This is a genomic window from Pseudomonas sp. HP_14 (assembly GCF_055283875.1).
Genome location: NZ_JBTOQI010000022.1, coordinates 1 through 115343 on the forward strand (window position 1 = coordinate 1; position 115343 = coordinate 115343).

Genomic DNA, 115343 nt, shown 5'->3' on the forward strand with positions numbered 1-115343 from the left:
CGGGTGGGCGGTTATTGTGGTTTCTCCCCCGGGTCGCTCTCCCCGCGGGGGTTGGCTCGTCAGCTCCTACAGGGGGCGTGCTTGCTTCTCCATTCATTGAGCCAGATCAATTCCCCCTTCCTCGGCGCGCGCATGCTGTAAGCATTCTCCACGCGCAGGCGACCACGCCGAGGTTCCATCATGAGCAGCACCTTTTTCATTCCCGCCGTGAACATCATGGGCCTCGGCTGTCTCGATGAGGCCATGCAGGCGATCCGTAAGTACGGTTTTCTCAAAGCACTGATTGTCACCGACGCAGGTCTGGCCAAGGCTGGGCTGGCGGCCCACATCGCAGGTCTGCTGGTGGAGCAGGGCATTGACTCGGTGGTGTTCGACGGTGCGCAACCCAACCCGACGGTGAGCAATGTCGAGAGCGGCCTGGCTCTGTTGCGTGAGCGTGAATGCGACTTCGTGATCTCGCTAGGTGGCGGCTCGCCTCACGACTGCGCCAAAGGCATCGCCCTGTGTGCCACTAACGGTGGACACATCAGCGAATACGAAGGTGTGGACCGCTCGCAGAACCCGCAATTGCCGCTGATCGCCATCAATACAACGGCAGGCACTGCAAGTGAGATGACCCGCTTTTGCATCATCACTGACGAAGTGCGCCACGTAAAAATGGCCATTGTCGATCGCAACGTCACGCCACTGTTGTCAGTCAACGACCCGGCGATGATGGCCAAAATGCCCAAATCATTGACTGCTGCTACCGGCATGGACGCGCTGACGCACGCCATCGAAGCTTATGTCTCGACCGCCGCCACGCCGATCACCGATGCCTGTGCTCTGAAGGCTATGTCACTGATCGCCGGTTATCTGCGCCGTGCAGTGGACGATGGATCAGACATGGAGGCACGAGAAAACATGGCGTATGCCCAGTTCCTCGCAGGCATGGCGTTTAACAACGCATCTCTGGGTTTCGTGCATGCCATGGCTCACCAGCTCGGTGGTTTCTATGACTTGCCCCATGGCGTGTGCAATGCGGTATTGCTGCCTCATGTGCAGAGCTTTAATGCCGCAGTCTGCCCGGCGCGCCTGACGGATGTGGCGCATGCCATGGGGGCCGACATTCGCGGTCTGGCTCCGGAGGAGGGAGCCCGTGCCGCGATTTCCGCGATTCGTACGTTGGCGGGTTCCATCGATATTCCGCCGGGGCTGACCGCCTTGGGCGTGAAGGAAGAGGACTTCCCGGTCTTGGCAGCCAACGCGTTGAAAGACGCTTGTGGTCTGACCAACCCGCGTCCCGCTGATCAGGCGCAAATAGAAGACATCTTCCGCCGCGCACTGTAATTGGCGCCCCACTCATTGAGGCAGGACTGTTGATGAAAACCACCTCCAGCGCTATTTGCGAAGCAGCCGACGACCTCGCAGGTTTCGTCGGTTACCACCACAAGGCCCAGCGATACATCGTGCGTTTTAGCGAAGATTCGTTCGGTATGGATGTCAGCGATGAGGGCATTATTCCGGCCTGTGAATTCGTCTGGACGGCCGGGAAAGATGAACTCATGACCCTCAGTCGGGAGCGCCTTCAACTGCTTTTAGAGCAGAACATCGACGACCGCTTGCGCATCAGCGAGCCATTGCGGGTGTACATGCGACGTCTGGATTTGCCGGAGATAGTGGTGGAGCGGCGGGTGAGGGTTTAGAGCTAAATGCATCCTCAGGATTGGAATGCATTTCTGTAGGCGCTGCCGAAGGCTGCGATCAGTTATCGCTGACACAGCGCAATCGCAGCCTTCGGCAGCTCCTACAGTTCCAATGTTTCCGTGAGACTGCGCCGCGTCAGGGGCACGGTGCAGCTCATCCTCACATCTTGAAGCGTAGCGCCAGCTGATTCAGGCCCACCGCCAGTTGCGAAAGCTCGCTGCTGGCCGCCGAGGTCTGGTTGGCACCTGCCGATGTCTGCAATGACAGGTCTCGGATGCTGGTCAGGTTGCGGTCTACTTCGCGGGCGACTTGTGCTTGCTCTTCGGTGGCTGAGGCAATGCTCATGTTGCGTTCGTTGATCTGCACAATCGCCGCGGTGATTTCAGCCAGTGCCAGGCCTGCCGCTTCAGCGACATCAAGGCTCGCGCGTGCGCGTTCGCTGCTGTGGCCCATGGCGCTGACTGCTTTACCGGCACCGTCCTGAATCGAGGCGATCATTTTTTCGATCTCGGCGGTGGACTGCTGAGTACGGTGCGCCAGCGCGCGAACTTCGTCCGCTACTACCGCAAAGCCACGACCCGCTTCACCCGCGCGTGCCGCTTCAATCGCCGCGTTGAGTGCGAGCAGGTTGGTCTGGTCAGCAATACCGCGAATCACGTCCAGAACGCCGCTGATGCCTTGAACCTGCACGGCCAGGCCATCGATCTCGACCGCAGTCACGCCGACCGCCTGGTGCAGCTCATTGATCACACTCACGGTTTCGCCGACACGCTTGCTGCCGTTTTCTGCCGACTGGCTCGAATCACGCGCAGCTGTGGAAGCCAGCGAAGCGTTGCGTGCCACTTCTTCAACCGCCGCGCTCATCTGATTAATGGCTGTGGCAGCCTGATTGATTTCATCGTTCTGACGCTGCACACCACGCAACGAGTCCTCGGTAACGGCGGTCATCTCTTCGGAGGTCGATGCCAGTTGCGACGAGGAGTCGCCCAGTTCACCGAGTGTGCGGCGCAGGTTTTGTTGCATCACCGACAGCGCTTGCAGCAGTCGGCCCGGTTCGTCCTTGCCATCAATGTCGATTGGCTTGCTGAGATCGTTGGCGGCAATTTGCTGAGCAACCGCCAAGGCCTTGGCGATCGGCGCGGCGAGGCTACGGGTAAACAGCGCTGCCAGTGCAAGTGTCGCGGCCAGTGCGATCAGGATCGCGGCGATGGTGACATTACGGGATTGGGAGTAGGTCTGGTCAGCAGCGGCGCCAGATTCAGCCATCTTGAGGTTTGCCAAACGCGAAACCTCGGTGATGTCTTTACTCAATACTTCCGCTGAGAGGGTCATTTCTCCGGTCGAAATAGTCATCGCATTGATAACGTCTTCGCGTTTTTGTTCGACGGCATCCAGGAAGCGCGAGTGAACACCGAGGTAAGCCGACAGATGCTGCTCCATACCGGAGAATGCTTTCTGGCCAGCTTCAGTAACCAGCAAGGGTTTTAACTTGCGAACATCGGCTTCCAGGCTCGCGCGAGCCTGACTGATGCGTTCGAGCTGACGTTTGGCACCCTCAGCATTTTGCGCCGCCCGTAGACCCGTGTTGCCCAGGCGGATTGTCACCAGATCAGTTTTGATCTGTTCGATGGCTTGAATAGTAGGCAGTACGTTGTCCTGCAACGTCTCTCGTGACTCTTTCAAACCAGCGGACTGCTGCAAGGAGAACAGACCCAAGGCTGTAATCAATACGGCAAAAAAGCCAAAGCAAAGCAGCGACCGGGGGGCGATGTTGAGGTTTCTCAGGTTCATGCGAGGGGCCTGTCGGAAGGGAAAACGTTAGTAGCCTATCGACGTTAAACGGTTCAGCTTGAGGCCGCTTAGCTGATTATTTGGAAATATCCAGTAATGAGCTGAAAAAAATGATGAAAATCAATGTTGTGACGAAAACCGTTGAGATAGACGCTTCTCCATGTAACCAAGGCAATCTGATTTTTGAGTTACAGGCTGATATGTCTGCGTGATTGTTGCTTGGTGAGCATTAGCGTGATGCCGCTGTATGACAGCGGCAGTCTCGGGTCACGCGGCCTGTAACTGGTCCTGGGCATCCAGATAATCCGCAAGGTTGTGCAGATAAACCACAGGCTGACCTTTGCTGGAGCCGCCAAGTCGAGTGACTTTGAGGGCAATTGCGCCACTGCTGATTTTCCGCATCAGGTAGCGATCGCTCGATATGTGGGAGAAATACCGTTCCCGAACGGCGCTTAACGTCGGGCACGGTGTTGCGAATTCAGACCGCAGTTGGTTGAGTGTCTGGCTCATGCTGCATCACCTCCCCAAGGGTTGATTTCATCCGTACGTGTTAACGGTGCGTTGCTCTGTGAACGCTTTTTTTTCGGTGTGATGATCAGTAAAAGTCCGACTTGCTGCTGGATAGCGTGGATCGCAGCAGGATTCGAAGTGGCTGCCGGGTGCAGGTACACCTGGCAGCGAGGGTGATGCTGTGGTTTTTTCATGTCTCGTACTCGGTAATGATTGGGTACGAGATTAAATTAGCAATAGCTAAATAATTATACAATAGCATTTGCTAAATATTTCCATGGTGACCCTGTTTCTATTCTTTAGTCTTGAGCAGGAACATCCCAGAAGACGCGTACAGACCCGTCGTCCTGAAGGGTTGCGTACACGCCATCGGTCTCGGTAATGGCATCAATGATTTGATCCCAGTCCTCTTGAGCTTCGTCCGGCGCTTTGTAAACGAGCGCGGCATGCTCCTTACGAGCGGCCGGTGATGTGAGGATTTTCTGAATACGCGCCCCCAGCATTTCCAGTGATGTGGGGGGGACGAGCGCTCTGGGTTGCGTCTTGGACATGAGTTCCTCCTTGGTGTTATGTATATACATACAGTAATTATCGGGCGACCATACGGCAAGAGAAAAGGAGTACGTGTGTACTCTTTTTTGAATGGGGCATTAAAAAGCCCGCATCGGCGGGCTCGTTGCAGATCGCATTGAGGGCTACAGCTTTCGGGCGTTCCAGACGAGTAATACCCGCGCCTGAATATGGATTTTCTCAAGGTCAGCGCCATCGATCATGATCGGCGGATAAACCGGGTTGTCCGAAATCATACGCAGTGCTCCACCGGTCATTCTCTGTAGACGCTTGATGAACAGATCGCCGTCCAGGGTGAACACGTAAACCGCATCGGTTCGAATTTCGGTGATGCCTCGATCAACGAGCAGCGAGTCGCCGTCGCGAAAGGTACCTTCCATGCTGTCGCCATCGCCGGTGATGATCGCCAGGTTTTCGAGGCTTGAGTACGGCACGCCTTGAGTTTTCAGCCAGTCGAGATGCACCGTCATTTCACGGATGACTTCAACCTGATGTTCCGGGACCAGGCCGTAGCCCATCGAGGCCGCCACGTTCAGATGCGGGATGGTGATGAACCCCAAAGACTCCATGACTTTCCGGGTGTCAACGGGTGCTGCTGCTTTTGGCTTCGCTCGTTCCAGCAGGTCACCGCTGTCCGAAGGCTCTGGAGAGACCAGTGTGCCTGGGGCGAGATCGATCTTGCCCTCCAGGGTAGCAGCCGCTTTTTCCCCCAGTTTTCGATGGCCGTTCAATAACTGCGACAGATAAGAGGCGTCGAGGCCGAACTGGTTGGCGAAGTCTTTCTGGGTGAGGCCGGCCATAGCATGGCGAAGGGCTCTGAGACGTTGTTCGTAAATATCCATGGCTCAATCATCGCTTTGCGTTAGCAGACAGTAAATTACATTTTGCTATTGATGTAAATATTAGCGATTGCTAATCTTTTTGTTCATCCCACAGGTCCGCAACGATTTGCCTGGCTTCGGTCAGGTTGATTAATCACGCCTTGGGTTTTTCACGATGCCTGCTGTGCGGGTATTGAGTTGATGGAGAGCAACAGCAATGATCAAGGAAATCGAAAAGCTGATGGTGCATTGGGGCGAGCAAACCCGCGAGCAAGGTTTGGGTGGCGGTTTGGGCAGCCAGTTGGGGGCATTGATTGAATGGGGCGGGGCACCACCGCGCAGCACACCGGGCTCGCGCATTCTGGATGGTGGTGGCACAGGCATGGACACCATCGCCACGGCCATAGATCGTGCCGTCGCTCAGTTGCAGCGCACGCCGGGTCACGCGGCGTTGGCCAGACTCGCCACACAACGTTATTGCGAACTGGTGCCGGTGCGCGAGCAGATGCGCACCGCGGGGATTGCCGAAGGTGCTGACCGGACTTACCGCAACCGGGTACAGCGACTGCATGAGTTAGTGATGTCGATCGTGATGGCGAGTACGGGCAAGCGCGGCGCTCCGTCCAGCAGGTGATGCATGCACGACCTGATTTGAAATGCGTTTTGTGTAGGAGCCAACTTGTTGGCGAGACGTAGAACCTGCATCGTCAGATATTCCGTCTCGCCAACAAGTTGGCTCCTACAGGACATCCGTTTGGCAAGCTTCTCAAATGACTACTTGCAACCGTTCGTCGAGCTACTTTGTCGTGTTCTGGTCACATTCCTGTCGCGTTCCAGTCGCATCTGAACCACCCTGAAATCAGCACTTCCCATGCTTTCCGGCGGCAGGTACAAAGGCGGCACGATCTGAGATTTACGCCTGAGGCAGCAACGGCAGGCAGGCTTTTTCAGCCACATCATCAGGCCTTTAACAGGCAGTCACCCACCCCGCTTCGGCGGGGTTTCTTTTTCCCCTCGGGAATAGCAATGGAGTATGAGCATGGCCGAGCCAGCGAGCACGGCCGCATCTGTCGTGGTCGCTGGTGCGGCCGGTGCGGGTTTCGCAGGATTATTAACAGGCATTGATACGCTCGCCGCCATCGGCGCATTGGCGGGTGCATTGGTGTTCTTTACCACCACAGAAGAAATGCCGGTCTGGAAGCGGATGGTCTTTCTACTGGTGTCATTTGTAATGGGTTATTTGTTCGCCCCCGCTCTGGTGGATTTCGAGATCTGGGGGATTCGTCCTTTCAAGTATTCAGGGCCCGCAGCATTCGGGGCCTCCGTGCTGGTGGTCACTGTGGCGCTGGCAGCAATCAAACGGCGCGGCAGATTAGAGACCGGGCAGCCTGGAGGTCAGGATGGATAAGCCTTTGATTAGCGCACTGCTTACCCAGGTGACGTTCTGGTTGTGCATGGGCTTGTTCGTTCGGCTCTTTACGTTTCGCCGCAAAGGCGCACGGTTTCGCCGCAACATGAGCTGTCTGGCCTGGCTGGTCATGGTCAGCGCCGGCACGGTGATGGTTTATATCTGCAAAGGCATGCTGGTCATGCCCGTTCAGGCCTGGCCTCTGGTCATGATCCTGGCCGTATTTGTCGGCTCTGTTTATCAGAGCAACGGCAACCTGGCGCAAGTCTGGAAGATCGGACAGTGAGCTTGATGCCTGAGCGCCGTTAACTTCGCAGAGCCCTTATTCGTCGGGCTTCGCGAGCCACTTTTTATGAGTGCAGCAAAGCCCCCGTCCGCGGGGCTTTTGCGTTGCAGCGCAAACAAGATGGCGACTTCGGATTGAGCCGGGCGTGACCCGGCATAAATCAAAGGATTACGCAGATGTTGAAAGATTGCAGATGTGGAAAGTGCAAAAGACTTCTTGCCCGAGTGGGTGAGTACACCGAACTCCAGATCAAATGTTCCCGATGCGGGACGTTGAATCATGTGAGGGCCGAGAGCCCCGAGTCATCGCCTCTGAGCGACCCGCGTGCGGATAGTCAGCGCAACTGATCGATGTCCAAATTCATACCTTGAGGTGAAATATGAAACTGCACAAAACGCTTCTGTTGGTTACGGCCTTGTTGTCGTCCTTTGTTTCTGTAAATACCTGGGCCGCGGCTCAGTCTTGGAACCTGGCTCGTGATATGTATCTGATGAAGGAGAGTGCACCCGCTGGCTCTACCTGGGCATTCATGCAAAGTGCTGCAGGCGGAGGTTCGTCGGCGAACTACACTGCGATGCCTTCTTTTGCGGCAGATCAGTGCGGTGCCTCTCCCGCAACCTGCTGGCAGAACTCCGCCACGGGCGGCTGGATCGCAATTCCGAAAGCTGATTACGGCTTTTCGGGAAGTGGCGGCAGCTTCGTCTTCAAGCAAGGCGATGTCGCGTTGCACCCAGGCAACAGCACCCAGTCGATTATTCGATGGACGAGTCCAATTAATGGGTCGGTCAGTGTTCACGGCCGTGTGAATGATTTGCATACATCCTGCGGCAACGGCATTGCCTTGATCATCAAGTCTGGTGACTCTGAAATTAAGACTTACGACCTCCCCAATGGAGGTAGCGCCGTAGTAAGCGAGGATGCTATTCCGGTTACCACAGGTGCTCCTTTGTATTTCGTGTTCGACAATAAAGGCGACTACTCCTGCGACTCCACCAGTCTGGATCTGTTGATCACCAACTAACAACGATACGTCGTAGGCCTACGAGCAGCCCGGCGAAGACGTCGGGCTGCTGATTTAACGATTTCTCCCAACCCCTCGGAACCTCTGAGAGCCCCTATACATAGGGTCTGCTGAGCCACTTTTTACGACCACGACAAAGCCCCGTCCGCGGGGCTTTGTCATGTCTGGAGTTCTGAAACTGGAGTTCTGAGATGAACGTAACAACTTTGATTACACAGATAAGCGAGCGCTGTCCCGGTTTTCAGGGGCGGGTCGCCGGTGGTCTGCAATGGGACAGCGCCCGTACCGACGACCAGCTGGCGATGCCCGCAGCTTATGTCCTGACGGCGGGTGATACCGCACAGGAATCCACAACCAATGTGGTCCGGCACATCGTTCGTGAGCAATACCAGGTCAACGTGGCACTGGTGAACCGGGATCAATACGGCCAGGCCGCGACTCAGGAACTTCAGAGCATTCGCGTTCAGCTCTGGGCCGCTCTGGTGGGCTTTCAGCCTGAAGCTGAAGACGATCCCTTGCAGTACAGCGGCAGCTCAATGTTGCTGATTGACGATAACCGGGTGGTTTACCAGTTCCGCTTTTTCACCGAGTTCTTGCTGGGTCGCAGTGACCCGGCCGGGGCTCCAGAAACTTGGCAGGAGCAGCTCAACGATGGCCTGCCACTGCTTGAAGGAGTCGATATGGACATCGACTTCATTGACCCCATGGTCGATCAAAACCTGACAGATCGCGGCCCCGATGGCCGCTTCGAATTTCAAACCCGTGAGGATATACCCCAGTGAAACGAGTGCATGTGAAACCTGCCGAAGGCCGGGCTGTTCCGGATCCGGCCCGGGGCGGCGAACTGCTGCCCGCAGAGGGCTATGAAGTGCCGCTGACTGCCTACTGGCAGCGACGGATCAATGATGCAGACGTAATCGTGGGTACGGCTCCGAGCCTGCCCAAAGCGAAAGGGAGTGCCGCCAAATGACTGTAGGTTTTAGCCAGATTCCATCCGATCTTCGTGTACCACTGTTCTACGCCGAGCTTGATAACTCGATGGCCAACAGCGGTGCTTCCAGTCTGCGACGTCTGATCATCGGTCAGGTCAACGACGATGCAACCAGTGAAGACATCGGCCGCCTGGTGCTGGTCTCGCGCAGCACCGAAGCGCGCTCCATTGGCGGCGCCGGTTCGATGTTGTGGGCCATGCACGCCGCGCATCGCAAGATCGACGTAGCGGGCGAGGTCTGGTGCCTGCCACTCAAGATCGAGTCCGGCACCAACGCGCAAGGCAAGGTCACGCTGACCGGTACCGCCACGGCGGCCGGCCTGTTGAACCTGTACGTGGGCGGCGTGCGTGTGCGAGCCATCGTGCCTGAACTGGCCACGGCCGCTGAAGCAGCCACTGCGTTGCTGAGCGCTATCAATGCGGCCACCGATCTGCCGGTTACTGCCACCGCCGAAGCGGGCGTCGTGACGCTGGTCAGCAAGTTCAAAGGCGAGCTGGGCAACGATATCCAGTTGAGTTTCAACCGACTGGGTGCCGCCAATGGCGAGCAACTGCCAGCCGGTCTGGAAGTCGTTGTGGCTGCGCTGGCCGGTGGTGTGGGTACGCCGGAAATGGCCGCCGCGCTGGCCGCGCTCGGCGATGAACCGTTCGAGTTCATCAGCCAGCCATGGACCGACGCTGCAACGCTGGATTACTGGAAATCCACCATGGACTTCACCTCGGGACGCTGGTCCTGGGCGAAGCAGATCTACGGTCGGGTTTACAGCGCAAAACGCGGTACGTTGGGTGCCCTGGTGGCTGCGGGCAAGCTGCGCAATGACCCTTCGGTGTCCATCGGCGCCATGGAAAAAAGCATTCCGCAGCCGGTATGGGAAGTCGCTGCTCAGTTCAGTGCACGCACCGCCGTGTTCATCAGCGCCGACCCTGCATGCCCGACTCAGTCGGGTGAGTTGGGGGCCATCGAGCCTGCTGCGGTCAGTGACCGTTTCATGCTGGATGAATACCAGTCGTTGCTGGGCAGCGGCATCGCCACGTTCGAATATTCGGGCAGCGCGATGCGTATCCAGCGGGCGATCACCACGTATCAGCGTAACGCGTACAACCAGCCGGATGACTCGTACCTGGACAGCGAGCCGCTGCACCAGTCGGCGTATGTGCTGCGTTTCCTGCGCACCCGCATCACCAGCAAATACGGTCGCCACAAACTGGCGAACGACGGCACCAAGTTCGGCCCGGGCCAGCGCATGGTGACCCCGAAGGTGATTCGCGGTGAGTTGATCGCAGCTTATGGTGAGCTGGTGCGTCTGGGGATTGTCGAGAACATCGACGCCTTCAAGGACAACCTGATCGTTGAGCGCGACGCGACTAACCCGAATCGCCTGAACGTGCTGTATCCACCGGATCTGGTCAACCAACTGCGCGTGTTCGCGCTGTTGTATCAGTTCCGTCTGCAGTATTCCGACGCGGCCTGAGCCGCTTAATCAAACGTCATTCCAAGCCCGCCCTGTGCGGGCTTTTTTAGTGGAGATTCACATGGGTCAGAAAGTTGCGGGTACTTGCTACATCAAGGTCGACGGCGAACAGCTGGTTATCACGGGCGCGGTAGAAGTACCGATGTCCCGGGTCAAGCGTGAAACCGTTGTGGTCGGCTACTTCAAGGAAAACGAAGTCACGCCGTTCATCAAAGTTGACGCGATTCGTACCGTCGATTTCCCTCGGGCAAAAATCGAGACTGGCACCAACATGACGGTCACCGCCGAGTTCAATGACGGCACTACTTACGTGCTTAGCGGCGCGTACGCGGTGGATGACATGACCAGCTCCAGTGAGGACGGCAAGGTCAGCCTCAAATTCGAAGGCATCTCGGGGGACTGGCAGTGATGAGCAAAGAGACCTTTACCCTGGCCGTCGCCATCAAGGCACACGGTCAGGAACTCACTGAGCTGCACCTGCGTCGCCCGACGGCTGAAGAATGCCGGGCGATCAAGGTGCTGCCTTACACGCTTTCCGATTCGTCGATGCCGGTGGCGGATATCGAAGCAGCCTGCAAATACATCGCGGTGTGTGCAGCCATTCCGGCGGGGTCAGTCAACCAACTGGACCTGGCGGACCTGAACAGCCTGGTGTGGAAAATCATCGGTTTTTTCCTGCAGAGCGCTTCGCTGGCGTCGCCGACCTGATCGGCGTGGTGTACGACCTCGCTTACTTCTGGAGGTCGGACCCTGAGGTGCTCATGGGAAGACCTTTGGATGTAATTCTGGAAAGCGAGTGGCACGCCTTTCGAATACTCGAAGAGCAACGGGGGAATAATGGCTAACAAACTTCAAGTCGCGATGGTGGTCACTGGCATCGACCAGTTGTCGCTCCAGCTCAAAGGCGCGCAGAAAGAAGCATCGACCCTGAGTAAATCCTTGAGCGCCTTGGGCAACATTCCCTTCATGGATACTTTGACCGGCAAGGAGGGGCTGATGAAGCCCTTCATTGATGGCGCTAAAGCCGCTATTGCCTTTGAAAACTCCATGGTCAAGGTCAGGCGGGCGGTTGATTTTCAAACGCCCGAGCAGTTCAAGGCGATGAGCAAGGATGTGCTCGACCTGTCGGAAAAACTGCCGGTGTCCGCTGCGGGCATCGCGCAAGTGTTTGCGTTGGGTGGGAAATCGGGCATTGCCCGAGAGGAATTGAAAGCATTCGCCGAAGACGCTTTGAAGATGGGCATTGCTTTCGATCAGACCGGGGAACAGTCCGGTGCAATGATGGCGTCATGGCGCACAGACTTCAAACTGAACCAGACTGAAGCCATGGCCCTGGCCGACCAGATTACTCAGTTGGGCCGGGCCGGGGGCGTGGACGCGGGGAAAGTTTCCCGGATCGTCACCGCCGCAGGTTCGTCCGGATTGAGTTCGGGGCAAGCCGCCGCAATGGGCGCTGTTTTCGCCAAGGGCGGCGCTTCCGAAGAGGCGGCCGCGAGCAGCATGCGCAATTTTGCGCAAACACTGAACGCCGGCACTCTCGCAACCGAGGGCCAGAAGCAGGCGTTCAAGGCGATGGGGCTGGACGCGCAAGCGGTGTCTGAAGGCATGTCCGCAGATGCTGAAGGCACGATCAGTAATGTGCTGACCAAGCTGAATGCGCTGGAGAAAGGCAAGCAGGGCGCGATGCTGACGCAGTTGTTTGGTGATCAATCGGCTGCTCCGCTGCTGACTGATCTCGACACGCTGTCGCGTAATTTCCAGCTGGTCGGCAACAGTCAGCAGTATGCGGGATCGGTACAGGAGGCTTATGCCGCCACCGCGGAGACAACCGCCAGTCGGCTGCAGGTGATGGATAACCGCACAACGCGTTTGGGGATTGCCATCGGTTCAGCGCTGTTGCCGCCGGTCAACGATTTCCTCGGCACGATCGGGCCATTGATCAGCAAGGTTTCAGAGTTTACCGAGGCGAACCCCGGGCTGGTCAGAAGCATCGCCGGGGCGGCAGCGGGCTTTACGCTCCTGCGTTTGGCGGTGGTCGCGGCGACGGTGGCCAGCACCTTTATGAGCGCTGTTATTGGTAATAATCCTGTGGGGCTCATCGTTCGTGGGATTGCTCTGGCAGCAGGCTTGTTGATTGCCAATTGGTCATCGGTTGCTGCGTTTTTCAAGGCGGTCTGGGCGACGATTCAGGCGGCAGCAATGATGGCCTGGGAAGGGATAAAGACGATTTTTTCCTGGTCGCCGTTGGGCGCAATCATCGAGAACTGGGAGCCATTGAAAGGTTTTTTCAGTGCGCTGTGGGATGTGGTCAAGGCAGTAACGTCCCCATTCATGAACTACCTCAGTGGCATTTTTGACTGGCCACCCGTGGCTAAGGTTATCGAAATGTGGGGGCCTGTCGCTGAGACGTTCGGGACGATCTGGAATGGGGTGACGGAACTCACATCAACGTTTACCGGTTTTCTGGCCAGCGTCTTTGACTGGTCTCCGTTGGAGATGATCAAACAGCGCTGGGAACCGGTAGTCACCTGGGTTAAAGAGCTTTGGGGGGAAGTGAAAACCATCTTCGAACCCATGATGGCGTTGTTTGGCGGCGGCTTGATCAAGGGCGCCACCGATGAAATGAGTCAGTTTGCCGCCGATCAGCGCAAGGCAAACATAGGCGTCGGCGGTGGCACCGGACAGTTTTTAATGACCAACGCTGCCCAGGCGGTCCGCGACGAACAGGCACAGCGCAATCTCACTCAGGGCGGTGCATCAGCCGCTTCACTGTTGCGTTCACCTGAGCAAGGCGGTGCGCCCGGCAGCCTGATCATGGCCGGATCACTCAATCAGCAGGCAGCGGCCAACAACCGTATGAACCTGCAGGGCGCGTTGACCGTGCAGTTCCAGAACGCGCCGCCGGGCACCACCGTTGGCGAGGCTCAAACCAATCAGCCGGGCTTCTCGATATCGCAAAGGGGCGTTCGCAGCCTCTCGCAGCAGTAGCCTCTCGAAATAAAGGACAGCGACATGAGCAAGACTTGGCGGGATGACCTGCAGTCTGCTTCGTTCCGTGGTGTCGGCTTTTGGGTCGACAGTGACAGTACGGTAGTGGGGCGGCGTACGCAGTTGCATGAATATCCCCAGCGTGATCGGCCTTTGGTCGAAGACATGGGGCGCAAAACCCGGGCGATAACCTTCGAGGCTTTTGTCATCGGAGACGACTGCTTTGTGCAGCGTGACAACCTGTTGCACGCACTCGATCAGCCCGGATCAGGGGAGTTGATTCACCCTTGGTTCGGGCGCATGACCGTGACTGCGACTGAGGGCTGTCAGGTCAAACAGGCGCGGGCCGAAGGCGGGATCGCGAGGTTTTCCCTGTCGTTCGTGGAGGCTGGTGAAAAGGGCTACCCGGTGGGCGTGGCCAATACCGCCAGGCTGCTGGAAATGGAGAACGAAAGTTTTCTGGATTCGGCATTGGCCCGATACAAGAGCGCGATGGCACTGGTCAACAAAGCGCAAATCAGCATGACGGCGCTACAAAACGGTGTCGCCGGGGTGCAGTTGGCTATTCAGCGCGAGTTCAGTCAGTTGACCGGTTTTGTCAGTTCGGCGGCTTCGCTGGCCGACACCCTGGCTAACTTTCCGGAAAACCTGTCGACGATGCTGGGGGCGCAATTCTCCAGCATGACTGGCGAGTTTGATCGCTTCAAAAGCTCGCAACGCCAGGCCATGACCAAGGTGGAAACGGTGCTTGGGCTGGTGAGTCCGGCAACGGCTGCGGGAGGTGTCGCCACGGTCGCAACCGTCACCGCTACGCGTGAGTTGGTGCGTGATGTGGTGCTGGCCGATGCCCTGCGTCTGGCCTCGGCCATGCCGGTGGTTGCAGCGCCTGCGGCGTTGCCGGGGGTACCCAGCCTCGAACAGCAGGTTGCAACGCCCGTGGCGCGTCCCGAAGTACCGGTGGCGGCCGACATCATGCAACTGCGTGATGCTCTCGGCGATGCTCTTTGGCAAGCGGCGCTGCTCGCTGGTCACGAGCACTTCGAGCGCATTGAAGCGGTTCGCAAACGTATGAGGGAGCACCTGACCGCCGTTGCGCGTTCAGGGGTAAACCTCGTTGATGTGACGCCCAAAGAATCGGTACCCGCTGTGGTGCTGGCCTTCAGGCAATTTGCCGACGCCACACGCGGCGATGAAATCGTCGCGCGTAACAGCATTTCTCACCCAGGCTTCTTGCCAGCGGCGACCCTTCAAGTCGCTCAGGAGTAACCCATGGACGCGCAAAACGTCGTCACGCTCAGCGTTGATGGCACGGATTACCGTGGCTGGAAAACAGTCAGCATCTCTGCCGGTATTGAGCAGCAGGCGCGGACGTTTACCTTGGGCGTGTCCTGGCGCTGGCCGGGCAAGGACATGGAAGTTGAGGTCAAGCAAGGCGCCCGTTGTGAAGTTCGCATTGGCGCGGATCTTGTGCTGACGGGGCACGTTTATTCGACCCCGGTCAGCTACGACGCCAATAGCGTGACCCGCTCGATTGCCGGGCGGTCGCTGACGGCGGATCTGGTGGATTGCGCGGTAACAGGGGATGTTTCTCAGTGGAATAAACAGAGCGTGCAGGACATTGTTCAAGCGCTGGCCGAACCCTATGGGATCAAGGTGCTCAGTGAGGTGGCACAGACTGCCAAGCTCGAAAGTCACCACAGTACCCCTGGCGAAACGGTGTTCGAGTCCATCGACAAATTGCTCACGCTTTCCCGGTTGTTTTCCACTGATGACGGCGAGGGGCATTTAGTGATTGTTGCTCCCGGTAGCAGCGGTCGGGCGGTTGACCGCCTGGAACTCGGGAAAAATATTCTTACTGGCTCTGCGCAGTTGGACTATTCCGGGGTGTTCTCTCAATACCGTGTAACGGGGCAGCGCAAACGGGAGGACAAAGAACCCGCCAGTGCAGCAGCACAGGTCGAGGCCTTTGCCTTCGACGACACGCCACCACGCAAGCGGCTCAAGCACATTCATGAGCAGAACCAGTTGACCCAGACACTCGCTCAATCTCGCGCCGACTGGGAGCGCGCCAGCCGCAAGGGCAAGGCGTTGACCCGCACCTACAAGATTCAGGGGTGGCGGCAATCGAATGGCGATCTCTGGCGGGAAAACATGATCGTGCGCATCGTCGATCATTTGATCGGTGATGACCAGGAAATGCTGATCAGCCAGATCCAGTACAACCTCGGGGAAAGCGGCACCACCGCAGACCTCACGGTCGCGCCCATCGAAGCGTTTCTACCTGAGCCCAAAAAGCTTGAGTAACGCCACGTAAACCATCGCTCATCCATTTTTATTACCTACTGGAAGCCTTCGACATGAGAGAGCTGCTGAACACGCTCGTCCGCGGAGTCGTCAATCTGGTCAACCCGGCCGGGGCGATTCAGTCCCTGCAAATGACCCTGACCGCAAACGAAGTGAAGGACGGTCTCGAACACTTCGAGCCCTATGGCTACACCTCCAATCCGCATCCCGGCGCGGAGGGCCTGACCGCTTTTATCGGGGGCGACCGATCGCACGGCGTGGTGATCTGTGTTTCGGACCGGCGCTTTCGCCTGACCGGTCTGAAGAACGGCGAAGTGGCGCTGCATACCGATGAAGGGGATTTCCTGCACTTCAAACGCAATCGGGTCATCGAGTTGCAGACCCTGACGTTGCAGATCAATGCCGCCGAATCCGTGGATCTGAACACCACAAACTTCAGTGTGAAGGCGAGCGGTGGAGTGACTTTCGACACACCGCTGATCAGCACCACCGGGCGCATCGAGTCGTCGGGCGATCAGGTCGCTGCGGGCGTCAGCCTGGTCACGCATGTGCATGAAGGTTCGGACAAAAAACCAGTGCCAGGAGGCTAGCCATGACCGTGATCAATGAAGCAACCACAGAACAGGCCTGGCGCCGCGCGGCAATCATCAGCCTGCTGACATGGCGGCGGGCCGGGGTGGACGACAAGCTGGACGACCCGGAGCGTTACGGCTGGTGGGGCGACAGTTTTCCCACGGTCACCGACGACCAGATCGGCTCGCGGTTGTACCTGCTGCGTCGCCGCACGCTTACCGCGCAAACCGAACGCGATGCCCAGGATTACGCCCGTGAAGCACTGCAATGGATGCTCGATGACGGCCGGGTTTCGGCCGTCCTGATCGACATCACACGCGGTGCCGAGCGGCTCGACATGCGGGTGAGGCTGGCCTTGACGGGCGGCGCCACGGTGGAAATTTATCTCGATAATTTATGGTTGGTGATCAATGCCGTTTAAAACTCCCTCACTACCCGAACTGATCAGCCGTGCTCGCAGTGATCTGGCCGGTTCAAGTGCGCTGCTGCGCTCTGACGCCGAGGTCCTTGCACGGATCAATGGTGCCGCCTCATATGGTCGCTATGGGCATCAACACTACATCGCCGCACAGATCCTGCCCGACACCGCCGATGAAGAAAATCTGCTGCGCATGGCACTACTGCGGCTCAGGCGCAGCTATTTGCCCGCAGTGAGTTCAGCCGGTACGGCCAGCTTCACCGGAGTGGTGGGTGCGGTGCTGGATGCCGGGACATTGCTGCAACGTGAAGGTGATGGTGCGCTGTTCAAGGTGTCGCTGTCGGTCACGCTCACGGCGTTGAGCGGCTCGGTGAAACTGGAAGCCGTGGTGCCAGGCATTCTGGGTAACACGTCGTCGGCGACTCGCTTGACCACGGTTTCGCCGGTGGTCGGTGTCGCCAATACCTTCGTGGTGCTTGAACCCGGAATTACCGGTGGCACGGAGCAGGAAAGCCTCGAGGCGCTGCGGGCCAAGGTCATGCGCTCGTATGCGGTGGTGCCTCACGGCGGCAATCAAAGTGACTACGTGACCTGGGCGCTGGAAGTGCCCGGCGTGACGCGGGCCTGGGTGCGCAGGCACTGGATGGGACCAGGCACGGTCGGCGTGTTCGTGGTACGCGATGGCGACATTGACCCGATACCCAACGCCGAACAACTGCGGCGCGTCTACGACTACATCGAATCGATGCGGCCAGTGACGGCAGAAGTGCGGGTGTTCGCGCCGGTCGAGCTGCCGATTCAGTACGAAATCAAACTGACCCCGGACAGCGGAGCGATTCGGGCAGCCGTGGAAGACGCGCTGATCGACCTGCACAGCCGCGAGGCCGATCTCGGCGTTGTATTGCTCGGTAGCCATATCGCCGAAGCGATCAGCGGAGCGGCTGGCGAAAAGGATCACACCCTGTTCGCGCCACTTGGCAACGTGCAACCAGACGCCAACGAGCTGCCGACCTTTGGAGGCATCTTATGGCGATAAGAACAGCCGCTGCGTATTACGCGCAGCTCAAGGCTCTGCTGCCTCCCGGCCCCGCCTGGGATGCAGAGCGGGTTCCGGAAATTCATCAGTTGCTCGAAGCCGGGTCCCAGGAACTGGCCCGCGAAGATGTGCGCTTGGCTGACCTGTTGGGTGAGAGCGATCCAAACCACGTGCGTGAACTGGTCCCCGACTGGGAGCGAGTGATGGGTCTCCCTGACCCGTGTCTGGGGGTGAACCCCACCTTCGAAGACCGGCAACTGGCCGTCCGCCGTCGCCTGACAGAAGTCGGCGGGCAAAACCCGGCGTTCTTCGTGCAGTTGGCGATATCGGTGGGCTATCCACACGCGAAAGTCATCGAGTACCGCACACCGCGCTTTGGCAATGCGCGCTTCGGCAAGTCACGTTTCGGCACCTGGTCAGCGCAGTACATGTGGACCCTGAGCACCGGACCACGGCTGCGACTGGGGCGGCGTTTTGCGGTCTCCCACTGGGGCGAGCGTTTCGGAGTGAACTCCAGCAGCGCGTTCGAATGCGTCATCCGCCGCGCAGTCCCTGCGCATGCACATGAGTTTTTAAATTACGGGGTAAATGAATAATGGATTTTCCAAAAAACGTGCCCAACGTCGGGCTGGTTGACGGCCGATTCGTCGACGAAAGCAATGTGACCGGTCAGGTCGGCTCGTTGATCACGGCGGACTGGGGCAATGCCATGACGTCGGAGATTATCAACGTCATTGAGGCGGCGGAGTTGGTGCCAGAGGAGGGTAATGACGCTCAGTTGCTGGACGCTCTTAACAGAATCGTCACCCGCACCATACCGGCGGCAATGCCCACGGCAACTGAGACGGACTCAGGCGCCGTCAAGCTTGCCAGTGTAGAAGAGGCTCAGACAGGGACCAACAAACAAAAGGCCGTCACCCCGTTTGGAGTGCATCAAGCCATTGATAAAAAAGCGCTGACAGCTGCGACTGTACGTAAGGTATCCGCCTCCAAAACCTTGCTGGCTTCCGATTTGGGGTTGGTAATTATTGATGCTGCTGTAGCGACTGTGAGCTTGACACTACCTGCTTCAAGCCCTGCGTTGGGAGTCCGGGATGTCATCCTGCGCCGAGCGGACAACACGGATAATCGGCTCAGTGTTGTCGCGAGTGGTGATGACAAAATCAAGCTGCACACCCATCTCAACGCTGCCGGTTATCCATTTTTGGTGCTGATGGGGGCTGGGGACTGGTGGCATCTGCGCAGTGATGGTGCTGGTGGTTGGTGGCCGGTCGGGCGCAGTGACTCTACTCCGTTGGGTAGAGTGGTCTTCGATACCAGCGTGGCCTCACCGCCCGGAGGATATGGAGCTATCTCCGGGCTTATGTTCGTACGCTCGGAGTGGCCATGGCTGTGGGATCACGCTCAGCAGTCGGGGATGCTGACCACCGAAGCCGCTCGTGTGGGTATGGAGGGTGGCTGGACCAGCGGGGATGGTGTTGCAACTTTCCGTGGTCCTGAGGCGCGAGGAGAGTTTTTTAGGGTCTTTGACGATGCACGTGCTGTCGATATTTCCCGTGTTGCTGGCTCGTCCCAGGCCGCCAGTGAGGTGTTGACGGGTAGTGGAGAGGGGCGGTCTGCCGATGTCAGGAACTATGACAAACGTACCGCTGTTTCAAGTGGCCGTCTTACGGGCTCCGAAACTTCCTCTGCGCATCACTGGGACGCCATCAGGCCGCGAAATATTGCCTATCCTGGCCGGATTAAATTGATCTGAGCATTTCGAACACAGCCAGTTATTTCAGGGGGGGGCGTCACGTTTTATTAGCCATGTGACGCGCTTGGTTATCAGGATGGTTGTATCGCGTCTTCGTGCAAATTATCGGGTAGAAAATAATGGATTTTCCAAAAAGCATGCCAGACATAGGGCTGGTTAATGGTCAGTTTGTGGATGAAGATATTACGACTGGCCAAGCAGGTACTTATATCCCCAGTTCTTGGGGCAATGCGGTAACTCAGGAGATTCTCAATGTTATTGAGTCTGCCGAACTTGAACCGAGGGAGGGTCAAAATAATCAGCTAGCGCTGGCTATTGAGCAATTGATTACGGATAACCTGGCAGGCGCTGCGACAGAAGAAAAGTCGGGTATCGCGAACATTGCAACGCAGACGCAAGTGGATACCGGAACGGACGACTCAACCATCGTCACCCCGAAAAAACTGGCAGAGAAAGCGAGCGTCGGCATCAAGGGCAGCTTCTCGAACCTTCGAATATCTACGACGGGCGTGAGTGCGCTCATTACTATCACTGCTGATCGTTTGGTGGTGGAGGGGCCCCATCTGACAATGCGTACGTTGAGCGATATTTCGCTGTCATGCAACCTTATGGCTGTGGGCTTAAACGGCTTGGATACCGGCGTATCGGCTGGATCAACATGGTACTTCGTTCACGTTATCCACAATCCTGTGACGCGTGCCATCGCCTCTCTTGTATCGCTTGGCAAATCGGCCCCGGCACTTCCAGCGGGCTTCACTCATGCTGCTCGTGTGGGAGCTATTCGAACTGATGCATCGGCGAACAAGTACCCTCTTTCAATTAGTCAGTTTGGTAACAAGGTGCGCTATGAATTGGTGGCAGCTTCTAACGTAGTGGCCTATCCAACAGTTGCCTCTGGCACGGCAAGTGTAGCGGTAGCGGCGTCGTTGAGTAGTTTTGTTCCTGAAACGGCTTGTCGCGCATCTTTAGTGGCTGGCACGACCACCGGGTATATTGGTTTTGCTCCGACAGGGACGTCCATCGCAACGCCAGGGAACGGATACTTAAGCCCTGCGCAGCTAAATGGCTTTCCCTATGTAGGTGGTTATAACGTGTCGGGACCAGTTCCTACTGCATCCGGCGATATCAACCTTAAAACAATGAGCGTTATGTATTGCTCATCTTCGTCTGTCGGAATTTTGCAGTGCATGGGCTGGGAGGACAATTTATGAGTGGCTATGCGGTTAGAAAAGATGGGCTTGGGTTTCGTGCTGTAGACGGTCCTGAGTTTAGTGTAGGTACTGAGTCTGAAATTTTCCCTGATGTTGAGACGGAAATTTACTCGGAGGCGCTGCCTTCGTTGGCGCAATTATCTGCAGATGTGATGTTGAGTCAAGCGCAGGCGAAAGTCAGCGAGTTACTAGGTGTGGCGGCGTTACGAATTGCTCCTCTTCAGGACGCGGTGGACTTGGGTTTGGCAACGGACAGAGAAGTCGAAAATTTGAAGGTGTGGAAGTTATACCGCGTTAACGTTCTTAGGGTGGTTGATTTAGCGGGATATCCTCAGTCTATCGAATGGCCGGTGTTGCCGAATGTTTAAGACTTGGCGCTGCCCTTGTCAGTGCCCCTCGATTTAAATTAAGCGCTTTTAAATCGTTAGCCTAGGGAACAACGCCTCTCGTACCCTCGTTTTAGTCTTGTCTTGTGTTGCACTTTTTGTAAGAGAAGCCATTAGTTAGCGAATGGCTTCCCCCGATATGTATGCCCTCACTTATAAGCGGCGAGGGTGTAATTTTTCGCCCGGAGAAATCCATGACCGCAACTAACAAAGACCACGACACCCTCGCCCGCACGCTCTGGGGCGAGGCTCGTGGTGAGGGGATGGCGGGGATGATTGCTGTCGGCTGGACCATCCGTAACCGGGTGGAAATGGACCTGCACAACGATGGCAAACCTGACTGGTGGGGGGAGGGCTATGTGGCTGTGTGCCGGGCCCCGTATCAGTTCAGTTGCTGGAACCGCAACGATCCCAATTATCCGTTCATGAGTGGCACGAAACCCATTCCTGTCGCGCAATTCGCGCTGGCTTTGCAGGCGGCTTCGGCCGTCATGGCGGGCGAGCAATCTGATCCAACCGGTGGCGCGACTCATTACTACGCCACCAGCATGCCCAAGGCTCCGGCCTGGGCATCGATGGCCCAGCGGACACTCAAGCTGGGTCGTCACATTTTCTTCAGGGACGTGCCGTGAGCGCGTTCTTGAAATGGATGCCAGCGTGGAGTTGGCTGGTTCTGGGGCTGCTGTTATCGAGCAGTTATCTCGCCCTGCGTCTGCACGATGTAAAGGCGGATCGCGACCTGATTTCTCTTGAGCGTGATGCCGAACAGGCAAAGCTCCGCCAGCTCACCGCTGCCAATGAATCACGCAAAAAGACCCAGAAGCTGCTGCTCGATCTGGACACCCGACATACTCAGGAACAGGCCCTCGCCGATGAAAAAAATGCTGCCATGCTCACTGCTGTCGCTACTGGCGCTCAGCGGGTGTACGTCAACGCCCGTTGCCCCGCAGTGCGAACCTCCGCCAGCACCGCCCGCCAGCCTGATGAAGAAAGTCGAGCCCAACTTGACCCAGCGGTTGCAGAAAGAATTCTCCATACCGGGGTCGACGGGGATGACGCCATCCGTCAATTGAGTGCATTGCAGGAGTATGTCGAGAGGGTGTGTCTGGGGCAGAGCAGATAGAGAAGGACGTAGATTGCTGTCGTGTAGCAATGATTGAACTGTAGGCGCTCACCGAGGTTACGAGGCCAGCGATCGCGACTTGTCTGACACTCCGCTATCGCTGGCCTCGTAACCTCGGTGAGCTCCTACAGGATTGGGTTCAACCCAAAAAACATCAGCCCTTGATGAACGCCAACAGATCCTCGTTGATCACTTCCGGGTGGGTCGTGCACATGCCGTGCGGATAGCCTTTATAGACTTTCAACGTGCCGTTCTTGACCAGTTTGATGGACAGTTCGGCGGAGTCTGCGATCGGCACGATCTGGTCATCATCGCCATGCAGGATCAGCACCGGTACGGTGATCTTTTTCAGGTCTTCGGTGAAGTCGGTTTCCGAAAAGGCTTTGATGCAGTCGTAATGGGCTTTGGCGCCGCCCATCATGCCCTGACGCCACCAGTTGTCTTTGGTGCCTTCGGAGACTTTGGCGCCTTCGCGGTTGTAACCGTAGAACGGGATCGGCACTTCTTTGTAGAACTGCGCCCGGTTGGCTGCCAGTGCTGCGCGGAAGCCGTCGAACACGCTCATTGGCAGGCCGCCTGGGTTGTTGGCAGTTTTGAGCATGATCGGTGGCACTGCGCCGATGAGTACGGCTTTGGCTACGCGGCCAGCACCGTGCTGCGCGACATAACGAGCGACTTCACCACCGCCAGTGGAGTGGCCGATGTGCACGGCGTCTTTGAGCTTCAGGTGAGTCACCAACGCTGCCACGTCAGCGGCGTAAGTGTCCATATCGTTGCCGGTGGCGGTCTGGGTCGAGCGGCCATGACCGCGACGGTCGTGAGCGATTACCCGGTAGCCTTTGGACACGAAGAACAGCATCTGCGCGTCCCAGTCATCGGAACTGAGCGGCCAGCCATGGTGGAAAACGATCGGTTGGCCCGTGCCCCAATCCTTGTAGAAAATCTCAGTGCCGTCGCTGGTAGTGAAACTTGTCATGTCGTTATGTCCTTTTCCGGTAGGGGCGTTAGTTGCCGCTTGAGCAACGTTGCTGCCAATGGCCATTGCCGAGAGTGAGCCTGCAGCCAGCGCAGTGGCGCCAACCTTGAGAACTTGTCTGCGTGAACTCGTCGGGGTATTTGGGGGGGTATTGCTCTCTGACATAAAACCTCCAGCTCTCGGCTGGGCACGAGAGGCTGACTCAAGACGTTAGCTCAATCCATGAGCGGGGGTTGCAGCAACCGACGATTGCGCAACAGGCATCAGGGCCTGGTACTTAACTTGGGTAGTTGCAGCTTTTTAAGTGATAAACCGGAACGCAAAAATACAGTCCGAGTTGAACCCGAAATCAACAACACCGATGTAACGGATGTGCTGTTGTCTGAGCAAAACTATACGGCGCTAAGCGAGAAAGAATAACGAGGCAGGAACTGACTGATTGTCGCTCTGGTGTTGACAGTGGAGGCGCATTAGGCAGATTGAAATGTACAGACGCTGTTGGCGCTCACGAGCAGCGTAAGGCCGCGGCGGCGGAATTGCAGGCGAGGTGAGCTCAGCTCCCGGGCTTGCTCCGCGACAGCGTCACTGCGGCCATTGCTCCAGCAGCATCGCCACAAACTTCTCTGCCGCCGGAGACAGCGAAGCCCCGCGCCTCGATACCAGACCAAGGGTCCTGTCGACCACCGGCTCAACCAGTGGCACGCTCACCAATGTCGGATGGCCTTCGGCCGGCATTGCCAGGCTTGGCATGGCTGAAATGCCCAAACCTGCTTCGACCATCCCCAATGAGGTCGACAAATGCTGCACCTCATAAAACCATTTGGGCCGCCAGCTCAAACCCGCCAATGCATGGTCAAGAATCATCCGGTTGCCACTCAGACGGCCCACACCAATAAGGCGATATTCGCTGAGTTCGATCCAAGACACAGACTCGCGTTTTGCCAGTTCGTGATCACGTCGGCAGGCGAGGACGAAGGGCTCTTTGACCAGTGGCACAAACTCGATATCCGGGTGTTGTCCACTCATCATGTTGATGCCGAAATCGGCTTCCCCGCGTAGTACTGCTTCCAGGCCTTCGTTGGCACTGAGGTCCAATAAGCGGATGCGGATCTTTGGATAACGTTCGTTGTACAGGCGAATCACTGAAGGCAAAAAGTAGAACGCTGCGGTGGGGATGCAAGCGAGCGTCACCTGACCAATCTGCCGTTCTGCCAATTCTCGAATGTTCAGAATCGAGTCTTCAAAATCGTCGAGCAGGCGTCGCGCCTTCGGGAAAAAGTCACGGCCTACGCTGGTCAGACTGACCCTGCGCGTAGTGCGGTCCAGCAATGAAGTTCCTAATCCCTGTTCAAGCTTCTTTATGCGTCGAGTCAACGCTGGTTGAGAAATGTGCAGTACTTCAGCAGCTTCATGAAAGCTACCCAGTTCGGCGATTTTCACGAACGATCGAATATCTTGCAGCTCATATTCCACTTTTATTCTCCTGTAGGTGGTTGGTAATGGGCGTTTGTCAGGTTAATTTATTATTTACCAAAGTGGAATAATCGCTACGATCTTTGCATTGGATAAGCGAAAACATCCGTGGGACTCTTGCTTTCAACACATCAATGACCCCAATTGATCAACAAGAGTCTGCACATATGCAACCGATTCCCTGCGTCCTGATGCGCGGCGGCACCTCCAAGGGGCCGGTTTTTCTTGCCAGTGATTTACCTGTTTCGACTGCGGAACGTGATGAGCTTTTGCTGGCGCTGATGGGCTCCGGCCATGAGCTGGAGATCGACGGCATCGGCGGCGGTAGCCCACAAACCAGCAAGGTAGCGATTGTCAGCCCTTCGACCCACGAAGACGCCGATGTGGATTACCTGTTCGTGCAAGTCATGGTGTCCCAGCGCCGTGTCGATACCGCGCCCAACTGCGGCAACATGCTCTGTGCTGTTGGTCCGTTTGCAGTGGAGCAAGGTTTGGTCAAAGCCAGGGGCGATGTCACCCAGGTGCGAATTCGTAACCTCAACACCGGCACGTTTGTTTGCGCTGACGTCAACACGCCTGGTGGCCAGGTCAGCTACGAGGGCCAGACCAGCATCGATGGTGTGCCAGGCTCGGCGGCACCGGTACAACTGACGTTTCTTGATGCGGCGGGTAGCAAGACCGGCAAACTTTTCCCCACGGGTCAGCAGACTGACATCCTTGATGGCGTGTCGGTGACCTGCATCGACATGGCGATGCCGATGGTCATCATCGAAGCCTCGCTGCTGGGTAAACGCGGTGACGAGACACCGGCGGAGCTGGACGCTGACAAGGAGTTCCTGCGCAAACTCGAAGCCTTGCGTCTGCGCGCAGGTATGGCGATGGGGCTGGGCGATGTCAGCGATAAAGTGATCCCCAAACCCGTACTGGTTTCGAAACCCGATGCGGGCGGGACCCTCAAGGTTCGCTACTTCATGCCGCATAACTGTCATAAGGCGTTGGCCATTACCGGTTCGATCGGTCTGGCTACTGCGTGCGTCAGTGATGGAACCGTTGTCGCCAGGTTGCTAGGCCTGGAGGCTGATTCATCGCGCTTGCAGCAGGTCCGGATCGAGCATCCCAGTGGTTCGATTCAGGTGGCCCTGACTTATGTCGGCGAGAACGGACAAACGATTCGAGCCTCTGTGATCCGGACCGCGCGCCGGCTTTTTTCCGGTGAAGTTTATGCGCCTGCCGTGCAACGGTTGGCTGGCTAAAAGTTTTGCAGTGACACCTACTCCAATCGATCGCCATTCGAGCAGATCGGGTATCGTTCAGACGGTTCCCGGCAAGCCCGGCTGCATTCGCTTGGCCAGAAAATAACAACAAGAGAATATCCATATGCTTGCCTTTCTTGGCCTGGCCATGGTCGTGGTCTTCACCTACCTGATCATGTCCAAACGTTTGTCGCCCATCGTTGCGTTGACGATCGTCCCGATAATATTTGCAGTCATTGGCGGCTTTGGCGGTACCACCGGCAAGATGATGCTCGATGGCCTGAAGATGGTCGCGCCATCAGCCGCGTTGTTGCTGTTTGCGATCCTGTTTTTTGGCTTGATGATCGACTCCGGACTGTTCGATCCGCTGATTCGAAAGATCCTGAAGCGCGTAAATGGCGACCCGATGAAAATTGCGGTGGGCACCGCGTTGTTGTCTCTGACCGTGGCCCTCGATGGCGACGGCACCACCACTTACATGATCACCTGCGCCGCGATGCTGCCCCTGTACAAACGCATCGGCATGAACCCGATGATCCTCGGCATTGTGTCGATGCTTTCCTTGAGCATCATGAGCGGCATGACTCCGTGGGGAGGGCCGGCAACGCGAGCCATTGCTGCGCTGGGGCTGGACGCCGGGGAGTACTTCATCCCGTTGCTGCCGACCATGATCGGTGGTGCGGCGTGGGTGGTGTTCACGGCCTTTTTGCTGGGACGTGCCGAGCGCAAACGTATCGGTAATGTGAACCTGCAAAGCGGCGGCGGTAACTGCTACATCGAAGCGATTCTGGGCGATACGCCACACAAGCGTCCCAAGCTGGCCTACGTCAATCTGGCGCTGGTTATTGTCGTGATGGTCGCGCTGGTCATGGGCCTGATGCACTCAGCGGTTCTGTTCCTGATCGGCTTTGTGCTGGCGCTGATGATCAACTACCCGCAGTTGGAGATTCAGAAGGAACGCATCCTCGCTCACTCCGGCAATGCCATGACCGTGGTGCTACTGGTGTTCGCGGCCGGTGTGTTCGCCGGGATTTTCTCCGGCACCAAAATGGTCGATGCGCTGGCGCAAACGCTGGTGGCGTGGATTCCACCGGAGTGGGGCCATCTGTTCCCGTTGGTGGTTGCACTGACCAGCATGCCGCTGACCTTCGTACTCTCCAATGACGCTTACTACTTTGGCGTGGTACCGATCCTTGCCAACGCCGCAGCCGCGTACGGCATCAGCCCGCTGGAAATCGCAAGGGCATCGATTCTGGGGCAGCCGGTGCACTTGATGAGCCCGCTGGTTGCGTCGACTCTGCTGTTGGTGGGCATGATCGACCGCGATATCGGCGACTTTCAGAAAGCCACGGTGAAATGGGCGGTCCTGACTTCGCTGGTAGTCACCGCTCTGGCGCTGGCGACCGGTGCGCTGACGTTGTTTGTTTGATTTAAAAACTGAAATGCATTTTCTGTAGAAGCTGCCGAAGGCTGCGAAAGCGGTCATCCTGACACACCGCTTTCGCAGCCTTCGGCAGCTCATACAACAACTCTGTTTGCAGCCACTTATGACTGAACCAACCACACGCCCCTGACAGGGCGTGCGGATCACTGCATCTCCAATAACAACAATGAGTACTGAGCATGAGTATGTTTTCCAAGCGTGGAACTGCAACTTTCATAAAGAGCACGCCGCTGTTGACCTTGCTGCCTTGGTCGGGCGTGGAAGCCGCGGGTTTTATTGAAGACAGCAAGCTCAAGCTGCAACTGCGCAACGTGTACTTCAACGAGAACTTCCGTGACGAAAACGGCCTGAGCGCACGCGCGGCCAGTACCGCCAAAAGTGAACGCACCGAGTGGGCGCAAGGCTTTCTGCTCGACTATCAGTCCGGTTTTACCCAAGGCACGTTGGGCGTTGGTGTCGACGCGCTGGGCTTGCTGGGCGTCAAGCTTGATTCAGGCAAGGGCCGCAGCGGCACTGGCTTGTTGCCCGTGCATGACGACGGTCGTGCAGCCGATGAGTTCGCCAGCCTCGGCGCGGCAGCGAAGGTGCGTCTGGCTAAAACCACGCTGAAATACGGCACGCTGTTGCCCAAGACGCCGGTGCTTATTTACAACGATGCACGGCTGCTGCCTCAGACTTATCAGGGCACTCAATTCACCAGCACCGACATTGAAAACCTGACGCTTACGGGCGGTCACCTGGATCAATTCAAACTGCGCGATTCGTCGGACAGCCGCTCAATCATTCCCGACGGATTCACCGGCCGAGGTTCGGACTTCTCTTACGTGGGCGGCGATTACAAACTCGGAAAAAACATCAAACTCAGCTACTTCTACGGCGAACTGGAAAACTTCTACCGCCAGCAATTTGCATCGATCCAGCATGATTTGCCGTTGGGTTCAGGCGTGCTGACCAGCGACCTGCGTTACTTCAACAGCGTCGATGCCGGGAGGGGACGCGGCGGCAAAATCGATAACGATATGCTCAGTGGCCAACTGACCTATGCAGTGGCCGGACACAGTTTTGGCGGCGGTTATCAGACCTTGAGCGGCGACGCGGGCTTGCCCTATATCAGTGGCGCAACCGTTTACTCATTCAGCAACGTCGGGATCGGCAAGTTCATCGAGGAAGATGAAAAGACCTGGATGCTCAGCTATGGCTATGACTTCGCCCGCGTAGGTGTGCCGGGTCTGACATTCTCGACGCGCTATCTGAGTGGCGACAACGGCAAGTCGGGCGCTGCGCAATTGAAAGAATGGGAACGCGATGCAGAGCTGGCGTATGTGCTGCAAGGCGGGACATTAAAGGGGCTGGGAGTGAAACTGCGTAACTACGTTTACCGCTCGGACTTTGCTCGTGGTCGTGACAGCAACCGGATCTACATCACCTATGACATAGCGCTTTGGTGACGGGGCCTCTGAATTGAAATACTTTTCTTCAGGGGCGCCCCCGTCATCCACACGCCGCGCTCCCCGGTCACTCCTACAGATTTCTTGCACTTTTTTACCGGGTTGTCACCGGCTTCAAGCCGCTTTCTTCAATGGCTTTAGCGCCTTCCTTGGAGGCCATGTATTTCAGCAGCGCCTGAGCCTCTTTTGCATGTTCAGTCGAGCGGGTAACCGCACCCGAATAAAGCGTCATCTGCTGTGCCTGGTCCGGGATCAGGCCAACGATGTCGATGCCTTGAACAGGCTTGAGTTCGCTGAGCTGCTGAAAGCCGATTTGCGCTTCTTTGCGGGCGACAACGGCGCCTACGGGTTCGGCTGGAATCATTCGCGCCTTGGCCTGGAAATCATTGCCAAGGGTCATTTTCGGAAACAGGATGCGCGAGAGATAAACGCCGCTGGCGCTGTCGGAGTAGGCGATGGACTTGCTGTCGAGCAACGCCTTGCGAAACGCCTCCATGGTCGAGATATCAGGCTTGTTCTCGCCCTTGCTCACGGCCATGGCGATGTAGGATTTGCCCAGATCGACGCGGCTGGACTTATCGACCCGATCTTGCGCCACCAGTTTGTCCAGCGCAGAACCGACCATCAGCACCACATCGGCAGGTTCTTTTCGGTCCAGGCGGTTGGGAATGGCTTGAGGTGTTTTCCCCATGGACGGCGATGCTTCTATGTTCAGCTTTACTCCAGTGGCTTTCTCATAGTCCGGTGCGATGCCCTGAACTGCACCCATGATGCCGCCAGAGCTGAGTACTGTTAACGTGGTTGGAGACGGTGCCGGTGCCGGTGCGGCGTTGGCGGTGAGGGCAGCGAACAGTGCGCATGAAAAGGCGAGGGGTGTGAGCAGTCTTGGCATGGCAGGGAACTCGTTGACGAAAAAATGCGACACTAAGCGCCGCAGTCGACATGGCAAAGTTACCTTCCGTTAATAAATATTTAGTTTACCCACCGTGGCCAGATCCCTAGGCTCGCGGTTTTTCACACCGCACGCGCGGACATTCAGCGGGGATAATCATGAATCAGGCGCTGGTCATCGAAGATGATGAGGTGACCGCACAGTCCATCGCCACCGAGCTGCAGGCTCATGGTTTTAATGTGCAGCGCGCCAGTACCGGGCGTGACGGGCTGGCGATGGCCATTGCTGGTAGCTATGACGCCATTACTCTGGACCGAATGCTGCCGGACTTCGACGGCCTGACGATTGTCACGACCTTGCGCAGCCTCGGCATTCGCACGCCGGTGTTGATGATCAGCGCCTTATCTGATGTTGATGAGCGCGTCAGAGGGCTGCGCTGCGGTGGAGATGACTACCTGACCAAACCGTTCTCGATGGTCGAAATGGTTGCGCGCCTGGAAGTGCTGTTGCGACGTCCGACCAGCGAGTCTCAGATTCATCAATTGAGCGTTGGCAACCTGACCCTCGACCTGATCGAAAACAGCGTGTCGCGCTCCGGCGAGAGCATCACGTTGCTGCCCACTGAATTCAAACTGCTGACCTACCTGATGCGCCATGCCGGGCAGCAAGTGACGCGCACCATGTTGTTTGAAGAAGTCTGGGGGTACCACTTCGATCCCGGTACCAACATCATTGATGTACACATGGGCCGCTTGCGTAAAAAGATCGAAGGCCCCGGTGCGCCGTTGATTCATACCATTCGTGGATCGGGGTACGTGCTTGGCACCCAGGACTGAGCGCTGGCGCTCCAGCAACAGCCGGCTGATCGGCCTCTACGCGTTGTTCTTCGTGGCATGGGGCGCGGTGTTCACCGGCGTTCTGTACTGGAAGATTTCCGGTTATCTCGGCACGGTGGCCGAGCGGACCTTGATGCAGCGCGCGCACTATTACCAGAAGATCGACGATGCCAATCTGGTCGATGAACTACAGGGCAGCGAGTCTTACTCGATTCCCGGCATCGACGCTTATGGCCTGTTTGAAGGCAACGGCCAATATGTGGCTGGCAACCTGTTGAAACTGAGATCGAGCCTGCCGGATGACGGGCGCGTGCACTACCTCAAACGCGGTTTGAGAATCGCCGACACGCTGAGTGAAACACGTAGCAGTCATGCGTTTCTGCAGCGTCGCAAGGACGGTCGAATATTGGTGCTGGCCCGTGACGGCGGTTCTATCTCGGCGGTCGCAGGCATTATCGGTCAGGCACTTTTCTGGGGACTGTCTCTGACCCTGATACCCGGTTTGATCGGCTGGCAATTACTCAGACGCAGGCCATTGCGTCGTGTCGAACGGCTACAGCGCAGCACCGAGCGCATCGTATCTGGCAACCTCTCGGAGCGTCTGCCACTGTCGCCCGCGCGAGATGAGCTGGACATGCTCGCCAACGCCGTCAACACCATGCTCGAACATATCGAGCGTTTGCTGCATGAGGTCAAAAGCGTGTGTGATGGCATCGCACATGACCTGCGCACGCCGTTAACCCGTCTGCGCGCGCGGCTTTACCAACTGCAACAATTGCCCATGACCGATGCTCATGCATCGAGCTTAAACCTTGCGCTGGAAGAGAGCGAAGCGATCATGTTTCGTTTTCAGGGCTTGCTGAGGATTTCCGAGCTGGAAGACACGCGACGGCGACTGGCCTTTGCGCCTTTTCAACCCGACGTACTGCTTCGTCAAGTGCACGAATTCTATGAGCCCATGGCGCAGGAGAAAGGCCAGCTACTGGCCCTTGAGCTGGGTGCTGGTTTGCCTGTCATGAAGGGCGATCAGGCGTTGCTGTTTGAGGCGCTGACTAATCTGCTGGATAACGCGATCAAATTCACCTCGCCGGGTGGGCATCTTTGCCTCCAGGCGTATGCCATGGAGGGCGGGCTGCGCATCGAAGTGATTGACGACGGTCCGGGCATCCCCGAAGCCGAGCGGGAGAGCGTGTTGCGCCGGTTATATCGGGGGGATGCCAGTCGTCAGCAACCGGGCTACGGGCTTGGCCTTTCTCTTGTGGCTGCGGTCGTTCGTTTGCACGCGTTCAGCTTGCGGATTCACGCTTCTGAATCAGGCGGCACGCGGGTGGTTATCGATTGTCCGCGGATTTAGCTAACGTGTTGGCGCGCTTAAACTTTTCTTAACTTTGCTTAATTTGAGACGGGGCAGGTCATCACCTAGTTTGGCGGACCCTCTGCCAACCCGGACCTGTTTCTGTGAAACCATTGATATTGCGGATCAGCCTGATCTGCGTTTGCACCCTCTGGGCGAATGTCGGCGTGGCCGATCCGTCTCCGGGCGCCATGATTCCTTCGCCGCCCCAGTTGTCAGCGAGCGCCTGGGTGTTGATGGACGCCAACACGGGTCATGTCATCGTTGAACACGACGCGGACGAGCGTTTGCCTCCCGCCAGTCTGACGAAATTGATGACGGTGTACGTGGCCACCCGGGATATTCAGGCCGGGCAATTGAAACCGGACGAACCGGTTACCGTCAGTGAAAACGCCTGGCGCACCGAAGGCTCCAGAATGTTCCTGGATCCGGGCAGCACCGTCAGCGTTCATGACTTGCTGCAAGGCATCGTCATCGACTCCGGTAACGACGCGAGCGTTGCTTTGGCCGAACACATCGCAGGCAGCACTGACAGCTTCGCCAGCCTGATGAATAAAACTGCGCACAGTCTTGGGCTGACCAACACCCATTTCGATAACCCGACAGGCCTGCCGGAACCCGACCATTACTCGTCCGCTCATGATATGGCGATACTGGCGCAGTCGATCATCAACGATGAGTCGGCGTACTACCCGCTGTACAAGAAAAAGCACTTCACGTGGAACGGCATTCGACAACCCAATCGCAACTTGCTGCTCTGGCGTGACAAAACCGTTGATGGCCTCAAGACCGGCCACACCGAGGCAGCGGGTTACTGCATGGTCACCTCTGCCGTGCGGGATGGCCGGCGGTTGATCACTGCGGTGTTTGGCTCCAGTTCGGCGCTGGCGCGTGCGACGGATACCGAGAAACTCCTAACCTATGGTTTCCGGTTTTACGAAAACCAGACCTTCGAGAAAGCGCTTCAGCCGTTGAGTAGCCCAAGAGTCTGGAAGGGGGCGGAGAAGTCCCTCGCCGTAGGCGTTCTCGACGACATCACGCTCACCATGCCCAAAGGCTCGCACAAGCCGGAAAGCCGAATCCACATCGACGCACCGCTGATTGCGCCGGTAGATAAAGGCGCAGTGGTCGGCAGCGTTGACGTGTTTGACGGCGAGCAGAAGCTGGTGACCCGACCGTTGATCGCGTTGGAAGGTGTTGAAGAGGGTAGTTGGTGGACCCGCTGGACGGATGCGGTGCGGTTGCTGTTTCAGGGATGGTTTGAGGATCTAGGGGCTGATTGAGTCGACACTGGCCGCAGTGAACGGCCCATCCTCGGTGTGCTGGATTGGGACGGTACCTCGATGAACCTGCTGCATTGGCAGGACGAGTCATGGATTCGCCTGCGAGACATGCCCAACATCCTGCTCCACGAAACCCGCGAGAAACGCCCATGGTGGAGAAGGGCGACGCGGTTTTTGTCGATGTAAGCGGCCGAGGCCAATTGGAAACCCTGTCCCCGACAACGTACAGTTTCAGACTTGCCGCTTTCAAGGTAGGAGGTAACTTGTCGGCGAGAGGGCTTGACGCGGTGATTCAGGCACACGGCCTCGCGAACAAGTTCGCTCCTACCGGGCAGGGTCGTGTCAGGTTGTTCAGGTAGGAGGCAACTTGTTGGCGAGAGGGCCTGACGCGGTGATTCAGGCACACGGCCTCGCGAACAAGTTCGCTCCTACCGGGCAGTGTCGTGTCAGGTTGATCAGGTAGGAGGCAACTTGTTGGCGAGAGGGCCTGGCGCGGATATGACTGGCGCATGACTGACCGGGAAACTCACCGAGCGCGCAATGAAGCATTTCTCATGGGCTGTGTGGTGCAAGGCATGGGCTTTGTCGACGTCGGAGCCCGAAGCCAGAATGACGTTCGGCTTTAGCACAACCGAGGTGAACTGACCCGCGCCGTTGCTCTCCTCGATCATTGTGCCTTCTGCTTTGTCCTCATACTCAAGCACCACAATCCCGGCTTCGGCGCACAGGCCGAGGTACCAGAGTTTGTGACAGGCCGATAAAGATGCAAGCAGCAGTTCTTCAGGGTTCCAGCGTTTTGGGTCGCCCCGGAAGCTTGGGTCGGAAGAGCCTTCAATGGAGGGTTTGCCGTCAGCCTGAATGACATGTGACCGGCTGTAACCGCGATAGGACGATGTTCCGGTGCCTTCATTGCCAGTCCAGATGACCTGTACGGCGTAGTAGTGTGCTTTGTCTGCCATTTGCTGCTCCCAAGGGAAAAGGTGCCCGGCAGTGATGTTAACGCGAAGGCTCATCAATGCTGCGCGCCATTTTTGAAACGCATTCCTTGCAGGAGCTGCCGAAGGCTGCGAAGCATTTATCCTGACACACCGCTATCGCAGCCTTCGGCAGCTCCTACAGGGAACAGTGCAGTCAGGTATTGATGCGGTTTTTGGGCGAGTGCGGCTGAAGCGATAAGAGTAAGCAGGGAAGGTACTGAGGTGACGCAAGAAAGGCTCGGAAGCCTTGAAGGAAATGGAGCGGGTGGAGGGAATCGAACCCTCAACTAAAGCTTGGGAAGCTTTCGTTTTACCACTAAACTACACCCGCTCTGAAGCGGCTGACTTTGTACCAGAACCGCACGCTGAATTGAAGCGCTAATTTCTTCCCCTCCAGTTTTTCCTCCCCTGCCTGCCAAACCCGAACGGAGCCCATTCGCCAGTTGTGGTGTGTGTTGCGCTGGCGGATGGGGTCCCTTGCTCGGTCGTGCGTCAGGTTCAGAGGGCGAAGGCATGTACGGTTTGGGCCTGTTGGTAGTGATAGGTTGATCGGCTGCGGGAGTCAGGTTGTGGAGTCAGGAAGTCCATCAACGCGTCACGCGAGTCGCGGCAGGCGGATTTGTGCTCCATGTCCAGAAAGTGCCCGGTGCTTTGTAGGGTGCTGAAGGTGCTGTGCTGGATAACCGGGGCGAACAACCGGGCGTCGGTGGCAGCGGTGTACTCGTCCCACTCACCGTTCAGAAACAGCACCGGCACGTTGATGTTCTGCGCGACCGTCAGGTAATTCGCGGTATCCAGGTTCAATACGTCGTTGATGTGAAAGTGCATCTGGTCGTATTCGTGGGTGTCCAGATTACTCACGTGGCGATGATTGAAGCGCTTGAACAACGGCGGCAGGTGTTTGCCGATGGTGCTGTTGACCAGGTTGCCGACTTCATAGCGGTCATGGACGCTGAGGTGCGTGATGCCGCGCTCCAGGTAATCACGCATGTGTACGTTGATCACTGGGGAGAACGAGCTGATCACTGCCTTTTCGATTCGCTTGGGTCTGTGAGAAAGCGCAACCAGCGTGGCCGCGCCACCCCACGAGAACGACATGACGTGCTCAGCGTTGAAATGGTCGATCAGCTCCAACAGAATCTGACCTTCCAGCTCTTTGGTCAGTGGCCTTTCATTCAGGTTGTGTGGTTTGGATTTGCCCGCGTAAGGCTGATCGTAGAGCACCACGTTGAATTGCGGGTGCAGGTTGCGCACGGTCTGGGCGAACGATGCAGTGGTGGCCAGTGAGCCGTTGACCATGATGATGGTCTTTTCGGCCGCCTCTGCCCGATAGAACTCCGTGTGAACCCGAAACTGTCCCTGTATATCAAGCACAGCGATTTCTGGCCTCATATGTATGTCTCCTGGCGTAAACAAATTGTGCGCGCAAACAACGTTGCACGAGTTTCGTGACAGGTAGGCATTGCCTTGCAAAGGGGCCCTTGTCGATCCGAAACGATCTGTCCGACAGGTTTTATTATTGGCGGGCGATTTGCCGTGAGCGTTGGCTCGGGGCGGCAAAAGGTTTCTTGGAATGCACGCATGACTCGCCGGTCACATGTGGACCGACGATTGGATTCAAGCAGTGGATCCGGTAACCCGCAAGTGCCGTTCGTAGTTTGTTTGGGTGGTCTGCCGAGCGGTAGCGAAAGGCTTATACGCCCTGAATTTCCCAACGCTCTAGCGCGCGGTATTGGCCCGGTTCGAGTTCCGGGTCGAGCTTCAGATGAGCCATGCTTTCCCGATGCAGGCGCAGCACTTTATTGTCGAAATGGCCGAACATACGCTTGATTTGATGGTAGCGGCCTTCGACGATGCTCAGCCTGGCACAACGTGGACCGAGTACGGTCAGTTGTGCCGGTTGGGTGGTGAGGTTTTCAAAAGCGAAGTACAGGCCTTGGGCAAAAGCCTGCACATAACGCTCGTCGATCAGTTGCTCTGTTTCGACGTAATAGACTTTTGGCAGCTTGGTTTGGGGCTGGGTCAGGCGTCGGGACCACTGGCCGTCGTTGGTGAGCAGCATCAGCCCGGTGGTATTGAAATCCAGCCGTCCGGCGATGTGCAGTTCGTGCTTGTCGGGCTCTTGCAGCAAGTCCAGCACCGTGGGGTGTTGCGGGTCGCTGGTGGCACTGACGCAGCCCTGAGGTTTGTGCAGCATGAAGTAGCGCGCGGGCTTGCCGACTTGCAGAACTTCGTCGTCAAACTCCACGCGGCTGAACTCGCGCACATCGTGATGCGGATCGTTGATCTGTAATCCGTCCACCTTGACCCGTCCGCCGATCAACGCAAGACGTACGTCCTTGCGATTGAAACGCGGCAGGTTGCTGAGGAAACGGTCGAGACGCATGGTGATTTTAGTGTGATGGCGAGGAGGTCGGGTATGTTACCTGTTCCCGCGCAAGATCCATTAGCTCAAGCGAATACTGGCGCTGATTCGGAACAATTTTTGTAGGCGCTGCCGAAGGCTGCGAAGGCGGTTTTCTGACATACCTCAATTCGCAGCCTTCGGCAGCTACAGATCAGGCGCCATTGACCATGGGCAAATAGATTTTGCATGCACCGCCCTTTTCGCGAAGGCTGTGGGAGCCGAGCTTGGTCTGGGCGGCATTCCGACGATAAACGATAACGCGATATGGCTTCTGGCTGTGTCTCATGAATCGCGGGCAAGCCTCGCTCCCACATAACGGTGCAATTCCGTAGGATCGGATTTAGCCGGGAGGGCGTCGGGGCATTCGCTAAATATCATTCGCCCAGAAATACCGCTCTCCCGGCTAAAGCCAGTCCTACGAGGCGAGACAAGCGCTTGCAGGCAAACATGGAATCTCCCACAGATCGCAGGTTTACGTAGAGTTTCCCCAGGGTTCAGTCGGGGTACGGATCAGTGCGGGCTAAAAGCGCATCACTGATCCCCGCGCAGCGCGGGCACAGGCAGGCTTTGTTGCGCAGTTCTTCCGGTAATGCCCGGATCACTGCCGGGTCGATGCTCACCGAAAAACACCAGCACGCCTGATCCACCGTGCGCGGGTCGGCCAGGGTGCACGCATTGTTTGCACCACAGGCAGGGCAGCGTTGAGCGGTGTCGGCAGAGGTGTTCATGAGACCGGCGGAGCCTCCATGCAAATCTGGTTGCGACCGTTTTGCTTGGCGCGGTACAGCGCGCTGTCCGCGCGCGCGATCAGGCTTTGCAGCGTGTCATCGGGGCGCAACTGGCTCAGGCCAATGCTGACCGTCACGTGCAGGGGGTGACTAGCGAAAATGTAAGCGTGCTGCTCGGCCAGTAAACGAATTTTTTCTGCGACGTCGTGGGCATTGCCGGTATCGGTGCCCTTGAGCAGGATGATGAACTCTTCACCGCCCCACCGGCAAATGATGTCCGACTGACGCAGACAGCTTTTCAGATCGTCAGCGAAACCGGAGAGCACTTCATCGCCCGCCAGATGGCCGTGCGTGTCATTGAGCCGTTTGAAGTGGTCCAGGTCCAGGAGCATCGCCGTCAGTGGGCGGGACTCACGCTGTGCATCCTTGAGCGTCTTGAGTGCCCACTGGTTAAAACCGCGGCGGTTGGGCAAACCTGTGAGGCTGTCGAGGGTTGCCTGGGCTTCGATCCGGTACTGGAAGCGGCTGACCACCAGATTCAGCAGATAAACCACGATCAGCGTGATGACCAGGCAAATAGACAGGTTCAGGTACAGCGAGTGGCGTATGTCGTTCAGCGCAGATTCTTCTTCCTTGTCGACGAACAAATACCAGTTCAGCTCCGGTATGTAGCGCACGTTGAGGAAGTGTTCCTTTCCGTTGACCCGGTGCTCGTAAGTGCCGCTGAGCGGTTTGGGCATTTTACTCAGCAGGTCGGACATGCTCGGCAGTTGGGTGATGGACTCGCCAATAGCCGCGCCCTGCGGGCCACCGTCCGCACCGGTCAGGACGATACGGCCAAAGGTATCGACGAAATACACACTGCGTTGATAGCGCTGTTGATAGCGGTCGATCAACTTGATGACCGCATCTACGGTCAGCCCGACGCCCGTGGCACCAATGAACTTGTTGTTGTAGTCGAATACTTTGTAATTGATGAAAAACGTCAGGTTGTCCTTGTTGGCCATGTCCGGATCGACGTTGATCTCATAAGGCGCCTCCATGTCCCGGACGCGGTAATACCAGACATCCCGGGGCTCGCGGGCGTCTATCTTCTTCAGAATGCCTTTGGCCTGGTAATAGGTCAGGGTGCTGTCGGACACGAAAAACGAGGTGAACGCCCCGTAATGGTCCATGACTTCCTTGAGGTAACGGGTGATCTGCTGCGGGTTGCGTTCGCCTTCCACAACCCAGTCACGCATGAACGTATCGCGGGCCATCATCGAAGAGATCAGCACAGGACGAACAAGGTCTTTCTGGATTTCCGAATACACGGTGTCGGACGTCAGCGGCAGCTCGGTATTGATGATGTTGTCGCGAATTGACGTGCGTGACGCGTAGTAACTGAGCAGCGACGTTGCCAGAAAGCCACAGCCCAGGACGATCACCAGCGTAAACAGAAGTGAGCGTTGCGAAGGGCCAGCAGAGCGAAAAGCCATAACGTGTCCGATTGTTTTGCCTGTCCGTGAAGGCAGGCATGCTAGCCCGCCGCAATTCTTTTCGCTATCGCGACATTAAATGTTTTTCGCCGATTTTGAGCTCACGCTATCAGCAAGTTCGTAGTTTTATGCTCATGGCACTCTATAAACGGGGGAGAGGCCAAGCATCGACTTGAACGCTGAACAGCGACAATGCAGCAGCAGAATCCTGTCGTAATGAATGCCTGCCTCAGATAACGCGTTAAACAAATGCTCCAGATCAGGAGGCGGCATGCCGAAGCGATTTCTGACCGTCAGTACATCCATTGGGCTTGTTGGCGACAGGGTGTTTCTAAACGGCGACTGATTGGAGTTGCGCACGACATGACTGATGTCCTGATAGCTTTCGCCGTAAGGGCTCTGGAATTTTGCCAGTGTGTAGTTTTTTATCATTCCCGGCCGGGAAGTCCCTGCCAGCAGTTTGTCGGTCAAGACGTAGGGATGCGCCAGTGAGCTTGAGGTTGAGGGTGTTGGGCGCTGGGTATCCAGAAGGGCGAACGGGCTTGCCTGCTTACTGACTGCCCGATGCAATCCGGGATCGACCAGCTCATGGCCATGCGGTGCGTAGACGTGCAGTTCAGTGCCATTCGGGATGGCTGCATTTTTACTCCATGGCAGGTAATAACCATGGCTGCTGACCACCAGTGTGCGCGCTTGTCGGGTTTCGGCGGTCCACAGCAGAAACTGGCGTTTGAGCTTCCAGGCTTTCACTGCCAGGGTGGAAAACCTGGGGTGACCTGGAAGGGTCCAGGCTTTTAGCACGGCCTCAGTACTGAAAAAACTTTCCATACGGGTTTCCCGGTTCAGCATCGAACGGTTGAGCCAGATGCTGAAATTTTTAGTGCTCAATGCTGAAGCAACCGCAGGCGTTAAAACAGGTTTGACCGGTGTTGTCAGTTTGCGCAGGGCATTGGTCAGGCGGGGCATGGCAGGTGGCAACTGCAGTAATCCCACAGACAGGGCACTGAGCAACGCCTGTTGCTTCTCGGCATAACGCGCACCCGGTAGGTTCGCCGAGCTGATATTCAGTGCTGTTACCCCCAGTTCGATCGCCAGTGAGGCAATCAACGCAGGTGTCAGCAGTATTGACATGGGGGCCATCAGAAACTGCAGGTGGTGGAGCTGGCGAGTCCAGTAGCGAAGTGAGACCTCTTGGGAGGTGACCACCGTGTCATCCGCGTTCCAGAGGCTGTTCTGCCTGAGCATGCTTGCAATGTGGGCGAAGGGTGACTCGGTGACGTTCTGCTCACTCAGTTCCCGCGCCAGAACCTTGCGCGTGTCTTGATTGATCAACACGTCAGTCCATGGGCGTAACAAAGAAACCGGTTCGCTGGGCAGACGATCACCAGCCCAGACTTTAAAAATATAAGTGAGCCGCTCGTGGTGTCGCACGGGGACGTAATCAAGAAGCGTTCCTCGCCACGTCTGACTGCGTGCAGCATGGCGCAGGTAACGATTGAGCAGCTCCTCGTTTTCGAATTCGACGAACGCCTTGAGTGCGCCTGCCTGATAGAGCACCCGCTGCGTTTTGTCTGGACGGCTCAGTACCAAAAGGCTTGGGCAGTATTGGGCGGTCGGACCGTCGAACAAGGAGTGCTGTAGATACACGCCGGGTATCGACCATTGGACCCGATCGCCCCGGTTTTTGATGTTCAGTTGCTCCAACGCGTTGACGATCAGATCGAACCCGTGGCGCTGCACAGTGCGGTGTTTGAGGCATAGCAATGCTTGGGTCACGAATTGGCTCTGCAGGGTCGCCTCGATGGCTGCCTTGTGCTGCGCCCAGAACTCATCGATTTCCTGGTGCATCACGTTCAGAAAGTTGATCTCACGAATGACATTTTCAATGGCCTGAGCGTCCATGGGCAGCTCTTGCCGGGCGTCCCACTTGCCCGTGCCGGTGACGTCGAGATACACCGCATTACGGCCTCCGTTATCGATGTAGCCGACTGGCGATGCGACGCGGTAATTGCTTACCAGGGCCTCGCTCAGACTGATGGGCTTTTCATCCGGGACCTGAATGTCGAGGGCGGGATGACGGGCGTCACCTAGCGGAGTGGTGGACTGCCCCCGCAGATAACGAATGAACACTTGATCGGGGTTAACCCCCCATTGATGTTTCTCCCGCAATGCCTTGGCCATGATTCTGGCGGCAGTGGTCAAGGGAACCGGGATCTGCTGCAGAACTTCGGGGGCGGACTGCCATATATCCACCGCGCCGAGCAGACTCAGGCCACGTTCTATGGTTTTGAATGGATGGGGTTGAGCGCTTAAGCCGACCTGTGTCTCGATATAGTCCCGGCAGCGTTTTTCCTGGGCTGCGGTGATAGCCGAAAAAATATCACCGTTGATTTCCGTCAGTCTTGCTGGCCCGGAGTAGTCATGTAAGCCGGGGAGCGTCCTCAGTGCATCGACGAACTTTTTACTCATGTGCGCAGGTACGTCGCTGATGTATTCCACAGGCGCGGTTCGCCCCCCCGGCATGTGGATAAAGCAATGTGATGTGTTGTTCGACCTTATCTGAAACGCGTCGGGTAGATTCTGGTCGTTGATAGACAGCAGGTGCGCAACGGCGCGCTGTCCTCGGGCGGATATTTCAAGGCAGGCTGCCGAGTCCGGGAATGCCTCGAGCCCCAAGGCGTCCAGAGCGAGCTCATAGCCTTCGCGCGTGATCTGTTTGCGAGCGTACTGCCGCGCCAGCTTGTCCAGAAAAGACAGCTTGGCCAGCGCCCGGTAAGTGCCCCGATGCCTGGCCCAGAAACTTTCCATCAGCGCGGGGTAGTCGAGGAACCAGCGGCTATTGATGATCAGGTTGAGTGCAGCCTGTGCGGTAAGAGCAGGAGTTGATTTATCCAGAGGCTTGTCTGCGAAGGTGTACTGCAGAAGCGCACGCATCATCGCGCCGTTGAAGGACAATACGCCGATATCGGTCAGCGTCATGCGCCGCGAGTAACGCTCACGGCCTTGATCATCGACTTCAGGGTTGGTTTCAGTGCGAAAGCGGATGCTGAGCTTGTCGGGGGACAGTGTTTTACCGGTGGTCTGTTGCAGCAGATGCTTCAACTGCTCGCGTATGTAAGTGCGCAGGGTGGGAGGGTAGTCCATGTCCAGCTGGGTGGCTTTGAGCAGCAGAGGCGAATGGGCGATGAGTTTGAAACCGGGGCTTTTGGTGAGGTTCTCCAGGCGTTGGCGATGAGCGTCTGTGTGCAGCGTGTGATCATTCATGAAAAAGCCGATGTAGTGAGTTGAAGCGTCACTATGTCGGCTGGTTTTTCGTGATTGGGCTAATTATGTATGGGGCTCAAGCACAAGGCTCTTTGCACTCATGAACAATATACAAACTACAGATTGAAATGCACTTTTGTAGGCGCTGCCGAAGGCTGCGAAGCGTTCATCCTGACAGACCGTCATCGCAGCCTTCGGCAGCTCCTACAAGGGTGTGCTTGCACCTGTTTTTCGTGGGAGCGAATTCATTCGCGAATGCATTTCTCCTGTAAAGAATTTGCGTCTGACACACCGCTTTCACGAATAAATTCGCTCCTACCGGGAAGTGTGGTTCAAGCCGATTTATCAGCCTGCAGATAAGCCCGCCAGCCGCCCAGATGGCTGATGTTTTTCGCACCCTCCAGGCCATAAGCTTCGCAGATGAATCCGCACTCCCAACGGCCGTCAGCCAGTTGCACTTTGCCTAATCCCAATGGTGCTGGAATGCCGGTGAGGAATGAGCCCAGTTCGCGGCTTGGCAGCTCCCAGACTTCTACTTCAATGGCGACTCCACCTTGGTCCACCCGAACCATGCCCGGCCGGAACGGCGGGCCGCCTGCCAGTGCATACAACTGATAGTCCGCAGAGCTTTGTGTGGTTTCAACCAGGCGAGCGCCGCGCTGTTTAAGTTGCCAGTTCAACGCCAGACCCTCCAGGTGCGCGCCGCACACCACGACGCGAGCCATGTCATTACGGGCGACGGTGGCCGGTTTGGTCAGCTGCGTTTCAAGAGTGCCAATCAATGGCAGCTCGGTGTGACGTTGCAGGGCGTCAGCAATGCTTAGAAGGTATTGGTCAGTGAACACCCTGCCGAACAGCGTCACGCCCCAAGGCAGTCCGTTGTTCATGAACGCGCTCGGTACGGCAATGGCGGCGTAGTCCAGCAGGTTGACGAAGTTGGTGTAGTAGCCCAGGTCCGAATTGCGTAATACCGGCTCAGCTTGCAGCTCGGCGTTGGTCACCGGGCGGGGGATGCTTGGCGTTACGACGAAATCCAGATCCTCCATGGCTTTGTCGCAGATCGCCTTGAGCGCTTGCAGACGGTATTGCGCGCGGAATGTTTCCACGCCACTGACTGCAGGGGCCTTGGCCAGCACCGCTTTTATCACCGGCAGCACGGCGTCGGGGTTGGTTTCCATCAGGTCGCCCGCAACGCTGTAGCGCTCGGCGACCCACGGCCCTTCGTAAAGCAGGCGCGCCGCTTCGAGGAACGGGGACAGGTCCAGTGTGACCGCTTGGCCACCCAGTTCGATCAGGCGGCCGATGGCGTCGCTGAACAGCTGCGGGCCCTGAGTGCAGCCGAAGAACTCCAGGTCCTCTTCGCGTGGAACGCCGAACCGGAATGGGCGCGGCACACCGAATGCCGAAGCATCGTTCCATAGAGGATTGCTGCGGCTGTATTCGTCACGTGGGTCCAGTCGTGCGGTCAGGCTCAGCAACTGGCTGGCTTCACGTGCAGTGGCGGTGAAGGTCGTCACGCAGTCCAGCGTGCGGCAGGCGGGCACGACGCCTGCGGTGGAGATCAAGCCTTTGCTGGCCTTCATACCGACCAGGTTGTTCAGTGCGGCGGGTACCCGGCCCGAACCTGCCGTGTCGGTACCTAACGAGAAGCTGCTGACGCCCAGCGCAACGGCAAGTGATGAGCCAGAACTGGAGCCGCCCGATGGATAATCCTTCAGCACGCTGTTAGGGCACGCGCCGTAGGGCGAACGGCTGCCATTCAAGCCGGTGGCGAACTGATCCAGATTGGTTTTACCCATGGGGATCGCCCCCAGCGCCAAGAGCTGTTCGACGATAGTCGCCGAGCGTTCAGGCGTGTAGGCATACGCGACGCAAGCCGCCGTCGTCGGGATGCCCGCCAGATCGATGTTGTCCTTGATTGCGAAAGGGATGCCGTAAAGCGGCAGGTCCTTGATATCACGACCTTCCAGAGCGGCGAGGTAGGGCTCCAGTTCGTTCGGCGTCAGCAGGTGAATGAACAGGTGATATTCGCGGTTCAACGCAGCGGCTTTTTCACGCAACGCGAGGATCAATTGACGGGGTGTCAGGTTGCCGGATTCATAGGCCGCACGGACTGAATCCAGGCGCAGGTCGTGCAACGTTACTTCAAGGCTCATAGAAGAATTCCATCAAAAAGTAAAAGGATCAGTCGGCTTGCAGTACGACGACACGCTGACCTGCACGCACTGCCGAACCTGGCTGGACGCGCACCTCGCGGACCACGCCTGAGGTCGGTGCCAGCAGCGGAATTTCCATCTTCATCGACTCTAGGATCACCAATGCCTCACCTGCCTCGACACGCTGGCCGACCTCGACCTGCACCTGCCAGAGGTTACCGGCGATATGGCTGTCTACGCTCTGCTCTCCAGCGTTGAGCGGCGCTTCTTCGGTCAATGGCGCGACGGCTTCTTCGCTTTCGAAATTGGCCTGGCCGCTGGCGATCCAGCGTTCACGTTCAGCGTTGAATGCCCCTTGTTGCTGGCTGCGGAAGGCGGCGATGCCCTCTGCTTCGCGACTCAGGAACGCCTGGTAATCGGCCAGGTTCAGCGTGCTGTGTTCGATCTTCAGGTCGTAACGGCCCAGTGGGAAATCACGACGGATGCGCAGCAGTTCATCAGCGCTGACCGGGTAGAAGCGGACCTGATCGAAGAAGCGCAGCAACCAGGGTTTGCCATCGAATGCGGCGACTTCGCGGTAGCGGTTCCACATTTGCAGAGTGCGTCCCACAAACTGATAACCGCCAGGGCCCTCCATGCCGTACACGCACATGTACGCACCGCCGATGCCCACCGAGTTTTCAGCGGTCCAGGTACGTGCCGGGTTGTATTTGGTGGTGACCAGCCGGTGGCGCGGATCCAGTGGTGTCGCGACCGGAGCACCGAGGTACACATCGCCCAGGCCCATGACCAGATAGCTGGCCTCGAACACGGTGCGTTGCACTTCGTCGAGGTTGGGCAGGTCGTTGATACGCCTGATGAACTCCAGATTGCTCGGGCACCACGGCGCGTCCTTGCGCACAGTAGTCATGTATTTCTCAATGGCCAATTGGCAGGCCGGATCGTCCCAGGACAACGGCAGGTGCACAATGCGCGACGGGACTTGCAGGTCCTTGGCCGCGCAGACTGCGTCCCATTCGCCAGCAACGATATCGAGCAGTTGCGCCAGCGGCAGTTGTTCCGGCTGGTAATGCACTTGCAGCGAGCGAATGCCTGGCGTCAGGTCGATTACGCCTTGCAGGTGCTTGGCTTCCAGCGCCTGCATCAACGCATGGCCGCGGAAGCGCAAGACCAGATCCAGCTCCGGTGCGCCAATCTCCAGCAACAGGTGCGTGTCGCCGGATAGGCGCGCGACCAGGCGGGTGTCGTCCTGACCGATGTCCAGAACGATAGGGGAGGTGAGTTGGAATGGAACCTGTAGGAGCGAGCTTGCTCGCGATGAGGCTGGTACAGCTGATACATTTGCAGCGTCTGAAATACCGCCATCGCGAGCAAGCTCGCTCCTACAGAGGTTTGCGGTTTCAGAGAACAAGCTGCGTGCCTGTTCAAGACTCACCGCTTGAAACATCACCTTGTCCCCAGCCTTGAGCTGACCCAATTGCCAAAGGTCCGCCTCGATGATGGTCACCGGGCAGACGAAGCCACCCAGAGATGGACCGTCCGGGCCGAGGATCACGGGCATGTCACCGGTGAAATCCACTGCGCCGATGGCATACGGGTTGTCATGAATGTTCGACGGATGCAGCCCCGCTTCACCGCCATCAGCCCGTACCCATTCCGGCTTCGGCCCGATCAGGCGCACGCCGGTGCGGCTGGAGTTGAAGTGCACTTCCCACTGGGTGGCGAAGAACGTTTGCATGTAATTTTCGGTGAAGTATTCCGGTGCGCCGTGCGGGCCGTAGATCACACGAATATGGCGTACGCTCGGCAAGTCCTCCAGTTGCTCTGAAGGGACTTGCTGCCCGGCGCTACGGTCAACCAGAGGCTCAATATGCAGCACGTCGCCCGCCCGCAAAGCGCGCCCGCCATGCCCACCAAACTGGCCGAGGGTGAACGTGCTTTTGCTGCCCAGATAATCCGGCACATCCAGCCCGCCACGTACGCACAGGTAACTGCGCGCCCCGGCTCCGGCAATCGTGCCCAGCGCCAGTTGTGAACCAGCGGGTACGAACACTGCTGTGTTCATCGGCTGCGGCTGACCGTCCAGCGTCAGCGGAATAACGGCGCCTGTCACTGCCACCACGGCATCGGCATTGAAGCGCAGCAACGGGCCGCTCATGGTGATTTCCAGTGCAGCGCAACCGTCGGCATTGCCCAACAAACCGTTGCCCAAACGCAAAGCACGGCTGTCCATCGGACCGGACGGCGGCACGCCTACTGCCCAGTAACCCAGGCGGCCCGGATAATCCTGCACGCTGGTTTGCGTACCGCCGCTGAGCACTTCAAAGGTGTCAGCGTGATAGACCAGATTTTCCAGGCAGCGGGTCCAGGGCTGGCCGCTGGCGAAAGGGGCGTCGGCGATGATCTGGCGCAGATAATCGCGATTGGTTTCCACGCCATACAGGCGGGTTTCGCTCAAGGCATTGGACAGGCCATCGCTGGCCAATTGGCGATTGGGTGCCCAACTGATCACCTTGGCGATCATCGGGTCGAAGAATGGCGGGATTTCGCATCCGGCTTCTACCCAGGTATCGATACGCAGACTTTTGCCATCGACTGCCGGGAAGTTCACCGCCGTCAGCAACCCAGGGCAGGGCTGGAAATCCCGGCCTGGATCTTCAGCGTACAGGCGCGCCTGTATGGCATGGCCGCTGGGCTTGAGCGCGGCTTGCAGCTCGCTCAGCGGCGGCAGGTCACCAGCAGCCAGTTGCACCATCCAGCTGACCAGATCGACGCCCCATACTTGCTCGGTGACACCGTGTTCAACCTGAAGGCGAGTGTTCACTTCGAGGAAGTAAAAGCGCTGATCGTCGCTGTCGAAAACAAACTCCACGGTCCCGGCGCTGCGATAGTTAACGGCTTTGGCAAGCTTGATCGCCGCCATGCACAGCTCTTCCCCCATGCCGTCAGGCAGATTCGGGGCCGGGGTTTCTTCGAGGACTTTCTGGTTGCGTCGTTGCACTGAGCAATCGCGTACGCCAAGGGCCAGTACTTCACCGCGACCGTCGCCGAAGACCTGCACTTCAAGGTGCCGGGCGCGCTGAATGTACTTCTCGATGAATACGCCGGAGTCGCTGAAATTGTTCTGCCCGAGGCGTTTTACGGCCTCGAAGGATTCACTCAGTTCTGCGGCACTGCGGCAGACGCGCATGCCAATCCCGCCACCGCCTGCGGTGCTTTTCAGCATTACCGGGTAGCCGATGGTCTCTGCTGCGCTCAGGGCGGCTTCGATGCTGTCGAGCAACTCGGTGCCTTCGAGCATCGGTACGCCGTGCATCTTGGCTAGCGCACGAGCCGTGTGCTTGAGGCCGAAGACACGCAACTGCTCGGGCGTTGGCCCTACGAAGGCGATACCTGCGTCTTCGCAAGCCTGGGCAAAGGCGGCGTTTTCCGAAAGAAAGCCGTAACCGGGATGGATGGCTTTAGCGCCGCTGGTTTTGGCAATGGCGAGGATTTTGTCCACCGCCAGATAGGTACCGGCTGCGCCGCCTTCACCCAGGCTGTGGGCTTCGTCGGCCTCCAGCAAATGCAGGCTGGCAGCGTCCGCTTCGGAGTACACCGCAACGCCTTTGACGTGCAGTGCACGCAAAGTGCGCAGGATGCGGCAGGCAATGGCACCGCGGTTGGCAATCAGCAGTTTTTCGAACATGTCTTGAACCCCGGAAGCCGATCAGCTCGACCTCAAACTGGGAAGCGGGCCGTCCCGCTATTGATGTGTCTGCACGAGGGTCGTCCGTCGTGGGTTGTTCAGGTGCTGCAAGACTTGAATTGCAATGCGGCCCCTGTAGGAGCGAGTTTGCTCGCGATGGCGTCAGTTCAGTCGATGCATTCGTTGAATGAAATACCGAATCGCGAGCAAGGTGGAGCGCCACCCGGTCGCTCCTACAGATCGTCAATCAATTCCAGACGTGCAATTCAGCCGGTGTCGGGTTGTAGCCATTACACGGGTTATTCAACTGCGGGCAGTTGGAGATCAGCACGATCACGTCCATTTCAGCACGCAGTTCCACGTATTTGCCTGGAGCGGAAATGCCGTCTTCAAACGTCAGCCCGCCATCAGCGGTGACCGGCACGTTCATGAAGAAGTTGATGTTCGGCCCGATATCGCCTTTGCCCAGGCGACCATCGTGGGCACAGGCCCGCAGGTAGTTATCACGGCAGCTGTGCATGTGGCGTTTTTCCAGCGCGTAACGCACGGTGTTGCTCTCTTGCGCACAGGCGCCGCCGAGGGTGTCGTGGCGACCGCAGGTGTCATCGACGATCGTCAGCATCGGTTTGCCGAGGTTGGAATACAGCACGCTGCCAGTGGTCAGATAAACGCTGCCCTGACGGCGCAACGTGCGCTGCACGTCGTAACGCTCCCGAGGGTTGGCGAGGCTGAAGAACAAGGTATCGACTGCCTGATTACCTTCCAGATCGAGAATACGCAGGGTTTGCCCGGCCTTGAGTTCGGTCAACGAAGGCTCGCCTGCCGGGATGTGTGTGGTGGTTGTCGGGATGTTGGAATGCAGACTCATGACGGTGCTCCTCAGGCGAACAGGCGGTCGGTGTTGATGAAGCCGCGCTCGTTTTCCGGGCGGGACGTGCGGCAGTGTTCGGCGACGCTGGCGTCGGCTTTCATCCAGCTCAGCTTTACCGGTTGTGGCGCGTATTCCGGGTTCGGGTCCATGGGGTGTTGCAGCGCCGTGAGGACCACCAGCGTGTCCATTGGTGCGTACAGCTCGATGTAGTCACCCGCTTTGGAGTTGTTCGGTACGAAGTGCAGCTTGCCTGCGTCGTCAACGCTGACGCGACTGAACAGGTTCAAGGTCATCAGCAGGTCGGACAGCCCCAGGCCCCACTTGCCCAGCTCGACCAGCAGGTTGTCGACGCCATTGCGGAAGAAGCCGTTGCGCAGCTCTTGATAGCGGCCCTGGCCGTATTTTTCCGCGACTTCATCGGCGCAGAGCACGCCGCCGATGCTGTCGCTCCAGCCACAGGTGTCAGCCGTAATCGCTGTCAGTACACGGCCCATGTCCGAATACAGGCAGTGCCCGCTGGTGAGCTTGGCGGTGTGTTGGCATTTGAGGCTGTCCGGCAGGTTCAGACGCTCGGTTTTTTCGTGAGCGTTGAGCATCGTCAGGCTGACGTTGGCATTACCGTTCAAATCGGTCAGGCGCAGCAGTTCACCGCGCTTGAGGATGAACGAACGGTGACCGCCGCCGGGCAGGAGTTCTTCGGCGAATACAGGGAACAAGGTGCTTGATGTGGTCATGATTAAAAAATCCTTCAAGCCTGTTGCAGCGAATCAAATGCGGCGCGTGCTGCGCGGCGGTCGCTGTTCAGGGGGATGTCGTAAGTAATACGCGCGCCATAAGCGCCGGGGGCGTGCGGATCGATGCGCACTTTGTCGAAGACCAACAGACGAGTGCCGAGGTTGAAGCCTTCGGATAGGTCGTGAGTGACCATGAACACAGTCAGTTGGGTCTCGCGCCACAGCTCCAGCAGCAGGGCGTGCATGTCTTTGCGAATGCCAGGGTCGAGAGCACCGAACGGTTCGTCGAGCAGTAGCACCCGAGGTTTCATGATCAGCGCCTGAGCAATGGCCAGCCGTTGTTGCATGCCGCCGGAAAGCTGCGCCGGGTATTTATCCAGTGCGTGGCCGAGGCCGACTTTGCGCAGCAGTTGCGCGGCCTGTTCCCGGGCTTCACGCTTGGCCGTGCCAAACAATCGACCGAGCAGTGCCGAGCGGGGTAACTCCAGGCCCAGCGCCACGTTGTCCAGTACTGACAGATGCGGGAATACCGAGTAGCGCTGGAAGACCACGCCACGACTGGCATCCGGCTCGCTGGCCAGTGCTTTTCCGTCCAGTGTGATGCTGCCTTTGCTGGCGACTTCCTGACCCAGCAACAGGCGCAGAAAGGTTGACTTGCCGCAGCCCGAAGCGCCCACCAGTGTGCAGAATTCACCTTCGGCGACGCTCAGGTTCAGGCCTTCGAGAACCACCAGGTCGTCGTACTGCTGCCAGACGTTATTGACTGAAATGAAGCTCATCCGCGCGCCCCCTCATACCAGGGAAAGGCTTTGCGGGTCAGCGCCTTGAGGCCCCAATCCATGAGCCAGGCCAGCAGAGTGATCCAGACCACATAGGGAAGAATCACGTCCATGGCCAGATAACGCCGAACCAGAAATATCCGATAGCCAAGGCCATCGGTGGAGGCGATGGCTTCAGCGGCGATCAGGAACAACCATGCCGAACCGAGCACCAGTCGCAGCGCAATCAACAGGCGTGGCAGCAATTGCGGCAGGATCACTCGCAGGATCAGCGTCCAGGTCGAGGCGCCCAACGTCTGCGCCTTGATCAGCAACTCGACGGGAATTTCCCGGGCGCGCTGTTCAAGGTCGCGGGCAAGAATCGGCGTGATGCCAATCACGATCAGCATCACTTTTGACAGCTCACCCAGCCCGAAGACTATGAACAGAATCGGCAGAATCGCCAGCGGCGGCACCATCGACAGCACCGTCAGCAGTGGCGATAACGGCGCGCCAAATAACGGCAGGATGCCCGAGGCAATGCCCAGACACAGACCCAGCAACGCGCTGATACCCAAGCCGATACCCAGACGTTGCAGACTGGAACCGGTGTCCTGCCACAGCAGGTAACCACCGCTGCGTTGGTCCTCGGTGAAGGCCATGCGTTTTACCGCATCAGCCATCTGTACCGCGCTGGGCAGCAGCTTGTCGTTGGGGTTTTCCGTCAGCCGGGTTGCCGAGCCTGTGAAGTAGGCAAACAGCAACAAGGCGAACGGCAGGAGCACCAGAATCAGGCGGCTGGCGCGATCCGGGCGACGATTTATCAAGCGCATGGCAATGACCTTTCAGCGGGACCCGGATTACAACTTGCCGTCGGCAGCCATCTGCACATAGCTCGGGTCGAAGTGCAGCTTCTGATTGGCCTTGTCGCCGGAGGTCACCCCATTGGCGAAGGTCATGCCCACTGCGCTGGAATCTTTGGCACCTTCACCCAGCAAGCCATGCTCGAAGGAGAAGTTGGCCACTTTGCGCATGGTGTCCGGCAGCTGTTTGCTGGTGGCGAACTCAAGCGCTTCCTTGGGCGTAGCGAACAGTTTGGTGGTGTCCAGTTGCGCCTGGAAACCGGCCAGATCGGTGCCTGAAGCTTTGGCCATGTGCTCAAGAGCGGCTTTGCTCTGGGCATTTTTCGCGTTCATCAGTGCGACCACTTCAAACCAGGCGCCGGTCAGGGCTTTGCCCAGGGCCGGGTTGTCTTTCAGGGTCTGGGTGTTGACCACCATCATGTCCATGATTTCGCCAGGGATCTGGCTGGAGTTGAACACTTCAGTCACGCCAGGCTTGGCTTTGATGTCGGCCAGCATCGGGTTCCAGGTGGTGACGGCTTGCACATCGTCAGTATTGAAAGCCGCAGAGATATCCGCGTCGGAGGTGTTGACGACTTTCAGGTCTTTTTCGGCAAGATCGACGCTGTCCAGCGCGCGGGCCAGCAGGTAGTGGGAGACGGAAAGCTCTACCAGATTGACATCCATGCCTTTGAGATCGGCAACTTTCTTGCCGGTACCTTTGAGGACGATGCCGTCGTTACCGTTGGAGAAGTCACTGACTACCAGCGCGGTACTTTCAACGCCGCCCGCAGCCGGGATGGTCAGCGCGTCCATGTTGGTCATGGTGCAACCATCGAACTGGCCAGCAGTGTATTGGTTGATGGATTCGACGTAGTCGTTGAGCTGGGTAACATCAATCTTGATGTCGTATTTCTTCGCCCATTTATCAACGATGCCTTGAGTGCCTGCGTATTCCCAGGGCATCCAGCCGGCATAAATGGTCCAGCAGACATTGAATTCTTTTTTAACGGCGGCGTGTGCCGGGGAGAGGATCGATGCAGCGATGAGACCTGCGGTGAGCAGACCCAATAGACGGGACTTTTGCATGTGTACCTCCAGTAGCGAAAGAAAGGCGATCAGGAGCAACGCGACACCACTGGTGTCCTGTCTCCCGGGCTTTTATCCCGCCGTGTAACCTCTACTGGAGGTCGCTGACTCTCGGACCAGCCACTCGCCATAAGCGAGCCGGAACCCTAGTCAGCTATTGCAAATTGTGGTGCCGCGAACCTGAGTTGACTCCTGCACATAGTTTGTTAAGCGAGAGTTGTGCCAAGTCACGCCAAGGCCCGCCAACCTTGACTGGCAGCGATACTGGAGGCTTTATCCTGGTCAGGTTTTGCTGTGCGATGGTGCGCGGGCGCACTGTGATGGGGCGGCAGTTCGTCAGGTGACCGTCGGTTCGGGGCACTGGATGGTCTTTTTAATGTCTTATTTTGCGTCCGTCGCTGTTGGACGGGCGCCGACCAGCGTCGCTGGTGTGTGCACTATCGCGGTCCAGGAGGCCGCCATGTATCGACGAACCTTGCTCATCGTTTTGCTGGCCCTGAGTCTCGCCGGTTGCTACACAGATTCAGGCTACTATTCCTCTCGGGTGACGGCGCTGCCGACCACCTATGGCGCCACTGAAATCTATTCCTACGACAATGGCTATCGTTCCAACTACTACCAGGAACAGCGCATCTATGTAGCGCCACAGCCACGCTACTATTCTGCGCCACCGGTGCGTTATTACTCACCCCCACCGGTACGCTACTACGCGCCGCCACCGGTCCCGCGCTACTACCAGCCAGGCCGACCACCGGGCTATGGTTGGGGCGATAACCGCTATCGCGGCAATCCCGGTTATCGCAACTCGCCGCGAAATGACTATCACGGCGGTCCAGGCCGACCTGGCCCTTCGTGGGGCGATGGTCATGGTGATGGCAGAGGCCACGGCGGTCCCGGCAGGGGCGGTGGACGTGGTGACGGTCGAGGCGGTCGCGGTGGCGATGGTCGAGGCGGGCATCGGTAGGTGAATCAAAAGCGGCGCTCCATTGGGGCGCCGTTTTTCTGTCTGATATGTACCTTCGGACTATCTGCTCATCACGTTTGTCAACGTGCAGCTTTACAGTCACGCATGGTGACTCAGATATTCTCGAAGCGCTTTACGTGTCAGGTCATTAAGTGAAATTTTATCGCGGGTCGCGGCAACGCTGGCTGCCAAATGCAGGTCATGCCCGACCCTGACATTGAACGAGCCTTTGCAGGGCAATTCCGGGTCTTGCCCGAGAGTTGAGCAAGTATCCAGATAGTCATCTACCGCGTTACGAAAGGATTGAGATAGCTCCGCCACGGTTTCGCCTTCATAGTTCACCAGTGCGCGTATGAACTGAAGTTTTCCGAACAGGCAGTTATCTTCAGGGCTGGCTTCAATTGAACCGTAATAGCCCCGGTGCTGTAACAGCGTACTCATGAAATCAGACCTCCCGCTTTCAGATGCTCGATAACCTGTCGTTTAACGTATGCCTTTATCTCATTGCCTGGATGGGGGCGATGCAGGTTTATCATCGCTTGAGCATTGCCGTTATCAAATTTGACGCGGCTGCCATCACCCTCGATTTGCTTGTAGCCGAAACCTTTCAACAGCGCGACCAGTTCTGGCCAGCTAAATCCCGATTGCCTGTTCAGTAGCTTGGCGAGCAGCTTTTCTTGCTTGGACATCCAGCCTCCATTCCGTGCGACTGATTCTAGTCGCGCGCGGAAAAGAGGTCAAACGGAGCTTGGCCCGGTGATGTCGAGCAAAAAATTCAATATGCCGACAAATCCGCCAACGGATGCCGTCCTTCCCACGCCTTGCTGAAGTGCGCATCAATCACCGCCAGCGGAATCGTCGCTACGTCCTGCCAATGCCAGTGGGGCGTGTTGTCCTTGTCTATCAGCCGCGCACGCACGCCTTCGCTGAACTCCGGATGGCGGCAGCAGTTCAGGCTGATTGCGTATTCCATCTGCAGCACCTCGGCCAGAGACATGTAGCGGGCGCGCTGGATTTGTTCCCAGACCAGGTGCGCGGTCAGCGGGCAGCCCTGTGTCAGGTTTTTAGCGGCGCGGGCCATGAGTGCGTCGTTATCGTGTTGCAAATGACTGATGGCGTTCCAGGCGCAGGGCAGGTTACCGACGTCGAGCAACTCATCAATTTGCGGTCGGCGGGGTAGCCACTGTGCTTCGGGCAACTGGCCTAGAGCTTCGTGCTGCAGGGCCTTGAGCAGGCTATTGAGCTGGATGGAGGTTTGCTCCTGCCAGTTCAATTGCTGCAGGCCTTCGATCAGGTCCTCTTGTTGTTCATCAAGCATGAAGCGGTCTGCCAGATCCAGATCGAGCGCGTCGTGAGCGTTGATGTGAGCGCCGGTCAGCCCAAGGAATAACCCAAGCTTGCCGGGCAGGCGCGACAGGAACCAACTGGCGCCAACGTCTGGAAACAGGCCGATGCTGATTTCCGGCATGGCCAGCCGACTACTCGGCGTCACAATGCGCGTGCTCGCCCCTTGCAGCAGGCCCATGCCGCCACCGAGCACGTAGCCGTGACCCCAACTGATCAGTGGTTTTGGATAGGTGTGCAAGCTGTAGTCGAGGCGATACTCCGCGGCGAAGAAACTGGCAGCCAGCGGCGGTACTTCCCCAGGATGTTCACGGCATTGATCCACCAATGAGCGCACATCCCCACCGGCACAGAAGGCTTTTGTGCCATTACCGCGCAGCAGAACGCAGACGATTTTCTCGTCGCTGGCCCAAGTATCAAGACGATCCTGAAGGGCAAGGATCATGGGCAATGACAACGCGTTCAACGATTGCTCGGCGTCCAGAGTGGCAATGCCAATGCGTGCGCCATCCTGAGCCGGGAGTTCTTCAAATTGCAGATTCATCGTGACCTCTCGAAGGCAATGCATGTATCCAACACAGGTGTGATTGCCCTGCGTCGGGTTAAGTTGCACGAGGTGCAGTGTAGGAAAAGGCCGGGCGCGACGAGCTGATTTGACATTGGCGGCCAGCTTTCCTAGTGTCCGCGCATTGATTTCAGGGTGTGACCATGACAAGCGACGACCGTATCAAACTTGACCCTAGCTGGAAGCAGGCGCTGCGTGAGGAGTTCGAAAAGCCTTACATGGGCCAGTTGCGTGAGTTCCTGCGCCAGGAACATGCGGCGGGCAAGGAAATCTACCCGCCGGGTCCCCTGATTTTCAACGCGCTGAATTCAACGCCGCTGGACAAGGTCAAGGTGGTGATCCTGGGGCAGGACCCTTATCACGGCCCGGGTCAGGCTCACGGTTTGTGCTTTTCGGTCCAGCCGGGCGTGCCTGCACCCCCTTCGCTGGTCAATATCTATAAAGAGTTAAAACGCGACCTGAACATTGATATCCCTCGCCACGGCCACTTGCAATCCTGGGCCGATCAAGGGGTATTGATGCTTAACACTACGCTGACCGTCGAGCGTGCGAATGCAGCTTCCCACGCAGGCAAAGGCTGGCAACATTTCACTGACAAGGTGATTGAAACGGTCAGCGCCCAGCAGCCGCATCTGGTGTTCATGCTGTGGGGCGCCCATGCGCAGAGCAAACAGAAACTGGTGGATGCCACCAAACACCTTGTGCTGACGTCGGTGCACCCGTCGCCACTGTCGGCCTATAAAGGCTTTCTGGGGTGTGGGCATTTCAGCAGGGCGAACAAGTACCTTGAGCAGAATGGCATGGAGCCGATTGAGTGGCGATTGCCGCAGGATTGAGGGCTTAAACGGGTAGCGCCTGAATGATTAACTTTGCCATTTCGTCGGCTTTTTCACGGTCACTCTGGAAAAGCTGGCGGTAGGCGTTCACGCATGAACTGAATTGGCTCTGCGGACTGCACAACGAGCTGATTGCTTTTTCAGCCATTGCCCTGTGCGCTGGCATGCTGTCTGCCATGGTTAGCGCAATCCATACGTTGCGGATACATTCGGCGCGGCGGCTGGTCAGGTCCTGATGGTTTAGCTGAAAAAATTCTATGTTGGTCATTGCCCGTTCATAAGCCGGACCGTGCTTGTTAACGGGAACAGCCAGCACGCCATCAAACGTGATGATGTGTTCTGGATCATCGGTATCGACCGATGACACTGGATATAACAGCAACGCGGATTCGCCTTGCATGGTAGTCGGGCTTGCGCTTTCAAAGTCTCTGGGGCCACGAACCGGAAAATAATTGGACTTCAGTGTCGAGTTACATCGCGTGCAGGCAATGGCGTAGTTGAGGTGATGATAGGCAAGCCGGTAATAGCCTTTGGCGCTAGCCTTGCCAGTCGCCCAGTCAGGATTGAAGTCTTTCCAGTATTCGACTTTTTTGTTAGGCCAGGCTTTGATGCTTGACTTGGGTCTGTAGTGCTCGACTTCATGAACCTTACTCGCGAGCACAGCGCCCTGGAGCTTGGTTTCACAATAAGCGCACTTTTCGTGCTGAAGGTCGATATAGACCTGCTTTATCTGCCCCCAGAATTCGCTCTGGTCGGTGTAGCGGTCGGCTTCTATGTAAGCCTGAGTCCTTTCTTTCGCACGCTTGATCCAGTTCTTGCTTTGCTTGTTTATACGTGCAACCAGCTCCGCTTCGGAGATGGGATAGCGAATCACGGCTTGGGTCCTGACGTTTTTTTCACCGCGCGTTTAAGTGCAGATGCTTTTACGGCCTTTGGTTTTGCAGCTGTTTTTTTCGATGACGTTGTGAGGTTAAGGCCTTTGGACATCACTGCCAGATACTCCAGTGCAGCGTCGGTATTACCCGTGACTGCATTGCGAGCCAGTTGATTAAGTTGTGCCGCCGTTGATGCTGCACGGGTGCTTTCAAGGCCGAAGTAGGGCGACAACAGTATCTGTTCGGCGCTCTTGCCCTGGACTTTCTCAGGCAGGCGTTTGATCACGGTAGCGCCATCTTCCAGAGCAAGGACGAATAGATTTTGCGATGTCAGGGATCCCACCACTAATGGACTGTGTGTGGTGAAAATAAACTGAATGTTCGGCAATGCATTTGCCAGCACCGGGACTACCGTACGCTGCCACTCCGGGTGGAGATGCAGGTCGATCTCGTCGACCATCACGATACCGCGTGTCTGCTTGAGCTTTTGCCCGGATGCAACCCCTTGGCATACGTGAAACAGCATGTCGCCTATCCAGCCGATGTAAGCCTTGAAGCCGTCTGATAGCGCACCGAACGGAAGAACGATTCCGTTCATTTCGAAGAGGTGTTCACGTCCGCGAGAGGTTGTGCTGGCAGTTTCCTGAATACGGCAGGAGGTCGGAAGCAGATCGTTGATGAGATGAATAACCTGCGTGTATCGCCCTTTGTTCTCGTCCTCAAATGCTGGCAACCAGTACGAAAGCGGCATGAGTGTCAGGTGATCTTCGAACAAGCCCGCTACACGTTGATAGCGGCGCAGCCTTGATTTAATTCTGGCGCTTTCGTCAACCCGGCTTGAGGCTTCGACACGACGTGTAGCCCCATAGCCGACAATGAAAAAGGCCGGGCTTTGTTCGTCGAATTGCATGCTTTCAGCGATTTCCTGATCGCCCTCAGGATTCATCGACCATCGCAACTGTTCGGTCAAGCCGCGAAGACGAACTTCGGTATGCATAGTGAAACTATCAGCCATTGACAGGGTGGACTTCCTCGATGCCTTTTCTTCCGCAGTCGAGAGAAGACTGGCGCTAACCGACGTCTGATACTTGTTTAAATCCAGGAGGTTTTTACGAGGAGCGGGAGGGCGTTTTCTGACCAGCCCCTCGGGCACAAAACCGGAGGATCCGCTCAGCAAGGGCCCTAGAACAGCCAGCGCGACAGCACGTAAAACGCTGGTTTTCCCCAAGCCATTGTCGCCGAGCAAAACATTGACGTTCGGAAACTGCATGTCCCGGGTATCGGGCAGATTGAATTCGATCTCGGCCTTTTTGAAGGAGCGAAGATTTTCGATCTGTAGTTTCTGAATGTGCATGCGTCACCTCGTGCGAATGGCTGGATGGTAACAAACTCCACTGCGCGAGGTATTGCGTGCCTATAGGGTTTTTTGACGATTCCAATACCGAAAAATCGGCTCCGCCAAAAACAGCACGAACAACAGCCTCATCACCTGCATCGCAGTCACTAATGGCACCGAGAGTTGCAGGACTTCGGCTGTCAGGCTCATTTCAGCGATGCCGCCGGGCATCATGCCTAAGGTCAGCGAACGCAGGTCCAGATGAGTTGCGGTGCTCAGTACCAAAGCGGCGAGGGCGGCGATGGACATGGTCAGCGCAGTCCCGAGCAGGGTCCTGACCATGAAAGACGGTGCGCGGCGGAAGAACTGACGGTTGAAGTGGCAAGCCAGACCGCTGCCGATCAGCCACTGACCGATCTGGCTGCTGCCGTCCGGGAGGCCTATGTGGAGGTCAAAACTGACACTGATCACTGCACTGACCAATAATGGCCCGAACAACCAGGGATTCGGCTGCTTTAACCGTTGCCAGAGCCAGGCCACCGCGGCACCCAGTGGGAACAATACCGCCAGCCACAGCCAGTTAACGCTCCCGGCGTGAACAATCGGCGTGCCTTCCCCCATCAGGTATTTGAAGATCGCTGGAACGCAAAGCACCACCATCAGTACCCGTAGGCTTTGCCCGGCGGCGACGCTACTGAGAGTGGCTCCATTGCGGGCTCCGAGGTTGACCATTTCCCCCGAACCTCCAGGCATGCTCGAGAAAAACGCCGTTGCGCGGTCTTCTCCGGTGCGAAGCATGAGCCACACACCCACCACACTGGAAATACTGGTGATCAGTGCGGCGAGAAAAATCAGCCCGAAATGCGCTGTGACCTGCTCGATCACCACCGGGGTGAAGTGCAGGCCAATACCGATGCCGACAATCCATTGGCCGCATTTGCGGCCGCCGGGTATTTCCGCCAGTTGCCAAGGCGTCAGGCAGCGAACAAGGATGATCGCCAATAGCGAGCCGACCATCCATGGAAGAGGCCAGCCGACCAGGCTGGCGAGGTAGCCGCCAGCCAGGCCGACCAGCGGTGTTGCCCACCAGCTTTTGAAAGGTCGATCAGACACCGGTCACAGCACTGCGTTGGGCGGAGCGCTTGCGCCAGATACGAATGATCGGGAACAGCAGCATGAAGATGGTCAGCACCCAGACGCCGATGGTGATCGGGCTGGACCACAGAATCTCCATCGCGCCGTTGGAAATCGACAGTGCACGACGCAGGTTCTGCTCCATCAAACCACCCAGGATGAAGCCCAGCAGGATCGGCGACAGCGGGAAGTCCAGCTTGCGCAGGATGTAACCGAAGATACCAATGCCGACCATCAGGAACAGGTCGAAAGTGGTCGCGTGGACAGCATAGACGCCAATCCCGGTGATGATTGCGATTACCGGCACCAGTGCCCAGTTCGGCACGTTGAGGATGCGGGTGAAGATACGAATCATCGGGATGTTGAGGATCACCAGCATCACGTTGGCGATGAACAACGAAGCGATCAAGCCCCAGACGATGTCTGGTTGCTGCTGGAACAGCATCGGACCTGGCGTGATGTTGTACAGCGACAGCGCGCCGATCATCACGGCAGTGGTACCCGAACCCGGTACGCCCAGAGTCAGCATTGGCACCAACGCGCCGCAAGCCGAAGCGCCAATCGCGGTTTCCGGTGCTGCCAGGCCGCGCATGTCGCCCTGGCCGAATTTGCCGCTGGCACCCGCCATACGCTTTTCGGTCATGTAAGCCACGGCGCTGGCCAGCGTTGCTCCGGCACCTGGCAATACGCCCATGATGAAGCCCAGCAAGCCGCAACGGATGTTGACCACGAACACTGCGCCCGCTTCCTTGAGGTTGAACAGCATGCGTCCGGTGGCTTGCACGGCTTCCTGACCACGGTGGGTTTTTTCCAGCAGCAACAGAATCTCGCTGATGGAGAACAGACCGAGTACCAACACCACAAACTGGATGCCGTCAGTAAGGTGGATATTGTCGCCGGTAAAGCGATAGACACCGCTGTTGGCGTCGATACCCACTGCCGACAGGAACAAACCGATCAAAGCGGCAATAAACGTTTTGACGGGACGATCACCTGCCATGCCGCCCAGGCAGACAATGGCAAATACCATCAGCACGAAATATTCCGCCGGTCCGAAGGCTATCGCCCATTTCGCCAGCAGCGGAGCGAATAGCACCATGCCGCACGTAGCGATAAAGGCGCCAATGAACGAGCTCCATGCCGACAGCGACAAAGCGACGCCTGCCAGACCCTGGCGGGCCATCGGGTAGCCGTCGAGGGTGGTCATGACGGTCGATGCTTCACCCGGGATGTTCAGCAGGATCGAACTGATCCGACCGCCGTATTCGCAGCCCAGATAAACCGCTGCCAATAGAATCAGCGCGGACTCCGGCGGCAGGCCCAGTGCAAAGGCAATCGGGATCAACAACGCGACACCGTTGATCGGGCCCAGGCCGGGCAATAGCCCGACGACAGTGCCGATCAACGTTCCGCACAATGCAGTAACGAGGTTATACGGCGTCAATGCAACGCCGAAGCCCTGGCCCAGGTAGCTGAAAGTATCCATTGATTAGTTCTCCAGAACGTCGAGCAGGCCCAGGGGCAACGGAACGTCCATGGCTTTATCGAAAAGCAGGTAAAGGCCGACGCTCATCAGAATCACCACGATCACACTCGGCAACCAGCGGCCGCCATACAGGCGTGCCATAGGGATACCGATCAGAATGCTGCTGAGGATGAAACCCAGCGGTTCGAAAGTCCCGGCGAAGATCAGCAGCAAGGCGACGCATGCGACGATCTTGATGATGGTTTCACGGTCCAGCGCTGGCTCTTCTTCGGTGTGAACAATGGGCGCCGGGCGGAACAGCATGTAAATCAAAGCCAGGCTCATCAGTCCGAGCATCAGCAGGGGGAACGCCCGGGGGCCAACCGGCTCGTACGAAAACGGCGCCTGATAAGGCCAGGCCATTATTGCCAGGCCAGCACAGGCCAGCAGTAGCACGGCGGCGAAAATACGTTGGATCACCATGGTGAAAACTCCCGGGTTGCGCTGCCGCGCAGGCAGCCGCAACCACTAGTCAGTCAATCGATCACTGAATCAGGCCGAATTCCTTGGCCAGGGTCTTGTAGTCAGCAACCTGTTTCTTCACGTAGGTGTCCAGTTCTGCGCCGGTCATGGCGAACGGGAACAGTTCACGCTGGTCACGCAGCTTGGCGAAGTCTTCCGAGGCCAGCAGCTTGTCGAACGCGGCTTTCCACCAGTCGTATTCGGCGTCGGTGACTTTTGGTCCGAGGTAGAAGCCGCGAACCACTGGCCAGACGATGTCGTAGCCTTGTTCTTTGGCAGTCGGAATATTCTTCATTTCCGGCTCGTCCAGGCGGTTCTCGGAGAACACCGCCAGCAGACGCATGTCGCCGCTCAGGATGTGAGGCATGGAGTCGGAGATGTCAGTACTGCCTACCTGGATATGGCCGCCGAGCAATGCGGTTGCGATTTCACCACCGCCTTCGAGTGCCACATAACGCAAGTCGCGCGGGTTGATGCCCGCTGCTTTGGCGATCAGCGCAGTCTGCATCCAGTCCTGGCTGCCCACGGTGCCGCCCGAACCGATCACGACTTTGCTTGGATCGGCTTTGAGTGCCTTGACCAGGTCGTCGAGGGTTTTGTAAGGCGAATCATTTTTTACTGCGATGGCGCCGTAGCTGGTGCCCACCGCTGCAAGCCAACGCACGGCGCTCTCATCGAAACGGCCAAACTTGCCTTGCGCCAGGTTCAGCAGCGAACCACTGGACCAGGCGACCAGTGTGCCGGCGTCGGCAGGACGCTGGGCGACCACTGCGTTGTAAGCCACTGCGCCAACGCCGCCGGGCATGTAAGTCACACGCATCGGCTTAGTCAGGATTTTTTCGTTGATCAGCGCGCTCTGGACCAGTTTGCAGGTCAGGTCGAAGCCGCCACCTGGCGAAGCCGGGGCGATACATTCAGGGCGCTTGGGTTCGTCTGCCGCAAACAGTTGCGTGGCGAACATCATGCAGCCCGCAGCCAGCGCGACACGACGCAAGGATAAAGTCATGGTCAGTCTCCAGATTTTTGTTTTTGGGTGTAGAACTGTGTTCGATTCGTTTTACGAGCGGCCACAAACCAGGCCAGCCCGGACAGGCTTCATCGCAGTGAATGAATATCGAAAGCAAACGGAAGTGTGCCCGCAATGAAATGCGTGCAACTGAAAGCGTAGAGATAGGTTCTGCAAACGGGCGAGGGTGCCCTGGACATTGGCTGTGTCATGGTCGACTCCGTTCTTGTTCTTATTGTGAAAGCGCATCGTCTTGGCGCTTTTCTTTACGTCCGCTAAGGCGGCAGTTTCGTAATGCTAAACAGCGAAGCTTTCATAAACCTTTCAGCTACCTTTCAATGGCAACCTAAATTGAGTTTAGATTTGTTTCAGTGCTTCACAGCCTCTGGCGCGCCTGTAAACTCCGGGCTCCATAAAAGCCACGCTATCAGGAGAAGTCGATGCGTGTTCTTCTCGTTGAAGATCATCTGCAATTAGCCGAAAGCGTCGCCCAGGCCTTGAAGGGGGCTGGATTGACCGTCGACGTATTGCACGATGGTGTTGCTGCTGACCTGGCATTGAGCAGCGAAGAATATGCTGCAGTGATTCTCGATGTCGGGCTGCCGCGCATGGATGGCTTTGAAGTGCTGGCGCGGCTGCGCGGGCGGGGCAAGAACCTGCCCGTTCTGATGCTGACCGCGCGCAGTGACGTGAAGGATCGCGTTCATGGCCTTAATCTGGGGGCTGACGATTACCTGGCTAAACCTTTCGAGCTTTCAGAGCTTGAGGCAAGAGTAAAAGCCCTGCTAAGGCGCAGTGTATTGGGTGGCGAGCGGCAACAGCGTTGTGGGGTGCTGGCCTACGATCTGGACACCCGGCGATTCACTTTGGGCGACGAATTGTTGACCCTGACCTCCAGGGAGCAGGCGGTGCTGGAGGCATTGATTGCACGGCCGGGGAGGGTGATGAGTAAGGAGCAAGTGGCCTCGCAAGTGTTTGGTCTGGATGAAGAGGCCAGCGCTGACGCTATCGAAATCTATGTGCATCGACTGCGCAAGAAGCTCGATGGGCATCCTGTAGCGATCGTGACGTTCCGCGGTCTGGGCTATTTGCTGGAAAGCCGTGATGAACAGCCATAACAGCCTGCGTTGGCGGTTACTGTGGAATCTGGGTGTATTGCTCACGGTGTTGATGCTGGCAAGCGGTCTCAGCGCTTACTGGAATGGTCGGGAAGCTGCTGACATCGCATACGACCGAACCTTGTTGGCCTCGGCCCGGACCATTGCTGCCGGTGTCTCCCAGCGTGATGGAACCTTGAGCGCCGATGTGCCTTACATCGCGCTGGACACCTTCGCTTACGACAGTGCAGGCCGTATCTATTACCAGGTCAATGACATCAACCGAAAGTTGATTTCCGGCTACGAAAACCTGCCGCCGCCGCCTCCCGGTACGTTGCGCACGGATGACTACCCGGCGCTGGCCAGCTTTTATACCGCGCGCTATCAAGGGCAATCGGTGCGTGTGGTGAGCCTGCTCAAGCCGGTCAGCGAGCCTAATATGAATGGCATGGCGGAGATCCGCGTCGCCGAGACTGAAGAGGCTCGGGTCAGCATGGCGCGCAGCCTGATGGCTGATACCTTGCTGCGATTGGGCATGTTGGGCGCGGGGGCGTTGTTGCTGGTGTGGTTTACTGTCAGCGCGGCATTGCGCCCGCTGGAGCGTTTGCGCGCCGAAGTGGAAGCACGGCAACCGGATGATTTGCGAGCCTTGCCTCTGGTCGAGGTTCAGCACGAGCTGCACCCCTTGGTTAACGCGCTGAATCACTTCACCGAGCGTCTTCGGCAGCAGTTCGAGCGGCAAGCACAGTTTATTGCCGATGCGGCTCATGAGTTGCGCACGCCACTGGCAGCACTCAAGGCCCGGGTCGAATTGGGGTTGCGAGATCCCGAGCCTGCTCATTGGCGCACGACGCTTGAGGCTGCGGCGCAGGGGACTGATCGGCTGACCCATCTGGCTAACCAGTTGTTGTCGTTGGCCCGTATTGAAAACGGTGCGCGGGCCATTGCCGAGGGTGGGGCGCAGACTCTGGACCTGAGTCAGTTGGCCCGCGAGCTGGGTATGGCGATGGCTCCGCTGGCGCATGCCCACGGCGTCTCTCTTGCGCTCGAAGCGGATGAGCCGGTCTGGCTACAGGGCGAGCCTACATTGCTCAATGAGCTGTTGAGCAACCTTATCGATAACGCGCTGGCGCACACCCCATCAGGCGGCAACGTAATCCTGCGCGTCACTGCGCCGGGTGTTCTCGAGGTTGAGGATGATGGTCCGGGCATCCCTGAGTCGGAACGCAATCGGGTATTCGAGCGCTTCTATCGCAGTCGTCAGCAAGGCAAGGGATCGGGTCTGGGGTTGGCGATAGTCGGTGAAATATGCCGCGCACATCTGGCGCAGATCAGCCTTCACGATGGTGTTGCGGGTGGGTTGAAGGTGCGGGTTAGCTTTATCGCAGCGCAGTAGGCCTTAATGCATGTGCGATCTGTGTGGGAGTGAATTCATTCGCGAATGCAGTATCAAGGCCGTTAGATTTCTATGAAATGTACCGGCCTCTTCGCGAATGAATTCGCTCTTGCAGGGTTCACGTCCATTGTGCGACTTGCTCCCTAATAGAGCATCATCTTCGCTTCATCCATTTCGGCCCCCAAATGGCCGCCGCTCATGTCCAGGCCCAACTGGTGGAATGCCGGGAGGCTGCTCATATCGATCTGGCTATACGGATGCCCGGTGCCCTGGTAGATGTGCACAGTCGCGATCTGTACCAGGTCGATGTAATCCGCCGATTTCGATACGCGAGTGAAGTCTTGAAAGCTTTTTGGCACGCTCGCCAACGGTTCGGGAAAGTCCCAAGAGCGCAACAAGCGTTCGCCGATGACCGGGTGGATGGCCTCAATGACATGGTTGAGGCTGACCGGATCCGATAGCAGCTCGAAGTGATCTTCGGCATAGGTCAGGATCGGTAGCACACCAATCAGATGGATAAGCCCGGCGAGGGTCGCCTTGTCCGGTTTGAGCTCCGAGCGCCGGTAGCTGAGTGCATAGCTGATGCCAGCGACTTGCAGGCTTTGTTTCCATATTTCGCGCAACTTGCTTTCTACGACTTCGGATTTTGCATGGAACATCTGTTCCACCACCAGCCCGATGGCTAGATTGCAGGTGTAGTTGACGCCCAGGCGGGTGATCGCCGTATTGACGTCGCTGACCTCAAAATTGGGGCGCAGCAGCGGGCTGTTCACCACCTTGATCAAGCGTGCTGAAAGCGCGGTATCGCTGCCGATAACGCGACTCAGCTCGGCAACGCTGATTTCGGTGTTTTCGGCTGCAAGGCGAATCTTTAATGCTACTTCCGGGAGGGTAGGCAAGAACAAGGCATCTCTATCGATTGCCTTGATCAAGTTCCTTTGCACCTCTTCAGCCATCTTGCTCATGTCGCATCTCGTGGGCGTTTGGGTAGTCCCGCACCTCGGCACACCCTGGGCGTGACGAGGCGGGACAGATATGCAGACATTTCCAGCGTGAAGGTGTTCGCCTGGATCAGCGCTGTGTTTCGAGTTTGCTGTCCAGCGTGTAGGGCAAGTCAGCCAGTTGCAGGCCTGGCCCCTCGGGTGAGCCAAGTTGAATCTGGCCATTTTCCACCGCATCGGCCTGAAGTACGGCCAGTAACTCAATGTCGTGCCCAGCCTTTGCCGCCAGAACCACGTTGCCGACGGCGCTGGCGTGTACCGGGGAAAACAAGGCTGCACCCGGCTCGGGAAGCTCTTGATCAGCCAGTGTCAGGCGATAGAGGCGACGCTTGAGTTTGCCGAGATACTGCATGCGGGCCACGATTTCCTGGCCTGTGTAGCAGCCTTTCTTGAAGCTGACGCCGCCGACGGCTTGCAGGTTGATCATCTGCGGGATGAATTCTTCGCGCGTGGTGCCGAACACCTGGCCAATACCAGCGCGAATCTGACCTAACTGCCAATCGTTGAGTGTGCCTTCGCTCAACTGTGCAGCCAGACGCGATTGAGTTTCATCGGCATGCTCTGAACGGACCCACAATTCAGCTCGCGCGGGAGAGACCCTGACCGCGATGAGGTCATTGGCGCAGACAACCGCATCGGTGTCTTGTGGGAGATCGAGGCCCAGGTTTACCAGGGCGCCGTCACCATTGTGCAGGCCGAAACGCACCCAGGAGGCACTTTCATCGGTCAGTTTCGACTTGGAAAACACGGCGTATTTCTTTAGGTCGGCCAGCTGTGCTTCGATCAGCTCGCTGGCCATCGCCAGCACGCAGCCGTCGCCTTCAAGAAGAATACGGAAGCTCGATTGCATGCGGCCCTTTTGCGTGCAACGGGCGCCAAGGCTGGCCCTGGCTTCGTTCAGGTAATCGAGATTGCAGGTCAATTGGCCCTGCAGGAATTTGCTGGCATCGACGCCGCGGACGGCGAGAACACCTTCATGGGAAAGCGGGCAGTAAAAAGCTGAGTCGGCCATGAGTCATCGCAACGGGAAAAAGTCTGGGCCACATGATAGTGCCGAGTCCGGATAATGGGTACATGAAAACTACTGCGACTATTGTGCGGTTCGCTGATGCGCCTCGCGGCTGTATACTCGCCGCCTATTTTGAGGAGCGCTCCATGGTCGAAGACGTCGAACTCAACCGCCTTTACTGGCACAGCCGCCGCGGCATGCTTGAACTGGATGTGCTGTTGGTACCGTTTGTCCGGGAAGTCTACCCCTCGCTCAATGACGTAGACCGCGATCTGTATCGCCGCCTCTTGACCTGTGAAGATCAGGACATGTTCGGCTGGTTCATGCAGCGTGCCGAATCTGAAGACGCAGAGTTACAGCGCATGGTTCGCATGATTCTGGATCGTGTTCAGCCCAAGTGATCATTTTGAGTGCCGTTGGCATGCCTCCCGTGGGCTGCTGGTGGCGTACGGGGTTGCCTGCTTTCTGTCGTTGATAGCCCTTTGTATGCTTGCGATCCCTGGCTGGGCATTTTTGCTGGGCCTCGTCCTTTGCATGGCGCATGGCTTTTGGGTCATACCGGGTTCGATTTTGCTTTCAAGCCCCACCGCCCTGACGGGGCTGCGACGCAATGCCGAGGGCTGGCAGTTGTGGAGTCAGCGTGATGGCTGGCAGCCTGCGCAACTGTGCCGGGACAGCATGGCACTGCCGCTGTTCGTCGTGCTGCGCTTTCGTCTTGCGGGTAAAGGGTCTGATAGAAGGCATGGGGTACGCAGTATTTGTATTCCTTGCGATGCCATGGCGCAGGACGCCCACCGGCGCCTGCGTCTTCGCTTGAAGTTCAGCCGGCGTAGGTGGGCGGCACCAGAATAGTGTCGAGCGCTTCGGGCAGCATCCGGGGATAGTCCAGCGTGTAATGCAGGCCGCGAGACTCCTTGCGCTCGATGGCGGAACTGATCATCAGTTCTGCTACTTGAGCAAGGTTCCTCAGCTCGATCAGGTCTCTACTGACCTTGTAGTTGCTGTAGAACTCATCGATCTCGTCAAGCAGCAGCCGTACCCGGTGCCGAGCGCGCTGCAGGCGCTTGTTGGTACGCACAATTCCCACGTAATCCCACATGAAGCGTCTGAGCTCATCCCAGTTGTGGGCGATGATCACGTCTTCATCGGAGTCGGTTACCTGGCTGGCATCCCAGCTTGGCAAGGCGGCGGTCTCGGGCGTTTGCGGCAGTTGTTCGAGAATGTCCGCAGCTGCCGAGCGGGCATAGACGAAACATTCCAGCAGGGAGTTGCTGGCCATGCGGTTCGCCCCATGCAAGCCTGTGCAGCTGGTTTCGCCAATGGCATACAGTCCGGGCACGTCGGTACGTCCGTGTTTATCGACCACTACGCCACCGCAGGTGTAATGCGCTGCCGGGACCACCGGGATCGGCTGGCGGGTGATGTCGATGGAAAACTCCAGACAGCGTTCGTAGACCGTGGGGAAGTGGCTCTTGATGAAGGCTTCAGGTTTGTGGCTGATGTCCAGGTAGACGCAATCGATACCCAGGCGTTTCATTTCATGGTCGATGGCGCGGGCGACGATATCGCGCGGGGCCAGTTCGGCGCGGGGGTCGAAGCGCTGCATGAAGCGTTCGCCGTTCGGCAGTTTGAGGTAGGCCCCTTCGCCGCGCAGCGCCTCGGTCACCAGAAAGCTTTTGGCTTGAGGGTGGTACAGGCACGTAGGGTGGAACTGGTTGAATTCCAGATTGGCGACTCGACAACCTGAGCGCCAGGCCATTGCGATGCCATCACCGCAGGCGCCATCCGGGTTACTGGTGTAGAGATAGACTTTGGCTGCGCCACCGCAAGCCAGGACTGTGAAGCGTGCACCGTAGGTATCCACTTCGCCGCTGCTGCGATTGAGCACGTAGGCTCCCAGGCAGCGTTGTCCGTCGAGGCCGAGTCTGGGCTCGGTAATCAGGTCAATTGCGACCCGTTGTTCCAGCAGTTCAATATTGGGCCGTAACCTGGCCTGTGCGAGCAGGGTGGTGAAAATAGCTGCGCCGGTAGCGTCTGCTGCATGGATGATGCGTCGATGGCTGTGGCCGCCTTCTCGGGTCAAATGGAATTCAAAGCCGCCATCCTCGGCGCCTGGCGGATCGTCGCGAGTAAACGGCACGCCTTGGTCGATCAGCCACTGGATTGCTTCGCGACTGTGTTCGACCGTGAAACGTACGGCGTCTTCGTTGCACAGTCCGCCGCCTGCATTCAGCGTATCTTCGACGTGTGATTGCACCGTGTCGCTTTCATCCAGTACCGCCGCGACGCCACCTTGAGCCCAAAATGTGGAGCCATTGGCCAGCTCCCCTTTACTCAAAACAGCAATCCGCAAATGTGATGGCAGCGTCAACGCGAGGCTCAATCCTGCCGCGCCACTGCCAATCACTAATACGTCGTGTTGAAAATGTTGGCTCATCTATGAATTCCGCATGCTGCGGCCACTAGTATAAGTAAGGGGCTAGCGGCACAATAGCCGCGCCTTTATGGCAATGTGAAACCATGAAGGGCCCGGATTGTGCTCCAGTCCGTGTCTGAATGCATACCGTTACCCGTCAGGTTGGTCGCAGATCTTGTAATACTGCAACTGATTTCCCGCGCAGTAAGGGTATTGGTCTCACACCTGCGATCGAACTCCGGGAACTTTTTATGATGGCCCGGGTTCCATAGCTGGTTGCCTGTAAAGGGACGGCGTCGGCTTTTGAGTGGGGCTGAAACAAGCTACCAACGGCGAATTCGACGACTAGATTATTCGCGCAGCCGACCTGGTTCGAGCTGCGTTTTTCGTGCGGGCCTTTGAGCGTCCGCAGGAAACTTGCCTGGAGGGGAGAACTTTTGCGAGAAGCCCGAGTCTATGTATGCAAGCCGACACACTGGCTGGTACAGCGCTCCTTCAAGCGTTATGAGGAGTGTTCATGCTAACCCAGGAAGAGGATCAGCAGCTGGTCGAACGCGTACAGCGCGGCGACAAGCGAGCTTTTGATCTGTTGGTGCTGAAGTATCAGCACAAGATTCTCGGGTTGATCGTGCGTTTCGTGCACGACACCCATGAAGCTCAAGATGTTGCGCAGGAAGCCTTTATCAAGGCCTATCGTGCACTTGGAAATTTTCGCGGTGACAGCGCCTTTTATACATGGCTGTACCGTATCGCCATTAACACGGCGAAGAACTATCTGGTGTCGCGCGGTCGGCGACCACCAGATAGCGATGTAAGGTCTGAAGACGCGGAGTTCTACGATGGCGATCACGGCCTCAAGGACATCGAGTCGCCGGAGCGTGCATTGTTAAGGGATGAGATCGAGGGCACTGTCCATCGAACTATCCAGCTTCTCCCGGAAGATTTGCGTACTGCCCTAACTTTACGTGAGTTCGACGGTCTGAGTTACGAGGACATTGCCAGTGTTATGCAATGTCCGGTGGGTACCGTGCGCTCCCGGATTTTCCGCGCTCGGGAAGCCATCGATAAAGCCCTGCAGCCGTTGTTGCAGGAATCCTGAGACAGCGGCGATAGCCAAGAGAGGAACCGCCATGAGTCGTGAAGCCCTGCAGGAATCGCTGTCCGCAGTGATGGATAACGAAGCGGACGAATTGGAATTACGTCGGGTGTTGAACGCCATTGACGATGCGGATACACGTGCCACATGGTCGCGTTATCAGATTGCTCGTGCAGCAATGCACAAGGAGCTGTTGATACCTCACTTGGATATCACGGCTGCAGTATCTGCCGCGATCGCCGATGAAGTCAGCCCATTGAAAGCTGCTCGTGGTCCATGGCGCAGCCTGGGTCGTCTTGCAGTTGCCGCTTCGGTTACTGTTGCGGTACTGGCTGGCGTACGGTTGTACAACCAGGACGACATCGCGGGTGCACAGTTGGCGCAACAGGCTCCACAGCCTGCAAGCCTGTCTGTTCCACAAGTGAAAGGCCCTGCGGTACTGGCTGGCTACACCGAAAGCAGCGAACCTGTTCAAGGTCCGATGGTGAACGGTGTGCTACAAGGTCAGGCTGGTCAGGACCAACGTCTGCCAGGTTACCTGCGTCAACATGCTCAGCAAGCTGCTTTGAAGGGCACTGAAAGCGCCCTGCCTTACGCACGCGCTGCCAGCCTGGAAAACCGTTAAGGAGGATCATGCGCGCCATCCCTCTATTGCCATTGTTGCTTGGTGGATGGCTTGTCCTCCCCGCTCATGCCGATGAAGCGCAAGACTCGCTAAAGCGTCTTGCGCAGGCTGAGCAGCAGCAAAGTTTTCAGGGCACTTTCGTTTACGAGCGAAACGGTAGTTTCTCTACCCACAGAATCTGGCATCGGGTCACTGATGGCAAAGTCCGTGAGCGATTGCTGCAACTGGATGGCTCCGCCCAGGAAGTGTTGCGCGTTGATGGGGTAACCCAGTGCGTTAGCGGCACCCTCGAAGCGGGGGTTTCCAACGTTCCTGATTCTTCAGTGCATGCATACGATGTTAAAAAGCTCTCCGCCTGGTACGACATGAAAGTTGTCGGTACTTCGCGCGTGGCTGGTCGTCCGGCAAAAATTATTGCGCTGTCGCCCAAGGATCAACATCGATATGGCATTGAGTTACACCTCGACGACGAAACCGGACTGCCGCTCAAATCGCTTTTGTTGAGCGAGAAGGGGCAGTTGCTGGAGCGCTTCCAGTTCACAGAATTTGATGCTGCCAGTGTCCCTGATGATCAGGTGTTGCAAGCCAGTGCTGACTGTAAGCCTGTGACAGTCGCCAAGGCCAAACCCGACGCATCCAGGAAACCGGCGCCTTGGCGTCTGGAGTGGATGCCTCCGGGGTTTGAGCTCAGCAGCAGTGCAGTTCGCAAGGATCCGTCATCCAGTACGCAAGTCAGCAGTCTTATGTATGACGACGGCATCGCCAGGTTTTCGGTTTTTGTAGAGCCCATCAGTGGCACCGCGGTGACCGATACTCGCACCCAGCTTGGACCCACTGTGGCCGTTTCACGTCGACTCGCGACGCCTAAAGGTGATGTGCTGGTGACGGTTGTAGGTGAAGTACCCATTGGGACGGCCGAGCGAGTTGCACTTTCGCTTCGCAGTACTGATCTGCAGACCAGCAAGAAGTAATCCGCAAAAGTGATGGCCGGTGCCCAAGATGTAGAAGGTTTCATCTTGGGCCCGGTAGTCCGCAGCGTAAGCCTTTGCAGCTTATCCGGGCAGTTCGCCGAAATGTTTGGTGAGGTTTCCAGGTTGCAAAAACTCTCTTTTTTTTCTATAGGTCACAGCCTCGCAGCTCTGGCCTTTGTTTTTTTCCGGCCAGGAAAAACGCTGCTGGAAATATGCACTCGGTCGAGTGCTATGGGCGCAGGCTCATTGGGCCGTTCGGTCTGTACTGCTTAACTATGCTCGTTGTGAACGGGAGCCGTATGTCTATACCAAGCTTGAAATCCTATCTTTCACTGTTTGCCGCCGTGCTGATGCTCGGCCAGGTCGTCACAGCTCAGGCCGAGGCGTTGCCAGACTTCACCAGTCTTGTCGAGCAAGCTTCCCCGGCTGTAGTGAACATCAGTACCCGCCAGAAGATGCCGGAGCGCTCCGTTGCTCAGAGCCAGATGCCTGATCTTGAAGGCCTGCCCCCTATGTTGCGTGAGTTTCTCGAGCGCAGTGTGCCGCCAGGGTCGCGTCCGCCAGGATCGGGGCGTGGTGATCGTCAGCGTGAAGCTCAGTCGCTAGGGTCCGGATTCATTATCTCGGCTGATGGCTATGTGCTGACCAACAATCATGTGATCGACGGTGCTGACGAGATTCTGGTTCGTCTTTCTGATCGCAGTGAGTTGAAAGCCAAGCTGGTCGGTACAGATCCGCGCACTGACGTTGCAGTGCTGAAAATCGAAGGAAAGGACCTGCCAACAGTCAAGCTCGGCAACTCCGAGAAGCTGAAGGTGGGCGAGTGGGTTCTGGCGATCGGTTCTCCGTTCGGTTTTGATCATTCAGTCACCAAAGGCATTGTCAGCGCCAAGGGCCGTAGCCTGCCAAACGACACGTATGTGCCATTCATTCAGACTGACGTAGCGATCAACCCTGGCAACTCCGGTGGTCCGCTGTTCAACATGTCGGGTGAAGTAGTCGGAATCAACTCTCAGATTTTCACCCGTTCGGGTGGCTTTATGGGGCTGTCGTTCGCCATCCCTATCGACGTAGCGCTGGATGTTGCCAACCAGATCAAAGCCAGCGGGAAAGTTAACCGTGGCTGGCTGGGCGTTGTGATTCAGGAGGTTAACAAAGACCTGGCTGAATCCTTCGGTCTCGACAAGCCTGCCGGTGCGCTGGTTGCTCAGGTGCTCGACAATGGTCCGGCCGCCAAGGGTGGTTTGCAGGTGGGTGACGTGATCCTCAGTGCCAACGGCACGCCTATCGTCATGTCCGCTGATCTTCCGCACCTGATCGGCAATCTCAAGGACGGCAGCAAGGCCGAGCTGGGGATTATTCGTGACGGTAAGCGTCAGAATCTGACTGTGACGGTGGGCGCTTTGCCTGATGAAGGTCAGGAAATGGGCAGTCCGGACTCCGCTGGAGCCGAGCGCAGCAGCAATCGCCTGGGCGTATCCGTTGTCGATCTGACCGCTGAACAGCAGAAAACTCTGGAGCTGAAGGGCGGTGTGGTTATCAAAGAGGTGACCGACGGTCCGGCAGCCTTGATTGGTCTGCAAGCGGGTGATGTGATCACGCACCTCAACAACCAGGCTATCAATTCGGCGAAGAACTTTGCCGAGATAGCAAAAGGTCTGCCGAAGAATCGTTCCGTATCCATGCGCGTGTTGCGTCAGGGTCGCGCGAGCTTCATTACCTTTAAACTGGCTGAATAGTCGGGGCAATCAGCAATCAAGGGCGGTGCTTACCGCCCTTTTTTGTGAGCGTTGTGCGCTCGAATGTCGATCCGGTTGCCGCTGAACGTGACGCCCAAGCGTTAGTTCAGGTACAATTCCCGGCTATTTTTCGGCGGGCAATCTGCCTGCAACCTTTTTGAGTGTTGATCCGTGAGTGATTTGAGTCATATCCGTAATTTCTCCATCATCGCCCACATTGACCATGGCAAGTCGACGCTGGCCGACCGCTTCATTCAAATGTGCGGCGGCTTGTCCGAGCGCGAAATGGAAGCTCAGGTGCTTGACTCCATGGATCTCGAGCGTGAGCGCGGGATCACCATCAAGGCCCACAGCGTTACGCTGCACTACAAGGCCAACGACGGTAAAACCTACCAGTTGAACTTCATCGACACCCCGGGTCACGTCGACTTCACCTATGAAGTCAGTCGTTCCCTGGCCGCGTGCGAAGGTGCATTGCTGGTTGTAGATGCCGGTCAAGGCGTTGAAGCACAGTCCGTTGCCAACTGTTATACCGCCATCGAGCAGGGCCTTGAGGTCATGCCGGTGCTGAACAAGATGGACTTGCCGCAGGCCGATCCGGACCGCGTCAAGGAAGAGATCGAAAAGATCATCGGCATCGACGCCACTGACGCCGTAGCCTGTAGCGCCAAGAGCGGCATGGGCGTGGACGAAGTGCTGGAGCGTCTGGTTCACACCATTCCTGCGCCGACCGGTAACATCGAGGATCCGCTGCAAGCGTTGATCATCGACTCCTGGTTCGACAACTACCTGGGGGTTGTTTCCCTGGTGCGTGTGCGTCACGGTCGGGTGAAGAAGGGCGACAAGATTCTTGTCAAATCCACCGGCAAGATGCACCTGGTCGACAGCGTGGGTGTCTTCACTCCCAAGCACACGGCTACGGTGGATCTGAAAGCCGGTGAAGTGGGCTTCATCATCGCTGGCATCAAGGACATTCATGGCGCACCGGTAGGTGACACCCTGACCTTGAGCACCACGCCGGATGTTGAGGTTCTCCCAGGTTTCAAACGTATCCAGCCGCAGGTTTATGCCGGTTTGTTCCCGGTCAGTTCCGACGACTTCGAAGACTTCCGTGAAGCCTTGCAGAAGCTGACGTTGAACGACTCGTCCTTGCAATACTCGCCGGAAAGCTCCGACGCACTGGGCTTCGGCTTCCGTTGCGGCTTCCTCGGCATGCTGCACATGGAGATCATTCAGGAGCGTCTGGAGCGTGAATACGATCTGGACCTGATCACCACAGCGCCGACGGTTATTTTCGAACTGCTGCTCAAGACCGGTGAAACGATTTACGTCGATAACCCGTCCAAACTGCCTGACCTGTCTGCGATTGAAGACATGCGCGAACCTATTGTCCGGGCAAATATTCTAGTACCGCAGGAACACCTCGGTAACGTGATTACACTGTGCATCGAGAAGCGCGGCGTTCAGCACGACATGCTGTTCCTGGGGACTCAGGTGCAAGTGACCTACGATTTGCCGATGAACGAAGTCGTCCTCGACTTCTTCGACCGTCTCAAATCCGTGAGCCGTGGCTATGCATCACTGGATTACCATTTCGATCGTTACCAGTCCGCCAATCTGGTGAAGCTGGACGTGCTGATCAACGCCGAGAAGGTCGATGCACTGGCGCTGATCGTGCACCGTGACAACGCGGCCTACAAAGGCCGTGCGTTGACCGAGAAGATGAAAGAACTGATTCCTCGGCAGATGTTCGACGTAGCGATTCAGGCTGCCATTGGTGGTCAGATCATTGCGCGTACAACCGTCAAGGCTCTCAGAAAGAACGTACTGGCCAAATGTTACGGTGGCGACGTGAGCCGTAAACGTAAATTGCTTGAGAAGCAAAAGGCCGGTAAGAAACGCATGAAGCAGGTCGGCAACGTGGAAATTCCACAAGAAGCTTTCCTCGCAGTGCTCAGGTTGGAATAGTCAGGTCCTATGTCACTAAATTTCCCGCTGTTGCTGGTCATCGCTGTATTCGTCTGCGGTTTGCTGGCGTTGCTCGACCTGGTCATCCTGGCACCTCGTCGCCGGACTGCCATCACGACTTATCAGGGCAGTGTCAGCCAGCCGGATGTTGCGGTGGTAGAACGCCTGAACAAGGAACCTCTGCTGGTTGAGTACGGCAAGTCGTTCTTCCCGGTATTGTTCATCGTTCTGGTACTGCGTTCGTTTCTGGTCGAGCCGTTTCAGATACCCTCCGGGTCGATGATCCCGACGTTGCGGGTCGGTGATTTCATCCTGGTGAACAAGTTTTCCTACGGGATTCGCTTGCCGGTCATTGATGAAAAGGTAATTTCAGTCGGTGAGCCGAAACATGGCGATGTGATGGTCTTTCGTTATCCAAGCGATCCAAGCGTCAACTACATCAAGCGTGTGATCGGCCTGCCAGGTGACAAGATTCGCTACACCGGTGACAAGAAACTCTTCATCAACGGTGAGCTGGTTGCCAAGCAGTTGATCGGTACCGAGCCAGGTACGCTTGGCAGTGCCGAGCTTTACAGCGAGAAACTGGGTGAAGTGGAGCATCAGATCCGTCAGGAAATGAGCCGCTACCGTGCTCCGCCTGATCGCGAGTGGACAGTGCCTGCCGGTCATTACTTCATGATGGGCGACAACCGTGACAACTCTAACGACAGTCGCTACTGGGATGATCCCAATATTCCGAAGGATGAGCTCGGAATGGTTCCGGACAAAAACATCGTCGGCAAGGCCTTTGCCGTATGGATGAGCTGGCCTGAGCCTAAATTGAGTCACTTCCCTAACTTTTCGCGAGTAGGGTTGATCAAGTAATCAATACGGCGCTGTGTTCTACAGCGCCGTATGTCATTTGGGGGCGCTCGAAAGTACGCCGCGGCTGATGGGCATCAGCCTGTGCGAGACGAGCTATCCTTGGGGTCGTACATGACGTTTGCCAGTTCGCAAAAGGGATGGTCGTTTACAGGAGTATTGCTGGCAGTAGCGCTGGGAATATTTTTACTGAGTGTAGCGTTCAAGCTGGTCCCGCATTACCTCGATAATCGAGAGATGAAAAAAATCATCAATGCGGTCGATAGCAACCGGGCTCTGGAAATCAGTACGGTCAGCGAGTTTTACAGTTATGTCGGGAAGAGCATGCAGGTCAACAGTATTCGGGATGTGGATTTGAATAAGGCGTTAAGCGTGACGGTAGAGAACAACAGGTTCCTTGCCCATTTGAAATATGAAAAACGTGAACCACTGATCCGCAATGTCGATCTGGTGGTGATGTTCGACGACACTTTCAGCGTGGGTAAACCGTGAGCGTTTCCTTGAGTCGCCTGGAGCGTCAGCTCGGCTATACCTTCAAGGATCAGGAACTGATGGTCCTGGCCCTGACTCACCGCAGCTTTGCCGGACGTAATAACGAGCGTCTGGAATTCCTCGGTGATGCCATTCTTAACTTCGTTGCTGGCGAAGCGCTGTTCGAGCGTTTTCCGCAGGCCCGTGAAGGCCAGTTGTCGCGCCTGAGAGCGCGTTTGGTGAAGGGCGAAACCCTTGCGTTGCTGGCACGTGGCTTCGACCTTGGCGAGTACTTGCGGTTGGGGTCTGGCGAGCTGAAGAGCGGCGGATTCCGCCGTGAGTCGATTCTGGCTGACGCCCTCGAGGCGTTGATTGGTGCGATTTACCTGGATGCCGGCATGGAAATGGCACGCGAGCGTGTGCTGGCCTGGCTGACCACGGAGTTCGACAGCCTGACACTGGTCGACACCAACAAAGATCCAAAAACCCGACTGCAGGAGTTTCTTCAGTCGCGTGCCTGCGAGCTGCCACGTTACGAAGTGGTGGATATCCAGGGCGAACCGCATTGCCGAACGTTCTTCGTCGAATGCGAGATCACCTTATTGAATGAAAAAAGCCGGGGTCAGGGTGTCAGTCGTCGCATTGCCGAACAGGTAGCAGCGGCCGCAGCACTTATTGCCCTTGGTGTGGAGAATGGCCATGACTGATTCAACCGCAACACGCTGTGGCTACGTTGCCATCGTCGGCCGTCCGAATGTGGGCAAATCCACGCTGCTCAACCATATCCTCGGTCAGAAGCTGGCGATTACTTCGCGTAAGCCGCAGACCACTCGTCACAACATGCTGGGTATCAAGACCGAAGGCGCTGTTCAGGCCATCTATGTCGACACCCCAGGCATGCATAAAAATGGCGAGAAAGCGCTCAATCGCTACATGAACAAGACTGCTTCGGCGGCGTTGAAGGACGTTGACGTTGTGATCTTCGTGGTCGATCGTACCCGTTGGACCGAAGAAGACCAGATGGTTCTGGAGCGTGTGCAATACGTGCAAGGTCCACTGATCCTGGCGATCAACAAGACCGACCGTATCGAAGACAAGGCCGAGCTGATGCCGCACCTGGAGTGGCTGCAAGGGCAACTGCCGAACGCATCCATCGTGCCTATCTCCGCGCAACACGGGCACAACCTGGAAGCACTGGAAAGCTTGATTGCCTCTCATCTTCCGGAAAACGATCACTTCTTTCCCGAAGACCAGATTACCGACCGTAGCAGCCGCTTCCTGGCTGCGGAGCTGGTTCGCGAGAAGATCATGCGCCAACTGGGTGCCGAGCTGCCGTACCAGATCACTGTAGAAATCGAAGAGTTCAAGCAACAGGGTAAAACCCTGCATATTCATGCCTTGATCCTCGTCGAACGTGATGGCCAGAAAAAAATCATCATTGGCGACAAGGGCGAGCGCATCAAGCGTATCGGCACTGAAGCTCGCCGCGACATGGAGCTGTTGTTTGACTCCAAGGTCATGCTCAACCTTTGGGTCAAAGTCAAAGGTGGCTGGTCCGATGACGAGCGCGCCCTGCGTTCGTTGGGCTACGGCGACCTGTAAGCCTGTTTCATCCGGTGCGACTTGTCTGGTCGCACCGGCTTGACTGCCTGCCTTAGTTTTCCTAGAGCCACCTGAATGATCAGCGTGCCTATCGGCCAACCTGCTTACGTGTTGCACAGCCGGGCGTATCGTGAAAACAGCGCATTGGTGGACTTCCTTACGCCCCAAGGCCGGTTGCGTGCCGTGCTGCGTAATGCGCGGGGAAAGGCCGGCACGCTGGCCCGGCCGTTTGTGCCGCTGGAGGTCGAATTCCGTGGGCGCAGTGAGTTGAAAAACGTTGGTCGAATGGAAAGCGCCGGAGTTGCCAACTGGATGGTGGGTGACGCGCTGTTCAGCGGGCTTTACCTGAACGAATTGCTGATCCGCCTGCTGCCTGCCGAAGATCCCCATCCCGCTGTATTCGATCACTACGCTGCAACGTTGCAGGCGCTCGCCGAAGGCCGGCCCTTGGAGCCATTGCTGCGTTCGTTCGAATGGCGCTTGTTGGATGATCTCGGTTACGGATTTGCATTGGACGTTGATATCAATGGCGAACCCCTGGACGCCAATGGCCTTTACCGCCTGCAAGTAGATGCCGGGCTAGAGCAGGTTTATCTGTTACAACCAGGCCTGTTCAATGGCACCGAATTGCTGGCCATGGCTGAGGCTGACTGGAGCGCCCCGGGTGCCTTGTCCGCCGCCAAGCGGCTAATGCGTCAGGCATTGGCTGTACATTTGGGCGGTCGCCCATTGGTTAGTCGTGAATTGTTTCGCAAGTCGTGATCAGGCTTTATGCTCACCGACCTGTTTCGATCATATTTCAGGAGACACCCGTGACTCAGAGCACTCGCATCCTTCTTGGCGTGAACATCGACCATGTTGCCACCTTGCGTCAGGCCCGTGGCACGCGTTACCCGGACCCGGTCAAGGCCGCGCTGGATGCTGAAGAGGCGGGTGCCGATGGTATTACGGTGCATCTGCGTGAAGACCGTCGTCACATTCAGGAACGCGACGTCCTGTTGCTCAAGGATGTGTTGCAAACCCGGATGAATTTCGAAATGGGCGTTACCGAAGAGATGCTCGCGTTTGCCGAGCGTATCCGTCCTGCTCACGTTTGCCTTGTACCGGAAACACGTCAGGAGCTCACCACTGAGGGCGGTCTGGACGTCGCCGGGCAAGAAGCTCGCATCAGGGCGGCGGTGGAACGCCTGAGCAAGATTGGCTGTGAGGTGTCGCTGTTTATCGATGCCGATGAACAGCAGATCGCCGCTTCAAAGCGTGTTGGTGCACCGGCTATCGAACTACACACGGGTCGCTATGCGGATGCTCAAACGCCCACTGAAGTCGCTGAAGAGCTGCAACGGATCGCTGATGGCGTGGCTTTTGGCTTGAGCGAAGGTTTGATCGTCAACGCCGGTCACGGCCTGCATTACCACAACGTTGAGGCGGTGGCTGCGATCAAGGGCATCAATGAGCTGAACATCGGCCACGCACTGGTGGCTCATGCGCTGTTTGTCGGCTTCAAGGCGGCCGTTGCTGAGATGAAAGCGTTGATTGTGGCGGCTGCTTATAAAGGCTAACCCTATCTGTAGGAGTGAGCTTGCTCGCGATTCGCTATCAGCCGAAATGTGATTTGACTGGCCTGGCGCTATCGCAAGCAAGCTCACTCCTACAGGGGTAATAATGTAGATATCTACGGCTTGCGCCCCACAATCACTGCGCGCATCGGCGCAGGCAAGCCTTCTACGGTTTTGCTGTGGTCCTGCGGGTCGAGGAAGTCGCTTAGCGACTGGTAGCGCATCCATTCTGTGCTGCGTTGTTCCTCAACAGTGGTCACGCTGACATCCACGCAGCGCACGTCAACAAAGCCTGCGCGGCGAAGCCACAGTTCCAGGGCGGGCACTGATGGCAGGAACCATACGTTGCGCATTTGCGAGTAGCGGTCTTCCGGGACGAGGACCTGATGCACGTCGCCTTCAACCACCATGGTTTCAAGCACCAGTTCGCCACCCTTGACCAGGCAGTCCTTTAGCGCCAGCAAGTGATCAATGGGTGATTTGCGGTGATAGAGCACACCCATCGAAAACACTGTGTCGAAGCCTTCAAGCCGCGCGGGCAAGTCTTCCAGAGCGAAGGGCAGGTGCCACGCCGGTAGCTCGGGGAGGTATTTCTGCATGGCCTGGAACTGGCAGAAGAACAACCAGTTCGGATCGACACCAATCACGCTGTCGGCCCCGGCACCCAGCATGCGCCACTGGTAGTAACCGTTGCCGCACCCCACATCCAGCACCCGCTTGCCCTTGAGGTCGAGATGCGGCGAGACACGCGACCACTTCCAGTCTGAGCGCCACTCGGTATCGATGTGTACGCCGAATAAATCGAACGGCCCTTTGCGCCATGGGGATAGTCCCATCAGAGCAGCGTGGGTTTGCGCTCGGGTTTCATCGTCGCAATCGACGTCCAGAGTAAAGCTGTCTTTAAGCTCTACACGGGTTGGCAGCAGATCCGGCAAGGCATTGAGAGCACCTTGCCAGCGCTCCAGATCACCATGACCTTTAGCCATTTTGGTATTGAGTTGAGCCTGCAGGCCGTTGGCCCATTCAGCCAAGGGAGTGCCCGCCAGACGGCGGACCAGTGGGGCGAGATCAATCATGGCAGGGCAATCAACGAGGCAAAATTTAGGCACTGGAACCACGGCACCACCTTGGAAAAGCCCGCGTCGAGCAGGCGTTGGCGGTGTTCTTCGAGGCTATCGGGTTTCATCACGTTTTCGATCGCGCTGCGCTTCTGGGCGATTTCCAGTTCGCTGTAGCCGTTGGCGCGTTTGAACGCGATGTGCAAGTCGGTGAGCAAAGTGTGTTCTTGCTCATCATTGAAACGCAGCTTTTCAGAGAGAATCAGCGCGCCACCCGGCACCAGTGCCTGACGAATACGGCCTAACAGCGCCAAGCGTTCTTCGGGCGCAATGAATTGCAGGGTGAAGTTGAGTGCCACCACTGAAGCGGGTTCGAACTCAAGGGCCAGGATGTCGCCCTCAATCACCTGCACCGGCAGTAACTCTTGGAACATTGAGTCCTGAGCGTTCAGGTATTCACGGCAGCGTTCGACCATGGCCGCTGAGTTATCAACAGCGATCACCTTGCAGCCGTCTACTCGTACATGGCGGCGCAAGGCCTGCGTCACTGCACCGAGGGAACTGCCCAGGTCATAGAGGACACTGTCGGGTTGGGCGAATTGCGCAGACAGTACGCCAAGGTTTTCGACAATCGTTGGATAACCGGGTACCGAGCGCTTGATCATGTCCGGGAACACCCGCACCACGTCCTCGTTGAAGGCGAAGTCCGGCACCTGGGCAAGGGGCTGGGCGAAAATGCGGTCGGGTTCTTTGCTCACGGTGGTTCCGGCGGGGGCTGAAAGTGCGGCATTTTAGCCAAATCCGCGCCTCGGCCGAAACCTCATCTCATCGAACGACAGGAAATCCTGTTCAGTTGACGGTAATGGAGCAGTCGAAGGTCTGTTCCGGAGGGACTTCCGGTGCCCAGGGCTGTTGATAGACCATCAACAAACGCCCGGTCCCCGCCGTCGAGGCCTGGTAGCGCCAGACCGATTGCCCGGCACTGCCGACCGTGTTGCGGTCATCCGAGTTGCTGTAGACCTCAGGTCCGAGGCTACGCAGGATGGATGGCGCAGCGTCCTGGATTTGCCAGCGATATCCGGTGGTGGGCGAACTGGGAAGGCTCAAGATCAAGGTTTGCCCGGTTTGGAGAGGCAGCGGGCAGTCGCTTTGATCTTCGAGGGTGACGATGTGTTTGGGTTGTTGCGCGCACGCGGTGAGCAGCGACAGGCTTAGCAAGGCAAGCAGACGGGCAGGTGGCATGGTGGCTCCGGTCTTCGAACGAGACCGGAGCATAACCGATGAGTTGTGGGTGTGGGAGAGTGTCAGCTTGTACGCGAGAGGGTTTGTCCTGGAGACTCAAGCCAGCACCTCTCGCGAACAAGTTCGCTCCTACCGGGTAGGGCGGTGTGAGGTAGGAGGTAACTTGTTGCCGAGAGGGTTTGACGCTGTGGTTCCGGTCAGCCGCCTCTCGCGAACAAGTTCGCTCCTACCATTAAGCGCGGCGTGAGCGTTAAAACAACACCTTCGCCACATCCGCAAAGCGCTTGGCGAAGTGCACGGTGATGCCTTCTTTCAGGTAGTCCGGCAGCTCTTCGAAGTTGCCGCGGTTAGGTTCCGGGAGGATCAGTTCATTGATCTTCTGGCGCCGCGCCGCGATGACTTTCTCTCGTACGCCGCCAATCGGCAATACATGTCCGGTGAGGGTCAGCTCACCCGTCATGGCCACGCCTTTTTTCGGCGCCTGGTTGCGCGCCAGGGACAACAGGGCGCTGGCCATCGTCACCCCTGCGCTTGGACCATCTTTCGGGGTAGCGCCTTCCGGAACGTGCAAATGCACGAACGCTTCGTCGAAGAAGGTCGGATCGCCACCGAATTGCTTGAGGTTCGAGCTGACGTAGCTGTAAGCGATTTCCGCTGACTCCTTCATCACGTCGCCCAGTTGCCCGGTCAGTTTGAAGCCACGATTGAGGGTGTGAATCCGCGTCGCTTCAATCGGCAGGGTCGCGCCGCCCATGCTGGTCCAGGCCAGACCGGTAATGACCCCGGTGCCTGCCAACACTCGTTCGTTGCGGAATACCGCCATGCCCAGTGATGCTTCAAGGTCCTTGGGACCGATCTTGATGGTCGACTTGGGTTCATCAATCAACTTCACCACAGCCTTGCGTACAACTTTGCTCAGCTGTTTTTCCAGCTGCCGAACGCCAGCTTCCCGCGCATAACCTTCAATGATTGCGCGCAGCGCCGTGTCACTGATGCTGAGGCTGCCCTTGGAGACACCCGCCTTCTCCAACTGCTTGGGCCATAAGTGGCGCTTGGCGATGGCGAGTTTTTCTTCGGTGATATAACCCGACAGACGAATGACTTCCATACGGTCAAGCAGCGGGCCGGGGATCGAGTCCAGAGTGTTGGCGGTGCAGACGAACAGCACTTTCGACAGGTCCAGACGCAGGTCCAGGTAGTGATCGAGGAATTCGACGTTCTGTTCCGGATCGAGGGTTTCCAGCAGCGCCGAAGCCGGATCGCCCTGGAAACTCTGGCCCATCTTGTCGATTTCATCGAGCATGATGACCGGGTTCATGACTTCCATATCCTTGAGCGCCTGCACCAGCTTGCCTGGTTGAGCGCCGATGTAGGTACGGCGGTGGCCCTTGATCTCGGCTTCGTCGCGCATGCCGCCGACGCTGAAGCGATAAAAAGGGCGGCCAAGCGATTCCGCAATCGAGCGTCCGACGCTGGTCTTGCCAACCCCAGGCGGACCCACCAGCAACACGATGGAGCCACTGATCTCGCCTTTATAGGCTCCGACGGCGAGGAACTCGAGGATCCGCGATTTGATGTCGTCCAGGCCCGCGTGGTGTTGATCCAGTACTTTACGGGCGTGCTTGAGATCCAGTTTGTCTTTGCCGAAAACACCCCAGGGTACGGAGCTGGCCCAGTCCAGATAGTTACGGGTGACCGCATATTCCGGAGAACCGGTTTCCAGCACCTTGAGTTTGTTTATTTCCTCATCGATGCGCTTGCGGGCCTGCGCGGGCAAGGTTTTGCCTTCCAGTCGCGCTTCGAACTGTTCGATGTCGGCGCTGCGGTCGTCTTTACTCAGGCCCAGCTCCTGCTGGATAACCTTGAGTTGCTCCTTGAGAAAGAACTCGCGCTGGTGCTCACCGATCTTGCGGTTTACCTCGGCGGAAATTTCCTTTTGCAGGCGCGCGACTTCGACTTCCTTGCGCAGCATGGGCAGGACCTTTTCCATGCGTTTGAGCATCGGAACGCAGTCGAGGACCTGCTGTAGCTCGACACCGGTGGCGGAGGTCAATGCGGCGGCGAAGTCAGTCAGCGGCGACGGGTCGTTGGGACTGAAACGATTGAGGTAGTTTTTCAGCTCTTCGCTGTACAGCGGGTTGAGCGGCAGCAGCTCTTTGATGGCGTTGATCAAGGCCATGCCGTAAGCCTTGACCTCGTCGGTCGGCTCGTTGGGCTGATGCGGGTATTCGACTTCCACCAGATAAGGCGGACGATGATGCTTGAGCCAGGTTTTGATCCGTACCCGGCTAAGGCCCTGGGCGACAAATTGCAGTTTGCCGTTTTCGCGGCTGGCGTGGTGCACCTTGACCAGCGTGCCGTACTCCGGCAAAGCCCCGGTATTGAAGTGCCGCGGGTCTTCAGGTGGCGTGTCCATAAAGAACAGCGCCAGAGAGTGGTGATCAGATTTGCTGACCAGCTCCAGTGTTTCAGCCCAAGGCTCTTCGTTGACGATCACCGGCAATACCTGAGCCGGGAAGAAAGGGCGGTTGTGAATCGGGATGATATAGACCTTGTCCGGCAGGTTCTGCCCAGGCAAAGCGAGCGTGGTGCTGCTGGAACTCAGCGTTACTTCGGGCTCGGCTTCTACGTCGTCTGGCAAATCTCGTGAGTCTGCTTGCTGGTCGCTCATGGGGCACCTGCACAATTGAACATGGTGCTTAGATGGGGCAGTCGCCCTCAGGTTTCAATGGCTCCTGTCGATAGCCTATTGAGAGGAAGGAAAAACAAGCCATTCATGGCGCCGGGACTACCTTTCGTCGAAACCTCATCGATGATGGCTAAATGCCTCTCCGCTGTGCGTGATCTTCTGTCTGACCGCAGCTATCCTGCGATTGAGACCCTTCGTTGCCAAGGCTGGCGTTGTTTTATCCGGCTTTGCCGTTGTGGATTGAGCTTATGAGCAAATTATTGTCATTGATCGTTTCGACCTGTGTCCTGGCGTTGTGTACAGCCTCAGCCTCGGCTGCCACGCTGACCGCTCGCGTGGTTGATCAACAAGGCAAACCGCTGCCCAACGCCGTCATTACCCTGAAAGGCCCGCCGGGCAAGAGTGCTGTTGCGCTCAAAGCCGACATGGATCAGCGCGATCAAGAGTTTGTGCCGCGGGTATTGGCTGTGCACAGCAACACGGAAGTCAAATTCCCCAACAGCGACAATATTCGCCATCAGGTTTATTCGTTTTCTCCGGCCAAGCGCTTTGAGCTGCGCCTCTACAGCGGCACGCCCTCTGATCCGCTGTTGTTCGACAAGCCGGGAGTCGTGGTACTCGGGTGCAACATCCACGACTGGATGGTCGGTTACATCTACGTCACCGATGAACCCTGGTTCGCCGTCAGTGATGCCAATGGTGTCGTGAAATTCGAAGATATGTCCGCGGGGCATTACTCGGCGACGTTGTGGCACCCGAAGACCATCGATATGCAGCCCGCCAGTGGTGGCGATTTTGATGTCCCGGCTGCGGGGCTGAACAAGGATTTCAAGCTAGAAGTGGAGCCTGGCGATGACGATAAGTCCTCGGCGCCTGCCCCTGACGCGTTCGGCGATGCTTTTCATAAAGCTGCCCACCAATGAACCTGCGCACCAGTTTTCAGGCGCGAATCGCCTGCGTGCTCATCGCGTTGCTGCTGGTGGTAGTCGTGGCGGTGTTTCTCGCCGTCAAGGCTGCAACCGGGGACGCTGTTCGTTCCCAGGCGCAAACCCAGCTGGAGGTGGGCGCTCGGGTGTTTGCCGATGTGATGGACATGCGTGGCAAGCGTTTGCGCGACGGCGTGCAGCTGGTTTCGGCTGACTTCGGGTTTCGCGATGCCGTCGCCAGTTCCGATGCTTCGACCATTCGCTCGGTGCTGCTCAACCACGGCAGTCGGATCAGCGCCAGTGACATGTTTTTGCTGGGGATGGACGGCACCGTCATAGCCAGCACCATCGCGCAAATCGCTGAAGGCAGCAAATTCCCGTTTGACCAGACGCTGCGTGACGCTCGCCGCAAAGGTCAGTCCATGGTGATCGTCCCGGGTGGCGGGGTGCCGCATCTTCTGGTGGAGAGCACCGTCCTGGCGCCTTTACCGATCGGTCGGGTAGTGATGGGCTTCACGATGGACGCCGAGCTTGCCCAGTCATTACGCTCGCTCAGCGGTCTTGAAGTGTCGTTTCTGACCGTCGAGAACGGTGAGCCTGGGCACTTGATCAGCACTCAACCCGCAGAACTTGATGCCAGCCTGATAGAGCTGATGCTCGACCCGGCTAAAAGTCGTGCGCACATGACCGAGCATGGTGGCCTCAGTTTCTTGAGCCAGACCATGGTGCTGGACAGCATCGAAGGGGGGCAGGAGCAAGTTTTTGCTCTGCTGCAGAGCCCGATTGATAAAGCGATGCTGGCCTTTGCGCCCTTGGACGAGAAAATCTTCTGGATCTCGATTATTGCGCTGCTGGCCTCGCTGATCGGCACTCTGGGGCTGGCTCGCAGCGTCTCCCAGCCGGTTCAGGAACTGGCTGAGGCCGCCAAGCGTATCGGTGAGGGCGATTATAAAACACCTGTGACGCTGGCTCGCAGTGACGAACTGGGTCAGTTAGCTGTCGCCATCAACACCATGCAGCAAGGCATCGCCGTTCGTGAAGACCAACTCGCCCGCAACGCACTGCATGATCCTCTTACCGGTCTGCCCAATCGCGCTCTGGCGATGGAGCGTCTGAGCAGTTCCATTGCTGCGCAGCGGGCCATGACGCTGCTGTATCTGGGGATCGATAACTATCTGGCAATCAGCGACGCGTGTGGTGCAGCCGGTGTCGATCAATTGCTGCAACAGATTGGCCAGCGTCTGCAGGATACCTTGCAACCAGGCGATACCCTGGCGCGGTTAACGGCCAATGAGTTTCTGGTTTTGCTGGACCATACGGGCAGTGACGGCGCGGTCGGACGCGCGGATCGGCTGCAACGTCTGCTGGGGCAACCCCAGCATGTGGATGGCAACGACGTTACGCTGGAATGCAGTATCGGCATTGCCAACTTTCCAGAGCATGCTTCGTCCTCTGACGAGTTATTCAAGCGTGCAGCCATTGCGCGTCAGGACGCGGCGAATCTGCCGGGCCGTTTGCAGGTTTATCAGGACGGTCGGGATCTTGCTCACCAGCGCCAGATCAGTTTGATTCGCGATCTGCGTCATGCCGCGAAAAATGGCGAACTCATGCTTCATTACCAGCCAAAGCTGGATATCCGGCAAGGAACTGTGCGTCAGGCCGAAGCCCTGTTGCGCTGGACGCATCCGAAATTCGGCAACGTATCTCCGGCAGAATTCATCGTACTGGCGGAGCGCACTGGCAGTATCCACCTGCTGACCAATTGGGTCATCGAAGAGTCGATGCGCCAATTGGCCGAGTGGACAACGCGCGGCCTGTACTTGCAGGTTTCGGTGAATATTTCTGCCGATGACTTGCTGGGTGAGCACCTGGTCGACCGCGTGATCAAGCTTCTCAAGCAGCATCGGGTACCCGCCGAGCAGTTGATTTTCGAAATTACTGAGAGTGCCGTGATGCGTGAGCCCGAGCACGCACTGGTCGTGCTTAATCGTTTGCGCGACCTGGGCATCAGCCTGTCGGTAGATGACTTCGGCACCGGCTACTCATCGCTGGCGCACCTCAAGCGGCTGCCGGTGCAGGAGCTGAAAATCGATCAGTCGTTCGTGCGTAATCTGGATGAAACCAGCGAAGACGCGGTAATCGTGCGTTCCACCATCGAAATGAGCCATAACCTTGGGCTCAAGGTGGTCGCCGAAGGCGTTGAGTATGAACACAGTCTCAAGTTACTGGAGCGCTGGCACTGCGATACGGCTCAGGGTTACCTGATCAGCCGTCCACTCGCCGCAGTCGCCTTCGAGGCCTGGATGGCCAAGTCCTTGTCCTCACCCAGCCTGATGGTCCATTGAGCTATGAATTACAAATATTCGGTCGTGCTGAGCTGTGTCCTGGGCGCCTTCATGCCAATTGCAGAGGCTGACAATGGTCGTTTGATTGCGACGGGAGGTGCTTCCAGCATTGAGGGTGCAGCGGGTGGCGGGATTATTCCTTGGGCCGTGCTGACCGGTTATGGCGAACAGGGTGAGTGGGGCTCCAGCGTCTTTGCGACCCATGTCGACCTGCCGGATTACACGCTGGACGTAGCAGGCATGTCGGTCGCTTATGGCAACCGCGTGGAATTGTCTTACGCCCATCAGCGTTTTGACCTTGGGACGCTGCAAAAAGATCTGAGCTTGCCGGAAGATAACCTGACCCAGGACATCTTCGGTGTGAAGGTTCGGTTGTTCGGTGACCTGATCTACGACACCTTGCCGCAGGTGTCATTGGGCATTGAATACAAGAAGCAGAATGACTTCCTGATCCCCAGCCTCATTGGCGCCAAGCGTGATTCGGACGTCGAGGGTTACCTGACTGCCAGTCGTCTGTTCATGGGGGCGGCGTTTGGTTACAACCTGGTGGTTAACGGCGGTGTGCGTTACAGCCGCGCCAATGAAACCGGTTTGCTGGGCTTCGGCGGTGATCGTCGTGATACTCGCAGCGTGCTCAAGGAGGGGTCGGTCGCTGTGCTGTTCAATCCGCGCTGGGCTGTTGGTGTTGAGTATCGTGAGAAACCGGACAACCTTTCTTTTGCCGGTGAGAGCGATTGGGCTGATTTGTTTGTGGGCTATTTCCCTAACAAGCATCTCTCCGTGGTGCTGGCTTACGCCAAGCTAGGAGAAATCGCTACGCTTGAAAACCAGAACGGGGCCTATCTGTCCATTCAGGGGAGTTTCTGATCATGCGCCTGCTGAGCTGGTTTCTGTTTGCATTGCTGGTCGGTTGTGCTCAACAACCGCCCAAGGATGACAGCCTTTATCAAGCGCTTGGGCAACGCGCCGGCATTCAGCGCATTGTCGAAGGCTTGCTCATCACTTCGGTAAAAGATGAGCGTATCGGCGAGCACTTCAAGAAGATCGATATCGTGCGACTGCGTGACAAGCTGGTTGAGCAGTTGTGTGTCGAAGCGGGTGGCCCGTGTAAATACACCGGTGACACCATGGCCGAATCCCACAAGGGTCAGAACCTGACACGCAGTGATTTCAACGCACTGGTTGAAAACCTGATCGACGCCATGGATGCCGAAGGTATCTCAGTACCCAACCAGAATCGTTTGATCGCCCGGCTTGCGCCGATGCGCGGTGACGTGATCGAGAAGTAAATCGACGCAAAACTCTAAAGGGGATGATACCTGTGGGAGCAAGCTCTGCTCCCACACAAAAAAGGCGGCCATTTTTCGATGGCCGCCTTTTTCATTGCATCAACGAAACATCAATCCGGCAGTTTGAACGCCATCACGTAGTCGCCTTGCTTGGTGCCCAGCGAACCGTGACCGCCTGCAACGACCAGCACGTATTGCTTGCCGTCCTTGCCGGTGTAGGTCATCGGTGTGGTTTGCGCGCCTGCTGGCAGGCGGCCTTCCCACAATTGCTTGCCGTTACGAACGTCGTAAGCACGCAGGTATTGGTCCAGAGTACCGCTGAGGAACGCTACGCCACCGGCAGTGGTAAACGTGCCGCCCAGGCTTGGAACACCCATGGACAGTGGAATCGGGACCGGCGAGCTGTCACGCACGGTGCCGTTCTTGTGCTTCCAGATAGTCTGATGGTTGGTCAGATCAACTGCGGCCACGTAACCCCAGGCCGGTGCCTGGCAAGGCAGGCCCATCGGCGACAGCAGCGCTTCAAGGATTACGCCATATGGCGCACCTTTGTTCGGCTGTACGCCTTCGGTTTCGCTCTTGCGACCAGGGCCGCCTTCGACTTCTGCCGCGGGTACTAGCTTGGAGCGGAATGCCATGTAGCTTGGATTGACGAACGCGATCTGACGGACCGGATCAACCGAAATACCGCCCCAGTCGAACACGCCGAAGTTACCTGGATAGACGATCGAACCTTGCAGCGATGGCGGCGTGAACGGGCCGTCGTAGCGCAGCGATTTGAAGTCGATCCGGCACAGCGCCTGATCAAATGGTGTCACACCCCACATGTCGCGTTCTTTCAACGGCGGCGGCATGAAGTTCAGGTCGGACTTGGGCTGGGTTGGCGAGGTGCGATCACCCGCTACTGCGCCTTGCGGAACCGGTACTTCATTGATCGGGATGATCGGCTGACCATTGCTGCGGTCCAGCACGTAGATGCTGCCCTGCTTGGTCGATACCAGTACCGCTGGCTTGATGCCGTCGGCGGTTTTCATGTCCATGAGGGTCGGCTGACCGCCCACGTCCATGTCCCACAGGTCATGGTGAGTCAGTTGCATGTTCCAGCGGACTTTACCGGAAGCGATGTCCAGGGCCACGATACTGGCGCTGTACTTCTCTGACTCGTCAGTACGGTCGCCGCCCCACTGATCCGGAGTCTGGTTGCCCATCGGCAGGTAGAGCATGCCGAGTTTTTCGTCGACGGCGAACATCGACCACATGTTGGGCGAGTTGCGAGTGTAGGACTGACCTTCTGCAAGCGGCGTCGTATCGTCCGGGTTGCCGCTGTCCCAGTTCCAGACCAGACGGCCCGTATGAACGTCGAACGCGCGGATCACGCCTGAAGGCTCATCAACCGAAACGTTATCGGTGACGTGGCCGCCAATCACCACCAGGTCCTTGGTCACGGCAGGTGGCGAGGTGGAGTAGTAACCGCCCGGGGCGAAAGTACCGATGTTGGCACTCAGGTCGATGGCGCCTTTGTTGCCGAAGTCTTCACAGACTTTGCCGGTGTCGGCGTTCAGTGCGATCAGGCGAGTGTCGGCCGTTGGCAGGAAAATACGACGTGGGCAGGCATTGGCCGTTGCCGGTGCAGCAGGTGTGGCCGGGCTTTGCGCCGGTGCAGCTGCATAAGCGGCGTCATCGTGGTACGACACGCCACGGCAGGTCATGTGCGCCCAGCCTTTGAAGTTGGCGGCGTTCTGGGTGCTGATCTTCGGATCATAGCGCCAGATTTCCTTGCCGGTGTCCGGATCAAGGGCAATCACCTGGCTGTGCGGTGTACACACGTAAAGCATGCCGTTGACCTTTAGCGGCGTGTTCTCGGCAGTGGTTTCACCCGGATCGTTCGGCCCCGGAATATCGCCCGTGCGATAGGTCCAGGCCGGAACCAGTTTGCTGGCGTTTTCCGGGGTGATCTGCGCCAGTGGCGAGTAGCGGTCACCGAAACCGGTGCGCCCGTAGGACTGCCAGTCGCCATCAGGCATGGCTGGCGCGGCACTGGTGGTGCCCGCAGTGTCACGGTCCAGTTGACCCTTGATTTCACCGGGGTTGGTGAACTGGCTGGCCAGCGCAGTGAGGCCTGCCAGCACTACGGCGACGGTCAGTGCGCCGGTGCCTTTACCGCCAGGCTCGCCACGCAGGACGGGGCGGCGGAACCATGGCAGCAACATGACGATGCCCAAGGCAAACCACAACGCCAGACGTGGCACCAGTTGCCACCAGTCCAGACCCACTTCCCACAATGCCCAGACGGTGCTGGCGAACAGGATCAGTGCGTACAAGCCGAATGCCGCACGGCGTCCGGTGATGAGCAGAATGCCCGTCACCGCGAAGCCAATGCCTGCCAGCAAGTAATACAGCGAACCGCCCAGTTGCAGCAGTTTGACGCCCAGGCCTAGCAGGATCAGGCCCATCAGCAGTATCACCAGCCCGAGCAATGTCGGTAGCAGGCGATTTTTACTCAAAGCACCGTCAGTGCTCATAGTGTGAATCTCCAAGGACAGATTTAAGTGATGAAGCTTTGTTATTCGCGCAGAATTCGCTGAGGAATTGCCTGCAATACTTTGAAACTAGTTGTTGATACGAACTAATGACAGCAGAAATCAGCCGTCGGTCAGAACGATGACTGAATTTTTAGCCCCGCCACCAACGCATCGTCCACCTTGTCCACGCCACCGGGATGGCGAACGAACTGCAGATTCGGGCGCACCGTCAGCCAATTTGTCAGGTGCACGCCGTAATACAGCTCTGCGTTGTATTCGGTGTCCTGCAGGGGTGTGAATGCCGGATCGTTGTAGTCGAAAACAGTGGCCGCCTGATTACGTGCGGCGGCATTTTTGCGGTAGGCAGGGTTGACGTGGATGCGCGAGACGGCGAGGCCGATATCATCTTTGGGACGAGCGTCGAACGGACCTTTATAAAACGCGCCGACGGCGACGTAGTTGTCGACCATGTTGGTCTTCTTGTCGTGCATCGTGCCATTGGCGAACACGCTCAAGCCGCGGCTTTGATCGCCGTCCCTGCTGGTCACCTGCTGCAGCAGGTTCAACCACATGCCGTGTTTACTCGAAGCACTGCGATAAGTGCCGTCGGTGAGCGCTGCCGATTGGCCATTGCTGCTCTTGTAAACGTCCTGGCTGTCCGCGGTGCTGTAGTAATAACCGGCGCGATATTCCCCAGGCAGACTGTTCACCTTTGGCGACCAGACCAGTTCTACCGGTAAGACGGCGCCTTGGGTGCCGCTGCCGCTGAGCTTGAAGCCGTTATCGTTTTCCAGATTTGACGGGTTCTGCTCAAACGCGCCGATCTGGGCGAAGAACTCGGGCGTGACCTGATATTTGATGCGCATCGCCCATTGGCTGACCGGCCAGTTGTAAACGGTGCCGCCGTCCCAGTTACCGACCTGAGAGCCGCACAGTGAAAGGTTCTGGAAGTCACAGGGGAAACTGCCGAAGTCTTCGCCCTGATTGAATCGGCCCAGCTTGATACTCAAGGCCTGATCAAAGAATTTTTGCTGATACCACAGCTGCGTCAGGCGGGTAACGCTGCCACGCCCCCAGACTTCCTGAGACGAAGACAGTGTGCCAGTGCGCGGGTCGCTGACCCGGTCGTTGCTGATGTTATCACCGTTGCGGTTGGTCACGGTCAGTTGAAACTCTGCACCGTGCCAGCCAAGAATCTTCTGCAGATCGAGGTGAGCGCCGAGGGCGTATTGATCGCTGTAGCGCACTGCGTTGTCGTGGCTGTAACCACCGTGCAGGTTGGAGCCCATTTCGGCGGTGTAGTCGAGTTTGAAGTCGTAGCCTTGTTGCGACAGCTCGGCGCGTTTACCGCCCCAGTCGCCCAGCATCCATGGCGAATCACGGTCAAATGCCGGGGCGGCTTGAACACAGCTGGCAAGGCCTGCAGCGGCGAGCCCACAGAGCCCGGCAGTAAAGCGTCGGCGTGAAGGGAAGGGCAGGGCAATAGCCAAAAAACGTCTCGGGTCGGCAGACATAGGTATCGTTCTTTTGAGTTATTTGAAAAAAAGGCGTGCGGCGCTATGCCGCGGCTTCGCAACGTATTAAGAGGTTGCAAAATCGGTTCAGCTGGCAGGTTGTAATGATAGGGGGCTATCGAGTTTGTAAAAAGCAACAAAACTGACATGGATCATTGCGGGGATTGCAACAGTGGGGAAGGGCAATCTGTTGGAGCGAGGGGCGCGAAAAACCGTCACGCGGTGTCTCGTTACTATCGATGTATTGCCTTCGCGGGCAAGCCTCGCTCCAACAGGTTTTACACCACCCTGTAGGAGCTGCCGAAGGCTGCGAAAGCGGTGTGTCAGACAGAATGCGATCGCAGCCTCCGGCAGCTCCTACAAGGCGATCGACGCAGATTTTTACCGCCCGCACATTGCGCGCGGGCGGCTTTGGATCTAATCAGAACGTCGTTCGTAACCCCACTTCAACACTGCGCCCCGGCGCCGGGGCGATGTCGCGCAGGATCGAGCTGGCGTAGCGCACGGTCTGGTTGGTCAGGTTCTCGCCGTTGACGAAAGCCAGCCACTGGCTGCCACCCAGATCAAACTTGTACCCCGCGCTGGCTCCCAGCGTCGTATAGCCATCTGTACCGCTCTCGTTATCCGGGACGCGACGCTGAGCGCTGGCGTGTTCCACATCGATCCGGGCCTGCCATTTGTCCAGTTCCCACAACAGGCCGCTGTTCAAACGCAGCGGCGCTATACGAGGTAACGCTTCGCCAGTGTCGAGGTTCTTCGCTCGGGTGTAATCGCCGGAAAGCTCCAGTGCCAGGCTACCGTACTGGCTTTGCCCCAGCTTCCAGTGATCTTGTGCCTCAACGCCACTGAACCGCGCCCGAACGCCCGAGTAGTTATATTCGGGGATGCCATCTGCGTCTTCTTCGCCGTCGTCATCCAGCGTGCGACCTGTGCCCAGTAAACCAATGTAATTGGAGAAGTGGCTGTAAAACACACCAACGCTGCCTTTGTGTGTGCCATTGTCAAAGCGTAAGGCCAGATCGCTGGATACCGCTTTTTCTTTGGACAGACCTGCATCGCCGCGCTCGTAAGTGCCGGTCGCGACGTGTGCGCCGTTGGCGTATAGCTCATAAAAGGTCGGTGCGCGTTCGGTATAACCCAGGGTTGCGGCCAGCGACCAGATCGGGGTCAAGGTGTAGACAGCACCCGACGACAGGCTTCCAGCGGTGAAGCTGCTGGAGTTTTCTGCGTTGGCGAAGCGCTCGTTGCCTTTGGCGTCCGGGTCGACGGTGGTGTGTTCGATGCGACCGCCCAGGCTCAACTTCAGCCGCTCGGTGGCTTGCAGCTCTTCGAGGATGAACAGCGCGCCCGCGTCAGTATCCGTCTGCGGCACGAACGCTTCTTCGCCCAGCGCAGAGAATTCGCCACGGGTAACTTGCGCGCCGACCACGCCTTCAAGCGGGCCAATCGGTTGATGACGCGCTTCAACGCGGGCCTCATAGCCCTTGTTCTTGAACGTGGTGCCGACTTCACCGCCTTCGATCTCACTGTGCTCGTATTCGGTATAACCCGCGTCAACTTTCACTGAACTGAAGGGACCCGACAGGTTGCGGATTTCCGAAGCAAACGCATAGTGCTGTTGCTCCATGCGGATGCGTACGTCTTGTTCGGCAGGCGATCCGTAGTTGGAGTCATAGTTGCTGTAGGACACACCCGCGTAGCCATCGTCCCAGGTATAGGAGCCGCCGACCGCGCCACCATCCTGTCGACCGTCGCTGTTGCTCAGGCGGTGTTTCTTGTCGTTACCTTCCTCGGCTGCGCGTTGCTCGCTGGTACGGGCGTAGCCAGGGATGCGCAGGTCGTTGAACTCGCGGGCATTGGCGTCGATGTGCAAAGCGAACTGGCCATTACCGGCTTCAAGTTTTCCCGCGCTGCTTCGCGTTGTGTCCGCGCCGCCGTAACGCAGTTCTCCTGCGCCGTGGATACCTTCAATGGCTTCGGTCGGGATACGGTTGTCGAAGGTGTTGACCACTCCACCGATGGCATTGCCGCCATACAGCAACGCTGCCGGGCCACGAACGATCTCGATGCGTTCGACGTTCACCGGGTCCAGTGGGACGGCGTGGTCATAGGACAGCGAGGATGCGTCCAGTGCTCCCACGCCGTTGCGCAGGATGCGAATCCGGTCGCCATCCAGGCCGCGAATGATCGGCCGACTGGCTCCCGGCCCGAAATAGGAAGACGAAACTCCCGGCTGCTTGTTGAGCGTCTCACCCAGGCTGCCTTTTTGCTGCAAAGTCAAATCGTCGCCTTCAAGTACCGTTGCCGGGGATGCCAATTGGTCGCTGCCCAGCGGATTCGCGGTAATGACCTGCGGCTGCAGATCAACAGTGTTGGCGGCGTGGGCAGGAGAGACGAACAGCATGGCAGCTGCCAGTGGCGTGAGGTGCCAGAGCAAGAAATTGGAGGGACGAGACATGCGGAGTTCCTTGAGCCGAGCGCGTTCTGAGGCGCCCTGCAAAGCGTTGATATCAAGTTGAGATGGATAACTGTTGTTACAATATAACATCTCTTTATCGGCTGAAAGAGGAACTTTTCGGAAACGTCCTACGCTCTCGGTAGGCGGAAGCTGACTGCCGATACAAAGACTTCGCACGCTAAGCTCTTCCCGCTGTCTGAAGGCTCGGCTAAGGTGCGCAGCTTCCGGGAAGTGCCCCTATCCATTCAGCATGAAGGTTTCGCATGACTACACCCCACTCCAACCCTTTGCACGGTGTAACGCTGGAACAGATCCTTAACGCTCTGGTTGAGCATTACGAGTGGTCAGGCCTGGCTGAACGCATTGATATTCGCTGCTTCAAGAGCGATCCAAGCATCAAGTCCAGCCTGACGTTTCTGCGCAAGACGCCTTGGGCCAGGGAGAAGGTCGAGGCGTTGTACGTGAAGTTGCACCGCAGTAAAGGCTGGTAATTTCGCCCGGTTCGAAGGCTGGGTTTCAAGGAACAGTGATGTACTTCCAATACATGAAAAGTGCGCATGGACAGCGCTGTTACACGATGATTGCCGCGTGCCTGGGCTGGTCAGGGCTGGCCATTCAGCTTTACCTCATTTTCATCGCGCGTTGGGCCGATGACGCGAGCCTTATAGGTGGGCTGGTAAGGTTTTTCAGCTTCTTTACGGTGTGGAGTAACACGCTGGTGGCGGTGGTGCTGACCAGCGCACTCACGGGCAGACGTTCGCCAGCGCATCGCTTCTTCCAGCACCCCGTGGTGTGCAGCGGTATTGCCGCCAGTATCGTTCTGGTCGGTCTGGCCTATAACGTGCTGCTGCGTCACCTCTGGCAGCCGGAAGGCTGGCAATGGATCGCCGACGAACTGCTTCACGATGTCATGCCGCTGGCGTTTCTGCTGTATTGGTGGCTGTACGTACCGAAGGGAATGTTGCGGATCGAGCATGTGCTGCTGTGGATTCTCTACCCTGTCATCTATTTCTCTTACGTGCTGCTGCGCGGCAGTTCCATTGGCGACTACATGTACCCGTTTATCAATGTCGGCAACATCGGTTATGTGCAGGCGTTTACCAATGCGGGTGGGGTGCTGATCGGTTTTATCGTGATTGCGCTGGTGTTGCTTGGGGTGGATCGAGTGCGCGGCAAAGGCTGATTCTTTGGCTATTTGTACGAACGACGCTCATCGAGGCCTGGTTAGTTGAGTTGAAATGATAACCCTGTGGGAGCGGTGCTTGCCCGCGATAAGGTTTAGGTAATATCCGAACCTTGCAGAGCACTTATCGCGGGCAAGCACCGCTCCCACAGGAGAGGGCATTCCAATTTAAACCGTTGTGGATTATTTGATAAGAAATCAGCCCTCATCACTCCCGTCCAGTCGCCAGTAACCCGCAGCCTTGACGAACTCCTCTTCCAGTCCGAATTCGCCAAGTAATACCCGGCGCAGCTTGCGCGACAGCAGCGATTCAGTCGCAACCCAGGCGTAGAGTTTGCCCTCAGGCATTTCCAGGCGGCGGGTGACGTCCACCAGATCCTGTTCGCCACGCACGATCCAGATCACATCAACCTGCGCTTTGCTGTGAAAAACCTGCTGCTCAGCGGAATCCGCAACCTCTACTACAACCAGCGCGCTGCGATTGGCTGGCAGCTCTTCGAGGCGTCGGGCGATAGCAGGCAGGGCGGTTTCGTCGCCGATCAGCAGATAGCTGTCGAATATATCCGGCACGATCATCGAACCGCGTGGCCCGGCGATGTTCAGAAACTGACCCGGTTCAGCCTGTGCTGCCCAGGTCGCTGCCGGGCCGTCGCCGTGCAACACGAAATCAATATCCAGCTCGCCGCTCAGCGCATCGTAACGACGTGGCGTGTAGTCGCGCATGACCGGCTTTGGTCCGTCGCTGGGTGAGCCCGGTACAAAGTTATCCAGCGCGGCTTGTTCTTCAGGCGTGGTAGCGAAAATCAGTTTTACGTGGTCATCGGTGCCCAGACTGATGAAGCCGGTCAGGTCCGGACCACGCAGGGTAATCCGGCGCATTTTGGGTGTGATATCGGTTACACGCAGCACTTCCAGCTTGCGGCGTTTGATCTCATGGCTGACACGGTGGATGGATTGCTGTGAATTCATACCGGCTTCTCCGAGTTGACGTAGGGGCCATCGACGATGGCTTTGGCGGTGTTATTGAGCAGATCCCGAACCCGCAGGATTTCTTCCGGGCTCCAGCGACCGTGGTGCAATTGCAAGGCGTGACGCAGGTTGTGCACGGCTTCATGGATTTCAGCGGGGCGGTCGTGGCCGCGCAGTGATCGCTTACTGACGTCGATCCGCATGCGCACGCCATCCAGCGCGATTTTCTGCTCAGCCAGTGAAGCCCGACCGGCGTCGGTGACGGCGTAATGTTTCTTGCCACCCTGAGCATCACCTTCAATCAATTCGCTTTCTTCAAGGAAGGTCAGGGTCGGATAAATCACCCCTGGGCTGGGGCTGTAGGCGCCATCGAACATGCCTTCGATCTGGCGGATCAGGTCGTAGCCATGGCAAGGCTGCTCGGCGATCAACGCCAGCAGCAGCAATTTCAGGTCGCCAGGTGCGAACACCCGGGGCCCGCGTCCGCCGCGTTCACGGCCTGGGCGCTTCTCAAAACCGTCCCGTCCATCGCCATGCTGGCGATGAGATGGACGGTGGTCGTTGTCGTGAGGGTCATCACGCATTTCTTCATCTCCTGTTACACGTTAGATATACCTTAAGATATATCTTTACGATTGCGCAAGGGATAAAGACGAACGGTTCTCGTTTGCTACTTGGCAGCCATGCTTAGGCACAGTCGTGCTGCAAACACGGACCCAAGGAGCGAGCTTGCTCGCGATGGAGGCCGCCTTGGCGATGAATTCATCGTCCAAGAGACCGAATCGCGAGCAAGCTCGCTCCTACAGGGGCTTTGTGAGGGCTGCGATAGAGGTTTTTTGAGCTACATGAGCCCTGTTTTACAGAGCGTATGCCCACCCGGCTCCAGATACGGATTCAGAATCGGCGCCATGCCCTTGAGGACCTGCACCGGCAGTGCCGAGGTGAACCGGAAACCCTCTGCGGCCCTGCCGGGTACGAAGGCCGTCAGAGTGCCGAAGTGGTTATCGCCCAGATAGAACACAAAAGTCGCCGTACGGTTGATCGCCCGCGAACTGAGGATGCGTCCGCCTGAGCCGATACTTTCGATGCGGTTGTCGCCGGTCCCGGTCTTGCCGCCCATTGCCAGGATGGAGCCATCCGGCAACTTGAAGCTGCCGTGTACCCGCTTGGCCGTGCCGCTGTCGACCACTTGTGACAGCGCTTCACGCATGGCCGCGGCGACCTCGGAAGGCAACACACGCTGGCCCAGTTCCGGATTGTTCGCCAGGCGTGTTTCGTAAGGTGTATCGGCAGCAAAATGCAGGCTGTCGATGCGCAGGGTTGGCAAGCGGATACCGTCGTTCTGAATAATGCCAATCAGCTCAGCCAGCGCCGCAGGCCGGTCGCCGGAGCTGCCAATGGCGGTGGCGAGTGAAGGCACCAGATGGTCGAACGGATAGCCCACGCGCTGCCAGCGTTGGTGAATATCGAGAAATGCCTCGACCTCCATCATGGTGCGAATCCGGCTGTCACGAGCGCTCTTGTGGCGACTCTTGAACAGCCAGCCATACACTTCCTGACGCTCATGGCGGCTGGCGGCAACGGCGTCCTTGAATTGCGCTTCCGGGTGCTGCAGCAAGTAACCCACCAACCACAGATCCAGCGGGTGAGCCTTGGCGATGTAGCCCTGATCCGGCAGGTTGTATTTGCCCGGCCCGTAGCTTTCATAGAGATCGGCCAAGCGTTTCTCGCTGAGCTTCGGCCCGACTTTTTCCTCGGCCATGTGCGCGCGAATAAACGTGTTGAAATTGGCCTGACTGGCGCCTGGCAGTAGATAACGGTGCACGGCCGCGAGCCTTATCGGCGTCGGGTTAATACCATCAAGGAAGGTGTCGAGCCGTTCCTGAGTGGTCTTGTCCTTGTAGCGTTTCCAGAAGCGCAGCATGAACACCGAGCCTTCCCGGTCAGCGAAGCGGCTCAGGTATTCCTGACGGCGTGGATCGTCGTCATCCTTGAGCAATTCTGCGCTGTTGTTCGGTCCCTGGTAGGTGCTGTAGCGCACGACGTCGCGCATCAGGCGGATGAACGGCAGGTTGATCGACTCACGCAACGATTCGCGCAACGTCGGCAGGCGGTTGTCGTCTTCCTTGCGAAAGTTATTGAAGTGATGCATGCCGCCGCCGGTGAAAAAGCTCTCCGCCGGGCTGGCCGAATAACGCCGGTCCAGAGCCGCCGAGAGCATCTTCGTCAGGTCGCGATCCTTGTTCTGCATCAGGTAATCCAGTGCCCAGCGTGTCAGGCGATCCTGATCGGCTACGGGCTCTCTTCCGAGTGCACTGAGACTCTGTGCCGCGTAACGGTCATGCAGCTCGGCAATGATTTCCAGGTAGGTGGTCAGCACCCGCAATTTGGCTGTAGAGCCCAGCTCAAGCTTGCTGCCTTCATTGATGTCGAACGGCTGATCGGTGCTGTCGGTCTGCACCCGAACTCTGGAACCGTCCGGGCCGCGTTCAAACAGGGTGAAGCTGTAACGAACCTGAGTGGTACTGGCGGGCGTCAGCAAGCGTTCGCCCAGCAGCCCGACCTGTGCAGCAAAGGCCGGGTCCGCCAGATCACGCAGGTACTGACTGACACTGTTCTGCAGCTCGCTTTGCAAGGTGCTGGTGGCCGACAGATCCAGTCGATCGAGATCGTACAGCGGGCGATTGAGCAGTGCCGACAGCCGACTGCGGGCAACGCTGATGCCCTTGTTGGTCTCGATGGGCTGAATAGTCGGTTGCTCCATCCAGTTGCGATAGCTCAGATCCGCTTTGAGTGCTGCGTTGGCCAGAGCGCTATTGATCACCTGATTCTGGGCCAGCAGACGAATGTGGCTGTCCGTCAACTCGGCCAGCTCGGCACGACCTTTGGCCAGATAGTGCGAGGGCCGACGTTGAGCGATAACCAGCGATAACACCTCACGTAAGGCCAGGCCGCGCGCGGCAAGACTTTGCGGGTCGCTGGCGCTGGAAGTGAGCACCTGATTGGTCTTGACGAAGTCCGCGCCGTACCAGACCCGTAAACCCTCCGCCATGCCATGCACTTCGCCATGCCCCGGCACTGCCGACAGCGGTACGCTGTTGAGGTAATCACGCACCACTCGTTGCCGTGCCTCAAGGGTCTGTTGCCCCGGTTGGTAGGCTCGCACACTGGCGGAAATCATCTGCCGAAGTTTTTCCGAACCCGACAACGTGAGGCCATCGGGGGAGTGCCGGTACTTCTCCAGTTGCGTCGCCAGCGTGCTACCTCCGGCAGATTGCCCCGGCAAACCGATCAGCTTCGACACCTGGGAAATCGCCGCCTTGGCAAACCGTGGCCAGTCCACTGCCGGGTTGGCCATGGGCTGCTGTGGATCAAGCAAATCCCGGTTTTCGATGAACAGCAGACTGTGCACCAAAAGGGGCGGGATCGCGGCGAAGGTCGGGTAGAACTGCTGTGGATAACGGAACTGGTAGAGGTCGATTCCGCGGCAGTCAGTGATCGACAGGCCCGCCTGAATCTTCTCCTCATACGGTACGAAGAAGCCACGCTTGCTGTAGTCGAGCAAATCCGGAGAAAACCTGACCTGTTCGGTAATCAGGTAGTCGCGCTTGAGCAGGCGCGGCAGGAACTCATTCAGCGAGGAGTAGCCCAGACGTTTGTCGAACGGTCCTTCGCCCGGATAGAGCACTGAATCGCTCGGGCCGGGATGCATCGAGTAGCTCAGCTTTGCCGCAAACCGACTGAACTCCAGTGCCTGCAACCGCGAGCTGCGTGACTCGATCACCATCGCGACGGCCAGCGCCGCAATCCCCATGAGCACTACTACCCAGAATACGCGCCACACGTAGCTTTTGCGGCGAGGGGCTTTCGGCATGGGGGCGCGGTCACTACGGTCCGCTGTAATCACCGTCTGTTTCGTATCTGCATGCCGTAAAACGCCCATTTCGATTGGCCCGGTTAAACCTGTTAATCGCACCTGACTCAAGCTTAGTCGCTGACCGGGATTGCGGGAAAAATTGTCCAGGGCTGAGGGCGCTTCCTGAGTAGCAACAGGCTGTGGATCAATCCCTGGCTTTGCTTGACTCAGGCCGCAGGTCCATCAGCGGCTCTTTCGGTTTATCGGCAAGGGGCTGGATTTGATAAACCCCTGTGGTGATGAATTTTTTTAGCATCATGGCGTGACTGTTCCTGGTCTTCCCTACAGGTTTAGCCCGTTAGTGAGGTGTTGTGTTGTGTTGTGTTGTAGGACTAATACCCTGGTCTTGCTGTTTAAATAGGATCTTTCTGATTTGATTGTTTAGTATTGACTCGCATATTAAACGCTGATTACGTCAGTTTTGTCAGTGGCATTACGCCCTGCAATAATCATATGTATTCATATTCAGGAAGTATCATGAAAAAGAACAGGAAGTTAGTTCGCAGTACACTCGCGTCCGCAGTTTTATTGGCGATCTCTTGTCACGTGTGGGCAAAGACTGGCTGTGAGGAGCCTATGGCCCCCCCGGCTATTACTGAAGAGCAGCATGAAGTTGTTGACGTCTCGGCGGTAGTCATCCCGGAAACACAAGTCTCGGTTGAGCCGGTGGCCTGTGATGAACCGACCGTGCCTACAGCCGTTGCTGAAGAACCGCATGAAGTTGTTGAGGTACCCACAGTTGCCATCCCGGAACCACAGGCTCCGGTTGAACCCGTTGACTGTGACGAACCGACGGCGGTTGCTGAGGAGCAGCACGAAGTCGTTGAAGTGCCGACGGTTGTCATTCCGGAACCACAAGCTCCGGCTGAACCCGCTGTGGTACCTGAGGTTGCGCAGGAAGTAGATGAGCCGATGTTCACAAAGTTATCTGACAAGCTTCATCAGATAACACAGACGCTGACCAATACAGCATCTGTGCATCATTACAGCTTTGTTTCGGTTCGGGGGCAGGACGTGATGCTGGGAACACCGGAGCTGAAAACCTTCAACAAAGTGTGGAAACTTGAGTATCAAGTCGACGGCCGGAAATGGGAGTTGAAGAGGCACACGACTCCTAACGCACATCGCGGGTTGAATCCGGGGTCGGTGGTTAATGTCCGGATCAGCGCGGTGGAGGGGGCGAAAGTTGAAAACGTACCTTATAAGATTGTGCTGGGTTCTTATCCGCATATGACCTATAACTTGCATCATGAGGCAGGTTTGCTGAGGTTTCCTCATAACTTCGAGAAGCCGGGATTCATTGCGACGCAAGCACTGGAGAAAGCGTTGCTTGATGTTAGATTCTGGGACTCAAAGTTTGCTCCATTGGAAGGTGGACTGTTGCAGCTCAATTTCGAGCACTTCGGTCCGGCGGTTCTTGACCCGATCACACTGATGTCCGGCATTGACGGGACGGCTTCGAAGCTACTTGAATTTGGGAAATGTGAGGGGGGAGAGTTGGCAAAAAACTTTACGCAGCAACAAGCAAAGGGAACGGCTACCTGGGCCTCTCGATACAGGAAGGGCGTCTATACCGGTGTTAACGTTTTACTTGAAAATCTGGCTGATAAACCCCACGACTATTTATTTGGGCATATTTGTAATCGTTTTATGATTGACTTTAGAAGTAAATAGGAGATTAAGCTGGCGCTCTATCGTTAGATAGAGCGCTGTTCAATTTTACGCCCTTATATCAATTTGTGAGGCTTCCTTGGTTTCTCCATTTAAGAAGACTTGCTTCATCCAGTCATCGTTACGCTCTTTTTTTATGAAGTTTATTTTTCCGTAGTCGATCGTTTCGTGAAAGTTAAGGAGGTCGAGATGATATTTTCCGCCGAATTTTTTCGTGTCATGATCAACAATTCGCATGATGGTTCTAGCACTGTCTTGCAAACTCTCTTTAAAGCTTCCACCTTCAGGCTGTTTAAATATGTTCATGGCCTCAGTCAAACGATCAACTTCCGCATCAGTTAGATTTCCTTTTGGGTCCAGAACCTTCACCTCGCCGTTAGGACCAAGTGTGTAGCTCCAGTTTTTTTGTGCGATGTCAGGGTCGAGATAGTGCAGTTCTTTCATAAAGCTGCTAATCATTGAATATTGCTCTTCAAGCTGCAGAAATGAAAGTTGATATTGCTGATTCAGGTATTCCTCTTTCGTCGTTGGCCTGGGACCGACTAGCCCCCGCTCTGCCTTGGAGAGTTCATCAACCTCAGACTTCCATGGTTCTTCCTGCTTGCTATAAAACTTCTTCGAATACTCCTCCGCAGCCGTCAGCATTCGTTCTTGTTTAGAGGCAGCCGCAGCAGTCTGCTGCTCAACCTTGGGTTGAGCAGGCATAGGGATTTTTAGTGGTGTTGAGGCGATTGCATTGATGTTCACGAGAATTCCCTCTCTTGGTTGGTTGTCTCCCTTTTCGTAACGGCCAGGTGTTGTAAAACTTGGCCTGATAACGTTGTGGGAAACTTCCGAGAGGGACTCTTATTGAGACGCTGTTCTCAAATAGCGACCGCATTAGCGGGTTTGGGTTTACCCAGGCGCTTATTAAAGTCGAGCCAGGCAGCCATCAACATCATCAGACCCAGACCGAGGATCGCGGTGCAGACTTGCATCGGCCAGGTGTCACCGGCCAACGCGTTGAGCATGTCAGCCATCGGTGCAAGCAATACGCCCAGGCAGAAAATTTCCAGCGAATAACGACCCATGCGGCAGGTTTGTCGTGCCGGCCAGCTTTGCACCCACGTATTGCGAGCGGGCAGCAGTTTGGCGACGCAATAGGCCAACGCCAGAAAGTGCAGTAGACGCATCGGCCCCAGATCAGTCTTGTTGATCGGATACAGCCCGTCGGCCACGAACTGCGGCATGAGCACGGGGTGCAATGCCGGAAATTTCCAGGAGAACGCCATGACCGCAGCGCCCACAAGGTATACGGCTGAAATCATGAACAGCGGTTGTTGTGTAAGCGGGCGTTGATCGACTTTGATCGCAGGCTTGGCTTCAGACGTCAGTGCGCAAGCGCCGCCAAGCACGAACAGCAATTGCCAGGCCACCGGGTTGAAGTACCAGACGCCGCCGCCTTCATAGGCGGAAATATTCCAGCCCTCCAGCGGCACCATCAAGTACAGCCCAATGGACAGCCCGACCGTCAGGGTCACATTGCGCAGCATCATCGGCAGGATCAACGGCAAGGCCAGCAACAGCAGGATGTACAGCGGCAACGGGTCGGTCAGGTTGGGCTTGAAGCGCAGCAGCAGTTGATCCGCCAATGCCTGTTGAGGGTCGGCGACAAAATGTTGCAGGCCCATTTCCTGAATCATGTCGCGGGTTTCGACGTAATGATTGGCAACGAAAACAATGCCCATCAACAGCGTCAGCAAGAAGATGTGAACAACGTAGAGCACCCAGGTACGGCGCAGGATCCTCACGGTTGAAACGACAAAGCCGTCACGTCGAGCGATACGTCCATAGGCAAGGATGGCGGCGTAACCCGCCAGAAAGACGAAAATTTCCGCAGCGTCACTGAAGCCGAAATTGCGTACGGTCAATTGGGCGAGGGGGTTGTCCGGCACGTGATCCCAAAAAATGAAGATCAACGCCAGGCCCCGGAAGAAGTCGATGCGCAGGTCGCGTCCGTTATTCATAACGGTAAGCTCTTTAATGTCGTAATGGATAAAGATCAGCCGCGAGGGCTCTAGGTTCCGCGCCGCCGGTCAATCAGGGTGTCCTGGCGGGTTCGGCGGCGCGGCAGGGTGGAGGATTTTCAGCGCAATTGCAAAGGTCGGCTAATTACAGGATGTCTCGATTGCCTGCGTTGCCTCTGGTGAGTCTCCGACCATTGGTCATACGCCATTCAGGAGGCTGTCCTTTACTAAAGGGGTCATCCAGCGGTGCTGTCGGTTGTCAGGGAAGCCAGTACATAAAGTGCAGCCAGGGACGATGCGCGCATGACACCTTATCTAATGAGGTTTTCACGTTATCTATTGATAGGCATCTTCAACACCTTCATTCATTGGGCGGTGTTTGTCGCGCTGTGCCTGGGGTGGCAGGACCGTGGCTATGACTGTTCGAGGTACTTGATTTTCAGGAGTCACTCTTGAAGATCTCTTTGATAACGCCGGTTTTTAATGAGGCGCTGTCCATTCCGCTGTTTTATCAGGCTGTCAGGCAGGAATCTTCCTTGCAGGCAATCGCCTTGCAGATTGTCTTTATCAATGACGGCAGTACTGATCAGACGGATCTGTTGGTCAGGGAGCTCATTGCAGGTGATAACGAGGTGATGCTGGTCAACCTGTCCCGCAACTTTGGCAAGGAGGCTGCCCTTTTAGCGGGGTTGGAATATGCCGATGGCGATGCAGTCATTCCCATTGATGTCGATTTGCAAGACCCGATAAGCGTCATTCCGCGCATGATCAATGAGTGGCAAAAAGGTGCAGATGTGGTGTTGGCCAGACGTCAGGATCGCTCAGTTGACAGCCCTTTGAAACGCTACGCGGCTGCGCTTTTTTATCGCGTGATGAATGTGATCGGCAGTACGCGGATCGAGCCCAACGTCGGTGATTTTCGTTTGATGGATCGCAAAGTCGTGGACGTTATAAAAGCGCTGCCGGAGCACGAGCTGTTTATGAAGGGGCTACTTTCCTGGGCAGGTTTTCATACGGTCATCATTGATTATGATCGAGCCGCCCGGGGGGCGGGACATACTAAATTCAACGCAAGGAAACTTTGGCATCTGGCGCTGGATGGTGTGACTTCGTTCAGCACGTTACCGCTACGAATCTGGACCTATGTCGGCTGCGCGCTTTCGTTGTTTTCGGTCTGTTACGGAATTTACCGTGCAGTGGAAAGTATCGTGCTCGATAACGATATCCCGGCGTATGCGCCGCTGATGACCGCTCTGTTATTGATAGGGGGTATTCAACTGATCGGGATAGGTGTTTTAGGCGAGTATGTAGGCCGCATCTATATGGAAGCCAAACACCGGCCGCGGTATGTGGTGGAAAGCTCGGCAGGCTTCCAACCGAGAGGGTCCTGAGAAGTGGGAGGGTTTACTGCCTCAAGAACCCATGCACCGTGAAAGTGTTTACAGTCATCGAAAGGAGAGTTCCATGTCGTGCGTAGCCCGCTGGGCGCCAGGCATTCTCCGGCTTCGTGATTATCAACTCCTGCCTGTCATGACCCTGGCAGTTGCAGTTCGTTTATACGGTATTACCCATTCTGCTATATGGTTTGATGAAGCCTACAGTGTACTGATAAGCGCCATGCCACCGGCTGATATATGGCGCTATAGCGCCAACGATGTACATCCCCCTCTTTATTATTTTCTGCTGCACGTCTGGATGATTTTGTTGGGCGATGGTGTTTTTTCTGTTCGCCTCATGAGTGCGGTGACAGGTGTGTTGACAGTGCCGGTCAGCGTTTGGCTTGTCGGCGTGATCGCTACCCGGCGTGCTGCGATTCTGGCTGGAGTTCTATCGGCGTTTTTGCCTTTTGCCGTTCGATACAGTCAGGAGGCCCGCATGTATGCGCTGGTCGCTCTGTGCTGTCTTGCTTCGACACTGGCGCTGGTCTATTGGGTGAAAAACTCCAGACACGACCGGTACCTGTATGTTTACGCGCTGATTATGGCCTTGGCGTTCTACACGCATTATTTTGCCGCGCTCTGCCTGGCTGTCCACTGGTTATACCTTCTTACTGTCTGTGAAAAAGGCCGGTCACTGGCAATGAGTTACAGGTGGTGGATGGCTAATCTGGCAGTGATTGTGCTGTACCTCCCTTGGGTGTCCGAATTATTCGCACAGTTGACCCATTTGAATTCCGTCGGCTGGATACCTCAGGTGAGTGTCGGCTCTGTCGTCTCACAAATCTGGCTGTTTCTGACACTTGAATCCGCCTCGGACCGGCCGTTGATAGCCTACTTTTGTGCTCCTTTAATAATTGTGGTGATAACGGTCACGCTGCTGAAACGGGAGCCTAGTCATTATCGCTTTAACGCGTTACTGACGTTGTACACGTTTGCACCCATTCTTTTGGTCGCATTGGTGTCATTCAAGGTATCGCTGTTCTGGCCCCGTTATTTTTTGTTCGCAGCAATGGGTCTCCCGTTGCTGTTGGCGCTGGGTCTGGATCAACTGATCGCTCGTTGTCGTCGGATTGGCGCTGTTTGCCTGGTTGTGCTTCTGGGTGTGCAGGTGAGCGGTCTGCATAACGTTTATGCCGGCCAATACAGGCTGAATAATCCTTATCAACGTCAGGAAAGTGGCATTGATAGAGTCTCGGCTTACGTGAACGCGCACAGTGCGACCGGTGATCGGGTGTTGGTCTATGATCTCTATTTCTATCCAAGTGCCCTTTATTACAATAAAACCGATACGAAACCGCTTCTCTTCATGCCGGTTAATGTGTTCGGGGAGCGTCCTGATCATTTGCGCGATGGCTCATTGTGGGATCAGGACGGAAAGGCATTTTATATAGATAGTTTGGGGCTAATCGACGCGGACGCGCGCCGCGTCTGGTTTATTTACGACGCGTCTCAAACGAGGCCCGATTTTCCTGAACATTGGCGCCTCGTCGATGGCATGTCTGCTAGCGACGCTACCGTTTTGCTCTACACGCTGGAGCCCTCCTCGCTTCGCTGATCAACAGTGTCTATCACGCTTTCAGCCAATCGCATTGGGCTCAAAGCTGTCTGCTCTAGCCATTTGCCACATGTTGGAATAAAAGCTGCCGTCCACGTCGCCAGTCAGCAACTGTCCGGGTTCAAGAAACACATGGGACTGCGAGAACAGTTTGATTTCGGTGGCTGACATCCTCCTCACCAGATGTTTGGCTTCCAGTTGCGAAGGATGATCCAGACCCGCTGCGGCGAGCATTTCCGCCAGCCCTTTGAGCGTATTGCGATGGAAGTTGAACACTCGCTGGGCCTTGTCCGGCACCACCAGTGCGCGCTGGCGCAGGGCGTCTTGAGTCGCGACGCCGGTAGGGCATTTGTTGGTGTGGCAGCTCTGCGACTGAATACAGCCAATGGCGAACATGAAGCCGCGTGCCGAGTTTGCCCAGTCTGCGCCGATGGCCAGTACGCTGGCGATATCGAAAGCGCTGACGATTTTTCCACTCGCACCCAGTTTGATCTTGTCCCGCAGGTTGAGGCCTACGAGGGTGTTGTGCACGAACAACAAGCCTTCGCGCATGGGCACGCCCATGTGGTCAGTAAACTCTACGGGTGCTGCACCGGTGCCGCCTTCCGTCCCGTCGACCACGATGAAGTCCGGCAGGATGCCGGTTTCCAGCATGGCTTTGGCAATACCCATGAATTCCCATGGATGGCCCAGGCAGAACTTGAAGCCTACCGGTTTGCCGCCCGACAGCTCACGCAGTTGAGCAATGAAGTGCATCAGTTCGCACGGCGTGGAGAACGCGCTGTGGCGGGACGGCGACACGCAGTCTTCACCCATCAGAATGCCGCGGGTTTCGGCGATCTCCCTGGTGACCTTGTGCTTGGGCAGGATGCCTCCGTGGCCGGGTTTGGCGCCTTGGCTCATAAACTTATGTACTATAGGTTTGTTGATCTAGGAGCTACCCGATGGGCCGTAAGCGTACCAAGCATGATGTTCAAGGAGTCATCAATGATGAGAAGGCCATCCGGCCGTTAGACCTCAGAGAGGACAATGGCTTCTACCCCCTCACCACCGTTTGGCGCTGGCGACCACAAGCAGGGAAGCAGGCGGGTGAGCTGGTCTCGCTCACTATTGACGCCCAGAGCGCCAAGACAAAAGAACTCATGAAGATTGATGTCAATCCTAGCCGGTTGTTCTATTCCGAGTTCATTGATGAATTTCCTTGGGCAGTGACGGCTCTGGCTCAGGGATTGAAAACTATCTGCCTGGAGAGTCGCATTTCCCACGCAGAGGCATCTTATAAGCGTAATGCAGTGGGTATGTTTTTCGATTTCTGTCGAAGGAAAGATATCAAGCTTAATAGCTACAAAGATCTAAACTTTCACCTCATCTGTGAGTGGCGAGCTGATCTTCGTTCGGTTGAGATGGGTAGCAGGTATAAGTCAACGATGTTCCGACGTTGCTGCGCTGTGATTGAACGAGTCATGGGCTCCGAATTAATGCCGAGCACCTTTTCAATTCCTATCTATAGTTCTGATACTCCAGCGCCGCTTGCGCCATATAGCGATGCGGTGATGTATCAATTAATCGGTGCTGTCACCAGTGACATCGAATCACTGATGAACAATGCCAAGGAATTCTCTGCGGTTCTAGAACATTCGGAGCGGCATACGCTCGGAAAGATGAAAGATAATTACTCGCGCAAGATAGTCGATTCCTACTGCGAGCATTTGTCTTTTCGCAACGGTGAGGTGAGAACCAAATCATTTAGTGGTATCGGTCGGTTGTTGAGCATTCGAGGAAATGTTTCGGAGACTAGTCCGTCCATGACGTTTGAAGCAGAGTTTCCCTATGTATGCCCGGCACCAGGGTTAGCCGTTACAGAGCACCTGAGAAGGCTGGCGGAAAGAGAGGTTCCAAGCAAAGAGTCGTTATTCCCCTTCCTTGTCTTTTTTCTGATTTTCTCAGGAAAAAATCTTGAAGTCGTTATGACCTGGAAACGTAGATACAGAATCAAGGGGTTTAGTACTTCACCTCTTGATTGGAAGGATCCCTTAGATTCAAGAAGATGCAGGATTCGCGGATACAAAGGTCGGGGGAAAGGACGTACGACGATCGAAGTTGATGACACTTATGTCACTATTTCAGATGAAGGAATATATCCCGTACTCGAATTTTTTTTATGGTATGCGGAACCCCTTTCGCAACTTGTTAATTCAAAATCTGCAGATTCGCTGTGGCTGCACTTTCGTAATGGTGAATGCCTTGACTACAGTATCGATGGCATTTTTTCAGCAGACGCGAAAAAGTTTCTGCGGCGTCATGAGATCTGGGATCTTAAAGCCGATGACAATGGAAATTTGACTAAAGAGCGTATCCGTACGCTCGACTCCCGTCGCTTTCGGAAGGTTTATGCGACGAGGGAGCTGCTGAAGGCCATCGGCGAGGCCAGAAATTACCAAGAGCTCCATGCTTCGCTCGCAAACTCCTTGAATCACAAGGAGTTTGACACCACGCTTAGCCGTTACCTTGCGCTAGGAGCTGCTCGGACAATCACTGACATTGCAACCTTCACGCTCCAGCAAAAGTACTTGGAGGAGGCGCGTAAATTCCGTGGGGTAAGGGTGGAAGAAGGGCGAGCGGCAGATCCTCATGAAGTCCCAGGTTTCTACGCTTCATGTTCTGATCCAAGTGATCCCGATTATGAGGGAGCAATCGTTCTAGCTGACTCCAAATGCCACGAGTACGACATGTGCTTGGGGTGCAGCCAGAGCCGGGTCTTTGAGCAACACCTTCCGAGGATCGCCACCCGAATTCTTCAGTACGAGTCGATGCGACCGACGTTGGCCGATGATCGCTGGGAGGTTGAGTACGGGCGCAAGCATGCTCGCGCGCATGACTTGCTCTCGAATTGGTCGGATCAGGAGGCTGTATCCAAAGCATGGGCAGATGCGAAAAGCGGTGCCATTTACCTACCATCTGTGATCGCGCGGGGATAAGCACATGGCTCAAACAGTCAGGACTCCAGCTCAAAATCTCAAATCATCGGATCCAAGTACCGTTGATTGCTGGGACATCTTGGATTATGTAATTAAGACCTGGGGCGATCATCCTGTCAGTCATGCCAGTAAGCTCAAAGACCCAGCTTGGGATTTTCGAAAGGAAGGTCTTGAGTATTTTATTAGTGTTGAAGCTGTCATTGGGTCTTCCGAACGAACCCATTTTCCTATGATCACGCTGTTTAAAATGATTGCGTTCTGTCTTCTTGGCCGATTTGCAATCATGGAGCGCAGTCCCCGCACCGTTTATAATATCGTTTATGCCGCGAAAGAGTTCGCCCAATGGCTCATTGGGAAAGGGTTGTTGGTAGCGAAACATGACGGCGGGCACTTCAAGCTGCCCAGAGATATTCAACAAGAAGATTTTGCTGATTTTTTGAATTCAGTCAATTCTCTTAGGCAGCATGATAATACCAAGTGGGATAAGGTTCGGCTGCTCGCTGAGTGGTGGCGTCTCTCCCAAGATGAGGGCATGCTGCCTTCATTTTTAAAGCTCGAAAGTGATCCATTCGATGGCAAGCGATTGGCGGATTTCAAGGACTATGAAGTCGAAGAAGAACTCGCTCTCCCAGAAGAGGTCTCAGGGTGGCAAGCGATCCCACTTGAATACGCTTTTCCTTTGGCGACAGCGGCTCTAGATTATATCGAGCAGTATGCGGAGCCCCTGATCCACCTTCACCAAGTCATTTATGAAGGCGTTGTTCAACATAAATCGGGGAGCACCGTCACTCTGGGGCGAGTAAAAAAAGTATGCAAGGCTCTAAATGTGGATTTTTCTACTTTAGGCGAGGGGCTACCGTTTGATATCGTATTTGTGCCGTATGCCCCTCCGTCAGATCCCACGAACTCTACAATCAGAATGGAGCGTAAAGAAGCTGAACGATGCCTTTCGCACATCAAAAGAGCGGCGATCACAGTAATCCTGTTCACAACAGGCATGAGAAGTTGGGAGATGCGAAATCTGAGGGTGGGCTGCTGTGTGCCTGATCCGACGATGGGCATCGACGGCTTCTACCGAATGACGGTGACCGTACGCAAGACCAGCAGGGAGTATCAACAGGGCCAGGTAATTTCGATACCTGTACCTGAGGCTACGTACCAGGCTGTCAGGGTCTTGGAAAAGCTCGGTACGCTGAAACGGCGTGAGGACTATCTGCTCGCGCCCCTGATGTCGAACGAAAAAAGCGATCACGTCAGTGGCCAGTTGACGACGACGAGCTTGATCAACTACGTCAAGGCGTTCGCCCGCGATGTCGGCGTAGCTTACGAGCCGCACCCGCACCAATTTCGCAAAACGATTGCGGGGTGGTTTGTGATGAACAGCCCCGTGCTAGGGCCGCTGCTGGTCATGCGTCTATTCTCCCACAAGTCGATGAACATGACAGAGATGTACCTGCGGAATAACCCGTTGATTGTCGAAGCCCGGCAGGAAATTTTGGTTGAGCAATCGCTCAAAATTGTCGGCAACATCGGGAAGTCTGCACAGGAAGGGAAGCTGGCAGGCCCTGTTGGCGAGCGGATGAGAGTGGGGCTCCAGCAAGATCCATTGTTTGAGGGCATCACGGGGGACGGTCTCGGGGCCACAATAGAGGAATATCTGCGTGAGCGGGCCCTCCATGGCTCGATGCATTTCCTGCTGACGCCTTTAGCCGTTTGTGCCTTTGATCCTACTGATGAGGCCGAGAAGCCGTGTGTAAAGCTCATCCCGGCAGTGGAGCTCACCGATGCAATGGAGAATCAGCACCATGCGGGCGGGTTGCCGTTCGTTAGCAAGTGCGTGGGCGCTAAGTGTGATCACTGCCTTTTAACCCAGTGCGAGTCTCAGGCGCTGGAGCAGTCGCTGGGCTTCTATAAATCGCTCATTGATGGTGCCGTCGTTGATGACTACGCCCAGAACCTTCATATCATGGCCACTGCCCGTGAGTTTGTTGAGCTGTACACGCCCATTGTGGAAGCGCTCAAATGATCAAAAATAAAGATCGTTTGGCGGATGCACGAACTGCCTTCGACCAGCTCAAAGCTGAATTTCAATCGACTGGCGTCAAAGTAACAGTCTCCGCCGTCGCAGCCCGAGCGAAAATCGACAGGAAATACCTCTATGGCAAGCTCAACACCCCTGACAAGGAGTTAGTCAAACGCTGGGCGGAGCTAGGCGAAGAAATAACGTCGTTTCGCAAAGCACAAAAAAATTCCGGGCAAGAAACTGGGGATGTGCCTGTCGCAACAAAGCTGCACAACGCATTGGTTGAGAATTACAGCCTCTTGGAAAATGTCCGCGATCTTGAACACATCAGGGAGCGCCTACAGGTTCTGTTGACTGCGAGTCAGCGCAAGGTTGACGAGCTAGAATCACGCACACGTATGCTTGAGGCTAATGCGCTGCGGCATGCGGGGACGACTCCTGTCGTTGTCAATATGCAGAACAAGCCTAAACTCATAAGCCCTGATGCTGAACGCCACGGTAATGACCAGCTTGCGTTTAAGAAAGCCTGGGTACAGGCACTGAATCAGCTTCGCAGCGCGTTGGCCAGGCCGGTGGATAAGACTTTATTCATTACCATCGGTGCTCCTGGCAGCGGGAAGTCGAGTTGGAGTAAGGGCTGTATGGGGAGTAAGGGTTATTCCATCGTGTTCGACGCATGCAACCTGACCCAAAGTGACAGATATGAGTTGTTGGATATTGCTCAGCAACATGAGAAGACAAAAGTCGTGGCAGTGGTGTTTTATGCGGATTTGGACACCTTGGAGTCTCGAAATAGAGGTCGAGAAGAGGCACGGAAGGTTCCGGTATCCAAGCTGCGTGCCATGTTAAAGTCTATTGAATATCCCTCGCTGATTGATAGTGTCGAGCATTTCGATGAGATCATGATGTTGCGCAGTTGAGTGGAATCCGATATGTATATTGAGTCCGTAACCCATACCGATGGAACCCCGATCCCTCACCTGAGTGGGGTGTTACACTTTCCTTTAGCTAAATACCTCCACCATCTTCGAAAATCGACCATGGCACGTGGAGGGCGGCGAGAGCCCACGACGATTATAAATAACTTCAAGCACTTGAAGATATGGTTTGATTCCTGTGTCGACATGGGCGTGAGGTTCGATGAGGCTACCTATGAAGTTCATATGATGGCGTTGAAGAAAGCACTTAGAGATGGCGGTGTCCAGCCTCAGTCCATAAATGCCTACTACCGATCGTGGCGCGCTTTCTATGAGTGGTGTGCGGAAGGAGCTATTGTATGCGTTATTGAGTTTCCGCCAAAGTCTAAGATAGAATCAGGATATCAATCCGGTAAATCGATTGTCGCTGCGGATAAGCCCACAAAACATCGAGGAGGTAAAAGTGATCCGGGTCTTGAGTCGGAG

General features: G+C 56.8%; 106 protein-coding genes, 1 tRNA gene, 1 pseudogene and 1 riboswitch (1 of these 109 running past the window's edge). Of the genes and pseudogenes, 61 read left to right on the top strand and 47 right to left on the bottom strand.

Annotated features, from left to right (window positions below):
• Positions 1-180: 180 nt before the first annotated feature.
• Both yiaY and ACYASS_RS14660 read left to right on the top strand, forming a co-directional pair.
• The gene (gene yiaY, locus ACYASS_RS14655; RefSeq protein WP_463586658.1) at positions 181-1329 is read left to right on the top strand and encodes an L-threonine dehydrogenase; all 1149 of its coding nucleotides are present in this window, start codon (positions 181-183) and stop codon (positions 1327-1329) included.
• Positions 1330-1361: 32 nt separating this feature from the next.
• Entirely contained in the window at positions 1362-1685 is a 324-nt protein-coding gene (locus ACYASS_RS14660; RefSeq protein ID WP_243246405.1) for a DUF2025 family protein, read from the top strand.
• Between the two features lie 160 nt (positions 1686-1845).
• On the opposite strand, the gene ACYASS_RS14665 is transcribed toward ACYASS_RS14660, so the two are convergent.
• From ACYASS_RS14665 to ACYASS_RS14685, 5 genes are all read right to left on the bottom strand, one after another.
• Positions 1846-3477, bottom strand: coding sequence for a methyl-accepting chemotaxis protein (locus ACYASS_RS14665; protein WP_463586659.1), 1632 nt, complete (start codon positions 3475-3477; stop codon positions 1846-1848).
• Between the two features lie 267 nt (positions 3478-3744).
• Positions 3745-3987: a pyocin activator PrtN family protein gene (locus tag ACYASS_RS14670; protein WP_099268585.1), complete on the bottom strand. Its 243-nt coding sequence runs from the start codon at positions 3985-3987 to the stop codon at positions 3745-3747.
• Complete coding sequence (locus ACYASS_RS14675; protein ID WP_463586660.1) at positions 3984-4181, bottom strand: hypothetical protein; 198 nt, start codon at positions 4179-4181, stop codon at positions 3984-3986. The genes ACYASS_RS14670 and ACYASS_RS14675 overlap by 4 nt, the downstream gene beginning before the upstream one ends.
• 105 nt (positions 4182-4286) lie before the next feature.
• On the bottom strand, positions 4287-4538 hold the full coding sequence (locus ACYASS_RS14680; RefSeq protein ID WP_463586661.1) for a DUF1654 domain-containing protein: 252 nt from the start codon (positions 4536-4538) through the stop codon (positions 4287-4289).
• A gap of 144 nt (positions 4539-4682) precedes the next feature.
• Positions 4683-5399, bottom strand: a complete 717-nt coding sequence (locus ACYASS_RS14685; protein ID WP_243246384.1) for an XRE family transcriptional regulator — start codon at positions 5397-5399, stop codon at positions 4683-4685.
• A 196-nt stretch (positions 5400-5595) separates the two neighbouring features.
• Here ACYASS_RS14685 and ACYASS_RS14690 point away from each other — a divergent pair, with 196 nt between their 5' ends.
• The 22 genes from ACYASS_RS14690 to ACYASS_RS14795 all read left to right on the top strand — a co-directional run bounded on the left by ACYASS_RS14690 (position 5596) and on the right by ACYASS_RS14795 (position 22351).
• Entirely contained in the window at positions 5596-6012 is a 417-nt protein-coding gene (locus ACYASS_RS14690) for a hypothetical protein (RefSeq protein ID WP_463586662.1), read from the top strand.
• A 405-nt stretch (positions 6013-6417) separates the two neighbouring features.
• Positions 6418-6786: a putative holin gene (locus ACYASS_RS14695; RefSeq protein ID WP_122665491.1), complete on the top strand. Its 369-nt coding sequence runs from the start codon at positions 6418-6420 to the stop codon at positions 6784-6786.
• Entirely contained in the window at positions 6779-7072 is a 294-nt protein-coding gene (locus ACYASS_RS14700; protein ID WP_238599512.1) for a phage holin family protein, read from the top strand. The genes ACYASS_RS14695 and ACYASS_RS14700 overlap by 8 nt, the downstream gene beginning before the upstream one ends.
• A gap of 176 nt (positions 7073-7248) precedes the next feature.
• Positions 7249-7419, top strand: coding sequence for a Com family DNA-binding transcriptional regulator (locus tag ACYASS_RS14705; protein WP_463586663.1), 171 nt, complete (start codon positions 7249-7251; stop codon positions 7417-7419).
• A gap of 32 nt (positions 7420-7451) precedes the next feature.
• Positions 7452-8093: a hypothetical protein gene (locus ACYASS_RS14710; RefSeq protein ID WP_463586664.1), complete on the top strand. Its 642-nt coding sequence runs from the start codon at positions 7452-7454 to the stop codon at positions 8091-8093.
• Positions 8094-8284: 191 nt separating this feature from the next.
• The gene (locus ACYASS_RS14715) at positions 8285-8875 is read left to right on the top strand and encodes a phage tail terminator protein (protein WP_463586665.1); all 591 of its coding nucleotides are present in this window, start codon (positions 8285-8287) and stop codon (positions 8873-8875) included.
• On the top strand, positions 8872-9063 hold the full coding sequence (locus tag ACYASS_RS14720; RefSeq protein WP_463586666.1) for a DUF2635 domain-containing protein: 192 nt from the start codon (positions 8872-8874) through the stop codon (positions 9061-9063). The genes ACYASS_RS14715 and ACYASS_RS14720 overlap by 4 nt, the downstream gene beginning before the upstream one ends.
• Positions 9060-10556 (top strand): phage tail sheath C-terminal domain-containing protein, encoded by a 1497-nt coding sequence (locus ACYASS_RS14725; protein WP_463586667.1) that lies wholly within the window; start codon positions 9060-9062, stop codon positions 10554-10556. Before ACYASS_RS14720 ends, ACYASS_RS14725 begins: the two co-directional genes overlap by 4 nt.
• A gap of 61 nt (positions 10557-10617) precedes the next feature.
• Entirely contained in the window at positions 10618-10965 is a 348-nt protein-coding gene (locus ACYASS_RS14730; RefSeq protein ID WP_243246360.1) for a phage tail tube protein, read from the top strand.
• The gene (locus ACYASS_RS14735; protein WP_463586668.1) at positions 10965-11264 is read left to right on the top strand and encodes a phage tail assembly protein; all 300 of its coding nucleotides are present in this window, start codon (positions 10965-10967) and stop codon (positions 11262-11264) included. The genes ACYASS_RS14730 and ACYASS_RS14735 overlap by 1 nt, the downstream gene beginning before the upstream one ends.
• Positions 11265-11393: 129 nt before the next feature.
• Entirely contained in the window at positions 11394-13544 is a 2151-nt protein-coding gene (locus ACYASS_RS14740) for a phage tail tape measure protein (protein WP_463586669.1), read from the top strand.
• A gap of 24 nt (positions 13545-13568) precedes the next feature.
• Positions 13569-14810 carry a DNA circularization protein gene (locus ACYASS_RS14745; protein WP_463586670.1) on the top strand — a complete coding sequence of 414 codons (1242 nt, stop codon included), beginning with the start codon at positions 13569-13571 and terminating at the stop codon, positions 14808-14810.
• A 3-nt stretch (positions 14811-14813) separates the two neighbouring features.
• Positions 14814-15848: a phage baseplate assembly protein gene (locus ACYASS_RS14750; RefSeq protein ID WP_463586671.1), complete on the top strand. Its 1035-nt coding sequence runs from the start codon at positions 14814-14816 to the stop codon at positions 15846-15848.
• 53 nt (positions 15849-15901) lie between these two features.
• Positions 15902-16438 (top strand): phage baseplate assembly protein V, encoded by a 537-nt coding sequence (locus ACYASS_RS14755; RefSeq protein ID WP_463586672.1) that lies wholly within the window; start codon positions 15902-15904, stop codon positions 16436-16438.
• An 8-nt stretch (positions 16439-16446) separates the two neighbouring features.
• Positions 16447-16842 (top strand): phage GP46 family protein, encoded by a 396-nt coding sequence (locus ACYASS_RS14760; protein WP_430735949.1) that lies wholly within the window; start codon positions 16447-16449, stop codon positions 16840-16842.
• Entirely contained in the window at positions 16832-17875 is a 1044-nt protein-coding gene (locus ACYASS_RS14765; RefSeq protein WP_463586673.1) for a baseplate J/gp47 family protein, read from the top strand. The genes ACYASS_RS14760 and ACYASS_RS14765 overlap by 11 nt, the downstream gene beginning before the upstream one ends.
• Entirely contained in the window at positions 17866-18471 is a 606-nt protein-coding gene (locus ACYASS_RS14770; RefSeq protein ID WP_463586674.1) for a YmfQ family protein, read from the top strand. Before ACYASS_RS14765 ends, ACYASS_RS14770 begins: the two co-directional genes overlap by 10 nt.
• Entirely contained in the window at positions 18471-19631 is a 1161-nt protein-coding gene (locus ACYASS_RS14775; RefSeq protein ID WP_463586675.1) for a phage tail protein, read from the top strand. Before ACYASS_RS14770 ends, ACYASS_RS14775 begins: the two co-directional genes overlap by 1 nt.
• A gap of 119 nt (positions 19632-19750) precedes the next feature.
• Positions 19751-20842 carry a hypothetical protein gene (locus ACYASS_RS14780; protein WP_463586676.1) on the top strand — a complete coding sequence of 364 codons (1092 nt, stop codon included), beginning with the start codon at positions 19751-19753 and terminating at the stop codon, positions 20840-20842.
• A complete protein-coding gene (locus ACYASS_RS14785) occupies positions 20839-21210 on the top strand; it encodes a tail fiber assembly protein (protein WP_463586677.1) in 372 nt (123 codons plus the stop codon). Before ACYASS_RS14780 ends, ACYASS_RS14785 begins: the two co-directional genes overlap by 4 nt.
• A gap of 212 nt (positions 21211-21422) precedes the next feature.
• A complete protein-coding gene (locus ACYASS_RS14790; protein WP_463586678.1) occupies positions 21423-21860 on the top strand; it encodes a cell wall hydrolase in 438 nt (145 codons plus the stop codon).
• Complete coding sequence (locus ACYASS_RS14795; protein ID WP_463586679.1) at positions 21857-22351, top strand: lysis system i-spanin subunit Rz; 495 nt, start codon at positions 21857-21859, stop codon at positions 22349-22351. Before ACYASS_RS14790 ends, ACYASS_RS14795 begins: the two co-directional genes overlap by 4 nt.
• A gap of 154 nt (positions 22352-22505) precedes the next feature.
• On the opposite strand, the gene ACYASS_RS14800 is transcribed toward ACYASS_RS14795, so the two are convergent.
• On the bottom strand, positions 22506-23327 hold the full coding sequence (locus ACYASS_RS14800) for an alpha/beta fold hydrolase (protein ID WP_122665470.1): 822 nt from the start codon (positions 23325-23327) through the stop codon (positions 22506-22508).
• A 582-nt stretch (positions 23328-23909) separates the two neighbouring features.
• Positions 23910-24800, bottom strand: a complete 891-nt coding sequence (locus ACYASS_RS14805) for a LysR family transcriptional regulator (protein ID WP_463586680.1) — start codon at positions 24798-24800, stop codon at positions 23910-23912.
• A gap of 167 nt (positions 24801-24967) precedes the next feature.
• Between ACYASS_RS14805 and ACYASS_RS14810 the strand changes: the two genes are divergently transcribed.
• From ACYASS_RS14810 to ACYASS_RS14820, 3 genes are all read left to right on the top strand, one after another.
• Entirely contained in the window at positions 24968-26053 is a 1086-nt protein-coding gene (locus tag ACYASS_RS14810) for a 4-oxalomesaconate tautomerase (RefSeq protein WP_463586681.1), read from the top strand.
• 124 nt (positions 26054-26177) lie between these two features.
• A complete protein-coding gene (locus ACYASS_RS14815) occupies positions 26178-27482 on the top strand; it encodes a CitMHS family transporter (protein WP_463586682.1) in 1305 nt (434 codons plus the stop codon).
• A 194-nt stretch (positions 27483-27676) separates the two neighbouring features.
• Positions 27677-28945, top strand: a complete 1269-nt coding sequence (locus ACYASS_RS14820; protein WP_463586683.1) for an OprD family porin — start codon at positions 27677-27679, stop codon at positions 28943-28945.
• Positions 28946-29039: 94 nt separating this feature from the next.
• Here ACYASS_RS14820 and ACYASS_RS14825 read toward each other — a convergent pair whose 3' ends face one another.
• Positions 29040-29837, bottom strand: a complete 798-nt coding sequence (locus ACYASS_RS14825; protein ID WP_463586684.1) for a substrate-binding domain-containing protein — start codon at positions 29835-29837, stop codon at positions 29040-29042.
• A 158-nt stretch (positions 29838-29995) separates the two neighbouring features.
• On the opposite strand from ACYASS_RS14825, the gene ACYASS_RS14830 reads away from it, so the two are divergent.
• From ACYASS_RS14830 to ACYASS_RS14845, 4 genes are all read left to right on the top strand, one after another.
• On the top strand, positions 29996-30673 hold the full coding sequence (locus ACYASS_RS14830) for a response regulator transcription factor (RefSeq protein ID WP_243246321.1): 678 nt from the start codon (positions 29996-29998) through the stop codon (positions 30671-30673).
• A complete protein-coding gene (locus ACYASS_RS14835; RefSeq protein ID WP_463586685.1) occupies positions 30657-32027 on the top strand; it encodes a sensor histidine kinase in 1371 nt (456 codons plus the stop codon). Before ACYASS_RS14830 ends, ACYASS_RS14835 begins: the two co-directional genes overlap by 17 nt.
• Before the next feature lie 191 nt (positions 32028-32218).
• Positions 32219-33310, top strand: a complete 1092-nt coding sequence (locus ACYASS_RS14840) for a D-alanyl-D-alanine carboxypeptidase family protein (protein WP_463586896.1) — start codon at positions 32219-32221, stop codon at positions 33308-33310.
• Between the two features lie 60 nt (positions 33311-33370).
• Positions 33371-33496 (top strand): hypothetical protein, encoded by a 126-nt coding sequence (locus tag ACYASS_RS14845; protein ID WP_463586686.1) that lies wholly within the window; start codon positions 33371-33373, stop codon positions 33494-33496.
• A gap of 269 nt (positions 33497-33765) precedes the next feature.
• On the opposite strand, the gene ACYASS_RS14850 is transcribed toward ACYASS_RS14845, so the two are convergent.
• From ACYASS_RS14850 to ACYASS_RS14915, 14 genes are all read right to left on the bottom strand, one after another.
• On the bottom strand, positions 33766-34269 hold the full coding sequence (locus ACYASS_RS14850) for an OsmC family protein (protein ID WP_463586687.1): 504 nt from the start codon (positions 34267-34269) through the stop codon (positions 33766-33768).
• A 275-nt stretch (positions 34270-34544) separates the two neighbouring features.
• Positions 34545-34618: transfer RNA gene (locus tag ACYASS_RS14855), tRNA-Gly, on the bottom strand.
• 167 nt (positions 34619-34785) lie between these two features.
• Positions 34786-35679, bottom strand: a complete 894-nt coding sequence (locus tag ACYASS_RS14860; protein ID WP_463586688.1) for an alpha/beta fold hydrolase — start codon at positions 35677-35679, stop codon at positions 34786-34788.
• A gap of 301 nt (positions 35680-35980) precedes the next feature.
• Complete coding sequence (locus ACYASS_RS14865) at positions 35981-36673, bottom strand: pseudouridine synthase (protein WP_463586689.1); 693 nt, start codon at positions 36671-36673, stop codon at positions 35981-35983.
• A gap of 515 nt (positions 36674-37188) precedes the next feature.
• Positions 37189-37422 (bottom strand): cysteine-rich CWC family protein, encoded by a 234-nt coding sequence (locus tag ACYASS_RS14870; protein ID WP_463586690.1) that lies wholly within the window; start codon positions 37420-37422, stop codon positions 37189-37191.
• Positions 37419-38900 (bottom strand): sensor domain-containing diguanylate cyclase, encoded by a 1482-nt coding sequence (locus tag ACYASS_RS14875; protein WP_463586691.1) that lies wholly within the window; start codon positions 38898-38900, stop codon positions 37419-37421. The genes ACYASS_RS14870 and ACYASS_RS14875 overlap by 4 nt, the downstream gene beginning before the upstream one ends.
• Before the next feature lie 132 nt (positions 38901-39032).
• Complete coding sequence (locus tag ACYASS_RS14880) at positions 39033-42164, bottom strand: dermonecrotic toxin domain-containing protein (RefSeq protein WP_463586692.1); 3132 nt, start codon at positions 42162-42164, stop codon at positions 39033-39035.
• A gap of 332 nt (positions 42165-42496) precedes the next feature.
• Positions 42497-44320: an allophanate hydrolase gene (gene atzF / locus ACYASS_RS14885; RefSeq protein WP_463586693.1), complete on the bottom strand. Its 1824-nt coding sequence runs from the start codon at positions 44318-44320 to the stop codon at positions 42497-42499.
• Positions 44321-44348: 28 nt separating this feature from the next.
• Positions 44349-48008, bottom strand: a complete 3660-nt coding sequence (uca, locus tag ACYASS_RS14890) for an urea carboxylase (protein ID WP_463586694.1) — start codon at positions 48006-48008, stop codon at positions 44349-44351.
• A 247-nt stretch (positions 48009-48255) separates the two neighbouring features.
• Positions 48256-48876, bottom strand: coding sequence for an urea amidolyase associated protein UAAP2 (locus tag ACYASS_RS14895; RefSeq protein ID WP_122398365.1), 621 nt, complete (start codon positions 48874-48876; stop codon positions 48256-48258).
• Positions 48877-48887: 11 nt separating this feature from the next.
• Positions 48888-49613: an urea amidolyase associated protein UAAP1 gene (locus tag ACYASS_RS14900; protein ID WP_122665454.1), complete on the bottom strand. Its 726-nt coding sequence runs from the start codon at positions 49611-49613 to the stop codon at positions 48888-48890.
• Between the two features lie 14 nt (positions 49614-49627).
• Positions 49628-50392, bottom strand: coding sequence for an ABC transporter ATP-binding protein (locus tag ACYASS_RS14905; protein ID WP_463586695.1), 765 nt, complete (start codon positions 50390-50392; stop codon positions 49628-49630).
• Positions 50389-51204 carry an ABC transporter permease gene (locus ACYASS_RS14910; protein ID WP_122398367.1) on the bottom strand — a complete coding sequence of 272 codons (816 nt, stop codon included), beginning with the start codon at positions 51202-51204 and terminating at the stop codon, positions 50389-50391. The genes ACYASS_RS14905 and ACYASS_RS14910 overlap by 4 nt, the downstream gene beginning before the upstream one ends.
• Before the next feature lie 27 nt (positions 51205-51231).
• Complete coding sequence (locus tag ACYASS_RS14915) at positions 51232-52302, bottom strand: putative urea ABC transporter substrate-binding protein (RefSeq protein WP_122665452.1); 1071 nt, start codon at positions 52300-52302, stop codon at positions 51232-51234.
• A 59-nt stretch (positions 52303-52361) separates the two neighbouring features.
• A riboswitch (guanidine-I (ykkC/yxkD leader) is annotated at positions 52362-52463 on the bottom strand.
• A gap of 383 nt (positions 52464-52846) precedes the next feature.
• On the opposite strand from ACYASS_RS14915, the gene ACYASS_RS14920 reads away from it, so the two are divergent.
• Complete coding sequence (locus ACYASS_RS14920; RefSeq protein WP_422765270.1) at positions 52847-53266, top strand: hypothetical protein; 420 nt, start codon at positions 52847-52849, stop codon at positions 53264-53266.
• Positions 53267-53365: 99 nt separating this feature from the next.
• Here the strand turns inward: ACYASS_RS14920 and ACYASS_RS14925 are convergent, their stop codons facing one another.
• The 3 genes from ACYASS_RS14925 to ACYASS_RS14935 form a co-directional block, all read right to left on the bottom strand.
• Positions 53366-53707 carry a type II toxin-antitoxin system HicB family antitoxin gene (locus ACYASS_RS14925; protein WP_122398368.1) on the bottom strand — a complete coding sequence of 114 codons (342 nt, stop codon included), beginning with the start codon at positions 53705-53707 and terminating at the stop codon, positions 53366-53368.
• Positions 53704-53955, bottom strand: a complete 252-nt coding sequence (locus tag ACYASS_RS14930) for a type II toxin-antitoxin system HicA family toxin (protein WP_099268543.1) — start codon at positions 53953-53955, stop codon at positions 53704-53706. The genes ACYASS_RS14925 and ACYASS_RS14930 overlap by 4 nt, the downstream gene beginning before the upstream one ends.
• An 86-nt stretch (positions 53956-54041) precedes the next feature.
• A complete protein-coding gene (locus ACYASS_RS14935; protein ID WP_463586696.1) occupies positions 54042-55154 on the bottom strand; it encodes an enoyl-CoA hydratase/isomerase family protein in 1113 nt (370 codons plus the stop codon).
• A 164-nt stretch (positions 55155-55318) separates the two neighbouring features.
• On the opposite strand from ACYASS_RS14935, the gene ung reads away from it, so the two are divergent.
• Positions 55319-56011 carry a uracil-DNA glycosylase gene (ung, locus tag ACYASS_RS14940; RefSeq protein ID WP_243246296.1) on the top strand — a complete coding sequence of 231 codons (693 nt, stop codon included), beginning with the start codon at positions 55319-55321 and terminating at the stop codon, positions 56009-56011.
• A gap of 4 nt (positions 56012-56015) precedes the next feature.
• Here the strand turns inward: ung and ACYASS_RS14945 are convergent, their stop codons facing one another.
• From ACYASS_RS14945 to ACYASS_RS14970, 6 genes are all read right to left on the bottom strand, one after another.
• Positions 56016-56885, bottom strand: a complete 870-nt coding sequence (locus ACYASS_RS14945; protein WP_463586697.1) for a hypothetical protein — start codon at positions 56883-56885, stop codon at positions 56016-56018.
• Complete coding sequence (locus ACYASS_RS14950; RefSeq protein ID WP_463586698.1) at positions 56882-58240, bottom strand: AAA family ATPase; 1359 nt, start codon at positions 58238-58240, stop codon at positions 56882-56884. The genes ACYASS_RS14945 and ACYASS_RS14950 overlap by 4 nt, the downstream gene beginning before the upstream one ends.
• Positions 58241-58300: 60 nt before the next feature.
• A complete protein-coding gene (locus tag ACYASS_RS14955; protein ID WP_463586699.1) occupies positions 58301-59335 on the bottom strand; it encodes an AbrB family transcriptional regulator in 1035 nt (344 codons plus the stop codon).
• Positions 59328-60842, bottom strand: coding sequence for a tripartite tricarboxylate transporter permease (locus tag ACYASS_RS14960; protein ID WP_463586700.1), 1515 nt, complete (start codon positions 60840-60842; stop codon positions 59328-59330). The genes ACYASS_RS14955 and ACYASS_RS14960 overlap by 8 nt, the downstream gene beginning before the upstream one ends.
• Before the next feature lie 3 nt (positions 60843-60845).
• On the bottom strand, positions 60846-61304 hold the full coding sequence (locus ACYASS_RS14965) for a tripartite tricarboxylate transporter TctB family protein (RefSeq protein ID WP_463586701.1): 459 nt from the start codon (positions 61302-61304) through the stop codon (positions 60846-60848).
• A gap of 61 nt (positions 61305-61365) precedes the next feature.
• Positions 61366-62355 carry a Bug family tripartite tricarboxylate transporter substrate binding protein gene (locus ACYASS_RS14970; RefSeq protein ID WP_243246538.1) on the bottom strand — a complete coding sequence of 330 codons (990 nt, stop codon included), beginning with the start codon at positions 62353-62355 and terminating at the stop codon, positions 61366-61368.
• Positions 62356-62789: 434 nt separating this feature from the next.
• On the opposite strand from ACYASS_RS14970, the gene ACYASS_RS14975 reads away from it, so the two are divergent.
• Complete coding sequence (locus ACYASS_RS14975; protein WP_027899765.1) at positions 62790-63467, top strand: response regulator; 678 nt, start codon at positions 62790-62792, stop codon at positions 63465-63467.
• Complete coding sequence (locus tag ACYASS_RS14980; protein ID WP_463586702.1) at positions 63454-64842, top strand: sensor histidine kinase; 1389 nt, start codon at positions 63454-63456, stop codon at positions 64840-64842. The genes ACYASS_RS14975 and ACYASS_RS14980 overlap by 14 nt, the downstream gene beginning before the upstream one ends.
• Positions 64843-64985: 143 nt before the next feature.
• Here the strand turns inward: ACYASS_RS14980 and ACYASS_RS14985 are convergent, their stop codons facing one another.
• Positions 64986-65807 (bottom strand): HDOD domain-containing protein, encoded by an 822-nt coding sequence (locus ACYASS_RS14985; RefSeq protein WP_122665442.1) that lies wholly within the window; start codon positions 65805-65807, stop codon positions 64986-64988.
• Positions 65808-65913: 106 nt separating this feature from the next.
• Positions 65914-66855, bottom strand: coding sequence for a CAF17-like 4Fe-4S cluster assembly/insertion protein YgfZ (ygfZ, locus tag ACYASS_RS14990; RefSeq protein WP_463586703.1), 942 nt, complete (start codon positions 66853-66855; stop codon positions 65914-65916).
• Between the two features lie 143 nt (positions 66856-66998).
• On the opposite strand from ygfZ, the gene ACYASS_RS14995 reads away from it, so the two are divergent.
• Both ACYASS_RS14995 and ACYASS_RS15000 read left to right on the top strand, forming a co-directional pair.
• Positions 66999-67253 (top strand): FAD assembly factor SdhE, encoded by a 255-nt coding sequence (locus ACYASS_RS14995; RefSeq protein ID WP_243246284.1) that lies wholly within the window; start codon positions 66999-67001, stop codon positions 67251-67253.
• A complete protein-coding gene (locus ACYASS_RS15000) occupies positions 67237-67704 on the top strand; it encodes a protein YgfX (protein WP_243246282.1) in 468 nt (155 codons plus the stop codon). The genes ACYASS_RS14995 and ACYASS_RS15000 overlap by 17 nt, the downstream gene beginning before the upstream one ends.
• On the opposite strand, the gene nadB is transcribed toward ACYASS_RS15000, so the two are convergent.
• On the bottom strand, positions 67673-69289 hold the full coding sequence (gene nadB, locus ACYASS_RS15005; protein ID WP_463586704.1) for an L-aspartate oxidase: 1617 nt from the start codon (positions 69287-69289) through the stop codon (positions 67673-67675). The two genes, ACYASS_RS15000 and nadB, sit on opposite strands and share 32 nt — an antisense overlap.
• Positions 69290-69785: 496 nt before the next feature.
• On the opposite strand from nadB, the gene rpoE reads away from it, so the two are divergent.
• From rpoE to pdxJ, 11 genes are all read left to right on the top strand, one after another.
• The gene (gene rpoE, locus ACYASS_RS15010) at positions 69786-70367 is read left to right on the top strand and encodes an RNA polymerase sigma factor RpoE (protein ID WP_020288878.1); all 582 of its coding nucleotides are present in this window, start codon (positions 69786-69788) and stop codon (positions 70365-70367) included.
• 31 nt (positions 70368-70398) lie between these two features.
• On the top strand, positions 70399-70989 hold the full coding sequence (locus ACYASS_RS15015; protein ID WP_122665437.1) for a sigma-E factor negative regulatory protein: 591 nt from the start codon (positions 70399-70401) through the stop codon (positions 70987-70989).
• An 8-nt stretch (positions 70990-70997) separates the two neighbouring features.
• Complete coding sequence (locus ACYASS_RS15020) at positions 70998-71960, top strand: MucB/RseB C-terminal domain-containing protein (protein ID WP_463586705.1); 963 nt, start codon at positions 70998-71000, stop codon at positions 71958-71960.
• A gap of 350 nt (positions 71961-72310) precedes the next feature.
• The gene (locus ACYASS_RS15025) at positions 72311-73699 is read left to right on the top strand and encodes a DegQ family serine endoprotease (protein ID WP_422765269.1); all 1389 of its coding nucleotides are present in this window, start codon (positions 72311-72313) and stop codon (positions 73697-73699) included.
• Between the two features lie 171 nt (positions 73700-73870).
• Positions 73871-75667, top strand: coding sequence for a translation elongation factor 4 (gene lepA, locus ACYASS_RS15030; RefSeq protein ID WP_243246276.1), 1797 nt, complete (start codon positions 73871-73873; stop codon positions 75665-75667).
• A 9-nt stretch (positions 75668-75676) separates the two neighbouring features.
• Positions 75677-76531 (top strand): signal peptidase I, encoded by an 855-nt coding sequence (gene lepB / locus ACYASS_RS15035; RefSeq protein WP_243246271.1) that lies wholly within the window; start codon positions 75677-75679, stop codon positions 76529-76531.
• A 111-nt stretch (positions 76532-76642) separates the two neighbouring features.
• Positions 76643-77020, top strand: a complete 378-nt coding sequence (locus ACYASS_RS15040; RefSeq protein WP_463586706.1) for a DUF4845 domain-containing protein — start codon at positions 76643-76645, stop codon at positions 77018-77020.
• Positions 77017-77706 (top strand): ribonuclease III, encoded by a 690-nt coding sequence (gene rnc / locus ACYASS_RS15045; protein ID WP_122665432.1) that lies wholly within the window; start codon positions 77017-77019, stop codon positions 77704-77706. Before ACYASS_RS15040 ends, rnc begins: the two co-directional genes overlap by 4 nt.
• Positions 77699-78601, top strand: coding sequence for a GTPase Era (gene era, locus ACYASS_RS15050; protein WP_122665431.1), 903 nt, complete (start codon positions 77699-77701; stop codon positions 78599-78601). The genes rnc and era overlap by 8 nt, the downstream gene beginning before the upstream one ends.
• A 75-nt stretch (positions 78602-78676) precedes the next feature.
• A complete protein-coding gene (gene recO / locus ACYASS_RS15055; RefSeq protein WP_463586707.1) occupies positions 78677-79363 on the top strand; it encodes a DNA repair protein RecO in 687 nt (228 codons plus the stop codon).
• A 50-nt stretch (positions 79364-79413) separates the two neighbouring features.
• Positions 79414-80160 (top strand): pyridoxine 5'-phosphate synthase, encoded by a 747-nt coding sequence (gene pdxJ, locus ACYASS_RS15060; protein ID WP_243246269.1) that lies wholly within the window; start codon positions 79414-79416, stop codon positions 80158-80160.
• A gap of 113 nt (positions 80161-80273) precedes the next feature.
• Here pdxJ and cmoB read toward each other — a convergent pair whose 3' ends face one another.
• The 4 genes from cmoB to lon all read right to left on the bottom strand — a co-directional run bounded on the left by cmoB (position 80274) and on the right by lon (position 85128).
• Positions 80274-81233 carry a tRNA 5-methoxyuridine(34)/uridine 5-oxyacetic acid(34) synthase CmoB gene (cmoB, locus tag ACYASS_RS15065; protein ID WP_463586708.1) on the bottom strand — a complete coding sequence of 320 codons (960 nt, stop codon included), beginning with the start codon at positions 81231-81233 and terminating at the stop codon, positions 80274-80276.
• Entirely contained in the window at positions 81230-81973 is a 744-nt protein-coding gene (cmoA, locus tag ACYASS_RS15070) for a carboxy-S-adenosyl-L-methionine synthase CmoA (protein ID WP_463586709.1), read from the bottom strand. The genes cmoB and cmoA overlap by 4 nt, the downstream gene beginning before the upstream one ends.
• 91 nt (positions 81974-82064) lie before the next feature.
• Positions 82065-82457, bottom strand: a complete 393-nt coding sequence (locus ACYASS_RS15075) for a protease inhibitor I42 family protein (protein ID WP_463586710.1) — start codon at positions 82455-82457, stop codon at positions 82065-82067.
• 250 nt (positions 82458-82707) lie between these two features.
• Positions 82708-85128 (bottom strand): endopeptidase La, encoded by a 2421-nt coding sequence (gene lon, locus ACYASS_RS15080; protein WP_122665426.1) that lies wholly within the window; start codon positions 85126-85128, stop codon positions 82708-82710.
• Positions 85129-85394: 266 nt separating this feature from the next.
• Between lon and ACYASS_RS15085 the strand changes: the two genes are divergently transcribed.
• The 4 genes from ACYASS_RS15085 to ACYASS_RS15100 are packed head-to-tail and all read left to right on the top strand — an operon-like array spanning position 85395 to position 89706.
• On the top strand, positions 85395-86069 hold the full coding sequence (locus ACYASS_RS15085; protein ID WP_463586711.1) for a methylamine utilization protein: 675 nt from the start codon (positions 85395-85397) through the stop codon (positions 86067-86069).
• Positions 86066-88417, top strand: coding sequence for a bifunctional diguanylate cyclase/phosphodiesterase (locus ACYASS_RS15090; protein ID WP_463586712.1), 2352 nt, complete (start codon positions 86066-86068; stop codon positions 88415-88417). Before ACYASS_RS15085 ends, ACYASS_RS15090 begins: the two co-directional genes overlap by 4 nt.
• 3 nt (positions 88418-88420) lie before the next feature.
• On the top strand, positions 88421-89284 hold the full coding sequence (locus tag ACYASS_RS15095) for a DUF3034 family protein (RefSeq protein WP_463586713.1): 864 nt from the start codon (positions 88421-88423) through the stop codon (positions 89282-89284).
• 2 nt (positions 89285-89286) lie between these two features.
• Positions 89287-89706, top strand: coding sequence for a group I truncated hemoglobin (locus tag ACYASS_RS15100; RefSeq protein ID WP_463586714.1), 420 nt, complete (start codon positions 89287-89289; stop codon positions 89704-89706).
• 110 nt (positions 89707-89816) lie between these two features.
• Here ACYASS_RS15100 and ACYASS_RS15105 read toward each other — a convergent pair whose 3' ends face one another.
• The 3 genes from ACYASS_RS15105 to ACYASS_RS15115 form a co-directional block, all read right to left on the bottom strand.
• A complete protein-coding gene (locus tag ACYASS_RS15105) occupies positions 89817-92228 on the bottom strand; it encodes a glucose/quinate/shikimate family membrane-bound PQQ-dependent dehydrogenase (protein ID WP_463586715.1) in 2412 nt (803 codons plus the stop codon).
• Positions 92229-92359: 131 nt separating this feature from the next.
• The gene (locus tag ACYASS_RS15110) at positions 92360-93742 is read right to left on the bottom strand and encodes a carbohydrate porin (protein WP_463586716.1); all 1383 of its coding nucleotides are present in this window, start codon (positions 93740-93742) and stop codon (positions 92360-92362) included.
• Between the two features lie 421 nt (positions 93743-94163).
• Positions 94164-96200 (bottom strand): TonB-dependent receptor, encoded by a 2037-nt coding sequence (locus tag ACYASS_RS15115; RefSeq protein WP_463586717.1) that lies wholly within the window; start codon positions 96198-96200, stop codon positions 94164-94166.
• Between the two features lie 263 nt (positions 96201-96463).
• Here ACYASS_RS15115 and ACYASS_RS15120 point away from each other — a divergent pair, with 263 nt between their 5' ends.
• Both ACYASS_RS15120 and ACYASS_RS15125 read left to right on the top strand, forming a co-directional pair.
• On the top strand, positions 96464-96691 hold the full coding sequence (locus tag ACYASS_RS15120) for a VF530 family protein (protein ID WP_087264664.1): 228 nt from the start codon (positions 96464-96466) through the stop codon (positions 96689-96691).
• Between the two features lie 38 nt (positions 96692-96729).
• Positions 96730-97383 carry a Pr6Pr family membrane protein gene (locus ACYASS_RS15125; RefSeq protein WP_463586718.1) on the top strand — a complete coding sequence of 218 codons (654 nt, stop codon included), beginning with the start codon at positions 96730-96732 and terminating at the stop codon, positions 97381-97383.
• A 198-nt stretch (positions 97384-97581) separates the two neighbouring features.
• Here the strand turns inward: ACYASS_RS15125 and ACYASS_RS15130 are convergent, their stop codons facing one another.
• The 3 genes from ACYASS_RS15130 to ACYASS_RS15140 form a co-directional block, all read right to left on the bottom strand.
• A complete protein-coding gene (locus ACYASS_RS15130) occupies positions 97582-98352 on the bottom strand; it encodes a siderophore-interacting protein (RefSeq protein ID WP_463586719.1) in 771 nt (256 codons plus the stop codon).
• Positions 98349-98936, bottom strand: a complete 588-nt coding sequence (locus ACYASS_RS15135) for a PadR family transcriptional regulator (RefSeq protein ID WP_463586720.1) — start codon at positions 98934-98936, stop codon at positions 98349-98351. Before ACYASS_RS15135 ends, ACYASS_RS15130 begins: the two co-directional genes overlap by 4 nt.
• Positions 98937-99193: 257 nt before the next feature.
• Positions 99194-102295 carry a biosynthetic peptidoglycan transglycosylase gene (locus ACYASS_RS15140; protein ID WP_463586721.1) on the bottom strand — a complete coding sequence of 1034 codons (3102 nt, stop codon included), beginning with the start codon at positions 102293-102295 and terminating at the stop codon, positions 99194-99196.
• Between the two features lie 450 nt (positions 102296-102745).
• Here ACYASS_RS15140 and ACYASS_RS15145 point away from each other — a divergent pair, with 450 nt between their 5' ends.
• The gene (locus ACYASS_RS15145) at positions 102746-103942 is read left to right on the top strand and encodes a hypothetical protein (RefSeq protein ID WP_463586722.1); all 1197 of its coding nucleotides are present in this window, start codon (positions 102746-102748) and stop codon (positions 103940-103942) included.
• 45 nt (positions 103943-103987) lie between these two features.
• On the opposite strand, the gene ACYASS_RS15150 is transcribed toward ACYASS_RS15145, so the two are convergent.
• Positions 103988-104686, bottom strand: a complete 699-nt coding sequence (locus tag ACYASS_RS15150; RefSeq protein ID WP_463586723.1) for a hypothetical protein — start codon at positions 104684-104686, stop codon at positions 103988-103990.
• Between the two features lie 116 nt (positions 104687-104802).
• Positions 104803-105945, bottom strand: coding sequence for an OpgC domain-containing protein (locus ACYASS_RS15155; protein ID WP_463586724.1), 1143 nt, complete (start codon positions 105943-105945; stop codon positions 104803-104805).
• A gap of 452 nt (positions 105946-106397) precedes the next feature.
• Here ACYASS_RS15155 and ACYASS_RS15160 point away from each other — a divergent pair, with 452 nt between their 5' ends.
• The gene (locus ACYASS_RS15160; RefSeq protein ID WP_463586725.1) at positions 106398-107336 is read left to right on the top strand and encodes a glycosyltransferase family 2 protein; all 939 of its coding nucleotides are present in this window, start codon (positions 106398-106400) and stop codon (positions 107334-107336) included.
• A gap of 73 nt (positions 107337-107409) precedes the next feature.
• The gene (locus tag ACYASS_RS15165) at positions 107410-108939 is read left to right on the top strand and encodes a glycosyltransferase family 39 protein (protein WP_463586726.1); all 1530 of its coding nucleotides are present in this window, start codon (positions 107410-107412) and stop codon (positions 108937-108939) included.
• A gap of 21 nt (positions 108940-108960) precedes the next feature.
• On the opposite strand, the pseudogene ACYASS_RS15170 reads toward ACYASS_RS15165, so the two are convergent.
• A pseudogene (locus ACYASS_RS15170) lies at positions 108961-109842 on the bottom strand (glutamate synthase-related protein); the annotation flags it as partial.
• Positions 109843-109883: 41 nt separating this feature from the next.
• On the opposite strand from ACYASS_RS15170, the gene ACYASS_RS15175 reads away from it, so the two are divergent.
• The 4 genes in view from ACYASS_RS15175 to ACYASS_RS15190 are tightly spaced (at most 12 nt apart) and all read left to right on the top strand, a layout consistent with a single transcriptional unit that may run on beyond the window.
• On the top strand, positions 109884-111917 hold the full coding sequence (locus tag ACYASS_RS15175) for a hypothetical protein (RefSeq protein ID WP_463586727.1): 2034 nt from the start codon (positions 109884-109886) through the stop codon (positions 111915-111917).
• Between the two features lie 4 nt (positions 111918-111921).
• Positions 111922-113943 (top strand): site-specific integrase, encoded by a 2022-nt coding sequence (locus tag ACYASS_RS15180; protein WP_463586728.1) that lies wholly within the window; start codon positions 111922-111924, stop codon positions 113941-113943.
• Entirely contained in the window at positions 113940-114860 is a 921-nt protein-coding gene (locus ACYASS_RS15185) for an AAA family ATPase (protein ID WP_463586729.1), read from the top strand. Before ACYASS_RS15180 ends, ACYASS_RS15185 begins: the two co-directional genes overlap by 4 nt.
• Positions 114861-114872: 12 nt before the next feature.
• Positions 114873-115343 carry the 5' end (the start) of a tyrosine-type recombinase/integrase gene (locus ACYASS_RS15190; RefSeq protein WP_463586730.1) on the top strand. 777 nt of this gene lie beyond the right edge of the window, so 471 of the gene's 1248 nt are visible here — the first part of the coding sequence; its start codon is at positions 114873-114875; its stop codon lies off the right edge, out of view.

Coding starts and splice junctions, on each gene's coding strand:
- ACYASS_RS14685 (WP_243246384.1), bottom strand. CDS start 5,399: ATGGATATTTACGAACAACGTCTCAGAGCCCTTCGCCATGCTATGGCC.
- ACYASS_RS14960 (WP_463586700.1), bottom strand. CDS start 60,842: ATGGATACTTTCAGCTACCTGGGCCAGGGCTTCGGCGTTGCATTGACG.
- ACYASS_RS14790 (WP_463586678.1), top strand. CDS start 21,423: ATGACCGCAACTAACAAAGACCACGACACCCTCGCCCGCACGCTCTGG.
- ACYASS_RS14870 (WP_463586690.1), bottom strand. CDS start 37,422: ATGAACACCTCTGCCGACACCGCTCAACGCTGCCCTGCCTGTGGTGCA.
- ACYASS_RS14675 (WP_463586660.1), bottom strand. CDS start 4,181: ATGAAAAAACCACAGCATCACCCTCGCTGCCAGGTGTACCTGCACCCG.
- ACYASS_RS14715 (WP_463586665.1), top strand. CDS start 8,285: ATGAACGTAACAACTTTGATTACACAGATAAGCGAGCGCTGTCCCGGT.
- ACYASS_RS14710 (WP_463586664.1), top strand. CDS start 7,452: ATGAAACTGCACAAAACGCTTCTGTTGGTTACGGCCTTGTTGTCGTCC.
- recO (WP_463586707.1), top strand. CDS start 78,677: ATGATCAGCGTGCCTATCGGCCAACCTGCTTACGTGTTGCACAGCCGG.
- ACYASS_RS14825 (WP_463586684.1), bottom strand. CDS start 29,837: ATGCCAAGACTGCTCACACCCCTCGCCTTTTCATGCGCACTGTTCGCT.
- ACYASS_RS15100 (WP_463586714.1), top strand. CDS start 89,287: ATGCGCCTGCTGAGCTGGTTTCTGTTTGCATTGCTGGTCGGTTGTGCT.
- lon (WP_122665426.1), bottom strand. CDS start 85,128: ATGAGCGACCAGCAAGCAGACTCACGAGATTTGCCAGACGACGTAGAA.
- ACYASS_RS14705 (WP_463586663.1), top strand. CDS start 7,249: ATGTTGAAAGATTGCAGATGTGGAAAGTGCAAAAGACTTCTTGCCCGA.
- ACYASS_RS14670 (WP_099268585.1), bottom strand. CDS start 3,987: ATGAGCCAGACACTCAACCAACTGCGGTCTGAATTCGCAACACCGTGC.
- ACYASS_RS14785 (WP_463586677.1), top strand. CDS start 20,839: ATGAGTGGCTATGCGGTTAGAAAAGATGGGCTTGGGTTTCGTGCTGTA.
- ACYASS_RS15110 (WP_463586716.1), bottom strand. CDS start 93,742: ATGTCTGCCGACCCGAGACGTTTTTTGGCTATTGCCCTGCCCTTCCCT.
- ACYASS_RS14725 (WP_463586667.1), top strand. CDS start 9,060: ATGACTGTAGGTTTTAGCCAGATTCCATCCGATCTTCGTGTACCACTG.
- ACYASS_RS15095 (WP_463586713.1), top strand. CDS start 88,421: ATGAATTACAAATATTCGGTCGTGCTGAGCTGTGTCCTGGGCGCCTTC.
- ACYASS_RS15015 (WP_122665437.1), top strand. CDS start 70,399: ATGAGTCGTGAAGCCCTGCAGGAATCGCTGTCCGCAGTGATGGATAAC.
- ACYASS_RS15165 (WP_463586726.1), top strand. CDS start 107,410: ATGTCGTGCGTAGCCCGCTGGGCGCCAGGCATTCTCCGGCTTCGTGAT.
- ACYASS_RS14910 (WP_122398367.1), bottom strand. CDS start 51,204: ATGCGCTTGATAAATCGTCGCCCGGATCGCGCCAGCCGCCTGATTCTG.
- ygfZ (WP_463586703.1), bottom strand. CDS start 66,855: ATGGCCGACTCAGCTTTTTACTGCCCGCTTTCCCATGAAGGTGTTCTC.
- rpoE (WP_020288878.1), top strand. CDS start 69,786: ATGCTAACCCAGGAAGAGGATCAGCAGCTGGTCGAACGCGTACAGCGC.
- ACYASS_RS14745 (WP_463586670.1), top strand. CDS start 13,569: ATGAGCAAGACTTGGCGGGATGACCTGCAGTCTGCTTCGTTCCGTGGT.
- ACYASS_RS15120 (WP_087264664.1), top strand. CDS start 96,464: ATGACTACACCCCACTCCAACCCTTTGCACGGTGTAACGCTGGAACAG.
- ACYASS_RS15090 (WP_463586712.1), top strand. CDS start 86,066: ATGAACCTGCGCACCAGTTTTCAGGCGCGAATCGCCTGCGTGCTCATC.
- ACYASS_RS15105 (WP_463586715.1), bottom strand. CDS start 92,228: ATGAGCACTGACGGTGCTTTGAGTAAAAATCGCCTGCTACCGACATTG.
- ACYASS_RS14985 (WP_122665442.1), bottom strand. CDS start 65,807: ATGAGCAAGATGGCTGAAGAGGTGCAAAGGAACTTGATCAAGGCAATC.
- ACYASS_RS15140 (WP_463586721.1), bottom strand. CDS start 102,295: ATGGGCGTTTTACGGCATGCAGATACGAAACAGACGGTGATTACAGCG.
- ACYASS_RS14660 (WP_243246405.1), top strand. CDS start 1,362: ATGAAAACCACCTCCAGCGCTATTTGCGAAGCAGCCGACGACCTCGCA.
- ACYASS_RS14930 (WP_099268543.1), bottom strand. CDS start 53,955: ATGTCCAAGCAAGAAAAGCTGCTCGCCAAGCTACTGAACAGGCAATCG.
- atzF (WP_463586693.1), bottom strand. CDS start 44,320: ATGAGCCTTGAAGTAACGTTGCACGACCTGCGCCTGGATTCAGTCCGT.
- ACYASS_RS15020 (WP_463586705.1), top strand. CDS start 70,998: ATGCGCGCCATCCCTCTATTGCCATTGTTGCTTGGTGGATGGCTTGTC.
- ACYASS_RS14730 (WP_243246360.1), top strand. CDS start 10,618: ATGGGTCAGAAAGTTGCGGGTACTTGCTACATCAAGGTCGACGGCGAA.
- ACYASS_RS15180 (WP_463586728.1), top strand. CDS start 111,922: ATGGCTCAAACAGTCAGGACTCCAGCTCAAAATCTCAAATCATCGGAT.
- ACYASS_RS14690 (WP_463586662.1), top strand. CDS start 5,596: ATGATCAAGGAAATCGAAAAGCTGATGGTGCATTGGGGCGAGCAAACC.
- ACYASS_RS15115 (WP_463586717.1), bottom strand. CDS start 96,200: ATGTCTCGTCCCTCCAATTTCTTGCTCTGGCACCTCACGCCACTGGCA.
- ACYASS_RS14935 (WP_463586696.1), bottom strand. CDS start 55,154: ATGAATCTGCAATTTGAAGAACTCCCGGCTCAGGATGGCGCACGCATT.
- ACYASS_RS14700 (WP_238599512.1), top strand. CDS start 6,779: ATGGATAAGCCTTTGATTAGCGCACTGCTTACCCAGGTGACGTTCTGG.
- ACYASS_RS15125 (WP_463586718.1), top strand. CDS start 96,730: ATGTACTTCCAATACATGAAAAGTGCGCATGGACAGCGCTGTTACACG.
- ACYASS_RS15145 (WP_463586722.1), top strand. CDS start 102,746: ATGAAAAAGAACAGGAAGTTAGTTCGCAGTACACTCGCGTCCGCAGTT.
- ACYASS_RS14830 (WP_243246321.1), top strand. CDS start 29,996: ATGAATCAGGCGCTGGTCATCGAAGATGATGAGGTGACCGCACAGTCC.
- ACYASS_RS14840 (WP_463586896.1), top strand. CDS start 32,219: ATGATTCCTTCGCCGCCCCAGTTGTCAGCGAGCGCCTGGGTGTTGATG.
- ACYASS_RS14845 (WP_463586686.1), top strand. CDS start 33,371: ATGAACCTGCTGCATTGGCAGGACGAGTCATGGATTCGCCTGCGAGAC.
- yiaY (WP_463586658.1), top strand. CDS start 181: ATGAGCAGCACCTTTTTCATTCCCGCCGTGAACATCATGGGCCTCGGC.
- ACYASS_RS15130 (WP_463586719.1), bottom strand. CDS start 98,352: ATGAATTCACAGCAATCCATCCACCGTGTCAGCCATGAGATCAAACGC.
- ACYASS_RS14975 (WP_027899765.1), top strand. CDS start 62,790: ATGCGTGTTCTTCTCGTTGAAGATCATCTGCAATTAGCCGAAAGCGTC.
- ACYASS_RS15040 (WP_463586706.1), top strand. CDS start 76,643: ATGACGTTTGCCAGTTCGCAAAAGGGATGGTCGTTTACAGGAGTATTG.
- ACYASS_RS14810 (WP_463586681.1), top strand. CDS start 24,968: ATGCAACCGATTCCCTGCGTCCTGATGCGCGGCGGCACCTCCAAGGGG.
- ACYASS_RS14875 (WP_463586691.1), bottom strand. CDS start 38,900: ATGGCTTTTCGCTCTGCTGGCCCTTCGCAACGCTCACTTCTGTTTACG.
- ACYASS_RS14695 (WP_122665491.1), top strand. CDS start 6,418: ATGGCCGAGCCAGCGAGCACGGCCGCATCTGTCGTGGTCGCTGGTGCG.
- ACYASS_RS15085 (WP_463586711.1), top strand. CDS start 85,395: ATGAGCAAATTATTGTCATTGATCGTTTCGACCTGTGTCCTGGCGTTG.
- ACYASS_RS14735 (WP_463586668.1), top strand. CDS start 10,965: ATGAGCAAAGAGACCTTTACCCTGGCCGTCGCCATCAAGGCACACGGT.
- ACYASS_RS15135 (WP_463586720.1), bottom strand. CDS start 98,936: ATGCGTGATGACCCTCACGACAACGACCACCGTCCATCTCATCGCCAG.
- ACYASS_RS14815 (WP_463586682.1), top strand. CDS start 26,178: ATGCTTGCCTTTCTTGGCCTGGCCATGGTCGTGGTCTTCACCTACCTG.
- ACYASS_RS14800 (WP_122665470.1), bottom strand. CDS start 23,327: ATGACAAGTTTCACTACCAGCGACGGCACTGAGATTTTCTACAAGGAT.
- ACYASS_RS14765 (WP_463586673.1), top strand. CDS start 16,832: ATGCCGTTTAAAACTCCCTCACTACCCGAACTGATCAGCCGTGCTCGC.
- ACYASS_RS15155 (WP_463586724.1), bottom strand. CDS start 105,945: ATGAATAACGGACGCGACCTGCGCATCGACTTCTTCCGGGGCCTGGCG.
- ACYASS_RS14865 (WP_463586689.1), bottom strand. CDS start 36,673: ATGCGTCTCGACCGTTTCCTCAGCAACCTGCCGCGTTTCAATCGCAAG.
- ACYASS_RS14680 (WP_463586661.1), bottom strand. CDS start 4,538: ATGTCCAAGACGCAACCCAGAGCGCTCGTCCCCCCCACATCACTGGAA.
- ACYASS_RS14980 (WP_463586702.1), top strand. CDS start 63,454: ATGAACAGCCATAACAGCCTGCGTTGGCGGTTACTGTGGAATCTGGGT.
- ACYASS_RS14915 (WP_122665452.1), bottom strand. CDS start 52,302: ATGCAAAAGTCCCGTCTATTGGGTCTGCTCACCGCAGGTCTCATCGCT.
- ung (WP_243246296.1), top strand. CDS start 55,319: ATGACAAGCGACGACCGTATCAAACTTGACCCTAGCTGGAAGCAGGCG.
- uca (WP_463586694.1), bottom strand. CDS start 48,008: ATGTTCGAAAAACTGCTGATTGCCAACCGCGGTGCCATTGCCTGCCGC.
- ACYASS_RS14820 (WP_463586683.1), top strand. CDS start 27,677: ATGAGTATGTTTTCCAAGCGTGGAACTGCAACTTTCATAAAGAGCACG.
- ACYASS_RS14895 (WP_122398365.1), bottom strand. CDS start 48,876: ATGAGTCTGCATTCCAACATCCCGACAACCACCACACACATCCCGGCA.
- ACYASS_RS15075 (WP_463586710.1), bottom strand. CDS start 82,457: ATGCCACCTGCCCGTCTGCTTGCCTTGCTAAGCCTGTCGCTGCTCACC.
- ACYASS_RS14925 (WP_122398368.1), bottom strand. CDS start 53,707: ATGAGTACGCTGTTACAGCACCGGGGCTATTACGGTTCAATTGAAGCC.
- ACYASS_RS14775 (WP_463586675.1), top strand. CDS start 18,471: ATGGATTTTCCAAAAAACGTGCCCAACGTCGGGCTGGTTGACGGCCGA.
- ACYASS_RS14965 (WP_463586701.1), bottom strand. CDS start 61,304: ATGGTGATCCAACGTATTTTCGCCGCCGTGCTACTGCTGGCCTGTGCT.
- ACYASS_RS14750 (WP_463586671.1), top strand. CDS start 14,814: ATGGACGCGCAAAACGTCGTCACGCTCAGCGTTGATGGCACGGATTAC.
- ACYASS_RS15185 (WP_463586729.1), top strand. CDS start 113,940: ATGATCAAAAATAAAGATCGTTTGGCGGATGCACGAACTGCCTTCGAC.
- ACYASS_RS14740 (WP_463586669.1), top strand. CDS start 11,394: ATGGCTAACAAACTTCAAGTCGCGATGGTGGTCACTGGCATCGACCAG.
- ACYASS_RS14850 (WP_463586687.1), bottom strand. CDS start 34,269: ATGGCAGACAAAGCACACTACTACGCCGTACAGGTCATCTGGACTGGC.
- ACYASS_RS15175 (WP_463586727.1), top strand. CDS start 109,884: ATGGGCCGTAAGCGTACCAAGCATGATGTTCAAGGAGTCATCAATGAT.
- ACYASS_RS14900 (WP_122665454.1), bottom strand. CDS start 49,613: ATGACCACATCAAGCACCTTGTTCCCTGTATTCGCCGAAGAACTCCTG.
- nadB (WP_463586704.1), bottom strand. CDS start 69,289: ATGAGCCAACATTTTCAACACGACGTATTAGTGATTGGCAGTGGCGCG.
- cmoB (WP_463586708.1), bottom strand. CDS start 81,233: ATGATTGATCTCGCCCCACTGGTCCGCCGTCTGGCGGGCACTCCCTTG.
- ACYASS_RS14950 (WP_463586698.1), bottom strand. CDS start 58,240: ATGCACATTCAGAAACTACAGATCGAAAATCTTCGCTCCTTCAAAAAG.
- ACYASS_RS14905 (WP_463586695.1), bottom strand. CDS start 50,392: ATGAGCTTCATTTCAGTCAATAACGTCTGGCAGCAGTACGACGACCTG.
- era (WP_122665431.1), top strand. CDS start 77,699: ATGACTGATTCAACCGCAACACGCTGTGGCTACGTTGCCATCGTCGGC.
- ACYASS_RS15025 (WP_422765269.1), top strand. CDS start 72,311: ATGCTCGGCCAGGTCGTCACAGCTCAGGCCGAGGCGTTGCCAGACTTC.
- ACYASS_RS14995 (WP_243246284.1), top strand. CDS start 66,999: ATGGTCGAAGACGTCGAACTCAACCGCCTTTACTGGCACAGCCGCCGC.
- ACYASS_RS14780 (WP_463586676.1), top strand. CDS start 19,751: ATGGATTTTCCAAAAAGCATGCCAGACATAGGGCTGGTTAATGGTCAG.
- ACYASS_RS14665 (WP_463586659.1), bottom strand. CDS start 3,477: ATGAACCTGAGAAACCTCAACATCGCCCCCCGGTCGCTGCTTTGCTTT.
- ACYASS_RS14880 (WP_463586692.1), bottom strand. CDS start 42,164: ATGAATGATCACACGCTGCACACAGACGCTCATCGCCAACGCCTGGAG.
- ACYASS_RS14770 (WP_463586674.1), top strand. CDS start 17,866: ATGGCGATAAGAACAGCCGCTGCGTATTACGCGCAGCTCAAGGCTCTG.
- ACYASS_RS14860 (WP_463586688.1), bottom strand. CDS start 35,679: ATGAGGCCAGAAATCGCTGTGCTTGATATACAGGGACAGTTTCGGGTT.
- lepB (WP_243246271.1), top strand. CDS start 75,677: ATGTCACTAAATTTCCCGCTGTTGCTGGTCATCGCTGTATTCGTCTGC.
- ACYASS_RS14755 (WP_463586672.1), top strand. CDS start 15,902: ATGAGAGAGCTGCTGAACACGCTCGTCCGCGGAGTCGTCAATCTGGTC.